The sequence below is a fragment of the Spongiibacter pelagi genome, assembly GCF_014705705.1.
Taxonomy (GTDB): Bacteria; Pseudomonadota; Gammaproteobacteria; order Pseudomonadales; family Spongiibacteraceae; genus Spongiibacter; species Spongiibacter pelagi.
In genome coordinates this window covers 57,672-173,014 of the sequence record NZ_JACXLD010000007.1, presented here as the reverse complement: position 1 = coordinate 173,014, position 115,343 = coordinate 57,672, and the positions used below count along the sequence as shown (strand labels likewise).

Here is a 115,343-nt window from a genome sequence, read left to right as displayed (position 1 = left end):
AGGGGGTTCGCGGTGTTAAAGCGTTCTGACTTGAATTCATCCTGCAGGAAAATACCAGCAGAGTAATCAACAGACTCAAAGAGAACCCCATTGAACTGTAACTCAAGAGTCAGAGATTCTTGCAGGCCATCGTCCAGCAAATCGGCGCGCAGAAATTCCGCAGGGCCGCCTTCGTCAGCCGTGGTTTGCGGATTCATTTTGGTGGCATCGCGGTAGCCGAAGATGGCTTTGAAGCTGTGGTCATCGCTGTATTGGTAATCCAGCGTCAGGCCGAGAAGAAATTCGTCCTGATCTTTTTGCTGACGCTGGCTGTCACCCTGGTTGGTGTGCAAGTCTTTCTGCGATTCGCGGCTATTGGCATTACAGTTGTCAACATAGGCAGAGGGGTTGTTGGGATCGGTATCGCCGGGCCAAAGTAGACCAAGTCCGTTCACAAACAACGCGTCTTCGTTGGCGATTACACAGTGGTACGATGGGAAGTTCTCCCTGATTTTACCAATAAAGGTAAAGGTATCAAGCGTAATATCGTCAGAGGCGATCCAGCGGCTTTGAAAAATACCGGAGAGCCGATCGATAGACTGGTTTTCACTCCCCGTTGCGTCTTTAAAAAATCCATCCCGGCGGCGTGAGTTGAGTGAGAAGCGAGTATAGAAATCATCAGTAACCGGAACATCTACTGCCGCTTGTAAACGCTGTTCATTGAAATTCCCAAGTGCTGCCTCTACGTATCCCGCAGCATCTTCGCCCGGTTTGGACAGCGTAAATACCAATGCGCCGCCGGTATTGTTTTTGCCGAACAGTGTTCCCTGCGGCCCACGAAGAACCTGAATACTGTCTACGTCAATGGTGTCCAAAAGTTGTCCGTCTGGGCGCGGAATAAAAATGCCATCCAAATAAACGCTTACAGAGGGGTCGAAGCGGGCAAACGCGGCGCGCTGACCAATACCGCGAATAAAAATTTGGGGCGTTGTGCTGTTGTTTATCTGTAGGCTAGGCACCGATTTACTCAGTTCTTCCGCACCTAAAATCCCCCGCGCCCGCAGGTTGTCACCACTGAGGGCGGTGACCGCGACAGGGGTTTCCTGGATACTTTCCGCGCGTTTCCGTGCGGTAACAACAACTTCTTCAATTCTGCCCGCTTGTTTCATCTCTTCTGCTAGCAGTGAGCTTGATACTGTGCAGAGAAAAAGGGGCATGGTGGCCAGCGTTAATTGCTGGCGAATCGCATTGAAACGGCTCTTAAGCTGGCGGCGATTTCCGGTAGGTATCATTTTTATATTCTCCTGAGGAGCTTCGGCATTAGCCATTTGAGTAACGGGCGTATAGGGGTTGTTAACTTGCGAACGCGTGAAAAAGTCACCGCAAGTTCATTTTCATATTCTTCAAACGCGCTGCGTTGGTATTGCAACAGTGCTTGGGATTCGTGGGTGTCCAGCCAGTGGGTGTAATAGGAATCCTGTCCGTGAATACCGGGTTTTTGCGGTAGTCCCATTGCTTTGAACGCGGCGTTCAGAAAACGATGATGTGTGATTTGGCAGTGCTTTCCACCGCCGAGCAGCAGTGTTTTTCCTATTGCAGCCGGTGTGCTAACCGCACGCGACATTGCCAAGGCAATATCCCGAGGATGCACATATTCCATTGGTGTATCGGGGTGTACGGCAAGCAGTTGTTTGAACACTTGTCTTTCGGTGCGCAGGGTTCTGGCATCGACAGAGACGCCAATTCGCATGATGATCCACGGCAGCGATGACTCGTGCAGAACACGCTCAATTTCAATTTTGTGTGCCGTGTAATTGTCGGAAGTCATCACCGGATCACTGCTGTGACGAATCGGGTTGTCGCGTTGTGATGGGCCAAATACTGTGAGCGATGACGGATAAATAAACAGTGGCGGCGTCGGCAGTGCCTGAGCCAATTCGATAAGTGTTTTGCTGGCTTCCACATTCACTGAATACGCGAGCGAAGGGTTACGCTCTGTCATGGGTGGCAGCAGAGAAGCGAGGTGAATAACGGCATCAATATCGACAAGTAATTCTGCCAATAGCGCCTTATCTCGAATATCTCCCAGCCGGATATCAAAGCGTCCCTGAGACTTCTCGACAATCTGACGTTGGTTTGGGGTATCGATGTCTGTGCAGCGAACCTGATGTCCGTCGGCGAGCAGTTGCTCAATACAGAGCTGGCCTAAATTGCCAAACGCGCCGGTTACTAATACGTTCATTTTGTGTTCTTATGCTCATCGTTTTGGCGCTCGGGAGGATATGGGGGATCGGTCTTGACCGGCTTTCTTCCCTGGGCCATTTGGTATCGTTATTTATGCGGACGAAAACATATATAATTAAATTATATATGTCAATTATATTTATTTCGGTAAGTGCTTATGTCAACAGGCAAGAAGGGCCCGCCATTGAAGCGGCAAACACAGGCAGAACGCCGTGAAAAAACGCGGGAGAAAGTGCTGATAGCGGCTATGGCGGTATTTGGTGAGAAGGGGTTTGCTGATACGTCCTTGTCTGATATTGCCGCAGAAGCCGGGATTACCGTGACCCCGGTTTATCATTATTTCGGCAATAAACTAAAACTTTTCAATGCCGTGACTGAGCAGTACGAAGCCGATTTGGCGCAACGCATGGAGGCTTTGGTCGAGGCAGAAAATTTCTCTTTGGCCAATGTCTGGGAAACGTTTCTTGAGGTTTTTAAAGAGCCGGGGTTCAGCCGGGTCGTACTCATTGATGCTACGCATGTTCTCGGGCGTGAACGCTGGCCGGAAACCTCGGTGTTCAGGATTGCCCAGAAAATTATAAGTAGTACTGACCATGCTATTGGGGGGCAACTGCGTAATCATTTTGACGATAGCGAAGTTGATCTATTAGTTCGTATGCTGATGGGTAGCCTGGCTGAAGCCGCGCTCGCTCTGGCTGAAGCGCCTGATCTGGATACCAAGGGCTTGTACCTGAAAATTTCGGCAATGCTAGGTTTTGATGTGTCAGCGTTTAGCTGAGCTCTCCTCCCTGTGATACGGCCCGTGCCGGAATTCTGCACGGGCAATTTTCCTGTTTGCTTATAAGACGCCTGGAATCAGCGCTTTGCGTGTTGTGGGATAGTCCTCAAACGTATCGCGGTACCAGCGGTGGTTGCTGAGTGCGCGGGGTAGTAGATTGGCTGTAGTCCACAATACAAATACCGCACCAGCCTCTGACCAACTGGCAACGGCCCAGCCTGTCCAGATCAAAATTTCTCCAAGATAGTTGGGGCATGAAATGTACTCGTAGAGCCATCCTCTGGGGATCTTGTAACCACTTTCCCCAGGCTTGCGCAGCGCCGCCAACATGGCATCAGCATGACGATTCACCAAGAAACCCAAGCCGAAAATAGCTAACCCCAGCCACAAGCGAGGGTCTGATAACCAGTGTGAGTAATCGGCACCTAATTCAGACCAAGAGAGAATAGCGGCGTTGAGAAACGCGATACCCAAATTGGTAATAACGGCCAGCGCTGGAATGAGGAGTGGTGTTGTGTCGCCGGGTTTGAGTTTACGTTTGAACGGGTAGATGAAACTACGGTGGAAATAGTGCACCTGCCAAATCGTAAACAGCAGTAGTGGTGCGGCACTCAGTGCTTGAGCGCCCATGAAAAAAATCACCGCAAAGCCGATGGATGAGGGGGCTTCCATCACCACCCATGACCACCGTGTGGGAATGCTTGGTCCCCACCACCAGGCCAGATTACCGTCGTTATGGCGACCGTAAGCGGCTTTGATAATCCATTGTAGTACGACGAATACCGCAACTGACATCAGCGCAAAGGCCAGCAGCAGGTCATGATAAAACGTTGTTATTGTCATAAGTAACGAGTTCTTGTCATTTGTTCTGAATGGCGCCACAAGTGCTCGCCAGTTTGCTTGTCTGTTGCGCTGGGGAGCAGGTTAAGGAGCGAGGGCGTGCCGCGAAGCTGAAACGGGCCGGATGGTCCAATATATTCGCCACCTTGCAGTGTTTCTGATGTGGCGGCGTAAACACTGGGCAATGCACCGCGTTCCGCGCTTTGTGCCAGTAATGCATTGCCGATACGGACCATGGATTGCCATAGGCGTCGAGCCAGACTGCGTGTTTCGCTATTGGAAAATGCCACATTGGTGGCGGCATAACCGGGGTGGGCCGCAAGGCTAATGACTGAGCTGCCTGCAGCCTGTAGGCGACGTTGTAATTCTATGGCAAAGCATTGATTGGCTAGTTTGGCACGTGCGTAAGCTGCAACTTTGTTATAGGGCGAGCGCTCCCAATTTAGGTCATCAAAGTCCAGTACACCGCTCTTAGCGGCTAGGCTTGATATTGTTACAACACGGGCCTTTGGTGCAGCTTCCAGAGCCGGTAACAAACTGGCGGTAAGGGCAAAGTGCGCGAGGTGATTTACCGCGAGCAACATTTCATGGCCGGCGCAGGTGCGTTGCAACGGTAATCCCATAATGCCGGCATTGTTGATTAATAAATCCAGCGGTTGATTGAGCGCCAGATATTGCTCGGCGGCGTGTTGCACGCTGTCGAGTGAGGCTAGATCCATCGGTAAAACGGTCAGCAAATCCCTAGAACCCAGTGCTTTTTCAAGACGTTGAATTGCCGCTTCAGCGCGTTCAGCATTTCTGCATCCCAGCCATACGCGGGCCCCACGTTGCGCTAACATTAAGGCGGTTTGGTAACCAATGCCACTATTGGCCCCAGTGATCATGGCTCGCTTCCCGGTTAGGTCCGGTATTTCTGACGGTGTCCATCCTTTCATGCCGGTTTCTCACTCATTGTTACCATCTTTTAAAAAACAGACGCGATCTAACAGAAGTCAGGCTGATCTAGCTGTTACAATCAAAAAAATATTTAGCGACAGATTACTGCTGTGTCCCCTCGCTTAATATGCAAGGACTGCCAACGTCCAGAATCCACCTACCTCTGTGAGTTTATTGTTCAACGTGGCAGTGGTTATGGGCTGACTATTCTTCAACATCCGAAGGAGGCGCGTCACGCACTTTCTTCTGCGCCACTATTGGCGCGCTCTATTATTGGTAGCCGCCTAGTGGTTGGAGAATGTTTTGAGCCAGCGACCCTGCTGGGTTCAAAGTGGCAACAGAATAGCGTGCTGCTTTATCCTGGTGAACCCTCAATTAGGGTGAGTCAGATTGTCGATGCCGAAATTAAACAGCTCGTTGTACTCGATGGCACCTGGCGTAAAACCGCCAAGCTGCTTCACCTTAATCCTTGGCTTTTGAACTTGCCGAGGTTGGCGTTGCAGCAGAGCCAACGCAGCCGTTATCGCATTCGGAAATCGCCGCGTGCTGATGGCTTGTCCACCATTGAGGCTACTGTGCAAGCGCTAAATGTTCTGCATAGTTGTCAAGACTACGATGCCATATTAGGTGCTTTTGAGCAGATGATCGATCAGCAAATTGCGGCGATGGGCGATATCTTGGAATTGAGCTAGATGATGCGCTGGAGCTGTCTGAAAGAACGGAAATCTGAGGAATTGGACATGGTTGGTGTCAAACAATCGGCACCAGCTTCTGAAAATTCGCATTGTCCAAAGGGGGGATAGATTTCGGGCGGAGTGTATTCTTCTTGTCCGCTTTAAGAAAACCATGCCAACTATTCAGGCCCCCAAAACGTCTGCTTTGTGACTGCTGCAGTCATTCTCTACGGTGCTAAAAACGTCTGCTTTGTGCCAGCCTTGTCCTTCTGGTCTGATCCGTCAAAAGTGCGTCATAACGGTCACTTTTCGCTCTAGCCAGGCAGTTGGTAAGACACATTGCCATTATTCACCAGAATGTACTCCCTTTGCTCAAGGTCTTTCACTATCGCACCAAGTTGCCGCTCTGACAGTTTCTCCGTAAACAGCGAGTTTATAGTGTTCGAGAGCGTCTTCACCTTACGCGGCCTAGACTGCCCCCTCCCAGCGAGATTTTTTACAATTGCTGACACCATCTCTTCAGTAGACGTAGCGGTAGACATTCTCACCACCGGGATTTCAGCTAGATCACGCTCGCGTTGAATTTTAATGCCACGGGCTTTGAGATGCTTGATTAATGTGTCGAAGCCGGTATCGCGAGAGATAATATGAAAGTAGGCATTAGGATGTTTGGAGACAAGTTCCCCCACATAATAGGCAATGTGGAAGTCGAGGGCGTTTTTACCTGCGCCAGCAATTTTGATGTACTGTCCTGATTTACCAAGTGCTTGCATTGCAGAGGCTAGATCGAATGGTATTTTAGTCTGGTTCGCACCGACGAAAATCATGACCTCAAATGGATGTTGTTTTAAAACCTCCAGATTGCTGGGCTGAACATTTTCAAAATCGATCAAAACATAGTTTGTAACCAAACGAACTCTCCTTGTTTTTCTTGCCCCAATAAGAAATCAATTCTTCGCTGCTAAAACTTGGCGCTCACATGTCAGCTACAGACTAAATCAATTCCAGCTTTTAGAGGCCCCTCTTTTTGTCTGTTTTGTGCCAAATCTTGCCCTACTATGCTGAAAGCCGAGCCTTTGGCAGTCAGCCGCTTGACCACTTAGCTACATTCAAATGCCCACGAAAATTCCGGCACCAAGAGGTCAAATTAGGGAAAGGGCTTTCACAATGTGTCACAGCACATGTCACAATTGTGTCACAGCAAAAAATTTAGGCGAAAAAAAACCCAACACAATGGTTGGGTTTTTTGTTACTTTTCAGCAACTTATATATGGCGCGCCCGGCACGATTCGAACGTGCGACCGCCTGGTTCGTAGCCAGGTACTCTATCCAGCTGAGCTACGGGCGCTTGAGGGTGCGTACTATATTCAAGGGGCTTTTCGCTGTCAACGAAAATTTAAATAAAATGCTTAGATTCTCTGTACTTGCGCGTTTTTTGCACAACGTCAGCGTCATCAGCCCCCGGAATGCCTTAGCTCAACGCACCGGCTTGCTCTAGCTCGGCCAGTTTGACCGCATCTAATTGCAGAATGTCCTGCAATACGGCGGCGGTATCTGAACCGGGGCGAGCCGCTGGGGCTTTCACTTGTGGCTGGGTACGGCTGAATTTAGGCGCAGGACCGGGCTGAATATCGCCACCCACTTCAATAAAGCTGCCGCGAGCAACGTTATGGGGGTGTTTAGGCGCTTCTGTCATGCTGAGGATCGGTGCAACGCAGGCATCGGTGCCTTCAAAAATTTCGCTCCATTCGGCGCGCGTTTTGGTTTTGAATACTTCGGCCAGCGCGTCTTCCATCTTCGGCCAGTTTGCCATGTCCATTTGATTGCCGAATACGGCGGGATCAAGTTCGGCTTTTTCCATCAGCAGAGCGTAGAACTGAGGTTCGATGGAGCCCACAGACATGTATTCGCCGTCGGCGGTTTCGTAGGTTTCGTAGAAGTGCGCGCCAGTATCCAGCATGTTCACGCCGCGCTTGTCTTGCCAGCCGCCGTTATTAAAGAAGCTGTACATCATGTGCATGAGTGCGGCAGAGCCCTCTACCATAGAGGTGTCGACAACTTGGCCTTGGCCACTGCGGCTGGCTTCTAGCAAGGCTGAAACCACGCCAAACGCCAAGAACATACCGCCACCACCAAAGTCACCTACCAAGTTCAGCGGGGGCATGGGTTTTTCGCCGGTGCGGCCAATAGCGCCCAGTGCGCCTGAAAGAGAAATATAGTTAATGTCGTGGCCAGCAGCGTGAGCCAGTGGGCCGGTTTGGCCCCAGCCAGTCATGCGGCCGAATACCAGTTTGGGATTACGTGCCAGACACACATCGGGGCCCAAGCCGAGGCGCTCCATTACGCCGGGGCGGAAGCCTTCGATCAGGGCATCGGATTTTTCCAGCAGTTGCAGAACGGTTTCAATGCCTTCTGGGCTTTTCAGGTTGATGGCGATGGATTTTTTGCCACGCTCGCTAATAGAGTTATCAAAGCGCTTACCTTCTGGGGTGGTTTTACGCGTGATGGAGATAACTTCTGCGCCCATGTCGGCCAGCATCATGCCGGCGAAAGGAGCTGGCCCAAGGCCTTCGAATTCTACAATGCGGATTCCGCTTAATGGTCCCATGATATTTCCTGTCTGCTCTATAAATTGTGTATTTTTTAAGCTGCCATTTTCAGGCAAAAATTTGGCTGCACCAATTATTCATATATTTCAGGCCGCTTCCAGCTCCGCGACCCAGCTTATTGCCCTTGGATGCCACGTTTGTCACAAACATTGGCCGATAATGGGATTGTTACCGCGCCCCTGTAGCTATTAGGATGGGGTGGAAACTCACGGATAGCTCGACTTATGCCTTATTTTACAAATTACGCTAAATCGTTTCGCACCTTGCTGGCTTGTTTTTGCACTGCCCTGCTACTGCAAGCCTGTGCTACGCCCACGGAAAGGGAGCAAGAAAAAGATACCGCCACCGAAAATGTCGGTTTTGTTAGCTGCGAATCCCCTCGCCCTCAAATATGCACGCGGGAATATCGGCCGGTTTGTGGCCATGTCGACACCGGCACTCGCTGCATCACCGCGCCCTGCGATTCCGCTCGTCACCAAACCTATGGCAATGGGTGTAGCGCCTGTGCCGATGACAAAGTGATTGGTTATGAATTTGGCACTTGTGAGAGCTACGGCAAGTAGCCGAAAGCAGCCAGCTTAGTAGTTAGCCCAGACCGGCGGCTTTCTCTAGTTCCGCAAAGGCCTCGCTGGTGAAGGGGCCCAATCGCTGCAGATGGGGGATCACGTCACGGCAGCCAATGTACCCCAGAGCGACTTTGCCGTTGTAGCCGACTAGAGTGAGGTTCAGTCCGTAACCGTCGACAAGGAACGAGGCGGGAACGAACAACTCCAGCTCCGCCCCTCCAAGGTAGAGCGGATCAGGAGAAAGCACGACATTGCTTACTGTGAAATTGAACAGCGGCGGCAGTGTAACGAGTCGGCCCGTCTTCTGACTGGCAAATAAGGGCACCAGACCAAGTAAAGTGAACTGCTGTTGGGCCTCGCTCGACATCGAAAGCATGTCCTGCTTTCCACGCTTGGTGGCAGCGGAGATACGCTTGACTCGCTCCAAAGGATCGGCGATCTCGGTGCCAATCGGCGCAACGAAGCCCGCCGCTGCGTTGAGCGTGGTTTCATCGCGGTCAAAGCCAACCGGAATCGAGACCGTCAAACTGTTATTAGGCAAAGCACCGGCTTCCATAAGATAGCGGCGCAATGCGCCACTCACGCTGGCGAGTAGCACATCATTAACGGTAGTACCGGTAGCCTTGGCGACCGACTTGAGGCGGTCGAGCTCAAGCAATTGGGTACTCACCCGGCGATGTCGGGTCAGCTTGGTGTTGAACAGTGTCCGAGGGGTGCTCAGCGAAGCAGGAACCATAGCGTTCTTGCCCCAACTCATTTTGGCAATGCGACCCAACACCTCCGGCAGCGTTCGAATACCTGAGGCAGCTCGACTTGCCACCGCCTTAACCAGCGCTCGGGTAACACCCGTTTCTTCGGGCGTGTTGTGGACCGAAGTAAACCCCAAGGGCGTACCATTGGGCTCAGTGGAGAACCAAGCCTTGATCAGGTTCATGGCGCCCATGCCATCCACCGCCCCATGATGCGCCTTGAAGTAGAGTGCAAAGCGATTGTCTGAGAGACCCTCGATCAGGTGACACTCCCATAGCGGCTTGCTCATATCCAGAGGGCTTGAGTGCAGTAGCTCCACCAACGCGCCAAGCTCAGCCTCGCCGCCGGGAGAAGGAAGCGCGGAAAGCCTCACATGATAACTCGGGTCTGGTCGAACATCCTGCCACCGCGCAGCCAAACCGGCCAGCCCCGGCGAGATAACAGCGTTGAACGGAAAAGGTCGCTCCTCCATCGTGCCGATGGCGTCTCGTAGATCCCGAACATAGGTAGGCCCCGCATCCTCGGGAAGCTTAAACGTTGCAACGGCACCGATATGCATCGGCGTGTTCGGCGTCTCCAGGCGAACGAACATGTAGTCAACAGAGCTGAGTAGCCGCATGTGTCTTTCCTATCCCTGAAAATATCTGACTAATAAATCTACAGACATTGACACAAAAAACCTCTCCTCCAAATGGATTCTCACCCTCTGTCAATTCCATAAACAGGGATGAAGGAAAAATACTCATCCTCTAATTACTTAAGCAAAGCAGTGGTGACGCGCTTTAGCGCGACCACACCACTATTTTCCTACACTTACACATGATCGCACGCCAACCTGTGAGCCAATGTTCGTGGAAATACAGCTAAGCCCTGCATCCATTGGTGTTCTGGATGCATCGCTGCGAATATCGGTTGTTACGTGCACCTGAAACTGCCCTGTCGTGGCACCAGCAGGAATCGTCACTGCATTTGGCGAGACACTGGTGAAACTGTGCCCCTGAACCACACCAACAAACACGCGAGTTCCACCTGCTGGCGCGGGACCACTCAAGGTCACATTTCCCGTAGTAGAAGATGGCGCCGTTAGTGGCCCGGGAGGAGTAAACGCCAGCTCGCGAATGGTAATAGAAGGCGGCGGAGCGGTTACGCTTACACTCGCGGTTCTGACGGCACTGCCCGGAACGGGTGTTGAGGCCGAAATAGTGCCGCTGAAAGGCCGCGCCCCCTCAGCTATACCTGAGGCGCTGATCGGGAATATGCCGACGGTCTGCCCCGCAGGAATCACAACCGATGCCGGCACTCTTAGCGGTTGAAAGTTCGACCGCAAGGCAACGGAGGTTGCAGATTGACTCGGCCCCTCAAGGGTCACCTGCCCGTTTTGAGGTGGCGCATCCGACAGGATCGTTGCAGGAGCCTCCACGCGCGCAACCAGTGCCTCTGGTGAACGAACAATCACATTTACTATTCGCTGATTACCGCCATTCAGGCGAGCACTTAATACTGCGGTTACCGATGCCGCGCCTGTTGCCAAACCCTTTCCAGTAACGGGGAAAGTAGCCATAACCTGGTTTGCCGGCACTTTCACCGTGGCCGGCACTTCAAGATGGAGGCTAGAACTTAGCAGAATCACTTCCGTAGGCTCTAAGGAAGCAACACTGAGAAAGACCTGCCCCTCTGTTGGATTTTGCCCACTCACCACCGATTGCGCCGGAGGTACGGCGACCCGATCAACCAAGACCTGACGACCGAGAGCCTTTGATGTTGCGCTTTTTACAGAGTCACCCAAAGTAGCGCTGATTTTGAAAGGCACCGAAGGTGAGCCGGCGGGAATATTGCGCACAGTAACCGGAAAGGTGATAACGGTATCGCCCGAGCGCCCAAGAACAGTGGCATTAACGGTGACATTGGCATTATCAGAAGCCAGCGTAATTGGGTCGCTAAAGTTTCGAGTAAGCGGACGATTCAGTGTGATCCGCCCTTGCCCGGCCGTTCCCTCTGAGAAAATTTCAGCCGGCAAGGTGAACGAAGCTATTGCCAAGGGAGCCGGCTCCACACGCAGAAAGCCCGCCTGAACAACGCCTCCCAGTGGCGCCTCGACACCGATCGTGCGCAGCTGCGTTACCACCGGAGCAGTAATATTGAAATTCACAAAGTTTGCACCTGCAGGCACCGAAACTGAACTTGGTAAGCGCAGACTCGATCCATCAGGACTCCGCAACGGTACAGTCACGCCCCCCGTTGCCACCGCCCGCGACAGTGTCACTTTGCCTACCACCGCTTGGCCTGACGAGGCCTGCGCAGGCTCAAAGGTAATGGCAGACACCTGCGGCTCCCGAAGAACTCTCAAGCTCGCCGTTACCGGTTTCACCTTCGGATTGGGCGGCACAGTATCCAACGTGATTGTCACGGTGGTATCCGCGATTTGCCCCTTAACTGTCTTCACTGTAAAGAAAGCGCGGTTTGAGCGTTTCGCAATAGTGACCGTGGATGGCACTTCCGCAATTGAGGGATGCGAGCTCTTTAAAGAAAAAACAATCGGCTCTACGGTTGGTAATGGCAGGCTCACCGTACCCTTAACTTGGCTTCCCGCCTCTAGGCGTGAGTCGGGAGTACTAAAGCTCAATGTTGCTGCACTGGCCAAGTTTGAAAAACTCATTGCCAGTACTGCAAACAGCACTGATAACGCCCTCTGGATATTAGAACGCATAAAATCACCGCACTGTCATTGGAGTGGTAGGTGTGGCGATTATGCGCTCGGCGCGAAAATTTCGTCTACAAAAATTTTTAGCGAATATTAAACGCCAAAAAATCGATTAAATCGCTCCCGCTCGCCTATTGCGTCTTCCATCTTGCTCAAATAAAAACGCAGCCGGCTTCCGGGGCGACACTGCCCCAAGCGCGCCGCATCTAGCGCAGAGATACAACCAATTTTGGGATAGCCACCCATGGTTTGCCGATCTTGTAGCAAAACTATGGGCTGACCTGCCGGAGTAATCTGAATTGCGCCCAGGGAAATTCCTTCAGATACCAACTCACCCTGCGGCGCCTCAACCGCCGGGCCGTTTAGGCGGTAGCCCATGCGGTTACTCTCTGCGCTCACCTGAAATTCATTGTTCAAAAACACGTCAAGCGCAGCGTTTGTAAATTGCCCATATTGATAGCTAGGCAATAAGCCTAAGCTGAGCGGTGCGGTATAGTCCGGTATAAAATCAGGGGGAACTTGTCGTTTTAAGCGCTGTGCGGAAGCCGTAAATTCCAAAGAATCACCCGATTTAATCGCCGCCCCTTGGCCGCTTAAGCCGCCCAATTTTTCTCGCATTGCGGTACTGCAACTGCCAAACACTGGCTGACAATGAAACCCACCTACCACGGCAAGATAGGCGCGCAAACCTTGTTTTGCTGGATACAAAAACAGAGTGTCGCCAGCGGATAGGGTGTGAGTACTCCAGTTCGCAATTGCTTTGCCATTAAGCGTGGCAGCCATATCCGCGCCGGCCAGTGCAATTTGCGTAGCGGCATTGGCAAGCAATTCAAAAGGGCCGAGTGTGATTTCCAAAGTGGCCGTGTTGTAAGGATTGCTCAACAGGTGATTCGCCCACGCAAACGCGCGCTCATCAGCAGGGCCACCCACGCCGATACCGATGTGTTGAAATCCAAAGCGACCCGCATCTTGTAAAAGAGTAAGCGGGCCCGCTTTTTTAATCGTAAAGCTCATTGGTATTTACACCAGCGGGCAGTCATCGCCGCCCTGCTTTAAAAATTCATTGCGAGTGATGGCGGAAAACTGAATGGTGTCACCCACGCGTATGCCATCATTCTGATCCTGACAGCGCGCCAACATATCCACCGCCGTGCGGCCTAATAAATGCCACCCGCCCGGTGTTTCACAGGGGTAAACCGCCGTCTGCTCGGCGGCAATCGCCACACTCCCGGCAGGTACTTTTGTTCTGGGCGTGTCCCGTCTCGGCAGCTGTAATTGCGGATCAAGCGAACCGAGAAAGCAAAAGCCGGGCGCAAAGCCTATGGCGTAAACCCGGTAAACATTAGCGGTATGAAGCGCAATTATTTGCTCTATGCTCAAACCGGCTTGCACCGACACATCATTTAAATCAGGCCCAACATCCGGGTGATAAAACACCGGAATAATATGAGTGCGCGACAGCTGCGAATCCGATTTTGAGTCTTGCTGCGCCAGCAGTTCCGGCAATTTTTCCCGCAGCAGGGCACAAGCTGAAAGAATATTTAAGCGCAATGGATTCAGTGTGAAATGCAAACTGCAATAGGCGGGAATCGTGTCGATTAAGGCCTCACCAAACAAGGTCGACAAGACCTGATCTGCTTTTAAAACCTGATTTGAAATCTCACTGGAAATCGCATTGCCGAAATAAATAATGCCGGTTTGTTCGCTAAGCACTTCAACGCTAACTTTTTCAATACCAAGCACCGAGCTTAACTCCGGATCAATGGCGCAGCCTCGACACAGAGAGGATTATCTCCGTGCAAACAAAGGGTATCGGCCGCCAATGTCAGGCAATCTCCCTGCCGACTGAGTACGGTGCCTTCATTAAGAATTTGCCTAGCCTGCAAGATGATTTTTTCCACCGAGTTATGCACGGCACCCTCAACGGTACGCGGTGTTAAAGAACCATCATTTTCATAGCTGCGATCAGCAAAGGCTTCGAACCAAAGTTGAACCCCAAGCTTATCCGCCTGCTCGCGTCGCCGAGCATTCGCCTCAACACTGCCCGCTTGAATAACCAAGGGCAAATTCGCGTTAAAACAACGCACCGCATTTAACAGGGTTTCAAAGGTCGCCGCATCACGCATCATTTTGTTGTAGAGCGCGCCGTGAGGTTTGATGTAATCCAACTGCGCACCGTGGGCACGACAAATCCCTTCAAGGGCACCAAGCTGATACAACACCGTGCTTTCCAGCTCTTTTCCTTCAATTGGGAAATCTCTTCGACCAAAGCCGAGTAAATCCGGATAGCCGGGATGGGCGCCAATAGAGACCTTGTGCGATACCGCCAAGGCCACACAATCCGCCATCGTAACCGGGTCAGAGGCGTGCAAACCACACGCGATATTGGCCATATCAATATGCGGCATCAGCTGGTCATCGGCGCCCATTTGCCAAGCACCAAAACCTTCCCCCATATCGCAATTTATTTTCATAAGCGGCTCAAGAAGGACATTTCTATAAAGTGGTGATTAAAGTCAGAGTAAAAGTCTCCGAATATCTGCGAGCACGGCACCCATTTCGGTAAAGAACTTACCGGCATCGGCACCGTTAATCGCGCGGTGATCGTAGGAAAGACTGAGCGGCAACATTTGCCGAGGCACAAAATTCGCTCCATCCCACACAGGTTTTACGGCCAGTTTGGAAACGCCAAGAATAGCCACTTCCGGGGTATTGATAATCGGCGTAAATCCGGTGCCGCCGATATTACCCAAGCTGGAAATAGTAAAACAGCCACCCTGCATATCTGCGGGTTTAAGTTTGCGATCCTTGGCTTTTTGAGCCAGCTCTGCACTTTCCGCCGCCAGTTCCCACAGGGATTTTTTATCAACATCCCGAAGCACCGGCACCACCAAGCCCGCCGGTGTATCGACCGCGATACCAATATGGACGTATTTTTTAAACACCATATTCTCGCCGTCTGCCGACATCGAAGCGTTGAATTTGGGATTCGACAGCAAAGCCGAAGCCGCTGCTTTTAGCAGGAATGGCAGCGGGGTCATTTTTACGCCGCGCTTTTCTGCCTCGGCTTTAAGCCCTTTACGGAAGTCTTCCAGTTCAGTGATATCGGCATCATCGTACTGGGTAACGTGCGGCACATTGAGCCAACTGCGGTGCATATTTGCCGCGGTGAGCTTGTGCAGCTTAGTGAGCGGCTGAATATCAATTTCACCAAACTGGCTAAAATCCACTTCAGGCACGGCGGGAATACCACTGCCAGCAGATGCCGATTGCGGCCCCTTTGCAGTGAGTGTTTTCACAAAGGCGTGCAGATCTTCTTTGACAATGCGATTGCGCGGCCCAGTGCCGGCCACCTTCTCTAAAGGAATTCCAAACTCCCGCGCCAGCTTGCGCACAGCCGGGCCGGCATACACACCTGCTTGGCTGACCACCGTAGGCTCTGAAGCCGTTTCTTGAACGGGAGCGGGTGCTGAAACAGGAGTTGAGGTTGGAGTTGAAACTGGCGCTTCTGCAACCGGTGCCGAGCTTGCCTCCACAGTTGTCGAAGGTTCAGTAGGTGAAAGCTCAGCCGCCGTTTTCATTTTAAGTAGCAGGGTGCCCTGCCCCACCTTGTCGCCAAGCTTAACGGCAATGGCGCTTACGGTGCCGGCAAACGGTGCCGGAACTTCCATACTGGCCTTGTCGGATTCCAGCACAACCAGTGAATCGCCTTCTTCAAGCTCATCACCCACGGCAACGCAAAGTTCGATTAATTCAACTTGATCACCGGTGCCAATATCCGGCACCACAACCTCTTGCTCAGCACTTACCACTGCCGTTTTCTCAGGCGCTGGTGCAGCTGCGGGCTCTGGTGTGTTTTGTGGCGCTACCGGCTCGGGGGCAGCTTTCTCAGATACAGGCGCGCTAGCGGAGGCACCTTCTATCTCTGCTTTTACTTCTAGCTCAAGAATGACATCACCCTCGTTAACGGTATCACCCACTTTTAGCGATATGGCTTTCACCACCCCCGCCATTGGTGCAGGCACTTCCATGCTAGCCTTATCAGATTCCAATACCAGCAAGGAATCCTCAGCCGCAACGGTGTCGCCTACCGCAACACAAACTTCAATCACCTCAACCCCATCGCCGCCGCCGAGGTCGGGAATTTTAATGGTTTCAATACCCATAATATTCTCCTTCCTTAGCAATACAGTGGATTGGGTTTGTCTGGATTGATGCTGTACAAGGTCATGGCCTTGGTCACTTCAGACATTGGAATTTTGCCCTCATCAGCCAGTGCTTTAAGCGCTGCCAAAACAATATAGTAGCGATCCACCTCAAAGTGGTAACGCAGTTTGGCCCGGGTGTCTGAGCGGCCAAAACCATCGGTACCCAGCACCGTGTAACGCCCCTTAATAAATGGCCGCAGCTGTTCACCATAGGCTTTGATGTAATCCGTTGCACACACCACTGGCGCGGCATCGCCATTCAACATTTGCGTAACATAGGGCACTCGCGGTGCATCTTCAGGATGCAGTAAATTCCAGCGTTCACAATCCTGACCATCTCGACTCAGTAAATTAATACTGGTGGCGCTCCACACCGAAGCCTCTGCTTTAAAGTCTTTTTTCAGCAGCTCTGCCGCCGCTTCCACTTCACGCAAAATGGTACCGCTGCCCATCAATTGCACTTTCAGTTTTGGTTTTTTGCTGGCGGTCGGCTTCAGCAAATACAGGCCTTTGATAATGCCTTCTTCACAGCCTTCTGGCATATCGGGATGCGTGTAGTTTTCGTTCATCACCGTCACGTAGTAGAACAGGTTTTCCTTGTCCTGATACATGCGGCGAATACCGTCTTGAATAATCACTGCCAATTCATAGGAATAGGTAGGATCGTAAGACACACAGTTGGGAATCATATTGGCCATTAAGTGACTGTGGCCATCTTGGTGCTGCAAACCTTCACCATTCAGGGTTGTGCGGCCCGAGGTCGCGCCGAGCAGGAAGCCCCGCGCTTGGGAATCCCCCGCTGCCCAAGTCAAATCCATCACCCGCTGAAAGCCGAACATGGAGTAGAAGATATAGAACGGAATCATGGGGTAGCGGTGGTTGGCGTAGCTGGTTGCCGCCGCTAACCACGCGGAGAACGCGCCGGACTCGGTGATCCCTTCTTCCAGAATCTGGCCGTCTTTCGATTCTTTGTAATACATAATCTGACCCGCATCTTGCGGGGTGTAGCGCTGACCTTGCGAGGAGTAAATACCAAGCTGGCGGAACATGCCTTCCATACCAAAGGTACGCGCTTCATCGGGCACGATCGGCACAATTTGTTTGCCGATAGATTTGTCTTTTACCAGCGTAGACAGCATCCGCACAAAAGCCATGGTGGTGGAAATTTCACGCTCACCACTGCCCTTAAGTTGCGCCGCGAATTTGTCCAGCGCGGGAATATCCAGTGCGTCAAACTCGGCATTGCGGGCAGGCAGATAACCACCCAGCTCTTGGCGGCGCTTGTGCATATACACCATTTCCGGACTGTCAGCCGGTGGCCGGTAGTAAGGCACATCTTTTAGATCTTCATCTTTGATGGGAATACCAAAGCGATCGCGGAATTTTTTGAGCGAGGCCAGATCCAGTTTTTTCACAGAGTGGGCTTCGTTTTGCGCCTCACCGCTCTCACCCAGACCGTAGCCTTTTACTGTCATTGCCAGCACAACGGTGGGCTGGCCCTTGGTCGCCGCCGCCTGTGCATAGGCCGCATAGACTTTGTAAGGGTCGTGACCGCCGCGATTCAAATACATGATGTCGTCGTCAGACAAGTCTTTAACCAGTTCCAACAACTCAGGATATTTACCAAAGAAATGTTCGCGGGTGTAAGCCCCGCCGTTGGCTTTATAATTTTGCAGCTCGCCGTCGACCACTTCATTCATGCGGCGACGCAGCAAGCCGGTTTTATCGCGTTCTAACAACTGATCCCAGAGGCGACCCCAAACCACTTTAATAACATTCCAGCCGGCACCCCGGAAAACCCCTTCCAGCTCCTGAATAATTTTGCCGTTGCCGCGCACCGGGCCATCGAGGCGCTGCAAATTACAGTTAATGACAAAGGTCAGGTTGTCCAAGCCTTCGCGACCCGCCAAGGCAATGGCGCCCAAGGATTCTGGCTCGTCACATTCGCCGTCACCCATAAAGCACCACACTTTACGGTCGCCGTGATCGGCCAAGCCCCGGCTCTGCTGATACTTCATAACGTGAGCTTGATAGATCGCCTGAATCGGCCCCAAGCCCATACTTACCGTGGGAAATTGCCAATAATCCGGCATCAACCAAGGGTGGGGATAAGACGACAAACCGCCGCCATCGACTTCGCGGCGGAAGCTGTCTAGTTGTTCTTCATTCAAACGCCCTTCCAGAAACGAACGGGCATACATACCGGGGGAGCTATGACCTTGATAGTAAATCAGGTCAGCTTTGTCGCCGCCGCGAAAGAAATAGTTAAAGCCCACATCGTAAAGCGTGGCCGAAGACGAGAAGCTGGCGATATGGCCACCCAGCGCATCGTTATTGTTATTGGCCCGCATTACCATGGCCATGGCATTCCAACGAATCAGTGAGCGAATCCGGCGCTCCATAAACAGGTCGCCGGGCATGCGTTTTTCTTCACTGGGGTCGATCGTATTGCGGAAAGAAGTGGTAATCGCCGAAGGCATATCCACGCCTTGGCGAGTCGCGTGCTTGGTCACACGCTTCATCAGGAAGGAGGCGCGCTCTTTGCCACTATTGGCAAGCACACCATCCATGGCTTCAAGCCATTCTTGGGTTTCCTGGGGGTCGGCATCTAGGCGCGGGTCGTTGTCCAGACGCGGATCGTTGTTATGGTCCATGCTCACAGTCCTTATTCGTAGTGGGCTGCTGGGCCTGGTAACCGCGTGTCCGGCATATCGAAAACGATCAGTTTTCAGATAAAGAATGCCTTGGGGTGACGGGTATCACCGGGCCCATATCAGAAAATCGTGACCTTGTGGGTCCGATTCCCAAAATGCCTTGCGGCGTAATCAGTAATGGGCGTAGCGGTTTTGGATTACCCCTCAACCGCGCAGCCGATTCTTGCAGCTCACGATATATAATTCAAGAAAATCTAAGTATTTTTTTTATGAATGTTAAATTTACTTGCAATAAAAACAGTTGCTTACAGTTATATTACAGCGCGCAAAGGGCACTCAATGAAAGATATAAGCCCCCAGCCCACGCTTAAATTCGCTCAGATTGCCAACCGATTTACCCGCCGGTTTTTTCTCCGGCCAACGCCCGTTGCCATACACATAGACCCCGCGACGAATGTCTGGATTAAGCGCGGTTTGAATATGGCCAATAAAGCTGTCGTAGGTCATCTCTTTGAGCGCCGAAACCAATTGCTCGCGGCTGTCGAAATTCTCGTAACCGTCTAGCAGCTCTTGCCAGTGGCGATCTGCCGCCGCCCATTGATTTTCGGGTTGCTCGCGCAGTCGTTTTATCAGGGTTTGCTTGTGCTCATTAAATTCGCTTTCCAGCACACCCTTTTCCAACCAAGCGACCAGCCACTGCTGAACCTCAGCCTGCAAACCTGCGGAATCCATCACCGGCGACTGCACCAAGAAAATCAGTCCACCCAATTCGCGCACGGGATATACGCCAGCACTAACAATATAGCCCAGTTGTTTTTCAGTACGCAGTTGATGGTAGAAATCAGCACTCATCATCTGTGCCGCCAAACCCATTGTTACCCGCCACTGCTTGCCAATATTGGGAGCCTGTACGTAATACAACAGACTGGCATCATCGTGTTTCATCTTGCGCTTGCGCAGATAATCACCCCGCGCCAATTGCAGCACTTCCTGTTGGGGCCGAGGCGATACTTCCTGTGCCTGCACCGCCGTCACCACCTGTGGAATAGCCGCTTTCACAGTAGCTGCCAGTTGCCGTGCATCCTGCTCATTAAAATTGCCATCAACCAACATGCGGTAACGCAAGCTGGGCAATACTTTGCCAACGTGCTCCTTCACTTCATTGAGGCTGGCATTGTCTGTCGCCATTAAGCGCTGTTCTAAGTCTGGTCGATTACGACGCATTACCGAAGGCAGCTCCGACATCAACTGCTGATAAGGAGGACGCGCGCGCTGATTCTCCAATTGGCGATAGCGCTGTTTTTTCAAACGATCAAAACGCGCTTCATCCCAATTGGGCGAACGCAGCACCTTGAGGATTTCGGCCAGTAAGACTTGCTGTTTCTCGTTATAGCCGCTCACCGTGAGTTCGATGCCTCGCCAACTACTGCTCAGATTGAAATTGAGCCCCGCCAATGACGCGGTATAAGTGAGTTCGTTAAGCTCGTCTTCCACCATCGCCAACCACAATTTACTCAAAGCGCGATCCCGAGGATTATCGGCGACCAAGATAGATTCAAGCAGCAGGTTCAATTGCCCCTTTGGCAAATTAAATTCGCCATCGTTGTGCAACCACAGCTCAAATCCTGCATCCCGCTCCAGCAGCTTAGGCTTAGCGGTGTCGCCGCCCTTAATCGCCATATCCGCGGCAATAAAAGGATTGGCTTTGGGCAGCGCTAAATTTTTCTCTACACCGGCATTTGCCAGAGCCCGCTGCCAACGCGCCTCAAGGGAGGCTGGAATCTTGCGTAAGCCATAATCCACCTTATAGCGATCATTGCGCAGTCCGGTTTCCACCTCCGGCGCGGTCAGCGTGATATAGCTATTTTCAGGGGTGAGAGAGCTTAAAAAATTGTTGATGATGGCGGCATCGTAATCACTCATCCGGTAGGGCGCTTCTAGCACCAACTCGGCGGGATAATCCTGCAAATCACCAGAGAGTTGCATCACCTCATTAATCAGTGACGGCTGCGCGCGAAATAAAAACTGTTGCCGCGCCAAACGTGATTGCTCATCAAAGCGCCACTGCGCCACGCCTTGGGTTTTGGTCAGTGCAATATCGGCATAAAGCAGCGTAATAATGTCATCGACATGATTCAGCCCGGCTTCGGTCAGGTCGATATCAATCCCAAACATGGCCCCGCCCTTGTATTGCAGGCTTTGCCCGGCGCTCAAGCTCTCAACCCAACCCCGCTCTTTTAGGGTTGATAACAGCGATCCAGCCCCTTCGTGGCCCAATAAATTGCCGATATAACTCAGCGGTTTGGTTTGCCAGAATGGCTGCGGGTCGGCTACAGGAAACTGAACTGAAAGGCTGCGCAGCTGTTTTAATGGTTTGATATTTACCCAGCGCGGCAGGGTGGCTTGGCCATTTTGCTCAGGGCTAAACAAGGGCAGCGTCACCGGCTGATCGACAAACTGGCGGTTCTCAACCTGCGCAAAGCGCTCGCGTACCATACGCTCCAATTCACCTAGAGACTGAGAACCCGCCACCGTGAGGCTCATGATATTGGCGGAGTAATGCTGGGCATAAAAATCCAGCAGCGCTTGCCGCAGGGCCGCCTCGTCATCTGCACGCAGGGTTTGCAAATTGCCCACAGAAAACTTGGCGAAGGGATGCTGGGGATTTAGCTGTGACTTGAATACATCGAACTCACGCCGCCGTTCGTCTCGCAGCTTGGCGCGAAATTCAGAATCCACCGCATTCACTTCACGCTGCACGTACTCCGCATTAAAGCGCGGCGCCACAAAAAACTGGGCAAACCGATCTAGGGCTGGCTCTAGTGCATCCGGTGCGATATCAAAGAAATAATTGGTGTGCTCAAAACTGGTATAGGCATTATGGCTGCCGCCATTGGCGGTAATAAAACGCTGGTATTCACCCGCCTCGGGGTATTTTTCAGTCCCCAGAAACAGCATATGTTCCAAGAAATGCGCTAAACCCTGAAAGTCTTTCGGGTCATCGCCACTACCCACATACACGTCGAGTGAGGCCGCAGCTTTGTCCGCTCCCGGCATGGAAACCAGAAGCACTTTAAGGCCGTTATCCAACTGCAAATAGCGAAAATCCCGCTGCTCGGTTAACGGCTTAACTAAATTGAAATCGGCAGTTGTCTCAGTCCATTGGCAGGCGGCTAAACCAAGTAACACCACCAAACCAAAACAAAGCCGAGCCAAAGAAAAATAACGGCGATTAGCGAGAGGGTTTTTAACTGTGAAGCTAGAAGTTCGAGCCACAAAAGATCCTTAGAAAACATCCCGCCGAACGTGAGAGGCGGGGCTTGTTGAAGCTATCAGCTAGCCTCTTCCTGTGATAACTCGGCATGGGGTTTTGGCCAAGCACTGAGCACAGCCTTGATTAGGGTCGCCAATGGAATCGCGAAGAACACCCCCCAAACGCCCCAAAGTCCGCCGAACACCAGCACCGCGACAATAATGGCTACCGGGTGCAAATTCACCGCTTCCGAGAACAGCAGCGGCACCAGCACATTGCCGTCTAAACCTTGAATCACCGAGTAGACAATAAACAGGGTGATAAATTCACTGCCGCCACCCCACTGCAAATAGCCGACTAATAAAACCGGCACCGTAACTACCATGGCACCGATATAGGGTATGACAACGGACAAACCAACCGATAGAGCCAGCAGCGCCGCATAGTCCAGATCAATAATGGCAAAACTGATATAGGAGACCACGCCAACAATGACAATTTCCACCGCCTTGCCACGCACGTAGTTAGCCACTTGGTCGTTCATCTCCAACCAAATGGTGGTAAGCAGCGGGCGACGGTGCGGCAAAAATTCACCAAGCCAACCCAGAATTTGCTGCTTATCTTTTAAGAAGAAGAACACCAGAATGGGGATCAGCACGATATTAATCATCAAGCCCAATACATTGGGCAGTTGCGCCAAAGAGAAGGACACGGCGCGCTGACCCAGACCCGCCAACTCGTTATTGGCCATGCCCATCCAGCTGCGAATTTGGGTCTCAGTAATATATTCAGAGCGCTCAGGCAGCACCAATAGAGCCTGCTGTAATTTGCGCAGCAGCACCGGCAACTCCTGAATCAGGTTCACCAATTGCTGCCAAACCATGGGCAATAGCAGAATCAGAACCCCAAAGAACAGACTCAAGAACAGCAGATACGCGATGCTAATAGACGCCCAATTTGGCATCCCCAACCGAGCTAAGCGGGCGGTAACGCCCTGCATCATAAACGCCAACACCACACTGCTAATGACCGGCACCAACACATGCCCAACAAAAAACAGCAATAAAACTGTGCCGACTACCAGCAGCAGTAAGACTACGGTTTCTTCTTCTGCAAATAACCGGTCAAACCACTTACGAACGGTACCCCACATGACGCCTGCTTCTCCGTCTATTTCTTCTCAATTAAATAACGAAAGCCTTCACCCGCTTCCTCACTACTCAACAACACATTGCCACTCTGCCGGGCAAAAACTGCAAAATCGCGCTGCGATCCCGGATCGGTTGCCAATACCTCCAGCACCTCTCCCGAGCTCATGCGGTTAAGCTGCTGCTTGGCTTTTAGCAGCGGCAGCGGGCAATCCAGCCCATTGGCATCCAAGCTGACATCAATTACGTAATTATGGGACATACCGACCTTACTAAACCGTCAAACCAAGCCAGTATAACAAGGGAGCACAATGCCAATATATTAGCCCTATAAAATAAAGCGTTTGTAATAATCTAAAAGTGTAACCGTTGGCACTTTCCTCGCTGTGCCTTGTCTTAAACTGCAATACTGAACACCGCTGTCAGCCAACCTTCAGCTCTAGTATGATTTCAACAGGAACATGATAATTCTGCCGACCTGAAACGAATGACATTTCAGGCGGCGCGACAAAGGATGCCGAGTGCAACTGAATTTTATTAAACCTTGGGCCTTGAGCTTGGGGCTCACACTGGCAAGCACAAGTGCCAGTTACGCGCAGAGCGCGGCCGAACGACTGCCGGATCTCGGCGATGTCACCGCATCTCGCTTTTCCGCACAACAAGAATTCGATCTGGGCCGCAGCTGGCTGAAAACCTTTCGCGCGCAAGTCAAAACCGTCGACGATCCTTTCCTGCAGGACTATTTTGAAAGCCTGCTTTACAAGCTTGCCGCCGAAAGCGAGTTAAAAGACCGGCGCCTTGAAACCGTGATTGTAAATAATCCCCAGATCAACGCCTTTGCCGTTCCCGGCGGCGTGATCGGCGTTAATAGCGGACTATTTTTATACAGCGATAACGAAGCCGAATTTGCCGGGGTACTGGCCCACGAAATCGCCCACCTTAGCCAGCGTCACTTCACCCGCTCTTTAGATAAGGCCAAAGAAAGCACCTTACCCACCTTGGCCGGATTACTTGCGGGTATCGCCCTAGCTGCCACCACGGGTTCAGATGCAGGCATTGCCGCTATTGCCGCCACCCAGGCAGCGGCTCAGCAAAAGCAGCTGCGCTTTAGTCGAGAACATGAACAGGAAGCTGACCGCGTGGGCATGGAGACGCTTTCCAAGGCTAATATTGACCCGACCGGCATTCCCAATATGTTTGAAAACATGAATGCCCAGCGCCGCTATGCCGGCTATGAACCACTGGAGTTTTTGCTCACCCACCCCCTGACCGACAGCCGGATAAGCGACTCCCGCAACCGTGCGCGCAGCTATCCGCGCAAGGTGTACGTCGACAATCTGAATTTCCAGCTCGCCAAGCGCCGTGCGCAACTGCTGCACAGCCGCAATCCGGAAGATTTATTAGTGAGCTGGCAGGATAAAACTGACTCAGATGTCGCCCGCCTGTACGGCATCGCCATCACCCAAATTGCGCTGAATAAGTGGACGGAAGCCGAAAATACGCTGGCACCACTATTAAAGGCTGATCCTCACCGTGTCGCCTATGTGCTCGCTCAGGCAGAGATTGAAACCGGCCGAGAGGATTACCCCGCAGCACTTCAACGCCTTAAAAACGAATTATTACTGAGCCCACACAACCACCCCCTAACCATGGCACTGGCCAACACACTGGAGAAAGCAGGCTTTGTTGGCGAGGCAGACGCGGTGCTTACCGAACACAGCCAGCGACACAGCACCGACCCCGGCGTGTGGTATGAGTTGGCCGAAATTCGCGGCCTCGCCAAGAATATTCTGGGAGTGCATCTGGCGCGGGCGGAATACTTTATTCAAGTCGCCCAGTTCAAGCGGGCGCGGATGCAGCTGCATTACGCCTATTCACTGAGCGATGGCAAAACCATTGAACAGGCTCGAATTAAGCAGCGCCTGCGTGATATCGACGATATCGAAAATCTCATCAAGAACCTCTAACTCATCCTCTAACGCACCCGCCTCAGCACCCTCGCCGAGGCGGTCACAATTCTGTTATAATTCGCCGCTTCCCAAAACCATTTTCAGCTGTTGCCCGTATTCACTCCGGCGATGATTTTGTGTCATTTTGGACAATAAACGGGTTACGGGTCACTTGAGAGCGAGATCCCCATGGCGGAAGTATCACCCCAACAAATGGTACGTGACCATCTGGCGCATTTGCACCAGCATCCTGTGGTCCCCGCAGAAAAACGCGAGGCTCTACGCCAGCGCATTAAGCAATTGCTGATCGAGCGCGATGCCGTATTAGTTGCCCATTACTACACCGATCCCGAACTGCAAGCACTGGCCGAAGAAACCGGCGGCTGCGTTTCTGACTCATTGGAAATGGCCCGTTTTGGTCGCGACCACCCCGCAAAAACCCTCGTGGTTGCCGGGGTAAAATTCATGGGCGAAACCGCCAAGATACTGTCCCCAGAAAAAACCGTGCTAATGCCCACGCTGGAAGCCACTTGCTCTCTGGATATTGGCTGCCCTGCAGATGAATTCAGCGCGTTTTGCGATGCCCACCCAGACCGCACGGTGGTGGTTTACGCTAACACCTCAGCGGCAGTAAAAGCCCGCGCTGACTGGGTAGTGACTTCAAGCATTGCCCTCAAAGTAGTGGATTATCTCGATAGCCAAGGCGAGAAAATCTTGTGGGCGCCAGATAAGCACCTCGGCTCCTATGTCCAACGGGAAACCGGCGCGGACGTCTTGCTGTGGGACGGCGCCTGTATTGTTCACGAAGAATTTAAAGCCCAAGGTATTCTCGACCTGAAAAAGGTTTACCCGGATGCCGCCGTGCTGGTTCACCCAGAATCCCCCGAGCCAGTTGTGGCACTGGCCGATATGGCCGGCTCCACCTCACAGATTATTCAAGCCGCTAAAGACCTGCCGAATAAGCAGATGATTGTGGCCACTGACCAAGGCATCTTCTACAAGCTGCAGCAACAAGTGCCGGATAAGGAATTTATTATTGCGCCGACGGCCGGTAGCGGTGCCACCTGTCGCAGCTGTGCGAATTGCCCGTGGATGGCAATGAATGCCTTGGACAATTTGGCCGACGCGCTAGAAAACCAAACCGGCGAAATCTTTGTTGATGCCGACCTTGGCAAGCGCGCCATGCAACCGCTGACCAGAATGCTGGATTTTGCGGCTAAAAACTTATAATCGAAAAAGCGATTTTTTGTCGCTCGAAACACTAATTAACGTAACGAGCGCCGTTAATTCGGCGCTCTTCCGTAACGATCCTCAAAGCGCACGATATCATCTTCACCCAAGTAAGCTCCCGACTGAACTTCAATCAGCTCCAGTGGAATTTTGCCCGGATTCTCCAGCGCGTGAACCGCACCAATCGGAATATAGGTGGACTGATTTTCCGCCAGTAATATTTCACGCTCATCAATAGTCACGCGCGCAGTGCCTGATACCACAATCCAGTGCTCCGCACGGTGATGATGCATCTGCACAGAAAGCTTGGCGCCAGGCGCGACGGTGATCCGCTTCACCTGATAGCGCTCACCATTGTCGATAGAGTCGTACACACCCCAAGGACGATAAACGTGGCGATGCTGTTGAAACTCGCTGCGACCTTCCGCCTTGAGCTGATTCACAATCGCTTTTACATCTTGAACTTGATTTTTATCGGCAACCAAAACCGCATCGGCAGTTTCCACTACCACCACATCTTTTAAGCCTACAGTGGCAACCAAGCGGTGTTCCGCACGGATATAAGTATCTGTGGTGCCGTGGTTGATGACATCACCGCTGCACACATTGCCCTCGGCATCACCTTCACCAACTTCCCATAGCGACGACCATGAACCGACATCGCTCCAACCTGCAGCCAGCGGAACAACCACGGCTTTGTCGGTTTTTTCCATCACCGCGTAGTCAATGGAATCGTCTGGACAGGCTTTGAATGCGTCCACATCCAAGCGGATAAAATCAGCATCGCGGGTTTTACCGGAGTAAGCCGCTTCACAGGCGCTGTAAATATCGGGGCGATAGTTTTTCAGCTCATCCAAATACAAGCGTGCAGAGAACAGGAACATACCGCTGTTCCAGTAGTATTCGCCTTCATCTAAATAAGTCTGAGCAGTTTGAGCATCGGGTTTTTCTACAAAACGGGAAACCACAAAACCTTCGCCTTGAGCCGTTCCGCGCTGAATGTAGCCGTAACCGGTGTGGGCTGACTCCGGCACAATGCCAAAAGTGACCAACTTACCCTGCTGCGCCAAGGCTTCCGCTTTGGCTACCGCCTCGTGAAACGCGGGCACATCTTCAATCAAATGATCCGCCGCCATAATTAATAGCGTGGCATTGGGGTCTGTCTCTAGCGCTTCCATCGCCGCCAGCGCAATTGCCGGTGCGGTATTACGACCCACGGGTTCCAGAATAATCGCATCGGGGCCTTGGCCAATCTCATGGCTTTGCTGGGCCACAATAAAGCGGTGTTCTTCATTACAAATCACCGACAGGCCATCAACATTCAAACCTTTAATCCGCTGCAGAGTAGTTTGCAGCATGGTGTTTTCACCACAGAGGGAAAGAAATTGCTTGGGATAAAGACCACGGCTGGATGGCCACAGGCGACTTCCACTGCCACCGGCCATAATTACAACGCGCATAAGGCGACCTTCCTTTGATCGAATCTAACGAGGGGATTTTAATTTCTGCATTCTAAAGAAGGGCCGGAACTGACACCAGCCCTCTCGCGGGCAATCCAACAGGATTCATTAAACTGTCACAACGACCTTGCCAGACACCTGCCGATTCATCAAGGCGCGAATGGCTTTACCGCCTTCTTCAAGCGGATATTGCGCTGCAATATGCGGGCGCAAATGGCCTTGTTGCAACCAACTGAATAACTGTCGCATATCCGCCTTAAAGTTGTCCGGTTCACGGGCGACAAAATCGCCCCAAAACACGCCATTCACCGAACAGCCTTTAAGCAAGGTTAAATTCGCTGGAATTTTTGGAATACCCCCGGCGGCAAAACCCACCACCAAAAAGCGGCCACGCCAGGCGCAGCTACGCAGCGCCGCTTCGGTATAATCGCCACCCACGGGATCATAAATCACATCCACACCTTTACCGCCGGTAATGTCTTTAAGGCGGGCGCGCAGATCTTCTTCAGCATAATTAATTAATTCGTCGGCACCATGCTCGGCACACACCGCCAGCTTGTCTGCACTGGATGCCGCCGCAATCACCTTGGCACCCAATTGTTTGCCAATTTCAATGGCCGCCAAACCGACACCGCCGGCGGCACCAAGCACCAGCAAGGTTTCGCCGCTTTTAAGCTGACCGCGGTCAACCAGAGCGTGATACGAGGTGCCATAGGTCATGGCAAAAGATGCCGCCTCGGGAAAAGACACGCCATCAGGCAGCGGCACGGCCATACGCGCATCGGTCACGACCTGCTCGGCGAAGCTCCCAAAAATGGTGAGCGCCAACACCTTATCGCCTACTTTCAAATGTTCGACACCCTCGCCAACCTCACAAATAACACCGGCACATTCGCCGCCCGGCGCGAACGGCAGCTCGGGTTTAAATTGGTAAAGATTCTGAATAATCAACGTATCGGGGAAATTGACCGAGGCCGCTTTCACCTCAATCACCACCTGACCTTTACCGGCTTTTAGGTTTTCAACGTCTTCCAGAACCAACTCTTCTGGCTGGCCCCATTGCTTGCATAGCAGCGCTTTCATGCTGTTTCCTTAAATTTTTATTATCGAATCACAGAGGGATCGCGGGGAGCGCGCCCTTCCAAAATATCTTCCATGCGCATTGTCACACTGACTCGCGCCGCCTTGTGGGGAAGGATATAAAACTGTCCCGCCTCGATTCCCTCAAAGGTAATACGGGCAATATCCGCCGCACTTAAGCGGCCAGATTCCACCGCCTTGCGCACTTTGTCTTCATAGGCCGCCGCATCCGGATTGGTACTGGCCAGCGAGTCTGGCCGATTGCGTCCGGCATCGGCAATTCCGGTTGGCACAAAAGCCGGGCACAGCACGGAAACACCAATATGTTTCACCGCTTGCTGAGCCAGATCGTGGTGCAAACATTCCGATAGGGTCACTACCGAATGTTTGGAAGCACAGTAAGCACCGGAGCCATTAACCGAGGTTAATCCAGCCAAAGAAGCGGTATTGATAATATGTGCTGGCTCAGATTGCTCTAGCATTCTAGGTACAAAGGACTGAATACCGTGCACCACGCCCATTAAATTCACGCCCAAAATCCACTGCCAATCTTCCGGGGTGCTTGCCCACACCGGGCCGGTAGCCATGACGCCAGCATTATTAAATAGCAGGTGCACCGCACCGTATTCGGCATAGGCAGTTTCCGCCAGCTCTTTAACATCGTCCGGATTAGACACATCACAGCGCAAGCACACTGAATCTACGCCACCCAACATGCCGGCGGTTTCGGCAAGAGCGGGGCCATCCACATCTGCTAGTACCAACTTCATACCACGGGCGGCGGCCTGCTTGGCCAACTCACGACCAAAGCCACTGCTGGCACCGGTAATAACGGCAATTTTATCGAAAAAATCAGAATGCGATGACTGATTCATGGGCGAGCCTATTTGAAATAGTGGGGATAGAGCAGAAATGTAAGCGCCCACTTTATCGAATTACGGCGTTTCATGAAACCAGTGCCGTTGTAGAGGATAGCGGTAGAAAGATGCTTCGCATTGAGCCGGATAGCCACCAACGCCTGCTCATCCACGATTTCGAACTAACCGTGGAATTCTGAGCAAAAGACAGAAAGGGAAATTACTGAATCCAGCTTGGCTTACGTTTTTCGAGAAACGCGGTAAGGCCTTCACGGCCTTCGTCGCTGCCCCGCGTTTGCGCAATGCGCGCACTGCTGTCGGCAATCAACTCAGCGGTAATTTCTCGATCCGCATAATCCAGCACCAATGACTTGGCTGCAGCCACTCCGGCAGGGCTATTGCGCAGCAGATTTTTCACCAGCTCAGCCACCGCCGCATCGAGTTGTCCTTCTTCTACCAACTCAGAAACCAGACCGAGATGCGCGGCTTGCTCGGCTGAAATCACTTCTGCCGTAGTGAAATAGCGGCGCGAGGCCCGCTCACCAATCGCTTTAATCACGTAGGGGCTAATGGTGGCAGGAATCAAACCCAGCTTTACTTCGCTCAGGCAAAACTTGGCATTGGGGGTGGCAACCGCCATATCGCAACAGCTCACTAAACCAACCCCACCGCCAAACGCCGCGCCCTGCACTTTGGCAATGGTCGGCACTCGCAGGGTATTTAAGCGGCGCAGCATTTCTGCCAGCGCACCCGCATCAGTCAGATTTTCGTCGTAGCTGTAGGTCGCCATGCGGCGCATCCAGTTCAGATCCGCACCGGCACAAAAGCTGGCACCGCTTGAGGCCAATACCAAAACGCGAACATTGCTATCCGCATTAGCTGCCGCAAAAGCGGCTGACAATTCTGCGATCAAACTGTCATCAAAGGCGTTATGTAACTCCGGGCGATTCAAGGTCAGCGTGGCAACACCACGCTCATCGACCTGGTACAGCAAACTGGATTGGCTAGTCGTCATGAAAACCTACTGATTTTTAAAAAGCTCAAGAATAGCGGAAAAATCACGGCTTGCATTACCCTTGCCAGAGAACGAGGCATACAAGCTGCGCGCCAGTGCGCCCATCGGCACTGAGCTTTGCGTCGCCAAGCTGTTTTCCATCGCCAAGCCGAGATCCTTCAGCATTAACTGCACCATAAAACCGGGCTGGTAATCGTTGCTGGCTGGCGCAGTTTCCATCACGCCCGGATAGGGATTGTAGTTTTCCAGTGACCAGTTTTTACCCGAGCTTTTCAGCATGATTTCTGAAAGCACTTTGGGATCAAGGCCATTATTTGCACCCAGTTGCAGCGCTTCTGCCGTGCCAATCATATGGACTGCCAACAACATGTTATTGCAGATTTTGGCAATCTGTCCGGCGCCGTGATCACCGGCGTGGAAGATATTTTTACCCATGCCTTCCAGCACTTTTTTGCCGCGCTCAAAACCCGCCTCGGTGCCACCGCACATAAAGGCCAAGGTGCCCGCCTGCGCCGCTTTCACACCACCGGAGACTGGGCTGTCCAGCATTTCCAAGCCTTTCTCAGCAGCAGCCGCACCCACTTTGCGCGCGGTTTCAGCATCAATGGTAGAGCAATCCAGAAACAGGGTTCCCGCATTGGCTTTGGCAATCAAACCCTCTTCGCCGAGATACAAACCCGCAACATGCTTGCCCGCTGGCAACATAGTCACAACCGTATCTGCGGTGGCCAAGGCCTCTAATGCGGTCGCCGCTTTGCTTGCACCTTGCTGCACCACGGCATCCATGGCAGCTTCAACCAAGTCAAACACACAGACGCTATTGCCTGCTTTAACCAGATTGGCGGCCATCGGCCCACCCATATTGCCCAGACCAATAAATGCGATATTTGCCATTTTTTCACCTATGCGTCCGCCGCAGCGGCAGAGAATTTTTGAATTAATTTGCGCGGTATTCCCCGCGATCAACCTTAACCGGCCCAGGAACTTTTGATTAATGTAGCGAGTGCAGCAAGATTGGTTGTCGCCGGAGCACAGAAAGCGGAGTTTATATGCCAATAAATGAGCATTGCGAGCACCGCCGACGACCAAGATTGCAAACGCAGTAATTAATCAGAAGTTCCTTATAATTTCCTTATAAGTTATGTAGAGGATTAACCTCCCAAGGCCCAACAAAATGAGCGGCAATATCGGCGTCGGAAACATCCGCTGCGGAACCATGCTGCCATTTTGGATTTTTGTCTTTATCAATCAGCAGTGCGCGTACACCTTCGGCAAATTCCGGGCGACGAATAATATTGGTGGATAAAACCAGTTCCGCCGCAAACGCCTCACGCAAAGACAAAGACGCACAGCGGCGCAGTTGTTCGATAATCAAACGTGCGCTCAATGGCGAGCCAGCGGCCAAAGTCGCCGAGGCTTTTTGCATCCAGGGATTGTCGGATTGATGGGCGATAATCGCATTGATTAATGCCACATCATCGTCTTGCTTAAACAGGGCATCAATTTCTGCCGAGGCCGCTTCAACATTGCCGGCAGGGCGATCATCTACGCTGCGCTGAACAAAACCGCGCATCAGTTCAAACACCCGCTCGTGATTATCACCCACGCTGGTTGACCATGCTTCGGCCATTAGCGCCTGCATCACTTCATCCAGATACTGGGAAGCAATAAAGCCTTCCGCCAAACCCAAATACAACGCATCACTGGCATTGAAGGATGCGCCGGTTAGCGCCAGAAAAGCGCCGCTATTACCGGGCGTGCGATTCAAGAAATAGCTGCCGCCCACATCGGGATACAAGCCGATGGTAATTTCCGGCATGGCCAGACGGGATTTCTCGGTGACAATGCGATAGCTACCGGCAGAGAAAACGCCGAGGCCACCGCCCATCACAATACCGTGGCCCCACACAATCACCGGCTTGCCGAATTGGCTGAGCAAGTAATCTACCCGGTATTCCGTTTCGAAAAACGTTTCCGCGTACTCACAAGGCCCGCCGGGCTGCTCTACTGAAGAACGATACAGCGCCTGCACATCGCCACCGGCACACAGGGCTTTTTCACCCGCGCCGCGAATAAACACACAGGCGATATCGCTGCGTTCGCGCCAGTCTTGCAGGGTGACCTGCATTTTCTCAACCATATTCAGGGTGAGAGAATTGAGGGTTTTCTCAACATTGAGAACGATCAGCCCCAGTTTTTGACCACTGGCGGTAACGCGCTCTTCAAATAGCACTTCATCCGTCATTACGCGTTTTTCCATTCTGGGCTGCGCTTTTCAAGGAAGGCATTCACACCTTCTTTTTGATCGGCGGTATAGAACAATTGTACGAACAGCTCGCGCTCCTGAATCAGCCCCATAGGGATGCTGTCGTCGCGTACTTGGTCGATTAATTTCTTACAGAAGCTCACAGCAACCGGAGATTGTTGAGCGACCTGTGCCGCCAATTCCAGCGCGCGCTCTTTGGCACAGCCTTCGGCAACCACTTCTTCAACCAGACCAATTTCCAAGGCTTTATCGGCTTTCAAACGTTCACCACACAGCACCATGCGTTTGGCCCAACCGGAACCTACCAATGCAGGCAAACGTTGAGTACCGCCTGCACAGGGCAGCAAACCCACTTTTGCTTCGGGCAGTGCCATTTGTGCCTGTTCTTCCGCAATGCGGATATCACAAGCCAATGCACACTCCAGACCACCCCCCATGGCATATCCGTTTACTGCCGCGATGGTAACGCCACGGAAAGCGGCCAGCGCCTCGAAGGCTTCACCGAATTTCATGCCGATATCTTGGGCATTGGCGCGATCGCCATCAGCAAACATTTTCAGGTCAGCACCGGCTGAGAAAAACTTCGCGCCAGCACCAGTAATGACCATGGCGTAGATGCTTTTGTCCGCATCCAGATTGGCCACAAGGGTTTTCAAGCCGGTCAGGGATTCAGAATCCCAGGTGTTAGCACCGGGGTTATCAATAGTCACCAGCGCAGTATTGCCGATGATTTCAACTTTTAATTTGTCTGTGGGGCTGTAGCTCATTTAATTATCTCCAAAGCACCTTCCATTAAGACGCGGCGACCAATAATCACGCGCATGATTTCGTTGGTTCCCTCAAGAATCTGGTGCACGCGGGTATCGCGCACATGCCGCTCGAGGGGGTATTCCTTAATGTAACCATAGCCGCCATGCAATTGCAGGGCATCGTTACAAATCTCGAAACAGGCATCGGTGGCAAAACGTTTTGCCATGGCGCAATAGGTGGTCGCGTCAGATTCCTTGTTATCCAATTTGAATGCCGCAAGACGCACCATCTGCCGCGCAGCAACCAATTTGGTCAGCATGTCTGCCAGCTTAAATTGGGTATGCTGAAAATCCGCAATTGCCTGTCCAAACTGGCTGCGCTCTTTCACATAGGCGGTTGCCGTTTCCAGTGCCGCCTGAGCAGTACCCAGCGAACAGGTGGCGATATTGATACGCCCGCCATCCAAACCCTGCATCGCAATTTTAAAACCCTGCCCTTCTTGGCCCAGCATATTGCGAGCAGGGACGATCACGTTCTCAAAAGTGACGGTGCCAGTAGGCTGACTATTCCAACCCATTTTTTCTTCCTGCTTGCCGTAACTAATGCCTTCGGCATTGGCGGGAATCACAAACGCCGAAATGCCACGCGGGCCAGCGTCGCCGGTGCGCAACATGGCCACCAGTACATCGGTAGAGCCTGCACCAGAGATAAACATCTTGCTGCCATTAATAATGAAATTATCGCCATCACGCTTGGCGGTGCTGCGCAAATTACCCGCATCTGAACCGGCACCCGGCTCAGTTAAACAGTAAGACGCCAGCTTTTCACCGGTAACGAGATCCGGACAAAATTCCTCGATGGTTTCAGCATTGCCGTAATTACCGATCATGCTGAGCGCCATATTGTGAATGGTGAGAAATGCCGTGGTAGAGGTACAGCCCTTGGCCAGCTCCTCAACAATCACACTGGTATCCAAGCGGCTCATACCAAGGCCGCCAGCTTCCTCAGGAGTGTAAAGCCCCATAAAGCCCAGCTCACCGGCTTGCTTTAGCGCATCCTTTGGAAAGATATGCTCCGCGTCCCACTTGGCAGCATTGGGTTTAAACACCCCTTCCGAGAATTGGCGGGCGGTATCGGCATAGGCGATTTGTTCTTCGCTAAGCGTAAAGTCCATAGGGCTTTCCGTTCTAGTTATGCATTCGTGACTAAATATTTCCCAAGGGAAATGCGATGGATATTACTAAATGGATATTTCTTAAGACACATGATCAATGTAGCGCTGGAAGAAAACTTGGCTGCCAGCAGCCAAGTTTTCAAGCACTGTAATTAATCAGATATTTTTTGCGATCGCGCTGGCAAACAGCTCTTCATCTGCAGGCAGCACTTTAGGGGTCGCCAGGTTTTTAGAAACCCAAGTCACGTTGACCAAGTCTTGCCAAGTGATGTTGTTATTGGTGGCGTTACCGCCCCAAGAACCACAACCCAGCGAGAAGGTTTGACGCATACCGTTCCACAGGTTACCGCTGTTAGACGGTGCTTGTGGCTGGTTAACCATAACCCGTGAGGTTTTGGTCGCCATGGCAAACTTCATGATGTTGTCGTCGTTGTACGAGTAAATACCGCAGCTATGACCCATGCCCTGATACGCTTGAATCGCATTGGTTTTCTCGATGGCGGCATCAATGTCTTTCACCACATAGAAGGCCATAACCACTGACATTTTCTCGCCGGAGAACGGATAGTCTGCACCGGCGCCAGTTTCGGGCACGATAAAGAAGCTCTTGCCTTCAGGCAGTTGAATACCCGCCATTTCCGCCAATACTGGCGCTGGCTGAGCAACAATGCGCGAAGCAATGTGGCCGTCTTCCCAGATAATGGCTTGCAGTTTGGCTTTGTCTTCTTCGGTACAGATATAACCGCCCTGCGCCTGCAGTTTTTCCAGCAGAGCATCAGCAACAGACTCGAAAGCAACAACAGCGTTATCAGACGAACAAGAAGCTGCCAAATCCAGTGTTTTGGAGATGCGGATTTTCTCGGCCGCTTCGTCCAGATCAGCAGTATCGTCAACGGTGATTACCGCATTACCCGCACCTACGCCAAGCGCTGGGGTACCGCTGGAATACGCCGATTTCACCATCGCCGCACCGCCAGTGGCCAGAATACGGTCGCACTGTTTCATCAGTTCGCCGGTTAATTCCAGTGATGGCGTATCAATCGAGATCACCAGATCTTCGGGTGCACCCATGGTTTTCAGCGCGCCGCGCATCAGATCACAGATTTTTTTGTTGGTCAGTTTTGAGCGTGGGTGCGGCGCAATAATGATCGCGTTGCGACCTTTCACTGCTGAAATCGCTTTGATAACCGGCGTTGCCTCAGGGTTAGTACAAGGCGCCAACGCACCAATAACCCCTACCGGCTTCACGATTTTTACAATATTGCGCTCTTTATCTTCTTCGATAATACCCACGGATTTGTCGTTGATAATATCAACCAGAGTCGCACGGGTTTTACGGAAGATTTTCAGGAACTTGCCGTCGTAGTTACCGAGCTGGGTTTCATCTACGGTGAATTGGGCAATCTCTTCAGCCACACCGGGTTTGCACACCGCCCACACCATACCCGTGATCAACTCATCGATCTGTTCCTGGGTGTAATTTTCGATTACCGCCTGCGCTTTGCGCGAGCGCTCAATCAACTCTGCAATTTGTGCGGCTTCTGGGGTCAGTTCTGCGGCGGTGCTTGGCGTTGCCATGGTGGGTTCTCCCGTTTGGTTATTGTGCAAACTGTGCTGCGTCAATTTTAGTGGTCAGTATCTAACCATAGGCCATCGCGGCTTCGAATTGATTATCTTGCCGTATTGATGGACTATATTGCGGATTCTATTTCAAAACCGTTATCAACATACCACACCCCACTAATGAACACACCTGTTGAATCAACCAACACCTCCAATTGGCCGCTTAATCGCGAGGGTGTTCGCTTTATTACGCCGGCCTTTATGGTCGGCCAGCTCGCCCAGCACCCCATGACTGAGGGGCTTTACCCCACCGCTATGGGCTACTACCCGCAAGCCAGCGGTCACCGCATGCAACGCCAACAACACCGGGACTACCTGCTTATTTATTGCATTGAGGGCATGGGCACACTGATGTGTGACGATAAGAATTATCGAGTCACTCAGGGCGATATTGTTATTTTGGATCGCGATCGCCCCCATGCCTACAAAGCCGACGCCAAATCCCCTTGGACGATCTACTGGTTACATTTTAATGGGCGCCTCGCTGGCGATTTTTACCGGCATATCCAAGCGAGTAGCCCCATTCTACATATTGGCGTGCAACCACGGGTGGTGCGGGTATTTGATGGTCTCTCAGAGCTGAGGCGCAGCGCTTACCGCATGGAAGAATTTATTCAAGGCTGCCACCAATTGCAGGCCATGTTGAGTTATCTCGCTCTTCTAGCTCGGCAACAGCGTCCGCAATCCGGCAAGGGACTGGATTGGGAGCGCCTGCGCGCCACCATGCAGGAGCGGGTACACGGCCAGCTCAATTTGGAAGAATTGGCGGCGTCGGTGAATCTCTCCAAATATCATTTCATTAAGAAATTCAAAAGCTGGAGCGGCCAATCACCAATCCAGTACTTTATTAATACGAAAATCCAGCGCGCCTGCTACCTGCTAGACAGCAGCTCTAAATCGGTCAAACAAGTCGCCGCCGCCGTCGGCTACGACGACCCCTATTATTTTTCCCGCCTGTTCAAAAAAATCATGGGCATGTCGCCCAGCGAATACCGCGACAACCGTCGCGGCTAATTTTCATCTCACCGCTTTCATATTCGAAAAAACATATATATGATATTTCGCATATGTTTAGCGCGAGCCGAATAGTACACAATGTCACCCATTCAGTTTTACAAATGCCTGGCAGATGACACCCGCCTAAAAACCCTGCTGCTGATCACGCTGAAGCAGGAATTGTGCGTCTGTGAGCTGCAGGAAGCCTTGGCCGTGAGTCAGCCAAAAATTTCCCGCCATTTGGCAGAGTTACGCAAATGCGAATTGCTGATTGATGAGCGCCGTGGCAAATGGGTGTATTACCAGCTCAACCCTGAGTTACCCGCGTGGGCTGTCACCGTGCTGCAAGAAACCGCCGCCAACAATAGCGAATATTTGCACCCTCATCTGCAGCAGCTCAGCCAAGGCTGCGCAAACTGTTAGCCCCACTTTGGAACATCCAATGAAAATTCTCTATATCTGCACCCACAACCGCTGTCGGAGCATTTTGTCTGAAGCGATTACCAATCAGTTTGCCGCCGGTGTATTAACCGCTCGCAGCGCCGGCAGCCAACCCGCTGGCGAGGTGCACCCGCTGTCACTGAAATACCTGCAAGAAGCCGGCATTGCTACCGAGGGTTTAATTAGCCAATCCTGGGATGAACTGGAAGATTTTGCGCCAGACTTGGTGGTAACCGTATGCGATTCCGCCGCTGGGGAAAGTTGCCCGCTGTGGTTTGGCAAAAGCCTGAAAGTCCACTGGGGCTTGTCTGATCCGTCCAAGTTAGAGGGCAGCGAGACCGAACTTGCCGAAGCCTTTCGAGCTACCATTAGCGAAATCAAACAGCGTGTCGAAGACCTTAAAACCGTGGCGGCATTACCCTCTTCCGAATGGCGGGCAGCGCTGGCCAAGCTGGGAGCCCAATAATGCTACCCAATGATTTAAGCCTTCCCAATATTGACCAATCCCAGTGGCGCTCGGCGGATGTAGAAACTTGTGCGGCAGCATTTACCAAGCAAGGCGCTACCCACAAGCCCAAAATATTGCTGCTTTACGGCTCTTTGCGGCAACGCTCATTTAGCCGCTTGGTGGTTGAAGAGTGCGCGCGACTGCTGATTGCTATGGGTGCGGAAGTCAAAATCTTCAATCCCAGCGGACTGCCCCTACCCGACGATGCCGAAGCCAGCCACCCCAAAGTACAGGAGCTTCGCGATCTGGTGACTTGGTCTGAAGGACAGGTCTGGTGCTCACCCGAACGCCACGGCAGCATGACCGGCATAATGAAAGCGCAGATTGACTGGATTCCCCTTTCGCTTGGCGCGGTTCGCCCCACCCAAGGAAAAACATTGGCGGTAATGCAGGTCTGCGGCGGCTCGCAATCTTTTAACGCGGTAAATCAGCTGCGCGTTTTAGGCCGCTGGATGCGGATGCTCACCATCCCCAATCAATCCTCTGTCGCCAAAGCCTTTCTCGAATTTGATGATAACGATCGCATTAAGCCCTCGGGTTACTACAACCGTATTGTCGATGTTATGGAAGAGCTGATGAAGTTCACTTTGCTGACAAGAGATAACGCCGACTTTTTAGTAGACCGCTATTCAGAGCGCGTAGAAAGCGCGGAAGAATTAATGAAACGCGTGAATCAAAACGCGCTCTAGGAGACAACCAATGGGCTTTTTTGAACGATATCTTTCCATTTGGGTGGCGCTGTGTATTGCCGCCGGGGTGCTACTCGGCAATTCATTACCCGGCGCCTTTGCCCAGATCGCCAGCTTGGAATACGCCCACGTCAACTTGGTGGTGGCGGTACTCATCTGGCTAATGATTTACCCCATGATGATTCAAGTCGATTTTGCCGCCATCAAAGATGTCAGCAAGAAACCGAAAGGTCTTGCCCTCACCTTGGTCATTAACTGGCTGATCAAACCGTTCAGCATGGCCCTGCTAGGCTGGCTGTTTTTTAAAGTGCTATTTGCCAACTGGGTTGATCCACAATCTGCCAGCGAATATATCGCCGGTATGATTTTGCTCGGCGTAGCGCCCTGCACCGCCATGGTATTTGTTTGGAGCCAGCTAACCAAAGGCGACCCCAATTACACGCTGGTTCAGGTTTCCATCAACGACATTATTATGATTTTTGCCTTTGCACCCATCACCGCGTTTTTATTAGGCATTAGCGATATTCAAGTACCTTGGGAAACCCTGTTATTGTCGGTAGTACTTTATGTGGTGCTGCCACTTATTGTAGGCGCACTTACCCGGCACAAACTCGACCGCGCCAACGACCACAGCCGCCTGAATAATTTTATCGCCACCCTTAAGCCTTGGTCGATTATTGGTTTGCTGGCCACCATCGTATTGCTGTTTGGCTTTCAAGCGCAGACCATTTTGGAAAAGCCGCTGGTCATCGGCCTGATTGCGATTCCGCTGCTGCTGCAAACTTATGGCATCTTTGCCATTGCCTACTTTGCCGCACTCAAAATGAAACTGCCCCACAATATCGCCGCGCCGGCCTGCATGATCGGCACCTCAAACTTCTTTGAATTAGCCGTTGCAGTGGCAATTTCGCTGTTTGGTCTGCACTCCGGCGCCGCGCTAGCTACCGTGGTTGGCGTGCTGGTCGAAGTGCCGGTCATGCTGTCGTTGGTCGCGTTTGCCAATCGCACCCAGGGCTGGTTTAAATCCTAAAGAACTTCTTAAAAGCCCATTTGACCGCAGCTAATAACAGGTGCTATAAACAGGTCTCTAAGCGGAGACCTGTTTATGGTTAAATTCTCTGAAGACGTCGTCCCCCTATCGGACCTAAAGGTCAACCCAGGGCGCGTGGTAAAGCAAGCCAAAGAAAATCATCGGCCTATTTTACTAACAAGCCGTGGCCGTGGAATTGCCGTCGTTCAAGACCTAGAAGAATTCGAAAAAGGCCAAGAAGAACTCGCCTTTGTTAAAGCAATTGCTGAGGGCTTAATGGACATTAAAGAAGATCGAAAAATGTCCTTGGCACAAGCGAAAAAGCGCTTAGGCATCAAGGCGTGAAACTTTCGATAAGTGATTCGGCCTTCCAAGATCTGGAAAATATTTCTAAATATTACGCCGAAGAGGGCGTTCCAGAACTTGGAAATAGAATTACCGAAGAAATAGTAACAAAACTCGAACGACTGATTGACCACCCAGATCTCGGAAGAGTCGTTCCCGAGTTCAATCTAAACCACATACGCGAACTTATTCATCCCCCCTTTCGCCTTGTGTACCTGAGAGAAGCCAAAGCAATCACAATCATTCGAGTCTGGCGTAGCGAGCGAATACTTCTCTTACCGAAAAGTGATTAAACCGGCGACGCCCCACCCTGCTCAGGCGTGAGTGGCGGTGGCAGCTTGCGCTTTTCTCCCGGCGGGGGTGCTCCCGGATCACCCGGAATCGGATTACCTGCCATAAAGCCAACAATTTCCTCGGGGCGGATTTCTTCTTCGTAAGCCGCTGCACGGCGCACTTCCAGTTCGTCCGCTGGGACTTTTTCCGGGTTCAATTTATCTGTAGCGATAATGGCGCCTTCATAGGCAGAGTATTGCGCTAGGCCTTTGGCACTACCACCACGCACAGGCCCCTCTGGAATGCGATTGCGCTGGCGACGCGAAAGGCGCAGCAAGATATTCCACGCGCGTTTATTTTCGCTGATGGATTCCACTTCTACCTGTCCACTGGCTTCGAATTCACGCCAAATTTTTTCCCCTTTTTCGGTACGAATCACGATCACCGTAGCGCGATCGGTACCGATACCCCCGCAGGAAATATCGGCCAGCTCCGCAGAAAAATCACCGCAGTGTTTACACTCAGGGCGCTGATATTCCGCCATGGCTTCTTGCAGTGGAATGGTGGCAACTTCACCATCTTTTTTATAGATCAGCACTTCGCCTTTAACATTGAACTGACGCACTTCCGTCAGCGGAATATTCATCTGCTTTTCAATGCGCTCGGTCATTAGCTCCGGGGTAAACACCTCGGTGCAAAATAAGCCGATATTCAGACCAATGCGGTCACTGTAGCCACGCAGATGTTCGCGCTGCTTGCTGATAATTTTGGCTTTCTTTTTATCGGTGATCAGGAAACTGGGATCGATATGCGCCATCTTGCGATTAGGCGTTATCTGGCACGGCACACCAACGAAAGCGACATTTTTCAAATCGCGCTCTTTAACTTCTTCCAGCGCCAAATTGTTTTCACAATAGGTGTACCAGCTACCGGCACTGGCTTTAATTTCATCGTAGGTAGTTACTACTTTCGGTGACGGAAAACAGGGCTTGTCCTGCTCACCCACTGCCGAAACCACCGCCGCATCAATATGCCCCTGCTCGCGCGCCCAAGCCAATAAAGCGGTGACGATGCCGCCGTCTTGGCCGACTTCAGCAATATCAGATTTTTTAGTTCGCGCTACAAAAATGTTGCGGAACACACCAAAAATATCTTCATAGGGGCGCTGATCTTGAAATACAGCATCGCGCAGGTGATTTTCGCGAGGCCACAAACGCGGACATACCGAAGCACAAACATCGCAACCCACACCTTCACTGACACCGCAATAATCAAAGGCGGCATCAGCTTTAGCGGTTTGTTTGGGCTTATTGTCGATATATTCGATGACATTGTGCGGACACACTTGCACACAGGCACCACACTCACAGCAACTGCCAAAATCGACCACATCATTCATCATGTCTTTGAAGCTGGGATGATGCAGAGTAACGGGATTTTGCGACATGTTTTTATTTCCACCCATAGTTTTATGCCTTGTTAAACAAGGCTTTTTATAGCAATTCCACTGCGGGAATTTTTGCTTTTGTTGTTTTGCTCAGCACAATATCCGCTAGCTCGGCAACACCATAAGAAGCCGCTTGCTGGTGTTCAGACACCTCGCCGTACAGCGTGGTGCGTTGCCGAGGAATACGCTTGCACTCTGTAATCAGCTCATCAAAACGTGCCGGACTGAATTCTTGGCCATATTCAGCTCCCGCGGCTCGGGTAATGGATTCGTTCATCAGACTGCCGCCAAGATCATTAGCCCCTGCCGCCAAACACGCCTTAATACCCTCGGGCCCCATCTTTACCCAAGACGCCTGCATATTTGGAATTAGCGGATGTAAAACGAGGCGCGCTACCGCATGCATCAATAGCGCTTCCCGGAATGTGGGGCCGCGCCGCGCCTTACCTTTGCGATAAATTGGCGCTTCTTCCGCCACAAAAGGCAGGGGAACAAACTCGGTAAAGCCGCCGGTTTCTTCCTGTAAATCGCGCACCCGCAGCAGATGCCGCGCCCAATGTTGGTAGCCGTCTACATGACCAAACATGATCGTCGCAGTGGACTTTAAGCCCACTCGATGGGCGCTGCGCATCACCGCCAACCACTGTTCAGTATTAATTTTATCGGGGCAAAGTACGGCGCGAACTTCATCGTCGAGCACTTCAGCGGCAGTTCCCGGCAAGGTCGCCAAACCGGCATCTTTTAACTGCCGCAGGAAATCATCCAGTGTCAGTCCCAAGGTTTTAGCACCCTGCCAAACTTCCAAGGGCGAGAACGCGTGAATATGCAGCTCGGGCTCTTCGGCTTTAATAAGCCGTACCAGATCCAAATATTTCTGGCCGCTGTAATCCGGGTGAATACCGCCCTGCAAACAAACCTCGGTGGCACCGCGCTGGCGGGCTTCGCTTACTCGGCGCAGAATTTCTTCATCATCAAGGTCGTAAGCTGGGCCGCGCAAATCACTATGGCCCTGCCCTTTTGAGAAGGCACAGAAACCGCATTTGAAATAACAGATATTGCTGTAGTTAATATTGCGATTAACCACATAGCTAACCCGGTCGCCAACCACCTGCTTACGAAGCTGATCGGCCTGCTGGCAAATAAACGCAAAGTCATCACCCTGCGCGGCAAACAGTCGCGCAATCTGACTTTCATTTAAACGTAGGCCTTGTTTCGCCTGTGCAACAATTTCTGCAATAGCCATTTGCGGCTTGGCATGGGTTTTCGATAAATACTCGCGCGCAGAAAACGGCACCGCATCTCCGCAACCAGCCGACCAAAGATTGCCCCGCGCCAAACCCTGTGCATCTTGCTGTTTTAACACCGCCGGGCGCATGGCTGAATCTAGCCACTGCTCGGCCCGTAGCGCATAGTCAGGATAAATGGTTAAGCGCTCAATTAAGGTTTTGCCTGACAGCGCTGTCTGCTCAGCAAGTTGCTGCAAATGAGGCCAAGGCGCTTCCGGATTGACATAGTCCGGCGTTAAGGGACTCACACCGCCCCAGTCATTGATACCCGCATTGACCAACTGGGGCAGAACACCGGGGCTTAAATTTGGCGGTACTTGAATGCTCATCGCCGGCCCAAAAATCAGCCGCGTTATCGCAATAGTCCACAACAGATCATCGAGTTCGGGTTCATCCGCCCCCGCCATTTTGGTATCTGGCTTGGCGCGAAAATTCTGCACAATCACTTCTTGCAGATGGCCGTATTGCTGATGTAAATCACGCAGCGCCAGCAGGCTTTCAATACGTTCGCGGCGAGTTTCACCAATGCCGATCAGAATGCCGCTGGTGAACGGGACTTTAGCTTCACCGGCTAAACGCAAGGTCTGCAAACGTTGCTCGGGGTGCTTATCTGGCGAGCCAAAATGCGGCATACCTTTTTCACATAAACGCGCCGACGCCGACTCCAGCATAATGCCCATGGAAGCGGATACCGGGCGCAACATGGCGATTTCTGCGGCCGTCATATTGCCGGCATTGATATGAGGTAACAGCCCAGTTTCTTTATAAATACGCTCTGCCACATGAGCAACGTATTCCAGCGTAGTGGCAAAACCCATTTCCGCGAGTGCGTCTCGCGCTGCTCGATAACGCAGTTCCGGCTTTTCACCCAAGGTTAGCAGGGCTTCTCGACAACCCATTTCTGCACCGCGCCGGGCAATCTCCACTGCCTCATCAGCCGTCATATACGCAGCGTCAAAATGCCGTGGGGTTTTGGCAAAAGTGCAGTAATGGCAAACGTCTCGACACAGCTGAGTTAGCGGAATAAAAACTTTGCGGGAATAGCTCAGAACATTGGCAAAGCCCTGATCGCGCAACTCGCAGGCCGTTTCCAGCAAGGCAGTGTCCAGCGGGCGCTGCGCCCATTGCAGCGCTTCTGAATCACTGGGTAATTGATAATCTTGCATACTTAACCCAACACCCACTGTTCTGCGCTATAGGAATCCGCAACCGATAAAATCGGTTCCGATAACATCGGATTCAGAAGGCCAATTTGACCAAGTAAAGCGCGGGTATGAGTTCCAAATGTCGCCGGGTTATCCTGGCTCGCCTCAAATAAGTCTTGCGCTCGATCGATGTCCCAGCTCGCCCCCTGCAATTGCACTACATCAACATCCGCCTGCTGCAATCTCGCTTGTTGCTGATGCTTAGCAAGACTGTTAATGCCAAAGCAAAGCGGCACTTCTGGATTCCAGTGCCCCGCTAGAATATTGGTGCCGGTGCCGTGCCGGTCGGATACCAGCACGATTTGCTCGCCCCGAGCCTGAGTTGCGATATGCTGAACTTCGTTCTGATGCAGCAAGGGCAAATCACTGTGCGCAATAAAACAGGCCTCACCACGCTTGCGTTGTTTTAATAACAGTGCATTCAAAGCAGGATTTAAGCCGTGAGCATTTAGTTCAGATTCCATCACCAGCTGCGCACCGTGTTGTTCGGCCAGCGCTCTCAAACCAATGTCATTGGCGAGTAAAAAACACTGACTAAATTGCGCACTGGCCTGCAGCACCGTCAGAACATCCTGACACATGGCCTGACACAGGGCCGCACGCTGAGCGTGATCAAGGCAATCAGCCAAGCGCTGCTTACCGAGATGAAAGGCTTTAACCGGCACTACCGCGTACATTATGAATTCCAGCTTCCCGTATTCTTCTAAAAATCTGAAACTGCTTTTATTTTGTTCAATTGAGGGCGATCTCCCAATGGATAATGCCACTGGATAAATCCGCTCAGCAGGCTCGAGAGTGTATCAGCCTCACCGCGATTATACGCAGCCCACCACCGCCGGAATTGACCAAACCACATCATTTCACTGGCAAAAACGTCAATTTGTGAGAAAGCGAAACAAAATGGCCTGTAAATCCGCCGAACGGCTCCACCGGACTTAATATAAAAGGCGATTTTCGCTACTATCCCACCTCAATTTCACAGCCTTATCGTCGGGCTAAAGCGACGTTAGCCACGCAGCAGGAGAGATTTGATGGCCCGCAATTACTTTAATTTAGAGAATAAAATCGCCTTGGTCACCGGTGCATCCAGCGGTTTAGGTGTTCATTTTGCCAATATTCTCGCCGCTGAAGGCGCCACCGTGATTCTTGCCGCACGCCGTATGGAAAAGCTGCAAGACGCGGTGAATGACATCAATGAGAAAGGCGGCAAAGCGGTCGCCATTTCGCTAGACGTTGCCGACAAGGAAAGCGTGGCTCAAGCCTTTGCCAAGATTAAACAGGATTTCGGCACGCTGGATATTCTGATCAATAACGCCGGGGTAGCCAACGACCCAACTAGCTGTTTGAAAATGTCTGAGGACGACTGGAACTGGGTTATCGACACCAACCTAACTGGCGCCTTCCGAGTTGCGCAGGCAGCCGCCAAGCTGATGGTAGATGCCGGCAACGGTGGCAGCATTGTTAATACCGCCTCGGTTTACGGCCTGCGCACCGGCGCAATGAAGGTGAACTACAACGCCGCCAAAGCGGGCGTGGTGATGCTGAGTAAGTCGCTGGCAGCAGAACTGAGCCGCCATAATATCCGGGTAAACTCCTTGTGCCCCGGCTGGTTCCTGACCGAAATTAATGAAGATTACTTCAACTCAGAAAGTGGCAAACGCTATATCCAAAATATTCCCGCCAAGCGTTTGGGCACGATGGATGAACTGACTGTGCCACTGTTATTACTGGCCAGCGCCAGCGCCGGCAGCTATATGAACGGCACCTGCATTATCGTAGACGGCGGCTTCAGCGAAGCGCCGATGTAAGGTTTTGCTCCTGAGTAAATACCTGCCTATTTAACCGTTGCCGGGCTAAGTCCTCGGCAACGCGTTCACAAGATATTCCCTCGGCTTCCGCCCCTTCAAAAATCACCTTTAGTGAATCGGCAATTCCGGCCAAATGTTGGTCACGCTGCGCTAAGGTATTGCCTTGCTGCTGGTGATAAATATCAATAATGCCCCCAGCGTTAATAACAAAATCCGGCGCATACAAAATACCCCGTTCGCGCAAACGCTCGCCGTGTTCAGGGCGAAGTAGCTGATTATTAGCCGAACCGGCAATAATGTTAGCTTGAATAGTGTCGACAGTTTTATCATTGATCACACCGCCCATCGCGCAGGGCACCAATACATCCACCTCAGCCTGCAATATCTGTTTCGGATCAACAATGCGGGCGCCTTTAGCCGCCGCCAATTCCAAACGCGCCAAGTTCAAATCGGCAATCTCCACCTCGGCGCCGGCCTCAATCAACAAGTCCAAAAGATGTAAGCCGACAGCGCCCGCCCCTTGAATAGCGACTTTACGCCCGGATACGCTGGCGCTGCCATAGTGGTATCGCAAGGCCGCCTGAATCCCATAAAACACTCCCAAGGCCGTTGCTGGCGAAGGATCGCCACCATGACAGCGCCCCTCATCCAAACCCACCACATAAGGCGTTGTTTCAGACATTATTTTTAAATCTGGCACTCCCATACCACTATCTTCAGCAGTGATATAACGACCACCAAGACTGTCCACAAACCTGCCCATTGCGCGCAATAATGCTGGCGTTTTATCACGCCGGGGGTCGGCAATAATCACCGCCTTGCCGCCGCCATAGGGTAAACCCGCCACGGCAGATTTATAGGTCATTCCCCGCGATAAACGCAGCACATCCTCTAAGGCATCGGCGCTACTTGCATAAGGATACATTCGGCAACCGCCCATTGCCGGGCCCAGTTGAGTATTGTGCAGAGCAATAATCGCCCGCAAACCAGTTTGGCTATCTTCATGAAAAATGACTTGCTCATGATGATCAAAAGACGTCGATTCAAATACACTCATCGCTTTCAACTCATTTAGTTACTCAAGCCACATGCTTGATTTCAATAAACTGCGCCGGTGGTTTCAAAAATTCGGAAAACAATTGCGCACGCTGCTGTTCGTACTCGGCAAAAGCCGCCAATTTAATATGACCAAAACCCCTGAGCTGTTCAGGAAGCTCAAACAAGGCGATTGCTGTGGCGAGGTTCGAAGGAGCTAGATGCTCTATAACCACATCAATATCGTTTTCAAATTGCGCAATCAGCGCCCGTTCCATTTTTCGTTCACGGCTGTAACCAAACACATCCCAAACACTGCCACGCCATTTTTTAAAACGCGCCAATGTCTTAAACACGGGCATAAGCCAGCTTCCGAAAGTGCGTTTTTTTAATTCGCCTGAATCCGGGTCTCGGCGACTGAGTATGGGAGGCGCAAGATGAAACTGCAGTTTGAAATCCCCTTCAAAAACCTGATTCAACTGTTTTAAAAAATTGCCATTGGAATACAGGCGTGCCACTTCATACTCATCTTTATAAGCCATCAGTTTGGCCAGAGATTTAGCGGCAACCCGACTCAGCGGCAGGGATTTATCGGCGCTTATTAATTGCTGTTCACACTGACGCAGACGCTCAATTACCGCGAGATAGCGCGCTGCATAATTTGCATCCTGATATTCAGTCAGCAGCTCAACACGGTGAATTAAGATCTCTTCGAGGGTTTGCGGAATAGTGGCTTCAGGTTTATCCAATCCCGCAATTTGTCGCACGGCATTGGCATCCACTACCATGCGCCGCCCCCACAAAAAGGCCTGTTTATTAAATTCCACCGCGACATTATTCATTTCAATTGCAGCGGCAATCGCCTCTGCACTTACGGGAATCATGCCGAGCTGGTAGGCGTAGCCCAGCATAAAAAAATTACTGGCCACGGCATCGCCCAGCAGATTTTTTGCGGTATCCGTTGCAGACACAAAATGGACTTTTTCCGCACCAATTTCATCGGTGAGAATGTCGCGCATAGCATCCGCAGGAAAGTCTGCATCGGGCTTGTAAACAAACTCCGCCGTCGCCGTCTGAGTGGTATTGATGACCGCGGCACTGCGCTCAGCATTGAGTTTGGCCAAGGCCTCGTCACTCACGCTCACCACTAAATCGCCACCGAGTAATAAATCGGCATCGCCGGCGGCAATTCTTACAGCCTTAATATCTGACTGCTTTTTCGCAATCCGTAAATGACTGACCACCGGGCCAAACTTTTGTGCCAAGCCGGTCTGGTTCATGGTTGCGCAGCCCTTGCCCTCAATATGCGCCGCCATGGCCAGCACTGCGGTAATGGTCAACACACCTGTACCACCCACACCGGTAACCACAATATTCCACGGCTGATCCAGCTCGGGGTGGGCTGGTTTGGGCAGCGGCGCAAATTCCGTTACCGCTTCCGCTCTGCGGTTTTTACGCAAGCGCCCCCCGTTCACTGATACAAAGCTGGGGCAAAAACCATTCACGCAGGAATAGTCTTTATTACAGGCGTTTTGATCTATTTGGCGCTTTCTCCCCAAGGCGGTTTCAAGCGGCAGCACTGAAAGACAATTCGATTTCTTGCCGCAGTCACCGCAGCCTTCACACACGGCTTCATTAATAAAAATACGGCGCTGAGGATCTTCCAATAAACCGCGCTTGCGGCGGCGACGCTTCTCTGCCGCACAGGTCTGTTCATAAAGCAGCACCGTGGTACCTTCTGTTTCTCGCAGGCTTTTTTGAATCGCCATCAAATTATCGCGATGATCTATGGTGAGACCAGCAGTATGTGAAAAGTGAAATTTCTCGGGATGATCCGACACCAGTGCAATGCGCTGTACACCCTCGCCTCGCAATTGCTGAATCATTTGCTCAACGCTGAGGCTGCCATCAATAGGCTGGCCGCCCGTCATAGCCACTGCATCGTTGTACAGAATTTTGTAGGTGATGTTCACTCCGGCTGCGATAGCTTGCCGAATGGCCAGCAAGCCGGAATGAAAATAAGTGCCGTCGCCCAAATTCTGGAAGACATGTTTATTTTCCGTAAACGGCGCCTGCCCTACCCAAGTCACCCCTTCGCCGCCCATTTGCGTAAAGGTTTTGGCTGGGCGACTTGCCATAAAAGTGCTCATGTAATGGCAGCCAATTCCGCCGAGCGCAAAACTGCCTTCAGGAACTTGAGTTGAAGTATTGTGGGGACAGCCTGAACAGTAATGGGGAATGCGGGCAATTTTATTGCGATGACTCACTAAGGAGAGTTCTTTTTTATCGTAAAACCGCAGACGCTTTTCAATTTCTTCACTTTGATAAAAGCGGCGAATTCTCGCAGCAATCGCGCGCGCCACCATCGCCGGGGTTAATTCGCTGAGATTGGGTAATAGATCGCGGCCGTGCTCATCAAACTCGCCAATCACTCTGGGGCGCTTTTCTACTGGCCAGTTATAGAGTTGCCCGGTTAGCTGATCTTCAATCACCGAGCGTTTCTCTTCCACCACCAGAATTTCTTCAAGCCCTTCCGCAAAGGCGTGGGTCGCCACCGGCTCTAACGGCCAAGGCATACCGATTTTATAAACCCGAAGGCCAATCTCACCAGCAAGCTGCTCATCAATACCCAAGTCTTCCAGCGCCTGCAGTACATCCAAATACGCCTTGCCGCTGGTGGCTATACCAAGCCGGGGTTTGGCGCTGTCGATCGCGATATAGTTGAGTCGATTAGCCAGAGCAAAAGCACGGGCAGCATAAATTTTGTATTTATTAAGCCGCTTTTCTTGCTCCAGTGGAGAATCGGGTAAACGCACATGAACCCCGTCGGCAGGCATAACAAAGGAGTCCGGAATAACGATATTAATGCGGTGAGGATCAATTTCAGCGGAAATAGCCGAATCCATATTCTCTGTAATGGCTTTCAAGCCCACCCAGCAACCGCTGTAACGGGATAACTCCCATCCAAAGACTCCTAGATCCAACACTTCTTGCACATTGGCTGGAGCCAATACCGGAATAGATGCACCGATAAACATATGCTCGGATTGGTGTGGCAGAGAAGAGGATTTGGCCGCGTGATCATCGCCGGCAACGGCCAGTACACCACCGTATTTTGCGGTGCCAACCGCATTGGCATGCTTGATTACATCCATGCTGCGATCCACGCCCGGCCCTTTGCCATACCACATGCCAAAAACGCCATCGTATTTTGCGCCGGGGAATAAACCCAACTCCTGGGTACCCCGCACCGCCGTGGCCGCTAAATCTTCGTTAATTCCAGGCTGAAAACGGATATTGTGCTTATCCAGATATTTGCCCGCCTCCCACAATGCCTGATCAAGCCCACCGAGAGGGGAGCCGCGATAACCAGACACAAAGCCAGCTGTATTCAAACCCCGCTCTAGATCCCGTTGATGCTGCAGAATTGGCAGACGTACCAAGGCCTCAATGCCAGTCAAATACGCCCGCGTGGTATCCAGGGCATATTTATCATCGAGGGAAACCCGGTGTAGAAACGCTTGCTGATTTGAGGGATGACTCGCCATTACTTCACGCTCCCAAAGAGAACCTGAAAATCATGCTAGCGAGTTTTTCGGGCGTTTATTATTTTATATATTCATTAAAAGGCGTATATTTTAAAAAATATAGACTATTTAAAATTATAAAATGAATAAAATAGACCTAACAAAACAAGACCTGCAAATCCTCGACCTTCTGCAGCGCGATGCCGGCAAGACCAGCGGCGAGATAGCCGACACCCTAAATATGTCGCAATCCCCCTGCTGGCGACGGATCAATAAAATTGAACAGGCCGGTATTATCCGCAAGAAAGTGGCCCTGCTCGACCGGGAAAAACTGGGCATGGAGCTGGTGGTATTCACTACCGTTAACCTCACCCAAGTCGGGCGTAAAAACCTCGAAGCCTTTGAAGCAGCAATGCGAACCCTGCCAGAAGTGGTAGAGTGCTATACCATGGCCGGGGTGTGGGATTACATGCTCAAAATCGTGGCGAAGGATATTCGCCACTACGAAGTGTTTGTAAGGGAAAAGCTACTCGCACTAGAAATGATCGGCGAAAGTCATTCCCATATTTCAGTAACCGAAATTAAAAACACCACCGAATTACCGCTGGATACACAACTCTAATAAATATGAACAACGCATCTTTTTCCGGTTTCGATACCATTATTATCGGCGCAGGCAGTGCTGGCTGTGTCTTGGCGAATCGACTCTCAGCCGACCCCAGCCGCAAGGTATTGTTATTGGAAGCAGGCGGTAACGATAACTGGCACTGGTTTCACATTCCCATTGGCTATCTGTTTGCCATGGGCAATCCCAAAGCGGACTGGTGCTATGAATTAGAGCCGCAAGCGGGCTTAAATGGCCGCACGCTACCCTACCCTCGCGGCAAAGTGCTCGGTGGTTGCAGCGCGATTAATGGCATGATTTATATGCGCGGACAGGCCGCCGATTACGACAATTGGCAACAGCCCGGCTGGAGCTGGAACGAGGTGCTACCGCGCTTTAAAAAGTCTGAAAATTATTTTGACGGCGCCTCTGAGTTTCACGGTGCAGATGGCGAATTACGAGTGGAACAACAGCGCCTGAGCTGGCCGATACTCGATGCCTGGAAAGCCGCCTGTGTGGAGTACGGCATTCCTGAAACGACTGACTTTAATACCGGCAATAATCATGGCGTGGGCTTATTCCATGTTAACCAGATCAAGGGCCGCCGCTGCTCGGCCAAACGCGCCTTTCTTAATCCTATTATGCAACGGGACAACCTGACGATTGCCACCGGCGTGCTGGTAGACAAATTAGTTTGGGATGGCGAACAAGCCCGTGGCATAGACATCATTTATCGCGGGCAAAAACAGCGGATTGAAACAGACGGCCAAATTATTCTTGCCGCTGGCGCGGTAGCCACACCGGCAATTTTGCAACGCAGTGGCATCGGCCCGGAAACACCCCTGCGCGATGCTGGCGTCCTGTGTCGTAAAAAACTCGACGGCGTGGGCGCTAATCTGCAGGATCACCTGCAAGTGCGGGTGCAATTTCGGGTAGAAAACGCCACCACCCTAAACTGCATGAATGGCAGTCTTTTGGGCAAGGCCAAAATGGGTTGGCAGTATCTCACCCAACAATCCGGCCCGCTCTCGATGGCACCCAGCCAACTTGGCGCATTTTTCAAATCTTCCGATGATATCGACATGCCCGATCTGGAATACCATGTGCAACCGATGAGCGCCGACAAACTCGGCACCACCTTGCACCCCTTTCCCGGTATTACTGCCAGTATCTGCCACTTGCGTCCTAGCTCTCGCGGCCGGGTCGATATTCGCAGTGCCAAGCCGACAGATGCCCCCATTATTGATCCGCGCTATTTAAGCACCGAGGAAGATCGACGCATCGCCGCCAGAGCCATTGAGATCACCCGAGAGATTGCTGCGCAAACGGCGGCAAAAAAATTCAATCCAGTAGAAATCAAACCCGGCCCGGAATTCGCGACACAAAGCGCCTTAGAAAAAGCGGCGGGTGATATTGCCACCACCATTTTTCACCCGAGCTGCACCTGCAAAATGGGCGACGATAGCGATGAAATGGCGGTGGTCGATGCTAATTTGAAAGTGCGAGAGTTCGACAATTTGTATATCGCCGATGCCTCAGTCATGCCCAATATCACCAGCGGCAATACCCATGCGCCGGCAGTGATGATTGCGGAGACCTTAGCGGAGAAATTGTGCTCTTAAGCTAGGACTGCCGTTAAATGCTAAAACCTTAGCTGAAATACGGCGTAGGGTCAGCCACACCAGCGGCCGCAAAACCTTCTTTGCGCAGATAACAACTATCGCAATGTCCACAGGCGCGGCCCTGCTCATCGGCCTGATAACAGGAAACCGTGAGGCCGTAATCAACGCCGAGCTTGGTTCCAGTCTGAATAATTTCGGCCTTGCTGAGTTTGATCAGGGGGCTGTGAATATGCAGCTTGTGGCCCTCGACACCTGCTTTCGTAGCAAGGTTGGCGAGCTGCTCAAAGGCTTCAATAAATGCGGGGCGACAATCGGGATAGCCAGAATAATCCACCGCATTTACACCGATAAAAATATCATCGGCGTTCAACACTTCCGCCCAACCCAAGGCAATCGATAAAAACACGGTATTGCGGGCGGGAACGTAGGTTACCGGAATCCCTTCGCCGCCGTGCTCTGGCACATCTATCGCCGCATCGGTCAGCGCCGAGCCGCCAATACTGCGCAAATTCAGTTCGATAATTTTAAATTCGCGGGCACCGCCGGCTTCAGCAACACGCTTCGCCGCCACCAACTCCGCCCGATGGCGCTGCCCGTAATCAAAAGCCAAGGCATAACATTCATAACCTTGGCTCACGGCCTGTGCTAATACGGTGGCACTATCCAAACCACCCGATACCAGAACTACGGCTTTCTTACTCACGCGCTACCCTTTCTTGCTATCAATTAAAACATTAGTGCCCGGCGGCATCATTCCACAACAGCTTGTGCAACTGCAGCTGGAAGCGTACCGGCAGATTATCTTCAATAATCCAGTTGGCTAATTCAGTGGCATTTTGTTGCTCAAAACTCGGCGAAAACAGCACTTCACCTACTCGATCTGCAAGTTGATGCTGATCCACTTGAAACCGCGCCCAGTCATAATCCTGGCGACTGCAAATCACAAATTTGAGCTGATCTTTCTGCTGCAGCAGCGGCAGATTTTCCATACGGTTGCGATGCTGTTCTGCCGAATCTGGCGTTTTTAAATCCATCACGATGGAAACCCGCTCATCAACTCCGTCTACCGGCATAGCGCCACTGGTTTCAAGCGACACCGCATAACCCTGATCGCAGAGCGCGGTTAATAAAGGCAAACAATCTGGTTGCGCCAGCGGTTCACCACCGGTGACACAAATCTGGCGAGGCCGATATTGAGCAACCTCTGCAAGAATAGCATCAAGCTCCATTTTTTGGCCGCCGTGGAAGGCATATTCCGTGTCGCAGTACTGACAGCGCAACGGGCAGCCGGTTAACCGAACAAATACCGTAGGCTGACCAATACTGCGGCTCTCGCCCTGCAGCGAGTAAAAGATTTCAGTAATGCGCAGACTTGGATTCATAGATGGGAACTGGCTAAAAAATAACGGCGGCAAGCGCTATTCGCACCCACCGCCGCAAAGTTTATCAAGGTCATCAGGACGACGTAAAAACGCCCTGATTAAAAGTTTTTACGCAAAAACTCTCGGGATTTTTTCACCGCCGAACTACCGGAATTACCGTAGCGATCAATCACGTGAGTCAGCATATCCTGCGCACGCTGCTTATCGCCCTGAGTAAAGTATACCGTAGCCAGTTTATACATGGCGGCGGGAACTTTGTGATTATCAGGGTATTCAGTCAGCAAACGCTGGAAAGCCTGAACCGCTGAGTCCAGCTCCTGCGGCTGCACGGCAACATACAGCTCGCCCAACCAATACCAGGCATTTGGCGTGTAATCACCCGTTGGATAATCCTTCACATACTGCTTGAAGGCTTCAATTGCCTTGGGGTAATCACGAGCGCCCACCAGCGCATACGCGCGGGCGTAATCACTGGAGGCATTACCGGTGCCGGGATTAGCGGTATTGCGGTTAACCGCCAGATCTTCACCTGTTGTTCCAGCCGTATTCGCTGAGGCTATGGCCTCACCAGAGAGGCCGGCATCGGGCTCAGATGTTGCAGCCGTACCTAGGCTACCGATACGCCGATCTAACTCGATATAGCGATCCATAGACTGCTGCTTGAGCTTGTAGATTTCATTGCCCTGCTGCTCGATGATGCCCCGCAGGTCCATCACTTCACGGCGTAGCTGCTGAATTTGCTCAAACATGGTGCTGTCGGCACCGGCGGAAACCTGAAAGCTGCGACTGTCGGTCTGGGCAAGGCTGACATTGCTGGCCAAAAGGCCAGCAAGCAACGCTGCAGACGAAACAGCGGTTTTAATAGACATACAATAACCTGTAATTATTTAAGCTCAACACGACGGTTTTTAGCGTGAGATGACTCGGAAGAACCGTAGTCTGCACGACGCTCTTCACCGTAGCTTACCGTTTCAATACGGTAGCGGGGAATGCCGTTCATAACCATGTAGTCTGCCACAACCTGCGCACGACGCTCGCCCAGTGCCATATTGTACTCACGGGTGCCGCGCTCGTCGGTGTTGCCTTCCAAACGAATCACGCCTTTGGTGTTGCGCAGCGCTTGAATTTGCGCGTTCAGATCCTGACGAGCCTGAACTGACAGAGTGGCTTCGTCAAAATCAAAGTAGAAGACGGTTTTCAGAACCACGGTGGGCTCGTCAATTTCCATTTCATCGCCACCTTGAGCATTGCTGCCACCCATGGTGTCGCTGTAGGTGTAGCTAGAATCCGCGCCGTTTTGCGCTTCATCTTCAGTCTCGGTAGACGCACAACCTACCAGCATCAAACTGGCCATAGTCAGAGTTAAAAGAAACTTCTTGCTGTTTTCCATAGTAAATCCCCCTTGGAGGTTTTTGGGTTTGAGTCAGTAAGTGGCCGGCCGTTTCAAACCCCAGAACGTCCGAACCAAAAATCTTTAATCCAGAAATGGCGACCACGCCGGCTCTCTAACATCGCCATACTGAGAGGGCAGCCGGTAGGTTACGCCCCCATCTACAGAAACGGCCGCCAGTATACCCTTGCCCCGATAACTAGTCGCGTACAATAGCATAGTCGCATTGGGCGCAACGCTAGGAGATTCGTCAAGTGAGGTGGTAGTTAGTACTTCCATTTTACGGCGCTTAGTATCGTAAATAGCAATGTGATAATCACCCTGATTACGGTGCACCAAAATCAGTCCTAAATCGTCTGGTAGCACTCGGGCTCGGGCATTGTAATCACCCTCAAAGGTCAGGCGTTGCAACTGCTGGCCATCCAGTGCTACCGAGTAAATTTGTGGTTTGCCGCCGCGATCCGAGGTAAAGACAATCGACTTGCCATCGCCCAACCACGCCGGTTCAGTATCAATCGCAAAATGGTCAGTTAAACGATCGAGCTGGCGACTAGCCAAATCCATCACATAGATATCGGGACTGCCGTCTTTAGAAAGCACCATTGCCAATTTACGACCATCTGGAGAGAACGTTGGCGAGCCATTTAGACCGGGGTAATTGGTCAGTTGTTCACGTTGGCCGGTTTCCAGATTGTGCAAGTAAATTGCCGGACGGGTGGTCTCAAAGGAAACATAGGCGATACGCTTGCCTTCAGGCGACCAGGTTGGCGACATAATGGGCTGGTTTTGATCCAGTAACACCACCTCATTGGCACCGTCGATATCACTTTTAATCAAGCGGAAGCGCGGCTTATCGGTATCGCGAGTAGACGACACATAGAGCAGCTCGGTGCGGAAAGCGCCGCGAATATTGGTTAGCTTTTCATAAATGCGATCGCTGATGGTGTGCGCGAGATAGCGCGCTTTACTAAAGCTGGCGATATCAGTGGCGGTGAAAATCACCCGCTGGGTGTTTACGTCCATCAATTCATAACTGGCCGAAAGACCATTACTGCCATTCAGGCCCAGCTTGCCCACCAAAATATAATCAACGCCAAGGCTCTTCCAATCTCCGTAATACACTTCGCGGGAAGAATCGGGACGGCTAATCATATCTTCGCGCGGAATCGGCGCAAACTGGCCACTGCGGTGCAGATCGCGCTCAACAATGCGTGCAATATCCTCGGGCACAGTGAAACCGGCCTGCCAACTAAACGGCACAATAGCGATGGGTAGCGGATCATCATTGCCACGATTTATTTCAATGGTCAGGTCGGCCGCCGCGCTGAGTTGACTGATCAACATCACTAGCGCAAACATCATTCCCTGTAGTAAACGTGTCGTTAAACGCATGTTTATTTGTCTTACCTTCTCAAATCTTGTGGATTAAATTTGAACTGAAAGCGGCGAAACTTTCGCTCATAAAGGCTGGTATTGGTTTCCGCCAGCTCGGCCAGTTCCTCAATGCGACCCAAGCGCGATACCGCTCGCAATACCGAGAGATCAAACGCGGTATCGCCACTGCTCTCAACAATATATTGGTTAATCACTTCACCACTGGGTACGGTTTCAATCGCCACCACCGCCACCATGCCATTGCGCGCCTTCGGCGGCCGCGACCAGTTATTGGTTACCAGTGCAGCGATTAACTCACCAAAGGTGATTTCCTGTTGCGCATCCGCTTCCGCATTTTTCTCTTCGGTATTCAGCGCTTCCGCCAATTCCTGCTGCTGTTCCTGGCGCAGTTTTTCTTCTAACTGCCGCAGTTTTTCCGCTTCCTGTTTCGCTTTTTCTTCCTTACTCGGTTCCTTCGGTTTCGGCTCAGCTTGCTTGGCTTTGACCTCAGGTTTCGGAACAGGTTTCGGTGTCGGCTTGGGCTGCGGCTTTGGCACCGGTTTTGGCTTGGGCTTAATCACCGGTTGCGGGCGCGGCTTTTCATCAAATACCAGCTTGGCGTTAATAATGGTGCGCTCAGGCTGTAGATCAAAGCGGCGCTCATCACCGGGCAGGCCGACCAGCAATAACACCAGTAGCATCCCGTGAAGAGCAAGCGTTGCCAACGCAGGCAGAAAAAATTGCACGATTATTTTCCGCCAGCCGGTTCTTCTGTAATCAAACCAATCGACTGCGCGCCCGCTTGCTGTAAAACCGCCATAGCCTGCACAACCCGGCCATAATCCACGGCGGTATCGCCTCTAACCATAATCGGTGTTTTGGGCTTGCGGCGCAGAATCTTACTGAGCTTGTCGCCAATTTCTTCCAAGGCAATAGGCTCGCCCTGTTTTTGGGGATCACCCAAACTCAGGTAATAGCGGCCCTGCTTGTCCACCGACACCACAATGGGATCATCATCTTTTTGTGGCACGGGCTCGGTGCGGGCCTCAGGCAAATCAACTTGTACGCCCTGCACCAGCAGCGGCGCGGTCACCATAAAAACAATCAGCAGTACCAGCATGACATCGATATAGGGAACGACATTGATATCTGACATCGGCTTACGACGGTTGCGGCGACTCATCGGGTTACACTCCCGAAATTTATAATGCGCATCTTCAGCCTCAGTTCACATGCACCTGACGGTGCAGAATGCTGTAGAACTCTTCGGCAAAAGTTTCATATTTGCCGGCAAAGCTATCGAGTTTAGAGGAGAAGCGGTTATAGCTAACTACGGCTGGAATAGCGGCAATCAAGCCCATTGCGGTGGCCACCAAGGCCTCAGAAATACCCGGCGCAACGGTCGCCAATGTCGCCTGTTGCACTTGGCCCAAACCGTGGAAGGAGCCCATGATGCCCCAAACTGTACCCAGCAGACCGACATAAGGGCTGGTAGAGCCCACGGTAGCCAAAAATGGCAGGCTGTGTTCCATCTGCTCTTCTTCACGGGAGAGAGCCACGCGCATGGCGCGCTGACAACCTTCCATTACTGCATCGGCATCCATATTGCGATTCGCTAGGCGAGCAAACTCTTTGTAGCCAGCGCGAAAGATACTTTCCAAGCCCATGGCTTTACGCTTGCCGCCGCCACTTTCATAGAGGTTTTTCAGGTCGGAACCCGACCAAAATTTATCTTCAAATTTTTGCAGCTCAGACTTGGCGGTACTGAAATACATCATCCGCTGGATAATCATGAACCAAGACACGATAGAGGCCAGCACCAATACCGCCATAATGCCCTGCACAAATATGCTGGCCTGCAGCACTAGCTCTATTACAGACAGATCTCCGCCCACACTTCACCCCTGAAAATTTAAAACACAAAAACATAAAAACGGCTTATTTTAGCCGCGATAAAACTTTGTATAACTCGGCCGGAACGCGTGTGGCGCGCAAGGTTTTGGCATTTGCACACGCCACCTTTACCTCACCCTCACACAACAATTGCTCATCTCGCCAAATTTTTTGTTCAAAAACCAAACTGGCTTTACGCAACTCAATCAACTTTGCGCTTACTGTTAGCTGGTCATCCAAGCGCGCCGGGCTGCGATATTTTGCCTGAACATCACTCACAACAAATATCGCGCCGCTGTCTTCTGCCGTTTTTTCAGCACGCTCTTGGGCTCCGCCTAAAGCTGCCTTCCCAAAACCCAACTGGCGCATAAATTCCGTACGCGCCCGCTCCATGAATTTTAGATAGTTAACATAATAGACAATGCCACCCGCATCGGTATCTTCGATATAGACGCGGATGGCTAACTTAAATTCCGCGCCCATTGGCTCAATCATTAATATTACCTAAAAAGTCAGCCTGCTCTGGGGCACTGCTGCTCAAATCTCGAGGCATTACCCGGTCGAAATGCCGATACGCACTGGCAGTGACCATGCGCCCGCGCGGCGTGCGAATAATAAAGCCCTGCTGAATCAGATAAGGCTCGAGCACATCTTCAATAGTGCCGCGTTCTTCGCTGATCGCGGCGGCCAAGCTGTCGATACCCACTGGCCCACCGTCAAATTTCTCGATCATGGCCAACAGCAAACGGCGATCCAGATGATCAAAACCCGAACTGTCGACATTAAGCATGGTCAGCGCTTGGTCGGCCACTTCAGCCGTCACCCGGCCATCGGCCTTCACCTCGGCGTAATCTCGCACCCGCCGCAATAGGCGGTTGGCAATACGGGGGGTTCCCCGTGAACGCAGGGCAATTTCACGGGCACCGGCCTCATCCATCTCCATGCCGAGAATATTCGCCGCCCGACTCACGATGGTGGCCAGATCTGGTACGCCATAAAACTCCAAACGCTGCACAATGCCAAAGCGATCACGCAGCGGCGAGGTCAAAAGACCGGCGCGAGTGGTGGCACCCACGAGGGTAAAGGGGGGTAAATCCAGTTTGATGGAGCGCGCGGCGGGACCTTCACCAATCATAATATCCAGCTGGAAATCTTCCATCGCCGGATACAGCACTTCTTCTATATGTGGACTGAGACGGTGAATCTCGTCGATAAAAAGCACATCGCCGGGTTCAAGATTGGTCATCAAAGCGGCGAGGTCGCCGGCTTTTTCCAGTACCGGGCCAGAGGTGGTGCGCAGGGTTACGCCCATTTCATTGGCGAGAATATTGGCAAGCGTGGTTTTGCCCAAACCTGGCGGGCCAAAAATCAGGGTGTGATCGAGAGGTTCGTCGCGACCGCGAGCGGCGCGAACAAAAATATCCATCTGCTCCCGTACCGCCTGCTGCCCAATATAGTCAGCGAGCGATTTGGGGCGGATCGCCCGATCAAACCGTTCCTCGCTGCCACCACTGGGCGATTCCGGCGCCACTAGGCGGTCTACCTCAATCATTCTGCTACCCTGATGCCTCCTGAGTTACGCGGCCTATTTGACCATGAGTCACAACACAAATCATTAGCGGGCGGAAGATTTTGTCTATGGGGCACGCTTTTCGGCCGCGCTTACTCAGCGAATCATGCTTTTTAAGGCAGCGCGGATCAGTGCTTCGCTACTGAGGCTGTCTTTTTCAGGGATGGCAGCAATGGCTTTAGCCGCTTCCTGCGGTTTATAGCCCAGTGCCACCAAGGCAGATTCGGCCTCACCGGCGGCATCGACCGGCATTGAAGCCGATGCTCCGGTACTCGCAGACGCCGGCAATGCCCAATCTTTGAGGCGGTCACGCATTTCAATAATCAAACGCTCGGCGGTTTTCTTGCCCACCCCCGGCAATTTAACGAGGGCGGCGGTATCGTCTTCCAGCACGCAGCGCACAAACTCATCGCTTTCGATACCCGACATAATGGTCAGCGCCAATTTCGGGCCCACACCATTTACTTTAATTAAATCGCGAAAAAGCTGGCGAGACTGGGGATCGGCAAAGCCGAATAACTGCTGGGCATCCTCGCGAACAATAAACTGGGTGTATAAGCTGACCTCTTCACCCAGCGCTGGCAGGTTATAAAACGCCGTCATCGGCACAAAAACCTCGTAGCCGACGCCGCCAACATCCAACAGGATTTCCGGCGCCTGTTTCTCAAGAATTTTGCCACGCAGACGACCGATCATGCTGTTATTTCCTTTTCGCTTTTATGTTTGACTATTTTTTGAGGTGGAGAGAAACCGGAAAGACTTAGCGCAACCGCCCTCGCCGCAGCCGGCCCACATCCAACTGTTCGCCCGCCACCATATTATCTAACCCCTGCCGGGCATTGGCATGACAGATTGCCGCAGCAAGCGCATCGGCCGCATCTTCCTGTGGCGCGGCAGGCAATTTCAACAAAATTTTGACCATATGCTGAATTTGTTCTTTATTGGCCGCCCCGGTGCCAACCACCGCTTTTTTAATTTGCCTGGCGGTGTACTCGGCCACCGGAATATCACGACCGACGCAGGCGACTACAGCCGCTCCGCGTGCTTGACCGAGCTTCAGCGCCGAACCGGCACTTTTGGCCATAAACACTTCTTCGACCGCCGCCAATGTGGGCTGGTATTCGTCGATAATAAGATTGAGACTGCGATAAATTTCCGCAAGGCGCTCAGGCAGCGGCCCTTTAGGTAGGCGAATCACTCCGCTACTTATATAGCGATGGCGATGACCGGCAACCTCGATAAGGCCAAAACCGGTTTTCTGTGAACCTGGGTCAATTCCAAGGATAATCATGCCGCGCCCTTTGTTACTCCACGCTTATTATGCACAAAGCGAGCGCAGCCTGCTTACTTCAAAAAGGGAAGAAATTATTCCGCCAACTCAGCCAGAACGGCCTCGGGAATATCGGCATTGGTGTAGACATTCTGAACATCGTCCAGATCTTCCAGCATATCCACCAAGCCCAATAGGGTTTCAGCCCCGGATTTATCCAGCTCAACAGTGGTTGCCGGCTGCATAATCACCTCGGCCGAGTCCGGCACAAAGCCCGCCTCTTGCAGCGCATCGCGCACTGCCATGAAATCTTCAAAAGGGGTGAGCACATCAATGCTACCGTCATCATGACTGACAACATCTTCCGCGCCCGCCTCAAGTGCCGCTTCTATTACGGCGTCCTCATCAAGACCGGGAGCGAAACAAATTTGTCCCTTGCGGGAAAACAGATAGGCGACTGAACCGTCGGTGCCGAGATTGCCACCGCGCTTGGAAAAGGCATGGCGCACATCACCCACTGTGCGGTTGCGATTATCGGTCATACATTCAACCAAAACCGCAATACCGCCCGCGCCGTAACCTTCGTAGGTGATTTCGTCGTAGTTTTCACCTTCGGCATTGCCGGCACCACGGGCGATGGCTTTGTCGATAGTGTCGCGTTTCATATTCGCGCCTAGAGCTTTATCGACCGCCGCCCGCAAGCGCGGATTATCTTCTGGCAATGGCCCACCGGCTTTGGCGGCCACCACCAGTTCGCGGATCAGCTTGGTGAATACCTTACCCCGCTTGGCATCCTGTGCCGCCTTGCGGTGTTTGATATTCGCCCATTTGCTGTGCCCCGCCACAATTTATTCCCCGGCGTTTTGCGCGGCTTTTTTCTCCAGCTCTTTTTGAGCTTCCGTCTTGCGCAGACGAATATTCAGCTCGTTTAGCTGGCGAGTTTCCACCACGCCCGGCGCGTCCGTCATCAAACATGCTGCCGTTTGGGTTTTCGGGAAGGCGATAACATCACGAATTGAGCTGGCGCCGGTCATCAACATAATCAGGCGATCCAGACCAAAAGCCAGCCCCGCATGTGGAGGCGCACCGTACTTCAGTGCATCCAGCAGGAAGCCGAATTTTTCGCGGGCTTCATCATCGCCAATACCCAGCACTTCAAATACCGCTTGCTGCATATCCGGCTGGTGAATACGCACCGAGCCACCACCCAATTCAGTGCCGTTTAGCACCATATCGTAGGCGATAGACAGGGCCTCACCCGGATTGGCTGCCAACTCTGCTGGCGTACAAGCCGGACGAGTGAAAGGATGGTGTAGCGAAGTCCAGTTACCTTCGCTATCTTCTTCAAACATGGGGAAGTCGACAACCCACAGTGGCGCCCACTCGCAGGTGTACAGATCAAGATCCTCACCCAGCTTGCAGCGCAGCGCACCCAGCGCCTCGTTAACCACTTTAGTGGAATCGGCACCGAAGAAAATCAAATCGCCATTTTCGGCCGCCACACGTTCCAGAATGGCTGCGCGAACTGACTCAGGCAGGAATTTAACAATGGGCGATTGCAGGCCGTTTTCCAGATCAGACTTATCGTTGACCTTGATGTAGGCCAGACCTTTCGCACCGTAAATGCCGACAAATTTCGTGTAATCGTCGATTTGCTTGCGGCTGAGTTTGTCGTTGCCGCCGGGCACTTTCAATGCAGCCACACGACCTTTGGGGTCTTTAGCTGGGCCGGAGAACACCTTAAATTCCACTTCGGCCATCAAATCGCCAACATCGCACAGCTCCAACGGAATACGCAGGTCTGGCTTGTCGGAACCATAACGGCTCATGGCTTCCGAGAACGGCATGTGCGGGAAGTCGCCCAAATCAACATCGCGCACTTCTTTGAGCAGATTGCGAATCATATTTTCCGCAACCTGCATCACCGCCTTGTCATCCATAAAGGAGGTTTCAATATCGATCTGAGTAAATTCGGGCTGGCGATCAGCGCGCAAGTCTTCGTCGCGGAAACACTTGGCGATTTGGTAATAGCGATCGAAGCCAGACACCATCAATAGCTGCTTAAACAATTGGGGCGACTGAGGCAACGCAAAAAACTTGCCGTCGTGAGTACGGCTGGGCACCAAATAGTCGCGGGCACCCTCTGGGGTAGCACGAGTCAGAATTGGCGTTTCAATATCCAGAAAGCCCTGCTCGTCTAAATAACGACGCAGTACCGAGGTCACTTTGGCGCGCAGACGCAGCTTGTCGGCAATTTGTGGGCGGCGCAGATCCAGATAACGGTAATGCAGGCGCACGTCTTCGCCCACTTCAACATGAGAGTCCAATTGGAATGGCGGAGTTTCTGCGGCGTTCAGGATTTCAATTTCCTTACCCAGCACCTCAATTTGACCGGTTTTCATATTGGGGTTTACGGTTGCCGCATCTCGCGCACGCACCCGGCCACGGATTTTCAGCACATATTCACCGCGCACCCGATCCGCCGCTTTGAAGTGATCGCCGGTATCCGGATCGAACACCACTTGCACAATACCTTCGCGGTCCCGCATGTCGAGGAAGATAACCCCGCCGTGGTCACGGCGACGATCTACCCAACCGCATACGGTGACGTCCTGATCGATATGTTCGCTGCCCAATAGGCCGCAGTAATGGCTTCGCATGGTTTTTTCCCAATAAATCGCTGTAATGTTAATTAGTCGGCAGAAGAGCTGCTGGAACCTGAACCGCTATCGCCGGCCAGATTTTTCTTGGTACCGCTGGATTTAAAATCTGTCTCGTACCAACCGCCACCTTTAAGGCGAAAACCCGCCGCCGAAATCTGTTTTTCCAGACTTGGCTTATTGCAGGCCGGGCAATCCACCAGTACGGGATCGCTCATTTTTTGCAGTTTTTCCAGGGTGTGACCGCAGTCTTTACACGCATATTCGTAGATTGGCATCGGTAATTCTCAATACAAATCAGACAATGTCTTGCCGAACCCGAGGCAGTATTGCCAAACCGGGACTAAAAAGGAGCGGGATTATAACGCAAACCGGCGCCAGCATTAAATCGGTTTGAGGGGGAAGCAGAAACGAAAACGGGCGCCGAAGCGCCCGTCAGTCGGTCAGAAGACCAGATTACGATGCGAAGTCTTTCAGCTTTTTCAGCGGACGAACTTTAACCGCTACGCTGGCAGGCTTGGCTTTGAACATGGTTTCTTCGCCAGTGAAGGGGTTGATACCCTTGCGAGCTTTAACAGCAGGCTTCTTCACAGTGGTGATTTTCATCAGGCCGGGAACGGTGAACTCACCCACAGCGCGTTTCTTGATGCTGCGTTCGATCAGGGCTTCCAGCTCAACAAAGACATCGCCCACTTGCTTGCGAGTCAGCTGGGTGTTTTCAGCGATCTCGGTCAGCATTTGAGTCTTGGTCATTTTTTCAGTGATGGCTGTAGTTTTGCGTGCAGGTGCTTTAGCAGCTGCAGCTTTAGGTGCTGCTTTTGCCTTAGGAGCCGCTTTAGCTTTTGGAGCCGCCTTTGCCTTGGGTGCCGCTTTGGCTTTTGGAGCAGCTTTTTTCTTTGGTGCAGCTTTTTTGATTGCCATAGGGTTAATTTCACCTCATGAGTTAATAGCTATATTTTTGTAAGTAGTTTCGCTGGCACCTAACGCTAATTACCACCTATGCTTCAATGCCTGCGCATACATATAGTCGATTAAACACTGCTATACAAGAGCAAAACACGCGACATTGGAAAAAAATCGCCCAAAAAGCGGGAAATTACGACGATTTGAAACAATTCCCCCGATCGCGCGTTTTTTGGCCGAAAAAAATCTCCCATTTAGCGATCTTAAGCGATCACAAAAGAACCCTCTGACTCTTCCGTAAAAGCCTCTTTTAACACTGCCAAACGCTCATCTCGCAAGCTCGGCTCATAAGCCACTCGCGGCCGCGCTCCCCAAACCGGGCCGGGCCATGCCGGGTCATCTTGGAAGCGCGCAATATGGTGAAAGTGTAACTGCGGCACCATATTGCCCAGCGCCGCCAGATTGAGCTTTTCAGCCCGAAAAAGCTGCTCTAAAAGGCTCGCAGCAAGATTCGACTCCCGCAAAAACTGCTGCTGTGAGGCCCAGCTCAACTGGTGTAGCTCGCGTAAATTTTCTTCGCGGGGCACCAGAATCAGCCAGGGATATTGGCTGTCATTCATCAATAAAACTCGGCACAGAGGCAGATCACCAACAACAAAGGTATCTTCGGCCAAGCGGGGGTGAAGGGAAAACATATTAGCTCCTTATTCATCCCTCATCTGTACGCTGCCAGACAAGGGTCGTAAAATGCGGCTCTTACATCGCCGTCTGCCAACTCTCAACGACAGGCAGGCTTGCGAACACAACGCTGTTTAAGGATCTATTGTTACATGCGCGCCAGTCAATTTCTTATCGCTACTATTAAAGAAACCCCCGCCGATGCGGAGGTGATCAGCCACCAACTGATGCTACGGGCGGGCATGATCCGCAAACTGGCAACCGGCCTGTACTCGTGGCTGCCGCTGGGCTTGCGGGTACTGCGCAAGGTAGAAACCATTGTGCGCGAGGAAATGGATCGCAGCGGCGCACAGGAAGTGATGATGCCGGTGGTACAACCCGCTGAACTGTGGGAAGAGTCCGGCCGCTGGGAACAATACGGCCCAGAACTGCTTCGCATTAGCGACCGCCATTCGCGCAGCTTCTGCCTTGGCCCAACCCATGAAGAGGTCATCACCGACCTGATCCGCAATGAGATCAAAAGCTATAAACAACTGCCGGCGAACTTTTATCAGGTACAAACCAAGTTCCGGGATGAAATTCGTCCACGCTTTGGGGTAATGCGCTCCCGCGAGTTTGTGATGAAAGACGCCTACTCCTTCCATAAAAATCAGGAATCCTTGCAGGAGACCTACGATGTTATGCACGCCACATACACCAATATCTTCACTCGCTTAGGCTTGGATTTCCGCCCCGTTATTGCCGACACCGGCTCTATTGGCGGCAGCGGTTCACATGAATTCCACGTACTCGCCAATTCCGGTGAAGATGATATTGCCTTCTCCGACACCTCAAACTACGCCGCCAACGTGGAAATGGCCGAAGCTCTGGCTCCTGCGGGCGAGCGCCCCAGCGCTACCGAAGCGATGGAAAAAGTGGCCACTCCCGATGTACACAGCATTGAGGAAGTCAGCCAGTTTTTCAGTTGCGCAGCAGATCGCAGCTTAAAAACCCTGATTGTTTATGGCGTTCAAGAAGAAGGCCAAAGCAAGGCGCCACTGGTGGCACTTGTTGTTCGCGGCGACCACGAGCTCAACGATATCAAAGCGGAAAAACTGGGCGGCATTGCCAAACCGATGACCTTTGCCAGCGAAGAAGACATTAAAGCGGCTATTGGTTGCGGCACTGGCTCCATTGGCCCGGTCGGTTTATCTATCCGCACGATTGTTGATCGCAGCGCAACTCATGCCGCTGACTTTATTTGTGGCGCTAATGAAGACGGTTACCACCTGAAAGGGGTGAACTGGGAGCGCGATCTGGCGCTTGGCGAAATTGCCGATATTCGCAATGTGGTTGAAGGCGACCCCAGCCCAGATGGCGAGGGCAAGATTCTGATTCGTCGCGGTATCGAAGTTGGCCATATCTTCCAACTCGGCACCAAATATTCAGAAGCCATGAACGCTACGGTGCTTAATGAAAATGGCAAAGAGCAAGTCATGATTATGGGTTGCTACGGCATTGGCGTAACCCGCGTAGTGGCCTCTGCCATAGAGCAAAACAACGACGACAAAGGCATTATCTGGCCCGATAGCATTGCGCCTTTCCAAGTGGCAATTGTCGGCATGAATATGCAAAAGTCTGATCGCGTGCGCGAAAAAGCCGAACAGCTCTACACTGAACTGAAGGCGCTTGGGTTGGACGTTTTACTGGATGACCGCAATGAGCGTCCCGGTGTTAAGTTTGCCGATATGGAATTAATGGGCATTCCACACCGCATTGTAGTGGGTGATCGCGGACTGGATCAGGGCATGCTGGAATACAAGCACCGCCGTGCGACTGACAGCGAAGACATTCCTGTAGAGCAAATCGTTGCTGAAGTTAGCAAGCGGGTTTCTCGCTAAAACTAACGAGTATAAACTGTCGCGGTGAACGCATCCTACCAACGTCAAACTAACCATCCCACAATCAAGCTTCTTGTAGCACTGATTGCGGGATGGTTATTGATTGGCGCTCCCTTGCCAACACAGGCAAGTGCCTCGTCAAAAATCACTAGCTCGCCCCTTTCAGAAGAGCAACTTGCTCTGCGGCAATTTTTGAAAGACGGGATTGAACAAGCCAGCAGTTTTGAAGATCGCTTCGACGCCGAGGTTTGGCTGCTGGACATGTCTCAACGAATCAGCCCGTTTATAAAAGATCCCGAACAACGCCTCCCTTTTCTACAAAATGTTCACCGCGAAGCCTCTGCGGCCAAGCTACCTCCAGAATTGGTACTGGCCTTGATTCAAATAGAGAGTGGCTTTGATCGCTTCGCTGTTTCTAGCGCGGGAGCACAAGGGCTAATGCAGGTCATGCCTTTTTGGAAAAATGAAATTGGTCGACCTGACGACAACCTCAGTCTGGTCAGCACCAACCTGCGCTACGGCTGCCAGATATTGCAGTTTTATCTGCAGCGCGAACGCGGCAATTACCATCGTGCACTCGCCCGCTACAACGGTAGCTTAGGGAAAAGCTGGTACCCGGAGCGGGTGTTCAAAGCGTGGCGCAAACGCTGGTATAACGGCGAATTAAGTTATACCCCGGTTAATTCAACCCCCTGATCCGTTTTTTTATCTTGGCGGCATGGTTTCAGGCGAGATGCTAACCGGTGGACGCTCGCCTTTATGCTCCATCGGTCTTGGCGGCGGACGACGATCCATCTCTCTATGCAAAAAAGCCTTCATCACCTCTTGGCGCTGTTCCAGCGGCACTCGGGGCAAAACCTCACTCATTGCTCGATGCCCCACCGCTTTTAATTCCTGCTCTGCAACACGAATTCTCTCAAAACCACCCGCGAGAGTTCCGGCATCGACACTAGGGGCCTGAATCAATTCAAACATGGCTCGACGAGCTGCGCGCACTTCTTTAAACGCCCGACGAAATTCAGAGCGCCGCTCATGCATGGCCTCATGTAACTGCGGCAGTGGCTCACCCGCTGTGCGAAACATCTGCCGATCGAATCTCGCCATGGCCTGACGCTCGTGCCCACCAAAACGGTAACCGAGTAACACACCGATTAAGATGCCATTAATCACCAGCGAGAGGGCCAGCCCAGAAGCCAACCAAGTTTGCCGTGTCATCCTATTCTCCTACCCTGCCCGGCTCATTCTTGAAACCAAAGCGTTTGTTCATCGCTATCAAAAAGCGTCTGTTCACTAAAATAAAAAATGCTATTGCCTGCCTCATCAGCCAGTGTTTGATCTGCCAATAAAGACCCAAACACACTGGTATAGCCCAGCAATACACCCAAAGCTAAAGAAGCCAGGGCACCGCCAAAACCATAACTCAATATACGCCGATCCAGCGCCTCGACTTCTGTTGGCACAACAGCGCCATGCTGAGCCTGATCGGAAATATTCTGCAAGCGCCGCATAAATTGGTCGCTCAACTCAATGTCATCGACATGGGAATGAAAAAACGATGACAGGCTCGCATCCTGAGCCTGCGCATCCAACCAAACCTGCCGGTTTGCCGGAAACAGTAGCAACAAGCTCAAGCAAACGCGCCAAGCAAGGGGCCAGTCGGAAGCTCGCCCACCGAAGCGCATCAATAATTGCTGAAACAAGGGACTCGGTTTCATCGATTGGGCTCCTTTTTATCGGCTACCGGCGGCTTATCGGCTACCGACGGCTTACTGGCAGCCGGCGGCTTATTGGCAACCGGCGGCTCAACACTGGCGGTTTTGGCCAATTGCTGCTTCAAAAGATTGCGACCTCTTGCCAGTAGGGACTCAACCGCTTTTAGGCTTACGCCCAAAATTTCAGCGATATCGCGACTGGCCAAATCTTGGTAATAACGAAAATACAGTGCCATCCGCTGATTCTCAGGCAGCATACCGAGTTCAAACTGTAACGCCGTATAGGCTGGTTCTTCGGCAGACATTGAAACTTGCTCGGTTTCGCAGAATGTATCTTGGCCGGGATTCTCAAAGACATCCTCGTCCACCCCCAATTGCTGACGAGCCTGTACCCGCTGACGATGATTCAAGGCGGCATTGCTGGCAACACGGTATAGCCAAGTTTGTAATTTGGCGTTGGCTTGCCATGAGGACGCTTGTTGCCAAAGAGACTCAAACACTTCCTGGCAAAGATCCTCCGCCTCAGCGCGGTCTTGCACAATGCGGTAGCAAATATTCAACACGCTGCGGCTATGACGAGAGAGCAGTTCAGAAAAGGCGCGGGAATCCCCCCGCGCCACAGCTTTCATTAAATGTTCATCACTGCTCTGCACGCACTAGCAATCCTTTAGTGATTACTCTTCCGCAAAATCAGGCCGGCCGTGGCCGTCGCAGTCACCGGGTTTGCCGTGCTTAAACCCACCGGGGAAGCCGCCTTTATGATGCTCGCCTTTGCGAAACTCTCCTCTGTGAAATTCACCGCGGTCCAATTGCCCATCACCGTTGGCATCACGCTCTGTCAGTTTCAACATTGCAAGCTGCTGGGCCTCTTCAGAGGAAACCATACCGTTATTGTCGGTATCGGCGCGACTAAAACGATCCTCACGCGAACCGGTACGCTGCTCGCGCTGCTGGGCTTTGAATTCTTCAATCTCGGCACGAGTCACACTGCCGTCAGCATTGAGATCCATTTTCATAAAGCGCTGTGCATGGTGCTGAGCCATCTGCTCAATGCTGGGCCGCCCCTCTGGGCCAAATTCTGGGCGAGGGCCATTCATTTCAGCAAAGGTATACGTGCTCACTGCAAGTAGCAGAGTAGCGGCGGCAAATTTTAGGGTTGTGCTTGCGTTCATGTTTTACTCCGAAAAAAGACCATTAGCTTGGTCGTTATCGGTTAAACACCGCAGTAGGGAAAAACCCTCGCACTTTTTGAATTTATTTTTAAAGCGCTTTAGCTTTTGAAAAACTCATAGCGCCACACACCATCTTCCAAGTAGCAGCGGTTGCGCGATCCCACCTTGCTTGGGTCTTTGCTGGCATACCCGGCATCGCCTTTATAGAGCATACAAAGTACACCGAGGTGTTTGTTGATTTGCGGCTCAATGAAAGGCACTTCCCGCGCCGCATAAAAAGCCCGCGCCTCGGCCACACTATCGCATGACGCCAATTCGGTGAGGGTCACCACGGTTGGCGGCATCATCGCCATTTCGCCCATGCGGTGATAGCGCAGCAATGTTTTAGGCAGGGTCCACATATGGTCATCCATTTCCTGACCATCAACCACGACCTCTACCTCGCCAACCTCACTGAGAAAAAACCAAGTCGCGAAACGTTTGCCCATTCCCGGCGGGGTTGTCCAATGGGAAATAAGCTGGAACTCCGACTGGTCCAAACTCAGGCTGGCTTCCTCCTGAGTCTCTCGACTTGCCGCGACACGGGCAATCAACGCCTCAGACTCCATGCCAATTTCATCTTCTGGATCAATGGTGCCACCGGGGAATACCCAGTGCCCGCCACCGACTTTCAGTTGTGGGTGACGCCGTAAAACCAAAACCTCTAGGCCCTGATCTGAGTCTCGTACCACCACCGCCGTGGCCGCTTTTCTTATGTCTTGAGTCATGCAGTGTTCCCGAGCGGGCTTATCTGTTATGTTCGGCTTGCCAGCGTCCTGAAGTGAATTGACCGAAAAAATTAAAACAAGGTCAGAACGAGCAATAGCCGGGGTGCTAATTAGGGCATAGACTTTTACGGTATTCAATAAACGGTACCGCAATAACGATTTCACGATTATTAAAGGGAAGTGTGAATATGTCGAAACTGTCCATAATGGATTTGGCTTTTTTTCTAACAGAATCTGATGCAAGCCCCAAGCATATCGGCGGTTTGATGATGTTTCGCAAACCTGCCAAAGCACCGGCAAATTTCGTACAGCAAGCCGTAGAGCAATATGTTGGTACCGCTGACGATGTTGGCGCTCCGTTCAATCAAGTGATCAATTTCACCAATTTGACCGGCCCCTGCTGGGAAACAGCGATTAACTTTGATGTTAAAGAGCATATTCACTACCACACCCTAGAAGGCGACGATTTCCGCGACAGCCTTTATGAATTGGTTGGCGACCTCCACGGCCCGATTCTGTCCCGCGACAAACCCATGTGGGAAATGCACGTTATCGAGGGCATTGACGACCAGCGCTTCGCGCTTTACACCAAACTTCACCACGCCTACGCCGACGGCGTAACCATGTCTTCGATTCTGGCTCAAAGCCTGAGCAAATCAGCTACCGAAAAAACTACATCAACCATGTGGGCAGCGCTACCTAAAAAGCGCCAGGAAAACGCGGCGGACAGCGTGTCCATTATGAAGGCGCTGACCAAGCGCGGCGGTCGCTACACCGACTACATCCGCACCCTTGCCGGGCTGAGCAAACTCACCGCACAATTAGCACTGGAAAGCGTTCACCTGACCAAAAACGCCGTGGCGGTTCCCTTCAAAGGCCGCCCGAAAACACCGTTAACCGGCCGGGTGATTGAGGGCCGTCAGTTTGCCAGCGCCTCAGTGCCAATGGATAAGGTAAACCACCTTCGTCAACTCACCCGCTCTACCCTGAACCATATTGCACTGACCTGCATTGATGGCGCGCTGCATCGCTACCTGCAGGATTGCGATGCCGATATCGATCAACCCATCGCCGTACAAATGCCTGTTAACTTGCGCCGCAAAGGCGATAACAGCATGGGCAATAAAATTGGTATCGTGCTGGTGGAGCTGGCCAAACGTACCGAAGACCCCTATGAGCGCTTGCGCGAAATCGGCTTTACTCTACGCAATGTTCGCTACCAGATTGACGGCGTGCCCGCCACATCCGTCATGGCCTACACCGTATTACTCGGCAGCTTTGCCCAATTAGCGGAAATGCTGCGTTTGGAAAATCGCGTACCGCCACTGGGCAACACGCTGATTTCCAACGTACCCGGCCCCAATGACCAACTTTATCTAAAAGGTGCCGCGCTGGAAGAAATGTATCCCATCAGTGCGCTAACTCCGGGTAACCATTTGAATATAACCATCTATAGTTATAACGGACGCCTGCAATTTGGCTTGGTTGCCACCTCGGCACTGCCTCGTATGGAGCGTTTGGGCGATTATATTCACGAAGCTTTTGAGGATCTCGAAAAAGCGGTAACCACACCGCGCCCATAAATTCGCAGCACAACAATATGTAGAAAATAAAGGCGGCCATAAAGAGCCGCCTCAAAAATTTCCATCATTCTCACAACAGGATAATTTCAATAAAGGGAGAAAGTTATGGCTTATTTTATTACCGGCGGCACCGGCTTTATCGGCCGTTTTCTTATCGAGCGTTTAGCAAAACGCCGCGGCCCCATTTATGTATTGGTGCGTCGCAGCTCTAAACAGAAATACAAACAATTGCTTGAAGCCACTGGATTGACTGCCGAGCAGCTCATTCCCGTCTATGGCGATCTATCCAAGCCTCGGCTCGGCATATCTCCTAAAGAGATGGCCAAGCTCCATGGTAATGTTCGCCACTTCTATCACCTAGCTGCTATTTACGATCTCAAGGCGGACGCTGAAAGCCAGGAGGTCGCCAATATTGACGGCACCCGCAATGCCATTGCGGCGGCCGAAGCCATGGGCGCAAAATGTTTTAACCTCGCCAGCTCAATCGCCGCCGCAGGGCAATATCCCGGTGTGTTCCGCGAAGATATGTTTGACGAAGCGACCGGGCTGGAACACCCCTACTTCCGTACCAAACATATCTCCGAAGGCTTGGTGCGCCGCGAGTGTAGCATTCCCTACCGCATTTACCGCCCGGCGATGGTAGTGGGCGACTCCAAAACCGGCGAAATGGATAAGGTCGACGGCCCTTATTATTTCTTCAAATTGATTCAAAAACTGCGCAGCCGAGTGCCTCAGTGGATGCCACTGATTGGTATTGAAGGCGGGCAAATGAATATTGTGCCGGTGGACTATGTTGCCGACTGTATTGATTACCTGTCTCACCAACCCAAACTGGACGGACAGTGTTTTCACCTGACCCAGTCCCAGGCCAAAAAAGTGGGCGAAGTGCTGCAGATTTTCGCCGATGCTGCCCACGCACCGCGCATGGCCATGCGTATTGATACCCGTATGTTTGCCTTTATCCCGGCCAGCATCCTCGGCATGATCAAAAACCTGCCACCCGTGCGCCGTATTATCAATGCGGTATTGGCGGATTACGGCATCCCTCGCGACGGCCTGCAATTTATGAATATGCCGACCAAGTTTGATACCCGCGATACCGAGCGCGCCCTCAAAGGCAGCGGCATTAAATTGCCAGAACTGGAGAGCTACGCTGAAAAAATCTGGGATTACTGGGAGCGTAATCTCGATCCAGACCTGCATAAAGATCGCAGCTTAAAAGGCAATGTCAGTGGTAAAGTGGTGGTTATTACCGGCGCCTCATCAGGCATTGGTAAAGCCGCTGCACTGAAACTGGCCGAGGCTGGCGCTCAAGTGGTACTGGTTGCGCGCACGCTGGAAAAATTGGAAGAAACACAGGCCGAAATCAAACGCAAAGGCGGCACCAGCTTTGCCTATCCCTGCGATGTTTCCGATCTCAATTCCTGTGACGAGCTGGTCAAAACCGTGCTGAAAAATCACGGCCATGTGGATGTGCTGGTCAATAACGCCGGCCGTTCAATTCGCCGCTCACTGGAGCTGACCTTCGATCGTTTCCACGATTTTGAGCGCACCATGCAGCTGAATTATTTTGGCGCGATTCGTTTGGTAATGGGGCTAGCACCATCGATGCTGGAACGTCGCGCGGGCCATGTCATCAATATTTCTTCCATTGCCGTTATCGTTGGCACCTCGCCTCGCTTCTCGGCCTATGCCGCTTCAAAAGCCGCGCTGGATGCCTTCTCACGCAGTGCGGCAGCTGAATTTTCAGACCGCAATATCGCCTTCACTACCATCAATATGCCACTGGTACGCACCCCCATGATTGGGCCAACCTCAATCTACAATGCGGTGCCTACGCTGACGCCAGAAGAAGCGGCGGATATGATTTGTGATGCGATTGTGCGCCGTCCAAAACGGATTGCGACCGGCTTGGGCATTACCATGCAGGTGCTGAATGCGATTATGCCGAAGGCGACGGAAATTATTATGAACACGGTATTCCGCACCTTCCCTGACTCGGCTGCCGCCAAGGGTGAAAGTGAAGGGGAGCAGAAGCCCGAGGTTTCTTCAGAACAAGTTGCGCTGGCGGCGGTACTGAAAGGAATTCACGTTTAAATCACTCTTTATGAGTTCAAACGGGCCGCTCTCCGCAAGGAAGCGGCCCTTTTTAAGCCAAAGACCCTTCCACTAAATCCTGCAACTCCCGCTGCACCACGGTAAAGACTGACAAGTCATTTGCCACTGAAGTTTTCACGGCGTTGATGGTGGTGAGATAACGATTAATTCGCGCTTCGCTTTTTTGCTGCCACTGATCAAAAGCCATAGTGGCATCAGCGACTTGCGACTCAGCGCTGTCCATGTCTCTACCTTCACCCGCGTCATTCCCGCTCCCACGGTTAGCGCCAAGCAAGCCAATTGCCAGTTTTCGTACCAGCACTTCGATATTATCTACGTAAGATTCCCGCGCTAAATCCTGCCAGCGACCATCGGGTTGCCAAGCAATTAATTGCTGGAGCGCCCAATCCAAACAGAGGCGATCAATCAAGCGAAATACCAAGCTGACAAAAACCTGTGCCTCAACGTGAATCTCAAGTGCCGCATCAATACAACCGGGCAACAGAAAGAAGGCATCAAAACTGGCTACCCGTTCGGCAATCGCTTGCGGCACGCCAGCATCCTGCCACGCCTGCACCTGGGCCTGCCAAACCTGCATCCAGTTATCCGATTGCAAATTGCTCAACACCGGTAACATTTGATTAAATCCGGCCTGCATTTGCTGAATGGCTTGCTCGGGAGAAAGGTCGTGTTTATTGCGTAAAAACCAGCGTGTACTGCGGCGACCCAAGCGCATAATCTGATGGAGCAATTCGTATTGCACCGAGCTAGCCACCTGATGATCCAACTTCTCAATCTCGGCCCACAATGCATCCAACTCAAATAGCGCCATCACCACAACAAAGGCTTTTGCGGTTTTGGCTGGGCTGGCACCAATAGATTGCTCCTGCCTCATACAGTAGGTGAAGCCCATCAAGTTGACCATTTCATTAGCCAATTGCGTGGCCACAATCTCCCGACTTAGCCGGTGCTCAATAATTTGTGGCCCGTATTGTTCCCACAATCGGCGGGGAAAAGCCCGGTAAACCCGACGCGCCAGCCAAGGGTCTTCTAGCAAATCGCCGTGCAATAGCTGCTCTTTTAAATCCACTTTGGCGTAAGACACCAGCACCGACAATTCGGGCCTCGTCCAGCAGGTGCCCGCCTGCCGATATTCTGCCAAGCTGTCATTGTCGGGAATAAACTCCAGCGCCCGCACCAAGCGCCCCCGCCCCTCCAGATATTCAAGAAAACGCAGATAATCGTGGTGGTGTTTTTCGCGCCGAAACTGCGCCAGACTTATCGCCTGTGTCTGACGATAATTATTGCGCAACACCAACTCACTAACCTCACCCGTCATATCTACCAATAATTGGTTTCGCTGTTTAAAGGTCAGGTCATCCGATTCAAGCTGGGCATTGAGCAGAATTTTGATATTTACCTCATGGTCGGAGCAATCCACTCCCGCCGAGTTATCAATAAAGTCGGTATTACAAATACCGCCAGCGCGACAAAATTCCATACGACCCAACTGGGTCATACCCAAATTGCCACCTTCACCAAATACTTTGCAGCGCAACTGACGGCCATTCACGCGCAGACTATCATTGCTGCGATCACCCACATCGGCATTGGTTTCAGTAGCAGATTTAACATAGGTGCCAATGCCTCCGTTCCAGATCAAATCCACTTCCGCTTGCAATAGCGTCTTGATTAAATCGTTAGGTGAAAGTTGCTTTTCCTCGGTGCCCAGCAAGTTCTGCATTTCTGAACTGAGTTCAATATGCTTGGCACTGCGAGAAAACACCCCGCCCCCGACAGAAATTAGCTCCCGATCATAATCGGTCCAGCTCGAATTTGGCTTTTCGAATAGACGTTTACGCTCGCGCCAAGAAGACAGCGCATCCGGGTTGGGGTCGATAAAAATATGCAAATGATTGAAGGCAGCAACCAAGCGCGTCTGCTGAGACAGCAACATGCCATTGCCAAAGACATCACCACCCATATCGCCAATACCAATGGCCGTAAAAGGCTGCTCCTGAATATTGATGCCCAACTCGCGAAAATGCCGTTGCACAGCGACCCAAGCCCCGCGAGCGGTAATGCCCATCGCCTTGTGGTCGTAGCCGTGACTACCGCCAGACGCAAAAGCATCACCCAGCCAAAAGCCGTAGTCCAAGGCAATATCATTGGCGATATCAGAAAAGCTGGCGGTGCCCTTGTCAGCCGCAACCACAAGATAGGGGTCATCGTCATCGCGACAAACCACACCCTCAGGGTGGATCACATCCGCGCCACGGCGGTTATCGGTAATATCCAATAAGCTACGAATAAATTGTTGATAGCAAGCTACGCCCTCGGCAAAAATTTCCTCCCGCTCGCTAAGCCCTGCGGCTTTACGAGCCACAAAGCCGCCCTTGGCCCCTGTGGGCACAATAACCGCATTTTTAACCTGCTGAGCTTTAACCAAGCCGAGCACTTCTGTGCGGAAATCCTCCACCCTATCAGACCAGCGAATACCGCCACGGGCGACTTTGCCGCCGCGCAAATGCACACCTTCCACGCGGGGGGAATACACATAAATCTCAAATTCCGGGCGCGGCTCCGGTGCAAAACTCAGTTCACGCGTATGGATTTTCAGCGCGATACAACTGCGCTGCCGGCCTTCATTATCCTGCTGGAAAAAATTGGTACGCAGTGTCGCTTCAATAGTGTGCAAGTAATGGCGCAGAACCTGATCCTCATTGAGGTTTTGCACCTCGTCCAGCGCATCGTGAATGCGCTGATGAAGTTTGCCTATTTTATCTTCGGCACTGCGCACCTCACTGCGCCGGGGGTCAAACAGGCAGCGAAACAGCGCCATGAGGTCGCGGCAAATATCCACATTATCGACCAGCACCTGGGCGATATAGTGCATGCTGAATGGACTACCCAACTGCTTAAAATAGCGGGCATAGGCGCGCAATAAAGCGACCGAGCGCCAATCCAACCTGGCGGCAAACACCAGTCGGTTAAAACTATCGTTCTCCGCTTCGCCCCGCCAAATCGCACGCAGGGCATCCTCATAGGTGTCTCGCACCGCATCGATATTTAGCGACTGTCCGGTAGAAACCGCATGTTCCAGCGAAAAATCATGCATCCAGATCAGGCTATTATTATCGGGACAAATTTCGTAAGGGTGCTCAACCAAGACCCGTGAGCCCAAGTTTTCTAGCAGCGGCAAAATATCCGATAACTGCAGTGAGACCTCGCGATGAAACAGTTTTAGGCGCAGTAAATTTTCCTGCGCGCCCACCTCATGAAACAAACTAATACTGATATCACTGGGGCCGTTTAAGCGTTCGCACAATTCAATATCATTAACCGCCAGCCACGGCGAAAACCTCTCTTGATAAGAAGCGCTAAACGCATTGCCATAGTGGATCGCCAGCTGCCGACCATGCTCTTCACCCAATCGCTCGACACACAGCTCCGTAAAGCGATCATTCCAATCCCGGCACAATTCACTGATCTCTCGCTCTAGTGCGGTCACATTCAGATCGGGAAGCCCAGCTTCACCGACACGAAACACCAGACGAATACGCGCCAGAACCGACTCCGCCAAAAACTGCGTAGTCAGCTCGCAATCGTTACTCCCAATAGCGTGGGAAAGCAGCTTTTCAATTTGTCGCTCCTGCTTTACCGCTTCTCGCGGCAAATGCACAATGCAACTGACAAACTTATCAAAACGGTCATAGCGCACCAGCAATCGTACCGTGCGCCGCTCATACACTTTCCATGTGCTGAGCAAGGTTTCCAATAACTCTTCCTGACTGGCTTGAATCAAATCATCTCGCGGGTGGCGCTCAAGAATCGAAGCAAAGGTTTTACCATTGTGACTGGCATTATCGAGCTGGGAATGTTGAGTTAACCAACGCGCTTTACTACGCAATAGCGGAATTTCCGACACGCTTTGAAAGTACATACTCGCGGTATACAAACCCAATATGCGGGTTTCGCCCACCACTTTTCCGTCGTTAGCAAAGCGCTTGATAACCACATAGTCGGCGTAAACATGACGATGCACGGTGGATTTATGAGAGGCCTTGGTAAACGCCAATACCGAACTTTGGGCATAGAAGTCGGCAAAACCCTTGCCAAGTGCAGCCAAGTCGCTTTCCGGCAACAGCTCACGCTTGCGCAACACACCTAATTGTTGCCCCGCTTGTTCCACAATTTTTTGCTCGCCTTCCACCCGACTCAGCAAAAAATCACTCATGCCCAAAAAGGTAAAATTGCCCTCGCGTAGCCAGTGTAAAAAAGCCAACTCCTCATCTTGGCTACTATTCGCTTCCGCCTCAGCGATACAGTTATCCACTCGGCCCAGCATGGCTTCAAAGTCGCTCACAACCAGAGAAACATCGGTAAAAGCCGATTTCAGAACCGCTTTAATTTCACTCAACCGCGCTATATCTGAAGTCGCATCAATCAAAATAAAGCCCAGGCTTTCCGATTGAGCTGTGGCACCGTCAGGAGCTTGGGCGTCTACCAATAGGCCACCAGCATCGCGATGCACCCGCATCACCACGCTTTCAAAAAGGTGAATACCCAATTTTTCCTTGTTCAGTGCAATGCGCAGGGAGTCCACCAGAAAGGACATATCACTCTGGCAGTAATAAATCACGGTGTGCTTGCTCACCCAGCCATCGGCCTCAAGGTCTGGGTTAAACACCGTTAATAGCGATTCGTCAGAACCGCGTTTGCAGGCAAAACGGAACAGTCCGTAGAGCACGCCAAAATTGGCTTCTGGCTCCCAGTCCAATTGGGACTCGTCCGGGTGAACATGAATAAGCTGATCGACAAATTGGCTGAACAGACTGGCGTTATCAGCATCCAAGCGAGTCTGAGCGATCCCTCTGACCCGTTTAACTAATTGCTGTCGCGTACTCAAACTGCCCATACACCACACCTCCGGTATTTATTTTTACTCTGACCCCATTTTGTTACAAACTGTGCGGCAGTTAAAATAAGGACAAATTCGATGCTAAGCATGATTGGCCTGATCGGCGGCCTCATTCTGCTCACCACCCTTGCTCTTCGAGGCTGGAACCTGTTTATTGCCGCACCCCTCTGCGCGCTGATCGTCGGCCTCAGCGGAGGCCTGCCCGTGTTTCCTGAATCCGACGCCCCCGCTTTTGTCACCACTTATATGAAGGGCTTTGCTGGTTTTGTCGGCGCCTGGTTTCTCATGTTCCTGCTCGGCAGCCTGTTTGGCAAATTTATGGAAGACACCGGTTCCGCCGATGCTCTGGCGCGTTGGATTGTCGATAAAATCGGCATGCGCCACGCGGTTGCGGCCGTCGTTATGGCCTGCGCCATTTTGACCTATGGTGGTGTCAGCGTGTTTATCGTGGCCTTCTCGGTATACCCGATGGCCCTGAGCCTGTTTAAAGACGCCGACCTGCCCCGGCGTTTTATCCCGGCCGCGCTGGCCTTTGGCTCGGTCACCTTTACCATGACCAGCGCCGGCTCTCCGGAAATTCAGAATTGGATTCCCATTAAGCATCTCGGCACCAGTCCCTATGCCGAATGGCAAGTTAGCCTGATTGTTGCGGTACTGATGGCTGCCTTTGGCTTCTGGTGGCTAAAGCGCATGATCGGCCAAGCCGTAGCGAATGGCGAATATTTTGAGCACCGCGACACCGATCCCGATATTTCCGTGCGCGACTACCCGCATCCGCTTACCGGCTTTCTCCCGCTGATCGTGGTGTTGCTCATCTCATTTTTCTTCCATGAAAAATACGCCCAATATGCCTTAATTCTCGCTTTGGGCGGCGGCTGTTTAAGCATTATGGCCTTGAACTTCCGCCACTTTCACAATATGCCCAAAGCCATCAATGAAGCGACCAATGGCGCGCTGATTGCCATCGGCAATACCGCCGCCGTGGTCGGCTTTGGCACGATAGCGAAAGCCTCGCCAGCCTTTGCCGTGGCGGTAGATACGGTCACCGGCATTCCCGGCAATGAACTTATCGGCGCGGCCATCGGCGTAACGATGATCGCCGGCTTAACCGGCTCTGCCTCTGGCGGCTTGTCTATCGCCCTGCCCGTGCTCGGCCCCCACTATATGGATTTAGGCGTTAACCCCGAGCAATTACACCGCATTTCATCCATCGCTTCAGGCGCATTGGATTCACTGCCGCACAACGGTTATATCGTTACCACGGTGCGGGCCATCTGCGGCGAAACCCATAAAACCGCTTACGGCCCCATTGCCGCACTCACGGTTGTGGTGCCCAGTATTGGGCTCATTATCGCCATCGCTTTAATGCAGTGGTTTTAATCAGAAACACACTAGATATAGAAGCCTTTGTTTTTAAAGAAACTCTTTTTGACTAAGAAAATGACCACACAATCTTTATATTTTTGGCGCAAGCCCATACTGCATTTTTTGCTAATTGGTAGCGCGCTATTTGCTCTAGATCAATGGCTGCAGTGGCGAGATTCCTACACGCTACCCGCGCCTAGTGAGGAAGTGATAACGGCCCGCTTGCAAGAGTGGATTAACAGCACACGCAGCTCACCCAGCCCTGAAGAAGTGCTCGTCATTCGCCAATCATTGATTGATGACAACCTGCTTTTACAAGAAGCCCTGCGGCACAAACTGCATCAACACGATCCCATTGTGTTGCAGCGTCTTGTCAAAGACGCCGAATTTCTGGGTATAGACGGAAGCGAAGAAGACAAAATCAGCGCTGCATTAGAATTGGGTCTGCACAAAGATGACGAATTAATTCGCCGCCGGCTGATCCAAAAAATGGAAGAGTTTGGTCGCAACAGCGCGCCAATCACTCCAGCCACTGAGCAAGATTTAAACGCCTTATACAATACCCGCCCGGAGCAATGGCAACAGGATGCCCGGATTCAGCTTAGCCATATTTTCTTCAGTGCGGACAAAGAGGCGTCGAAGCTTCGCGCCCAAAAAGCACAACAAAAGCTGGCCACCGAAAAGCAAAGCCCGAGCATTGAGCAGGCGATAGCGATGGGCGACAGCTTTCTGCTTGGCCACCAGCTCCCTATGCAAAGCCTCAGTAAGTTACGCCAGCAATTTGGTGCTCAATTTTCAGAGTCTCTACTAGCCGCATTATCCACGCCTTCCAGTAAAAACACTGGGGAGTGGATTGGCCCCCTAAGCTCGGTCTACGGGCAACATATCGTGTTAATCCAAGATTACCAGCCGGCTCGTCAACGCAGCTTAGAAGAAGTGCGGCCGCAACTAGAAGAGGCGTATTTGCGCCAACGCAGCAATCAAAACCTGCGTGATTTTATTCAGTCTCTGCGCAATAAATACCGGATTATAGAAGCCTGATGAAACTTAAAAATTTTCGACTATTGCGTTTTTCGGCCATTAAAATCGCTTTGTTATTTCTGGGCATACTGCTGTGCAGTAACCTCAGTTACGCCCATAAGCTGGCTCCTTCATTATTAGAAATTACCGAGACGCAGCACCATAAATACCAAGTGTTATGGCGCACTCCGGCAAATGCCGCCGTACAACCCAAACCGGTTTTTCCTTTGGATTGCCAGCTTAATGAACCGGATTTAACTGCCGTGGGCACCGCCATGGAGTGGCGTTGGCTGCTTAGCTGTGACAAGGGGCTAGCGGGGGAAACACTGCGTATTGAGGATCTTATTGCCAGCCGAACTGCGGCACTCGTTCGCTATACCAGCCTGAACTTTCCTGAAAAACAAAGCCTGCTCACCGCCGACAATACGACATACCAATTTCCAGTTACCGCCGAGAGCGAAAGACTGGTCATGCAATATGCCGAGTTGGGTGTTGAGCATATTTTGATAGGGATCGACCATTTATTTTTTGTCGCGGGCTTATTACTCCTAGCAGGCAATGTAAAAACCCTGCTTAAAACGGTCACCGCATTTACCGTGGGCCACAGTATTACCCTCGCACTGGTCAGCCTAAATATTCTGCCCCAGTGGTCGGCGTTGATTGAGTTTGGTATCGCCGTCACCATCCTCATCTTGGCCGTGGAGCTTAGCGTTCACAAAGCGCAACAAGCCTCTTTCTTACAACGTTATCAATGGCCAGTCGCTGCCTGTTTCGGTCTCATTCACGGCTTGGGATTTGCTGGGGTATTAAGTGAATTAGGCTTACCTAAAAATGATATTTTGCCGGCCCTATTATCCTTTAATATCGGCATTGAGATTGGCCAGTTATTATTTGTCGCCAGCCTAGCGCTGATACTGTTTGTACTGAATCGGCTTTCCACCGGCTTTTATAAATACGCCCGTTTGCTCATTATTTATGCCATGGGCTCAGTCTCAGTATACTGGTGTCTCGATCGCGGCATCAGCCTCGCGGCTGAATTGATGTAATTTTTCGGTAGGTAAAAAAATGAATAGTGGTATCGCCGTTCTCACCATCAGCCATGCAATTCAGCAAGCCGTTGCCCCGGTTTTTTTATTGGCCGGTATTGGTGCCATGCTTAACGTTCTCACCAATCGCTTAGCGCGGATTATCGACCGCTCTCGGCTACTTCATGCCCGCTTGGAAAGTGTGAGCGAAGAAAAAGCCAAGGTGATTCATCAGGAGCTGGCGGTGCTGACCAAACGCGGCCGAGTCGTTCATCGGGCGATTGGCTTTGCCACTACCAGCGCCCTGCTCGTCTGTGTGGTGATTGCAGTATTGTTTATCAGCGCCATTGCTCAGTGGTCGAGCGGCGTGGTGGTGGTCGGCCTGTTTGTGCTGGCGATGGGGTGTTTGATTATTGCCTTGAGCGGTTTTCTTAGAGAAATTCAGTTGGCCACCCGCGTTATGCTTAATGGCCCCTGACATAAGAAAACCCCTGAGAAAAATGATTTAGCGGTATTCCATTTTTGCTGCCAGCCGATTGTAAACGCCGGGAAAGAAGCGCTTGATCGTCGGCCCCATGCCGCTAATACCCTTGCCGATGACCACTTCATCGCGCTCTTTCTCAATCGCCTTAATCATTTGCTCAACACACTCGCTGACAGACATTCCGTTGATGATGGAATCGTCATTTTTTTGCTGGGCTTCACCCTGAGCATTAAGCGCATTAATAGCGATATTGGTTTGAATAGAACCCGGACAAATTGTCAGGCATTTCACCCCAGAAGCGGCAAGCTCGGCGCGCAGGCAATCCATAAAACCCACCACCGCATACTTCGCTCCCGAATACCCGGTACGCAGTTTTGAGCCCATTTTTCCCGCCACACTGCTGATACTCACCACCATCCCGCGCTGCGTCAATAAGCTGGGTAAAAGCGCTTTGGTCATCGCCACCGTACCAAAGTAATTCACATCCATAAGCTGCTTGTAGACCGCAAGATCGGTATCCACAAACAAAGAGCGCTGAGAGATTCCGCCGTTATTAATCAAGATATCTACTGGTCCAATCTCGGGCAGTACAGCTTGCACCTTCTCCGCCAAATGCTCGTAATCCGCCAGATCCAGTGGCACTACCGAATGACGCTCCAAACCACCGGGCAGTGATTTAGCAATCTCTTCAAGAGCATCTTTACGACGAGCCGATAAAACAATGCGCGAACCTTTGGCCGCCAATTGCTGACTTAACTCCAAGCCGATCCCGGAGCTGGCACCGGTGATCCAAATGGTTTTATTCTCAATTTTCACTCTTGTTCTCCATTATTTTTAGAGCCAAAGATAACCATAACCGCCACAGACCAGAATCAAAACCAGTATCGGCAGCCGTGCCCAACGCAGAGCAATAAAGCCCAACACTGCAATACATATTGAGAGCCAGTCGCCGGGCATGGCCGGAACAATCATGCCCAGCCACGCGGCGAGCAAAAAGCCCACTGCCACCGCATTGACCATCGCAATAACTTGTCGCAAACGAACGTGTTCAGAAAGTGCCACCCACAATCCACTTAAGCCCAGCACCAACAAAAATCCGGGCAAAAAGATTCCCAATGTCGCCAATATCGCGCCGGTGATGGGTGACACAGAATCCAAGGTCGCGCCGAGGTAAGTGGCCAGCGTGAACATTGGTCCCGGTACAGCCTGCGCCGCCGCATAACCCAATAACACTTCATCGGTCGCTAATACAGAGGAAAACTGGGTTTGCAGCAAGGGCAGCACCACATGGCCACCACCAAACACCATACTGCCGCTTTGATAAAACTGAGCAAAAAGATTCGCCTGCCCATTAACTGACAGCAGCACACTGAGCACTAGCAATACCAAGAACAGCAGCAAATAAGTGCGGGCATGTTTACCCAACTTTAAAGGCACCGAGCTAGTGGGAATTGTCGATGCTTCCACCTTGTTTTTTGCGGTAGAAAACCAAGCCCAAGCGGCTGCGGTAATTAGCACCGCAATTTGCATCCAGGCAGCGGGATAAAGCAGTAAGGCCAGCGTGGCCAGAATCATGGCCAGCCGATTCGCCGACTTCACGCAAAACTGCTTACTCATCGCCCAGATCGCATCCGCGACCACCACTGCAGCCAGCAATTTCAAACCCGCAAGCAAACCGGACGCCTGCTGCCAGAGTTCGCCAGAAGTAGCGAGGAAATACATCAACACCGCCGAGGGCAGTGTAAAACCAATAAAACCTAAAATTGCCCCAGCCAAACCACCGCGTTGCAGCGCAATCAAAAATCCTAACTGACTGGAGGCGGGACCGGGAAGGAATTGGCAGAGCGCGAGATGACGGGCAAAATCTTCGTGACTCAACCAGTGTTTTTGCTCAACGAAGAAACGCCTGAAGTAAGCGATGTGTGCGGCAGGGCCACCAAAACACAGGCAACCCAGAAGCAGATAGTGAAGAAATAAATTCAGCAACATAAAACGCAGAATATAAAAAAGGCAGAGTACCCTTAGTTTACTCTGCCTTTTTTAAAACCAAACAAAATCTAGAAACCACTTTACTCTCAGCGGGCGCTTTTGAGCGCAATGGCAAGGCGTCACTTGAATACCAAGGCTGGTTGCCCTTGGTGAGAGTGGCAACGCAGTCCAGTGCGCTCAAGGGGCCCGCCGCCCTCACTAAGGTTTGGTTTTACCTCGATGAGGCTTGGTCGGTGCCTTTTTACCCGTACCGCCATTCGCTTTTTTCGGCTTGCTGCGCTTTTTCACCGGCTCAGCACCATCGGCTTTATTCGCCGCGCGTTTGCGCGGGGGGCGGGCGGGCCTTCCAGCGGGAATTTCCATATTGTCGTCTGCACGGGTCATACGCAGGCGCTGACCAGCCACACGCGGGTTTTGCAAGGCTTCTAGCACTTCTGGCGGCATACCCTCGGGCAGATCAACGAGGCTGAAATCATCAAACAGTTGAATGCGGCCAATAAACTCGCTGTCGATATTACCTTCATTGGCAATGGCGCCCACGATATTGCCCACACCCACTTTGTGATTGCGGCCAACTTCGATTCGATAACGCTCCATACCGACATCCGAACCGCGAACAGGACTGCCGCCTGATTCAGATTTTTCACGGCGCATTTTCGGTGCGGGCACATCCACTTCTTTCAATAGCAGCGGCACATCGCCCTGTACCATCGCCGCCAAGGCCGCAGCCAAATCCAATGGATCAAGTTCATTTTGCTCGGCGTATTCCGCCAGCAATTCGCGGAACATGACATTGCGATTATTGTTCAAGCCGCCTTCCAAACGCTCAAGAAAACGCTGTTTGCGAATCTGATTGATACGATCAACCGAGGGCAAGGCCATTTCTTCAATTGGCTGGCGAGTGGCGCGCTCAATGCTCTGCAACATACGGCGCTCACGAGGGGCGACAAACAGAATCGCATCGCCCTCACGGCCGGCACGACCCGTACGACCAATACGGTGCACATAGGCTTCAGTGTCGTGGGGAATATCGTAGTTAATAACGTGGCTGATGCGCTCCACGTCCAAACCACGAGCAACCACATCGGTCGCCACCAGAATATCCAGTTTGCCGGCTTTAAGACGATCAACGGTGCGCTCGCGCTCAGCCTGAGCAATATCGCCATTCAAGGCTGCCACACGGAATTGGCGACGTTGTAAAAACTCGGCCAGCTCTTGGGTGGATTGCTTGGTGCGCACAAACACAATCACACCATCGCAGCTTTCCGCCTCCAGAATACGGCTCAGCGCTTCCTGTTTTGGCATCCCCTTGGCAAACCAAAAACGCTGACGAATGGTCACCGCCGTGGTGGTTTTAGCCTCGATAGTCACCTGCTCAGGACGCTTCAAATAGGTGTTGGCGATGCGACGAATTGCCGGCGGCATAGTCGCGGAAAACAGCGAAACCTGACGCTGTTCGGGAATGTGCGAAAGAATCCATTCCACATCGTCAATAAAACCCATGCGCAGCATTTCATCGGCTTCGTCGAGTACCAAATGGGTTAAACCGTCCAGCTTCAGGGTGCCGCGACGCATATGGTCCATGATGCGGCCGGGGGTTCCGACAATCACCTGCACTCCGTTTTTCAGGCCTTGAATCTGCTCGCGATAGCCCTGACCACCATAGACCGACAAAACCTTGAGGCCCTTCATTTGCTTGCCATAGCTGTGCATGGCCTCGGCGACCTGAATTGCCAGCTCGCGAGTTGGCGCCAGTACCAGTGCCTGAGGATGACGCTGATTCAGATCGATACGCGCCAGCAGCGGCAAGGCAAACGCGGCGGTTTTACCGGTACCGGTCTGGGCTTGGCCCAAGACATCACGCCCTTCCAGGATCAGTGGAATGGTGGCTTGCTGAATCGGCGAAGGGGTTTCGTAACCCAGTGCTTCCACCGCGTTGACCAAAACGTCGGGGAGGCCCAAATCCGCAAAGCGATCCGGGGAGGGAATATCAGTACTCATAGGGGGGATACCGTGGGAAAAAGAGTTGCGCCAGCAACGAAATGCTCAGTAAAACGCGATAGCAGGCGGGAATGGGCACAATTATAACGGATTGTGGCGCGCTTCACAGCTACCCGCTAAGGCATTAATTACGAGCCGCAGCGGCGCAGCAATCAAAGGCCGGTGAATAACCAGAAACGAACCATACCCAACCACAGCAAATAACTGACTAAGGTGGCGGGTAAAGTTTTAAAACCTATCTCCCGCTTCAGCAGGGTTTGTCGCGCGGAGTAATACATGGCCATCGACACCAGCGCCTGCACCAGCATCAAAATCTGGGCGCTGTGCCAAGCGTAGCTGGCGCCAAACAAAGAGACAGGGAAGATCAGGCAATACAGAATAAAGCCCAGATTGGCGAGCGCCCAAGCTTGGATTAAACGATAAAAAAACGGCGGCATAAGTGAGTCCATAAAACAGACCCGCAGTTTAGCAGTTCAGTCGATTACAAACCCAAAAAACTGCTTCAGGAGCCTCTAATTAATGTAACGAGCGCAGCAAGATTGGTCGTCGCCGGAGCGGAGAACGCGGAATTCGCCTAAAGCGCCTACTGTTGGTATATGCGAATAAATGAGCATTTCGAGCACCGCCGATGGCCAAGATTGCAAGCGCAGTAATTAATTAGAGGCTCCTTAGGGAAAGTAGCGGCTAATCGTATCTACCACACACGCCGGACGCTCACTGCCCTCGATCTCAACCGTCACCCGCACCACTGACTGCACACCGCCCTTCATCTCCTCGGCGGAGATTAATTCACCCCGACCGCGAATTTTGGAGCCCACCGGTACTGGCGCGGGAAAGCGAATTTTCTCGCAGCCAACATTCACGCCCATGCTGATCCCCTGCACATCAATAATCTGCGGCAGAAACAAATTGACCAAGGACAGGGTCAGATAACCGTGGGCAATGCAGGCACCAAACGGCCCGTCTTTGGCCCGTTCTGGATCAACGTGAATCCACTGATGATCGCCGGTGGCATCGGCAAAGGTATTAATGCGCTGCTGGTCAATTTCCAGCCAGTCGCTGTGCCCAAGGGTTTCACCCACCGCCTCCAGCAAGGCGAAAGGGGTTTCAAAAACTCGTGTCATCGCGTATTCATCCCATTGCGGATTTATTTATACTCAAGATAAAGCCTCATTAAACTCGGTAATCCAACCGCGAGAAATCGTCCGACAAGATGACTGAAATTTACAGCGCCCTTATTGAGTTTGCCGCCAGCCACAAAGCTTGGCTTGCGACTGCGCTCGCCGCAATCATTGCGGCGCTGGGGATTCTGTCGGCTCTGGAAGCCATTATGAAAGCGCGCACCGCTCAAGGGGCGGTAGCGTGGGCGATTGTACTCATTGGTTTCCCCCCGGTATTTGTGCCCCTGTATTGGGTCTTCGGACGCCGTAAATTTCGCGGCTACGCCATTGCCAAACGCGGCGACCCCAGCGAAATTTTGCAGATTGCCGATCAACTCAACACTAAATATCTCGATTTTCCTGCGGAGAACAGCAATAACGAAGATCGTTTAGTGGCGCTTTCCAGATTGGCCAATCTCCCTTTTTGTTGCGGAAACAACGCCGAGTTACTGATCAATGGCGAGATGGCTTTCGCCAGAATGTTTGCGCAAATCAGCAGCGCAAAGCAGTACGTTCTGCTCGAATTTTATATTCTACGCAACGATCACATTGGTCAGCGTTTGGCCGAATTACTCAAAGCCAAAGTTGCCGAAGGCGTGGCTATCTACTTTCTGTATGACGAAATCGGCAGTATCAAGTTGGACGGCCAATATATTGCCGATTTGCAACAAGCGGGCATTCATATTCATGCCTTTAACAGCACCAAAGGCACCGGCAACCGCTTTCAGCTCAACTTTCGCAATCACCGCAAAATCCTAGTCGTAGACGGCGAGGTCTGCACTATTGGCGGCATGAATATCGGCGATGAATACTGCCATAAACATCCGGTGCTCAGCCCTTGGCGAGATACCGGCTTGGAAATGCGCGGCCCGGTCGTACAAGCCGTGCAATTGGCTTTTTTAGAAGATTGGTATTGGGCGCGAGAAAACTTACCTGCGCTGAATTGGCGGCCACACGCCACGAAAGAAACCAGCCAGAACTGTTTGATTTTATCCAGCGGCCCAGCCGACAGCCTTGAAGCCTGCGCCCTGTTTTTTCTGAATATGATCAGTCAGGCTCGGGAACGCCTGTGGATTGTCAGCCCTTATTTTGTACCCGATGCGTCTATTGTTCACGCCTTGCAACTGGCCGCCATGCGCGGCGTGGATGTGCGCATTATGCTGCCGGAAAAGCCGGATAAGCTCATCATCAAGCTCTCCTCCTTTTCCGCTATCCGCGAGACCTTGCCCCAAGGTGTGCAGTTTTATTATTACCAGCAAGGGTTTCTGCACCAGAAAGTGCTATTGGTCGACGACGATATCAGCAGTATTGGCACCGCCAATTTAGACAATCGTTCACTCCGGCTCAATTTTGAAATTACCGCTGTGATTCACGACCGCGACACCGCCCAGCGTGTAGAGAGCATGTTATTGGAAGACTTCAAACACTGCCGGCAATTGTTGCAAAAGGAGGTCGACCGCTGGTCTTTCCCACGGCGACTATTAAGTCGCTGCGCCTATTTATTCGCCCCCCTGCAATAGTTTTGCGGCTGACATAAAATAAGCGCCAATATGAGCCATTCACCCTCAGACATCACTCCGCCCGCCGCATCACACTGGGTGGCCTGCCAAGATTGCGACCAATTGTTGCAGACAGCCGTATTGTCTGAGCACCAGCGCGCCCGCTGCCCGCGCTGTGGCGCTCGCCTTGAAGGGGTGGCCGTTAAATCATTACACCGCTATCCCGGCCTCGCTGCCGCGATTGCCGGGCTGATTTTATTTTTCCCCGCCATCAGCTTGCCGATTATGGAATTTGAATTGATTGGACAGCACGGCACCAACACGCTTTGGGAGGGCGTTTGGACGCTCTGGCAAGTCGGCTTTCCGCTGTTGGCCATGCTGGTATTACTCTGTTCGCTGTTGGCGCCACTTTGCCATCTATTATTGAGCATTCGCACCTCATGGCAATTAGGGAGCGAAAAAACGCTCCCCCCATCGTTTCCACAACAGCTCAAAGCGCTCCACTTTTTTCAGCACTGGAGCATGGTCGAGGTCTACGCCATTAGTATTTTGGTGGCCTATATCAAATTGCTCAGCGATGGCGAGGTGATGTTACTCAGTGGCAGTTATTGCATCGCGGCTTTGCTAATCTGCCTTATTGTGACCAGCCAACAAAGCCACGCCGAAACCGCTTGGCAAGCGTGGGAAGCCCAACAAAAACGGCGGCCAATATGACAATTTCCACCGCCCAACAGCACCAACTCGCCCGCTGTGAGCAGTGTCATAAACTCTCTCTGCTTGCGGAGCACAACTGCCCGCGCTGCGGTAGCCCGCTCAGTTTTCGCCGTCCACACAGTCTGCAGCGCTGCTGGGCGCTGTGTTTGGCCGCAACATTTCTGCTATTCCCTGCCAATTTGCTGCCGATCATGACCGTGGTTAATCTCGGCAGTGGCGACCCCGACACCATTATGTCGGGCATTGTTAAACTCTGGATTAACGACCTTCAGGGTATTGCCATTATTGTGTTTGTCGCCAGTATTCTGGTGCCGATCATTAAATTGCTAGCCTTGTTACTATTGATGCTGGTAGTGCAATTACATCTGCCGCTCCACAAGGGCCAATGCACTTTGCTCTACCGCTTTATTCATTTTGTCGGTCGCTGGTCAATGCTGGATTTATTTATCATTTCCATCCTTGTTACCGTGGTGCAGATGGGCAATATCGCCCGAGTCGATGCGGGGCCGGCAGCAACAGCTTTTGCCGCTGTGGTCATTCTCACCATGCTCGCCGCCAGTTATTTTGATCCGAGATTGATTTGGGATCTGGAACAGGACGAAGATGTCCAAGCTGTGCCAGAACAGCCCGAGCAAACTTTATAATTTCTAGGTAATTTCATGCCGCAAGCAAATCACGCCAATATCGACACCAAACCCAGATTATCGGGCATCTGGCTACTGCCGCTTCTCGCCGCACTGATTGCCGGCTGGATGTTATATAAAAACATTGGCGAGTCCGGCCTAAAAATTACCGTAGCTTTCAGCTCCGGCAGCGGTATTACTGCCGGACAAACCCCGGTTATTTACCAAGGCATAACCGTGGGCAAGGTGACTGGCCTACATTTAAATGAAGACTTTACCGGCGTGAGTGCCGATATCGAAATCGACCAACAACTGGCCCCGCTGATCCGTAAAGACACTCAGTTTTGGCTGGTTTCTCCGCAGGTGTCTCTGTCCCGCATCTCCGGTTTAGATACTTTAGTCAGCGGCAATTACATCAGCTTTCGTCCGGGAGAAAGTACAGCACTTGCCGAGCCAAACACGGTTTTCACCGCACTTGCTGAAGCGCCAATTTTCGATCCCAGCGGCAAGGGCCTTGCGCTAACCCTAACCGCCAAAGAACTGGGCTCAATCAGTGTCGGCGCGCCCATTTTGTATCAGCAAATTACGGTTGGTGAAATTGAGGGCTACCGGCTGAGCGATGAGGGCGTGGAGATTCAAGCGCGGATTGAAGCCAAATTTAGCCACCTGTTAAAAGCCGAATCGCGGTTTTGGAATATCAGTGGCGTGCAATTTAAGGCCGGTTTGGATGGCGTTGAGGTGAATACCGGCTCACTGCAATCCATTATCGCCGGCGGTGTTGCCTTTGATAGCCCAGCAACGGGCAGCGCTCCCGGTACAGCGCCACGATACACCTTGCACGCAAACCGCGATGCGCTCAAAGGCACGGTGACCACGCAGCTAATATTGGAAGCGGCCGATGGCTTGCACACCGGCACAGCGGTGCGTATGCAAGGCCTAAAAATTGGCGAAATCAGCACGCTGGAACACAGTGGCGACCCGCTAAATCCAAAGATTTTTGCCACCTTGGCGATCAATGCCGACTCGGCAGACCTGCTAAATCAGTCCAGCGAATTTTGGCTGGTAAAACCGGAAATTAGCGGCGCCAGTATTCGCGGTATCGACACCCTGATTTCCGGCCCGTATATCGCCGCCCGCTCAGCATCTGGAGACGCTGGCCTAGCTAGTAGTTATCGCATTTTGCCCGAAACACCGAATAGCGTGATCAACGCTCCCGGCCTGCGCTTAAGCTTAAGTACCGATGAGCTGCACTCGGTTGATGTTGGCAGCAAGGTGTACTTTCGCAAGATTGCCGTGGGTCAGGTGGAAAGCGTCAGCCTAAACAGCAACGGTGTTAGCCTCGGCATTTTTATTCACGAAGCCTATCGCAATCTGGTACGCCGGGAATCCCGCTTTTTCAATGCCAGTGGTATTCATATCAGTGGCGGTTTGTCGGGCATGGAGGTTCAAGCCGAATCAATGGCCGCCATTCTGGCCGGCGGCATTGCCTTTTATAACCCGGAGGTTAAGCAATCTCAGCTTGCTTGGGAGGGGCTGCGCTACCCACTCTACAGCGACTACAAAACCAGCCAGGCCGGCAGCGGCATGGAGATTGTGCTGCACTTTTCCAGCGCCACTAATCTGGCCAAGGGCACCGAGATCAAATATCAGGGCATTAAAGTCGGCGAGGTCACCGCCGTCAGTCTGGATGAACAACTTAAAGGCGTCGCGGTCTCGGCCCTGCTCAATCCCAGCGCCCGTGAATTGGCGAAAGAAGGCAGTAAATTTTGGTTGGTCACTCCACAACTCGGCTTGGTCGGCAGCCGCAATTTGGAAACCTTGGTCACCGGCAGTTACATTGGCGTCGAACCCGGTTATGGCAGTGCGCAAAAGCATTTTCAGGGGCTGGATCGTGCGCCCACTATTCACGAACCTAACCGAGGTTTGAATCTGGTGCTGCTTGCACCACGTAGAGGATCAGTAAAGGAAGGCGTGAAAGTGTTCTTTCGGGATATTCCCGTCGGTGAAGTTTACGGCTACCGCTTGTCTGAGGATGCTCGCCAAACTGAAATTCTTATTAATATCGAAACCCGATATGCCGCGCTGGTAAAGCAAAACAGCCAGTTCTGGAATTCCTCAGGTATCGATATTGATTTTAGTCTGTTCAAAGGCGCCAATATTCGCAGCAAATCGGTGGAATCGTTACTCGGCGGCGGGATTGCTTTTGCCACTCCTGAAACCGATACCGGGCCAGCCTCTAGCGGCAGCCGCTTTGTACTTCACGATGCGGTAGAAGATGAGTGGTTGAGTTGGAGCCCCAGCATTTCACTGGAAAACTAACGGCAAACTGACCCGCGCATTAACAAGTCTTCACACAGGCGGGCGACAGCCCGCGTTACAATAGCGGCACTACAATTTTCACGTGCAACGCGAGCTGTTGCATGAGCATAGGGACGAATCACCGTGGCAAAAATTCCCAAGCAGGCCATGTCGGCCGGTCTTATCGTGCTCGGCGCTATTATTGTTGCCGCCATTATGATCGCACTTCGCCAACCGCCGGAAATGCAGGAGCTACCCAAGCAGCAATTGCTGGTCGATGTGGCCTATGTGGAGAAAGAAACCCTCAGCATTCCGGTCTATTCCCAAGGCAATGTGACACCCATTACCGAAACCACCTTGGTTTCAGAGGTGAACGGTAAGGTAATTGAAGTTGCACCACTATTTGAAGCTGGCGGTCTGGTTGAAAAAGGCGATTTGCTACTCAGCATCGATGACCGCATTTATCAGGCGGAGGTTAAACGCGCCCAGGCCGCCGTGGCCACTGCCCGCAACGCGCTCAGTCAGGAAGTTGCCCGCGCCCGTGTCGCCCGTGACGACCTGAAAAAATACCCCCGCAAATACAGCAGTCAGGCCGATTTGGATCGCGCCCTGCGCAAGCCACAAGTTGAAGATGCCCGAGCAAGACTGGACTCGGCGCGGGCTGATCTGGAACAGGCAAAAGTTAATTTAGATCGCACCCATATTCGCGCGCCCTATCGCGGCTTGGTTAAAGCGCGCATGGTCGATCTCGGTCAATATGTCGGCACCGGCAGCCAATTAGGTCAGATGTTCTCGGTGGATAGAGCCGAAGTGCGCTTACCGATTCCCGCCGACCGCATTCCCTATCTGGATCTCCCCGATAGTCGCCACCCTGAATATCAACCCGAAGTGGTGTTAGAAAACGAACTCGGCCAGTTGTGGAAGGGCAAGATTGTGCGCACTGAAGGTGTGTTAGATGCCCGCAGCCGAGTGCTGTTTATTGTTGCCCAAATCAATGACCCTTACCGACTAAATAGCCAAGGCGAACCGTTGTTGGCAGGCAGTTTTGTAAAAGCCAAAATCAGCGGTCGCGAAATGACCGACCTGATCGCCCTGCCGCGTAATTTACTGCGCGCAGGTGGCCAAGTATGGGTATTGGATGAAGAACTGAAACTGCGTAACCGGCAAGTAAAAACCCTGAAAACCGAAGGCGATTTCATGCTGGTTAGCGAAGGGCTGCAAGAAGGCGAGCGCGTGTGCTTATCGCCCATTCCCAACGCCGTGGTTGGCACCCAAGTAGAGATTAATACCAGCCAAGTCAGCAGTGATTTGCACCGCCAGTCGATCCAATCTCAAGGCGGCGAACAAACCCAAGACAAGCTCACCCAAGGCGCCTTAACCGTTGGCCGCAACGGAGCTGTGCAATGACCATCCCCGACAAGATCGACACCCATAAGGGCGTACTGGCATGGTTCGCTCGCAACCCCGTTGCTGCCAATCTGCTGATGTTGGTGATTGTATTTGTCGGTATGGGATCAGCACTGAATATTCAGCGCGCCCTGCAGCCCGATTTTGAAATCGACGTTATTTCCATCACCGTGCCCTACCCCGGCGCCACCCCAATCGAAGTCGAAAACGGCATTGTGCTCAAGGTGGAAGAAGCGCTGAAGGATGTCGATGAAATTGAAAAGCTGGAATCTACCGCCAGCGATTCGGTAGCCCGCATCGTTGCCGATATTCACGATGACTACGACCCGCTGGTGGTGATGGACAAAATCAAAAGCGCGGTCGACGCCATTGCCACTCTGCCGGAAGAAGCTGAGCGCCCCATCGTTAAACATTTGGAATTCAAGCGCCATGTCATGAATGTGTCGCTCAGTGGCAACCTCGATGAATACGGCATGAAGGGTTTAGCTGAGCAAGTTAAGCAGGAAATGCTGCAAGACAAAGATATTTCATCGGTGGAGATTCACGGCGCGCGTGACTACGAAATCAGCATTGAAATTCCTGAACATCAATTACTCAAATACCAGCTCAGCGTTAGCGATGTCGCCAATGCGGTAAAACAATCCTCACTCGATGTGCCCGGCGGCAGTATTAAAACCGAAAACGGCGACATCTTGCTGCGCACCCGTGGTCAGGCTCGCCAGCAGTACGAGTTTGAAAATATTGTGCTGATCAGCTATCCCGACGGCACTCGGCTGACACTGGGCGATATCGCCACCATTAAGGATGGCTTTACCGAATCCGATGGCTTTGCCTATTTCGACAAGCGCAACAGCCTGACCTTGGAAATTTTCGGCGTTGGCTCGCAAGACTTAATTACCGTCTCGGATGCCGTAAACCGCTACGTCGACAAAAAGAAAGCCAGCCTTCCTGATGGTATTCATATCGATTCATGGGCAGACGCGACCTTTTATCTTCATGGTCGACTCGACATGATGATGAGTAACCTCGGTATGGGTGCGCTGCTGGTATTTATCACCCTCGCGCTATTCCTGAATATGAAGCTGGCCTTCTGGGTTATGGTTGGCCTGCCTGTGTGCTTCCTCGGCACCTTTGCGGTGCTGTCCGGTGTCGGTGCCAGCTTGAATATGCTGAGTATGTTCGGCTTTATTCTGGTGCTGGGTATTGTCGTTGACGACGCTATTATCATTGGCGAAAGCGCCTTTTCCGAGGCCGAGCTTACCGGCTATAACGAAGACAGCGTGATACGCGGCGCGCTGCGTGTCGCCACACCCGCGACCTTTGGTGTTCTCACAACCATTGTCGCCTTTGCCCCCACCATGTTTACCCAAGGTGTGTTTGCGCCCTTTCCAGAAGCGGTGGGCTGGGTTGTTATCGCTTGTTTGTTTTTCTCGCTGGTTGAGTCTAAATGGATTCTTCCCGCCCACCTCGCGCACAGCAAACCCGGCACCGGCCCGCTGTGGGACAAACTGAACCGCCTACCCGCGCGCACCAATGAAATTCTGAGCAATTTTATTACCAATACTTACCGCCCGTTTTTGCTCAAAGCCATTGCCCAGCGCTATAAAACCGCTGCGATTTTCACCGCCATGCTGATTGTCACTGGCGGCTTGGTTGCCAGCGGCGTTGTGCGCTTTGTGATGATGCCGGAAGTGCCCGGCGACTTCCTGAAAGCCGAACTGGAAATGATGGAAGGCACACCGGATTATCAAACTCGACGCGCCTACGACCAGCTCAGCCAAGCCTTAACCGATATTGACGAGGAATATCACCAGCAACATAAAGCCACCGATGGCCGCCTGATTAAGCACCAAATGGCTTTTTCCGATGGCAATCGCCATGTGGTGATGATGCTGGAGCTGACCAAGACTGAGCGTCGCGATATTGACGGAGCTGAAATTGCTCGCCGCTGGCGGGAGCGCCTCGGAGCGGTTCCCGGCGTTAAAAACCTTGCAATCAGCATTGCCGATGACGGCATGGGCCCAGCACTGGCGGTAAAACTCAGCTCCAATAATCAAGACGAACTGATTGGCGCGGCCAAAACCCTACAGGTGGCCATGCGCCGTTATCAGGGTGTGTACGATGTTCGCAATGGTGCCAGCTCGCAACAGGATCAGATCGTACTTGAGGTCAAACCCAGCGCCGAATTGCTAGGACTTTCTTCAGCGCAGCTTGGCCGCCAGGTGCGCGATGCCTTCTATGGTGCTGAAGCTCAGCGTTTCCAGCGCGGCAACGAAGAAGTCAAAGTGATGGTGCGCTTCCCCCGCTCCGAGCGAGAAGACAATGCCGATCTGGAAAATATGTATATCATCTCGCCAACAGGAGATTTCATTCCGCTTAGCAATGTTGCCGATGTGCAGGTTGAGCCGGGTTATACCGAGCTGAGCCGTGTGAATGGTGAGCGAGCCTTGGTGGTAACGGCGCAAGTCGACAAGCATGTGGCCGAACCCAGCAAAGTATTGAAAGACGTGCTCGCTTCCACCGCATCCACCTTCGCCAGCCAGTTTCCCTCGGTAAAAGTGCAGCTCAGCGGTGAAAGTGAAGAAAGCGAAACCATGATGTCGAGCTTGATGATTGGTTTTGCGCTGGCGCTGTTCGGTATTTTCGGCCTGCTGGCAATTCCGCTGAAATCCTACACCCAACCGATGATTATCATGGGCGTTATCCCCTTCGGTATTATCGGCGCGGTTTTCGGCCATATCGTGCTGGGCATGTCCTTCAGCATGTTGTCTTTCTTTGGCGTTATCGCTCTGTCCGGGGTGGTTGTAAACGACAGTTTGATCATGGTGGACTTTGTAAACTCCGCCCGAGCCCGCGGCGAATCTCTGTTAAACGCGGTAGTGGATTCCGGCTGTCTGCGCTTCCGTGCGATTCTGCTGACTTCGCTGACCACCTTCCTCGGCCTGCTACCCATGCTGCTGGAAACCAGTATTCAGGCGCAGTTCGTTATTCCAATGGCAGTCTCGCTCGGTTTCGGCATTATCTTCGCCACGGTGATCACGCTGATTCTGATCCCCTGTGCCTACATCATTCTGGATGACCTTGCTAAACTGCGCTTCGGCAAAAACACCACCGGCGCAGCGGAGCCACTAGAGCAGAGTTAAAATGGATAGTTTTAAACGTATTTCTATTGAACAGGCCAAGGCCCTAATGGATCAGGATAACTGCCAACTGGCAGATATCCGCGATGAAATGTCGTATCAGCAGGGCCATATTGCCGGGGCAAGCCACCTTGGCAACCATAATTTGCAGGGATTTATTGAGCAGGCCGACCCAGACGCACCGCTGATTATCTACTGCTACCACGGTAATAGCAGCCAGAGCGCCGCTCAATATTTCATCGAAAAGGATTTTACCGAGGTTTACAGCATGGACGGCGGCTTTGAAATGTGGCGCTTAAACGAGCCATTTACTACCGGCCAGTAACACCCTCAACCGTGGGAGTGAAGCTGCACCCAAGCCGGACGCCCTTCTTGTTGATAAACTTCAAAGCGACTCATTGAGGCATAGGGCACCGAGAGTCGCGTCATTGCCCCCATCGGCATTCCCAGCCAGTGACACATCATTACCCGAATCACCGCACCGTGAACCACTAATAGCAGATTTTCGTTTTGATGATCGGCAACCACCTGATCCAGCGCCGTTGTCACCCGCTCACAAAAGGCTGGCATACTCTCACCATTTGGCGGTGAGGCCTCAGCCGGAGACTGCCAAAACTGCTTCCACTCTTGGGGATAACGCTGTTGCGCCTCAGCGTGGGGCAAGCCCTCCCAATCGCCGAAGTGCATTTCCCGAAAGTTCTCGCACACCGCTATCGGCAGTGATTTTTGCTCAGACAATTCCTCGGCAAAACGCACGCAGCGGATCAGTGGCGAGCTAATTATTTGCGTCCACTCCCGCTTGCCATCTCGACTTTGCTCGCGGGCTTTATCACGCATTTGCTGCCAGCCCAATTCGCTTAGAGCGACATCAGTACTGCCGCGAAAAATTTCACCGCCTTCGCACGCGCCATGGCGCAGTAAATCAACCCGCGTTACCGTGGTTTTAGCCATCAGTCATTACCACGGCTAACACCGGCCTCATCAAAGCTCGCCATCTGATTATGCAAATGACAAGCTGCCTGCAAAATTGGCAGAGCCAGTGCAGCACCACTGCCCTCGCCCAAACGCATATCCAATTGCAACAGGGGTTCCGCTTCCAATTTAGTCAGCAAACGACCGTGACCGGGTTCCGCTGAACAGTGCGAGAAGAACAACCAAGGCCGAATACTGGGATTAATTTTTACCGCCGACATTGCCGCTGCCGTGCAAATATAGCCATCGACCAACACGACAATGCCTTTTTGCGCTGCGCGAATATAGGCACCCGCAAGCGCAGCAATTTCAAAACCGCCAATGCGGCGCAAGACTTCCAGCCCGTTTTTCATTTGCGCCAAATGCTTAGACAGGGCGCGTGTGACCACCGCAGATTTTTTGGCCAGTACCTGATCGCTGATACCGGTTCCCCGACCGACCATTGCCGTCGCCGAAAGGCGGGTATGCGCGACCGCTAGAGCGGCGGCAGACGTGGTATTGCCAATACCCATTTCACCGCCAATAAAAACATTAATATCACCGGCTTCATCGATAATATCGCGGCCCACTGCCAACGCCGCCTCACACTGCTCAACATCCATCGCTTCGGTGACACACATATTCTGGGTACCCGAACCCACTCGGCGATCCTGCACATTGGGCAGGTCTTCCAGCGCGTAAACCGTACCGACATTGACCACCGTAAACTCAGCGCCCAGCCCCTTGGCCAGCACGCTAATCGCCGCGCCACCACGAGAAAAATTGCGAATCATTTCAGCGGTGACGCTTTGTGGGTAGGCGGAAACGCCTTCCGTGGTAACCCCGTGATCCCCAGCAAAAATCGCGATCAGCGGCTTATCTACTACCGGCGTATTGCTGTGCTGATTGGCCGCCAGCTGTACCGCCACTTTTTCTAATTGTCCCAGCGAGCCCTTCGGCTTGGTCAGGCTATCCTGCCGTTGTAGCGCTGCTGCGCGAATATCTTCGTCTGGCACAATGGCCGCATCTTCATACCAATGACTCACAAGCCCAATCCTTTCTTTTGCCGATTTAGCCGGCTTTTAAAACTTGTTCTATGCCCGCCGTAACAAACACTACCCGGTCGGCAATAGCGGCAATACGCTGATGCAAACGGCCGGACTCATCCACAAATCGGCGGTTAATCTCTCCCAAGGGCACAATTCCCTGCCCCACTTCGTTGCTGACCAGAATAATATGCCCGGACAACTCAGGTAACAAGGTTAGCAAGTCTTCACTTTCCCGTTGCCAAACCTCGTTTTCCGCGAATAAGGCATTGCTCAACCACAGGGTCAGGCAATCCACTAACAGGCATCGCCCGCTTGAAGCATAGTGTTTCAGCGTTTCGGCTAACGCCAGCGGGGACTCCACTGTAAGCCAAGTCTGTCCTTCTCGCTGCAGTTGATGGTGCGCAATGCGCGCCGTCATTTCTGCATCACCCGCTGCTGCCGTAGCGATATAGATTTTCTCTAATCCGGATTGCAGCGCCCGCTGCTCGGCCAAGCGACTTTTACCCGAGCGCGCACCACCCAAATACAGTTCTAGCAAAACATGTCTCCACAATTACCTTGAGCCAGCTTAAGCCACCTCTTGAGGTGCCTAGTGAAGTGATGTCACGTATAGTAGGCCCTCAGTTTTTAGGGCCGCTAGTTTAACAGCGCAGCAAGAGGCAAAACACATGGGGCACAGACTCTCTAAAATTTATACCCGCACCGGCGATGACGGCACTACCGGCCTGGGGGATGGCAGCCGCATTGCCAAAGACGATCTGCGCATGGAAGCGATTGGCACTGTCGATGAGTTAAATTCGCATATCGGTCTGCTACTTGCCGAACTGGACAACGCCGATGTGCTTACCCCGCTTCTTTCCCGTATTCAGCACGACTTGTTTGATCTCGGCGGCGAACTGGCGGTACCCGGCTACACCCTTTTGGAAGCGGGACGGATTGAAGAAATCGAGCAAAACCTCGACAAATTAAATGAAGACCTGCCGCCGCTGAAAAATTTTATTTTACCCGGTGGCAATCGCCCCGCCGCGCAGTGTCACACCGCAAGAGCAGTTTGCCGCCGTGCCGAGCGCTGCCTTGTGGGCTTGAGCAAATCGGCAGAACTGACCGAAGCCAGCCCCAAATATCTGAATCGTTTATCGGATTTTTTGTTTGTGGCCGCACGACTGCTCGCGCGTCGCAATGGTGATCAGGAAGTGCTCTGGCTACCCGCCGACAAACGCTGATTTATTGCTGCAATCAGAAGGTAGCTAGATTAAAGCTAGCTAGATTAGTTGGTAGACGGCGATTACGGCAATCCAACACACTAAACTGCGGGTCAGCAGATTTTGGATCGCATCGAGTTCTTTAAGCGCATCGCTCATAAACTGCTCGCCGTCGACCTGACTATTCTGGCGAACATCTGGCACAGCACAATCGGCAAGTTCATCCAGCAAATCAATCGATGAAATTGGTGCAAGAAACTGGCGGCTCAAGCTGCCAAAACAGCACTCAAAATGACCAACCAAACCAAAGGCAAAGCCTAGCAATCGCGCGGGCGTCCACTCAAAATAGTACAGAATCTGCGCCACTGTGTTGCGCTCGTTTTGCTCGATCTCTTTATCGCTGCTAATCAAAAACAGCAAACGGTAGACCAATGCCGCTACTGGCCCCAGTGCAACAAACCAAAACACCACCGCAAACCAGCGTTCAAAGCCCTGATACAGAATCGCCCGGCGCACGCTGTGGTGCAACTCCAGTGCATTTTCTGCACCCGCCTCATTCAATTCAACACTAAAACCCTGACCGTGATGAAAGGCACCGGCAAGGTCTCCATGAATCCAACTATTGCGGTACATTCGCAACTGAATTTGAAAATCACCGCGACCAAGGCTGTATAACAACAGAATAACGGACAAAATCAGCTCAAAAAGGCCGAATAAAACCCCGTCAAATAAGGCAAGCAGCAGGCCCGCCAATATCGCGGGAGGAATAACGACTAGAAACAGGCGCAACCAAGAAAGCTTAATTGCGGAGAGTATTTCACGCCAACGGCCAAACCAGCCGTCTTGCTGAACCACACCGCCACTTCCCCAAAATTGGACGGCGCCCCAAGCAATCAGAACCGCGAGAAATTCCATAGTTAGTCGAGAGCCTTTTTATAATATTCCCAATCAAACACCGGACCGGGATCGGTTTTACGGCCGGGCGCAATATCGCAGTGACCCACAATACGCTCCTTGGTAATGCCCGGATAGTAGCATTGCAGTGTTTGCGTCACCAGTTGCAGCTCGCGGTATTGCTGCTCGGTGTAGGGCGTAGTGTCATCCCCCTCCAACTCGACACCTATACTAAAATCATTGCAGTTTTCACGCCCGCAAAACTGCGACACACCCGCATGCCACGCACGCTCGGTAAATGGCACAAACTGAGTAATGCTACCGTCACGAGCAATCAGCAAATGCGCTGACACTTCCAAGCCTTTCAAATCTGCAAAACTCGGATCGCACTCACAATCCAAGGTATTGCAGAATAATTGTCGAATATAGGGAAGACCAAACTTGCCGGCCGGCAAGCTGATATTGTGAATCACCAATAGCGAGATATCGCGACTATTCGGGCGCGCATTAAAATTGGGGGAAGGACAGTGGTCGGCATTTAATAACCAACCCGCTTCATTTATGGCGTACATATGCAAACCACTCACAGTGACGTGAGTGGAGAGTCTAGTATTTAAGGGAAAATTTCAAGAACAGCAGGTGCCAGATTATTACTGCTAGGTTATTCCAGCGGACGATCCTTCATTTCGCGCATATTGCTGATCACCGACTCCAGCGCGTGATCAAACATCATATGGTCTTCGATAATTACCAAGCTGTCGTCCATCAGTGCCGCCATCAAACCTTCGCGGTTAAATTCAGCCACTTTGATGCCAGCACGGTTAACGAAAATGTATTTGCCAATACCATTAATCACTGCAGCAAGACGGCAGCGTAGGGTCTTGTCCGCTTCTTGACGAAGATCAACCCAGCAGCCCACACGCAAAGCATTAATGCGCTCGGCGGCATCGCCCGTGGTTCTTTCAGGAATCGGGGCAGCCATCTCGTCACCCAGCGGTACTGAGTGGCGTTTGGGTGTTTCTTGCTTCTGATCCAACTGAGACAAGCTTGCATCCAGCTCGGCAAGCTCACCGGCAGAATTAGCCGAACTCGCATTGGCACTTGGATTTTGCGCAGCGCGACTCAGCTTGGCCAGATGCAAACGCTCCAACTGATCCAACCACTGTTTCACCTCATAACCATTCAGTGAAACCTGATTAAAACCGTGGCGCAGGGTTTCAATCAGCCCCGGCAGGGCAGCAATCAATTGGCTGCGATGACCCAGCTCAGTAGAGGGAGACACACTCCAAAGCAGGCGGTCGATAAATTCAACATTTTTGTTAAAGCGCTCAGAATTTACGCCTTGTTGCACATAGCTCAGGAACAAGACTTTGCTCCAGCCCTCGCGCAAAATTTTAGACACCACACTGGGAATGCTGCCATCGGCCAGCTTTTGATCCAGCAGCGCAGACACATAACCACGGGCAGTTTCAGCGACCGCCTTACCACCCTCGGCATCTACGGTACGTTGCGCCATTATTTCAGCGCGGCGCATGGCCTTTTGCTGAAAGTTCAGGAATTCCTGATAAACATCGATGAAGATTTGGGTATCAACACTGAAATCGCCTAGTATCCGCATCACGATTTCATCGACTTTGCGGTACAAGGGATCTTTATTTGCCGCGCCAGTAGGCGACCAACCAATACCCGCACTCACTAATGCAGAAAGCAGTTTACGCGCGGGATGCTCTTCGTGATTAAAGAAGCTGCGATCCAGCATTGCGGTTTTCAAAATCGGAATTTGCAGGCGAGCGACCAGATTCTTAATCGGCGCAGACAGCTCATCGCCTTCCAGCATAAACTGGAACAGCGTGCCAACAAAGCTAATGGTGCTGGCATCGCGCTCTAGATCTAGCGCCTGAGAGTCAGAACCGCTAACACGGCTAATTTGCTGCAAACGGGCCAATAATTTTTGGCTCATTTGCTCAAGACTGTAATCACCTTCATTGGCCGCATCGGCATTCTTAAAAACACCGAACTGAGATTGCTGCATATCCTGCAGGGCAATCATAAAAGATGGCTTGGAAATTTGGCTCTTTTGCTCCGAACTTCCGCCAACCGGCTTATAAATCAAATTTTCAAACGCATCGGTAAGACGCGCGGCCAATTCAACAGACGCTTGGTTATTTCCGCTACTGCCAGAGGCTGCAGAAGTAGGTGTTTCAGGCTGGGGCTCCGCAGCTTGCTCTTGACGAGACTGCTGCTTCAGCGCATCCAAGCGCATACCTTGCGCTTCAAGCACTGGCACCAACGTTTCAAACAGGGCACCGTACTTATCCAATACTTGCTGCTCAAACAGCTTGAACAACACCAAGCGGGATTTGATATCAATTTCCAGAGACTGGCAGGCATCACCCAAGGCCTTGGCAATCTTCTGCGGCCCCATCGGCAAATCTGCTGCGGCTAATACCGGGCCAGATTGCAACTGCTGCCAAGCAGTACAAAGCAGCCAGACTTCCTGGATAAATTGGCGCTCGCCCTTCTTACCCATTCCCTCCAGAGCAACCAGCTCTTCAAGGGCTTCAGACTCAAGCAATTGCAATTTAGCTTTGCCTGACTCCTGCAAACTTGGACGGGAAAAAGTGGAAGATTGCTTGAAATTTGTGCTTATCGCCTGCAAAAAGCGCTCTTCAACCTGTGTCCGGTTGAGGCGAATTTCTCGCATCGCATCAAAATACTGTTGTTGGTTTTTGGCGTTACTGGCGGCTTCTGCGAGGTCGAAGAGGTTGTCATCTACATTATCAAGCAACTGCTTGAATTGTGCGCTAAGAAAAGCTTCGGTTTTGTCTTTAAGGGCTGCAATCGACGGCGGTAGCGCGACGGGATGAGTCGCCTCTCTCCGCGAATTCAAGTCTACGACCTTGTATGAATCATCTTGCATTATATTACCCAGCACCAGTTGCTCATTTGGCTTTTTGTGTCCGCTTCCATGTCGCTTATCAAGCGTGTAAGCAAGCCTACTTACAACTCTGCCGAAACTAAATCCCTTGTTCCCCTCACTTCCCTATGTAGATGTGCGCTTGTGTCTTTCACCTATTGGCGACTATGACACAATATGTGTTACGGATTCACTAGCAAACCCATAAACAACAAAATAAGTGATATTGCCGCAAAACGCTATCACTAACTTACTGCAACATTCTGATATATCGGGAAATTACCCGCACTTTATACCCCGGCCTCCATTCAGCCAGCCAGTTGGGTAATTACTTATTTTCACATTTCTGTGATGCCATGCACATTTTCTCCGTTACCCATCGAAGCACTATGCACCGCTATGCCTGCCATAGCTAGCCCTGATAGAATGCTGCCCTCGCTAAAAGGGATGAATATTATGCTTTCTTTCAATGACTTACTCGCTCAAGACCGCACACTGGCAGTTAGTCAGGCGCTGAGCGAAGATATTCGCGATGGCGACATCACCGCCCAACTTATCCCTGAGACGCAAATGGGCAATGGCCGTGTGATCAGCCGCGAAAAAGCCGTGATCTGCGGCGTCGACTGGGTCAATGCAGTTTTTCAGCAAATCGATGAAAGCGTATCCCTTAACTGGAAAGTCAAAGATGGCGACCTCGTTGAACCTGACACAGTCCTATTTGAAATCAAAGGGCCAGCCCGAAGCCTGCTGACCGGCGAGCGCGCCGCCCTTAATTTCCTGCAACTGCTTTCTGGCACCGCCACTATTTGCAAAGAATACGCCGACCTAGTCGCCCATACGCAAGTCAAATTATTGGATACCCGCAAAACTATTCCCGGCCTGCGTACCGCCCAAAAATACGCCGTGACCTGTGGCGGCTGCCACAACCACCGCATTGGGCTTTATGACGCCTTCCTGATAAAAGAAAACCATATCGCCGCCTGTGGCGGAATCGCCCAAGCCGTAGAAAATGCTCACCAGATCGCCCCCGGCAAACCGGTAGAAGTGGAAACCGAAAATCTGGACGAACTGCGCCAAGCCCTAAGCGCAGGTGCGGATATCATCATGCTCGACAACTTCAGCATTGCCGACATGAAAGAAGCGGTAAGAATTACCGATGGAAAAGCGAAGCTAGAAGCCTCCGGCAACGTGGATAAAACCACCCTGCCGAGTTATGCCGAAACCGGCGTGGATTATATTTCGATTGGCGGGCTAACCAAGCACGCTCGAGCGATCGACCTGTCGATGCGGCTTGGGTAAGCCAAGGCGTTATTTTTGCTCATTATTTATGTAGGGCCGAATCCGGCCCTGCATCCAAAATCGCGGAGCGAAATTTCTACTACCTGTAGTCCGGTAGGACTCCATCCTCCATTCGTTTAGTCGCAATATCTCCGGAAAAACCCCATAACCAATTCCTCCTAAAGACAGGAGCAATACAACAGACGCAATATGAGAGGGAAATTTCCCAAGGGAAGTGCGCTCAATACCAACATTCAGCGAATGTTCTTGAATATATATTCCTACAGCCCAACCGATGAGCAGTACCATTGCCATCTGACTTAATGGCATTACCCAGACACCGCTAAATAGTGAATGTACACAGCCAGTTAATATCCCATTAGTGATAGCCACTTTTAGAAAAAGAACTTGCTTATCTCGTGTATGTTTTAAAGCACTGGCCCATCTCAAAAAAGCAAAACCGGCGATAGACAGTACTGCGACGCTAAATGGCAACCCCCATTCAACAAGAAGTTGGAGAACAATATTGTGAGGATGAGAAACACCCATGCCGCCTGGGAAATTGAGCTGGAAGTGCATCCCCCCAATTCCTTGCCAAGGGTGCTGTAAAAATTGATGCCAAGCCTGAAGCCAAATTTCAACACGCCCAGAAGATGATGTGTCGCCTAGAATCCTCCCTAAACCATCCACTCCTGATGATTCGGTTGCAAAAAAAATGCTTGCCCTAACAAATTGATATAATAAAAACCCACCTACCAAGGCCTTAAAATGCAGCGCCCACCAAAATCTCGCAGCTGATTTTTCTACAAGTACTCCACTCAAAACAGCGCCAACAATTAGAGCTAAAACAACCCCTCTCCCACCGGAGATGAAAATGCTTACCCAAAAAAATGAAGCTAGTAATAAATGAATAAAACTCCATCTTTTTTTAGAAATGGAAAGAATTAATGGCGCCACTAAGAAAATTGGCAGAATAATCCCCTGCCACTGATTCATAAATCTAGGATTTCCAAACAAATATCGTAAATAATCGAAATTAGGCGGAGAAATCGACAGCAGTATCAAAATCCAATTTTGCAAAAAGGATAGAAAATGTAATGTCACAGAAATCACGAAAAACCATATAATGGCGTTCGTAAAAAACTTCGGTGCTGCTAGATAGCAAACTGTGATATAGAGCGCCGCGACCAATAACATTGAAAACAAAAACAACTCAAGGAGGGCATAGCGTCCATAAGGTGAATTTAAAGCTAAAAACAACCCAAGAGTGAAAACGAGAACAAAAGCCAACCGATAGGAAAAGGGGGCAGCCATAAGAATAATAGAAATTCTTTCTCTTAATGCTCTTACCAACAGAAGAGTCAAACCTATAACAAACAGAGAAAAAACTTGCCAAAGCCGTTTCTCATCATAGCTAGGCAGGGTTGTTATTACTCGAGCAGAAGGAAGAAAGGAAAGGACAGAGAGAAATAAAAAAAACGGAATAAAAATAAACTTACTTTTCTCAATTATTCTGATTTTCATTGGCTTTTATTAAAGTAACAAACAAAATTGAGCAGTTTCACAAGCCCGCTCCAGCCCTGCATTGCTCAGAGGTAGCACTGCTACCTACTGACTTAGCCGCAGAATAACTAAGCAAACCATTATTACTAATTAAAGCACTTACAACACACTTGCCATTGTCCCATGCTAATGTTGCACCAACCCCATCACCAAGAGGGCCGCCGGTGATACTCAGCTCAGGTGTACTTGCAATATCTGCAGCCACCCCATCGCATCCGATACCCGATTGCACACAAGTAACAGACTTACTTGAATAAGTAGCCATCCCTTTCATTGCCGCTCCACCCTGGGATTGAACAATATAATCACGGTAAGAAGGTAATGCTACCGCCGCAAGGATGCCGATGATTGAAACAACAATCATTAGCTCTATCAAAGTAAAACCACTATTTACTTTATACAAAACGCTTCCCCTAATACCAAAAAGGCTGGCCAAATTACTTTGGCCAGCCTTTTCATTTGATGAAGCTAAGCTCCGAAATTACGAGCCAACGCCAGCACCAGCCTGACACTGAGCAGCTGTCGCAGTTGTTCCTGTCGCAGCCGCAGAGTAAGTCAACGCACCATCATTAGTAATAGCTGCTGTTACAGAACAAACACCATCATTCCAAGTCAAATTTGCACCTGTGCCTTCAGCAAGAGCAGCACTAGTGGACAGCTCAGAGATGTTACCAATCTCAGTCGCCAATCCAGTGCATCCAACACCAGATTGCACACAAGTAACAGCTTTCGTTGTGAAGCCGGCCAAACCCTTCATAGCCGCTCCGCCATGTGACTGCGCCACATAATCACGGTAAGCAGGAAGTGCTACTGCAGCTAGAATACCGATGATCGCAACAACGATCATTAATTCAATCAAAGTAAAACCTTGTTGGTTCTTTTTCATTTTACGTTCTCCTGAGCGATGCTCACAAAATCACTTCTTTAATGAAGCCTTGTTTTGTTAGCGATAAGAAACTATCACTGAGCTAACTAAAGCAGAACTTGGGCCAACTCATAAATTCAACCAATCCTTAGCGCCAACTTTTGAACAGAATCTCAGAAAGCACCCTTTTTGCCTAAAAAAACACCGATCAAACCTCACTACAGTTATAGACAGCTAAAACAAAAACGACCGCGACCGTCAGCTTGTGACAAAAATTGTCAACACCATTAGATATTACCTCCATCAACACTCTCCTATACGCTTTTACAGCCTCTACCAAAATGGACTACTATGAATCAAACACTTACAACCCTGATTTAAAGTATGAACAATCCAAATCCACCACTAAATGGTCTTGCTCGCCGCTTGGTTTACGATGGCGTACTTGACGAGTCCCTCGTTCGCAAAGCCCAAGAAGCCGCCAATAAAGAAAAGAAAAGCCTGGTTTCTCATTTGGTTAGCAAGAACCTAGCGGATGGCTTAAAGATAGCCGCTACCGCATCTGACGAATTTGGCATCCCCTTCTTAGATTTACAGAGTTTTGAAGCCAGCCTTGCCCCACAGAAGGTGGTGGACAATAAGCTCATTAAAAACTTCCACGCTCTACCGTTATGGCAGCGGGGTAAGCGCCTGTTTTTGGGTATGTCAGATCCGACCAACCTCCACGCCCTCGATCAGATTAAATTCCATACCGGTCTAACTACTGAAGCCATTATTGTTGAAGAAAGCGCTCTGCAGGCCGCCATTGAAAAATATATGGCGTCACAGGAGGAGTCCCTCACCGACAGCCTCGGCGATATGGATGATTTGTCGCTGGAAGGATTGGAGGTTGGCGGTGTCGATGAAGACCCAAATAAGGACGCTGACCTAAAGGGTGCCGATGAAGCGCCGGTAGTTAAGTTTGTAAATAAAGTATTACTCGATGCGATTCGCGGCGGCGCCTCAGATATTCACTTTGAGCCTTATGAAAAAGTCTATCGCATCCGTTTTCGTACTGATGGCATCTTGCACGAAGTGGCACAGCCTCCGGTGGCGCTTGGCTTCCGCTTAGCGGCGCGCTTAAAAGTTATGTCGCAGATGGATATTTCAGAACGGCGCATCCCACAGGATGGCCGGATCAAAATGAAGCTATCCAAAACCCGCGCTATCGACTTCCGGGTAAATACTTTGCCCACGCTCTGGGGTGAAAAAGTCGTACTGCGTATTTTGGACCCCAGCTCTGCCCAAATGGGTATCGATGCTCTGGGCTATGAAGCAGAACAAAAGAAAATGTATCTAGAAGCCCTTAACCAGCCTCAAGGTATGATTCTAGTTACTGGCCCCACCGGCTCTGGTAAAACGGTTTCGCTGTATACCGGCTTAAATATACTCAACACCGTGGAGCGCAATATTTCCACCGCTGAAGACCCGGTGGAAATTAACCTTGAAGGGATTAACCAAGTACACGTTAATGCCAAGGTAGGCTTGGGCTTTCCCGAAGCACTGCGCTCCTTCCTCCGTCAAGACCCTGACATTATCATGGTCGGTGAGATCCGGGACTTAGAAACCGCGGAAATCGGCATAAAAGCCGCGCAAACCGGTCACTTGGTGCTATCCACCCTACACACCAATAGCGCACCAGAAACCCTGACTCGTTTATTGAATATGGGCGTGCCCGCCTTTAACGTGGCCACCTCGGTCAGCTTAATCATTGCCCAGCGCCTTGCTCGTCGCTTGTGTAAGGAATGTGCAGTACCCGCAGATATCCCCAGAGAAACCTTATTAGAAGAAGGATTCACGCCAGAATTATTGGAAGGCGCCAGCATTTTGCACCCAGTTGGCTGTGAGCGCTGCAACAACGGTTACAAAGGTCGTGTCGGAATATACGAAGTAGTTCGTATCACACCGGAAATCTCTCGTATTATTATGGAGAACGGTAACTCGCTGGTCATTGCTGAGCAGGCGCAGAAAGAAGGCTTTGCTAATTTGCGCCAGTCTGCACTAAAGAAATGCGCCCAAGGCATAACCAGCTTGGAAGAAGTTAACCGAGTCACCAAAGACTAACAACCTAAAACACTGCGCGTTTAAAAAGCGGAAACGATAATGGCAACAGCACAGAAAACCGAAATTTTTGTCTGGCAAGGCACCGACAAGCAGGGGCGCAAAACCCGCGGCGAAGCCTCCGGAGCTTCTAGCGCAATAGTAAAAGCGCAGCTTCGCAAACAAGGCATTATCACTAAAAGCATTAAGAAAAAGCCCAAGCCTTTGTTCAGCTCTGGGAAAAAGCCAATTAAACCTGCGGATATCGCAATTTTTACCCGGCAAATGGCCACTATGATGAAAGCCGGGGTACCACTGGTTCAGAGCTTTGATATTGTGGCCGAGGGCGCAGGTAACCCCAGCATCCAAGAACTGGTATTAAGTATAAAAAATGATGTTTCTGCAGGCGGCAGCTTTGCCAGTGCCTGTGCCAAACACCCTAAATATTTTGATAATTTATTTTGCAGTTTAATTGAGGCAGGCGAACAGTCCGGTACTCTTGAGGTTATGCTAGATCGAGTAGCGACTTATAAGGAAAAAACCGAAGCACTGAAAGCCAAAATTAAAAAAGCACTAACCTATCCAATTGCTGTCATTTGCATCGCAATAATTGTAACCACAATATTATTAATCAAAGTGGTGCCTGTTTTTGCCGAAACGTTCCAGAGTTTTGGTTCGGATCTCCCGGCTTTTACACAGTTTGTTGTTGGCCTATCTGAATGGATGCAGGCCAACTGGTTTTTTGCGGTTATAATAATTGCTGCGGCTGGATTTGCCTTCCAACAAGCTCGTTATCGATCGAAAGCCTTTTCTGACAAGGTTGATGCAGTTACTCTTAAAATTCCAGTTGTTGGTGAAATCGTTTTCAACTCTGTTATTGCCCGTTTTTCACGAACTTTATCGACTACTTTTGGTGCAGGCGTGCCTTTAGTAGAAGCCCTAAATTCCGTTGCCGGCGCAGCAGGTAATGCAGTCTACAATAAAGCCATTCTACAAATTCGTGATGATGTCACTAGCGGCCAAACTCTATACTCCTCGATTCGCTTTACCAATTTATTTCCGACAATGCTCTTGCAAATGGTTGCCATTGGTGAAGAGTCAGGTTCACTGGATGAAATGCTAGACAAAGTAGCAACCCATTATGAAGAAGCCGTCGATAACGCAGTGGATACTCTAACCTCGCTACTCGAACCAATGATTATGTCCGTACTCGGTATATTAGTGGGTGGGCTAATGATAGCCATGTACATGCCTATCTTTATGCTGGGCTCTGCTGTTGGTGGTTAATCTTAAGTATTAATTTAATTTTTTATTCAATCTTTCAGCCGGGGTAGCCCCGGCTTTGTTTTAAGAGTCCCACTATGACTTTTCTCGAGGCGCTAAACCAAAGCTCCACCCTGCTCTATATTCTTACCGCTATTTTCTCCCTATTATTCGGCAGTTTTTTTAATGTGGTGATTTACCGCCTGCCAAAAATGATGGAAGCCAACTGGCGCAGTGAATGTGAATTCCTCATAAACGGAGAGGAATCAGAGCCCCAACCTGCGGATAAAAAATTCGGCCTCGCTTTCCCCCATTCGCACTGCCCCAATTGCCAAGCGCCGGTCAAACCCTGGCAAAATATTCCGGTGATCAGTTACCTGCTACTCAAAGGAAAATGCGCGAGCTGCAAAACATCAATTGGCATCCGCTACCCGGCCATTGAAATCATCACTGCTGCCATTGCGGTATTTACCGTTAGTCAATTTGGCTTAAGTTCCGAAGCCTTGGCCTTTACCCTATTCGGCTGGCTGCTATTAATCCTTACCATGATCGATATCGATCACCAGTTATTGCCAGATTCATTAACGCTACCCCTGCTCTGGCTGGGCCTTGCATGGCATGCCAGTTTTGGTCAAATTCCATTACAGGATGCGGTTTGGGGTGCGATTGCAGGTTATCTCACGCTTTGGTCCGTGTACTGGCTGTTTAAAATAGTCACCGGCAAGGAAGGCATGGGCTTTGGCGATTTTAAATTGCTGGCTGCACTGGGCGCGTGGTTGGGTTGGCAGAGTCTGCCACTGATTATTATTTTGTCTTCTCTGGTGGGTGCGGTTCTTGGCAGCCTGACACTGGCGCTAAGTAAAAAATCCCAAAGCAACCCCATTCCATTCGGGCCTTATTTGGCCATTGCTGGCTGGATCAGTCTGTTCTGGGGAGCTCAGATCACCGAAAATTACCTGCGCTTTGCCGGCTTTTAGTCATCCTTTTGGTAAATAACAGGTCTATTACTAACAATGTCGAAGATGATTATTGGCCTTACCGGTGGCATAGGTAGCGGTAAAACTGCCGTTTCCGATCGCTTTGCCGCTCACGGTATTAGTATTGTCGATGCGGATGTGATTTCGCGCGTGGTTGTCGAACCCGGCCGCCCTGCACTAGAAAAAATTCGTGACCATTTCGGCACAGATATTTTGCTAGAAGACGGCAACTTGGATCGCGCCCAATTGCGCCAGAAGATTTTCAGCTCGCCAACAGACAAGCAGTGGCTAGAGTCTTTACTTCACCCTCTGATTGCCGAAGAGACGTTAAGGCAGCTATCTGAAGCGCAAAGCCCCTACGCAATTTATGTTTCTCCGCTACTGGTAGAAAGCAATCAGAAAGGTTTTTGTCAGCGTTTGCTTGTGGTGGATGTCAGCGAAGAAACACAGCTGCAACGTACTATCGCCCGCGACAGCAACGATGCAGAACAGGTTAAGCGGATTATTGCCAGCCAAGCCAGCCGAGAACAGCGCCTAGCCCTTGCGGATGATATTATTGTTAACGATAGCGACCTAAAGAGCCTGCACGAGAAGGTCGATGCCATGCACCAATCGTATCTCGCTCTAGTCTAAAAACGCATTTAAAGAATAACCGCAATATGGAAAACCAAGCCAACAAACTCACCATCAAATGCCCCGGCTGCGGCATCAGTTTGCTGTGGGATAAAAATAATGAATTCCGCCCATTTTGCTCATCACAGTGTAAAA

105 protein-coding genes and 1 tRNA gene (2 of these 106 cut by a window edge) are annotated in these 115,343 nt (G+C 51.6%); 38 read left to right on the top strand and 68 right to left on the bottom strand.

Annotated features, from left to right (window positions below):
* Positions 1-1,271, bottom strand: the beginning of a protein-coding gene (locus IB286_RS12650) for a TonB-dependent receptor (RefSeq protein WP_223826364.1). The gene continues 1,363 nt to the left of window position 1, outside the view; 1,271 of the gene's 2,634 nt are visible here — the first part of the coding sequence; it begins with the start codon at positions 1,269-1,271; its stop codon lies beyond the left edge, outside the window.
* Positions 1,272-1,273: 2 nt separating this feature from the next.
* A complete protein-coding gene (locus tag IB286_RS12645; protein WP_190766103.1) occupies positions 1,274-2,221 on the bottom strand; it encodes an NAD-dependent epimerase/dehydratase family protein in 948 nt (315 codons plus the stop codon).
* A gap of 159 nt (positions 2,222-2,380) precedes the next feature.
* Between IB286_RS12645 and IB286_RS12640 the strand changes: the two genes are divergently transcribed.
* Positions 2,381-3,001 (top strand): TetR/AcrR family transcriptional regulator, encoded by a 621-nt coding sequence (locus IB286_RS12640; protein WP_190766101.1) that lies wholly within the window; start codon positions 2,381-2,383, stop codon positions 2,999-3,001.
* Between the two features lie 60 nt (positions 3,002-3,061).
* Here the strand turns inward: IB286_RS12640 and IB286_RS12635 are convergent, their stop codons facing one another.
* Positions 3,062-3,844 (bottom strand): DUF1295 domain-containing protein, encoded by a 783-nt coding sequence (locus IB286_RS12635; RefSeq protein ID WP_190766099.1) that lies wholly within the window; start codon positions 3,842-3,844, stop codon positions 3,062-3,064.
* A complete protein-coding gene (locus tag IB286_RS12630) occupies positions 3,841-4,776 on the bottom strand; it encodes an oxidoreductase (protein ID WP_190766097.1) in 936 nt (311 codons plus the stop codon). Before IB286_RS12630 ends, IB286_RS12635 begins: the two co-directional genes overlap by 4 nt.
* A 111-nt stretch (positions 4,777-4,887) precedes the next feature.
* Here IB286_RS12630 and IB286_RS12625 point away from each other — a divergent pair, with 111 nt between their 5' ends.
* The gene (locus IB286_RS12625) at positions 4,888-5,469 is read left to right on the top strand and encodes a tRNA-uridine aminocarboxypropyltransferase (protein WP_190766095.1); all 582 of its coding nucleotides are present in this window, start codon (positions 4,888-4,890) and stop codon (positions 5,467-5,469) included.
* Positions 5,470-5,765: 296 nt separating this feature from the next.
* On the opposite strand, the gene IB286_RS12620 is transcribed toward IB286_RS12625, so the two are convergent.
* The 3 genes from IB286_RS12620 to IB286_RS12610 form a co-directional block, all read right to left on the bottom strand.
* Positions 5,766-6,362, bottom strand: a complete 597-nt coding sequence (locus IB286_RS12620) for a PIN domain-containing protein (RefSeq protein ID WP_190766093.1) — start codon at positions 6,360-6,362, stop codon at positions 5,766-5,768.
* Between the two features lie 360 nt (positions 6,363-6,722).
* A tRNA-Arg gene (locus IB286_RS12615) sits at positions 6,723-6,799 on the bottom strand.
* A 123-nt stretch (positions 6,800-6,922) separates the two neighbouring features.
* Complete coding sequence (locus tag IB286_RS12610) at positions 6,923-8,059, bottom strand: CaiB/BaiF CoA transferase family protein (protein WP_223826363.1); 1,137 nt, start codon at positions 8,057-8,059, stop codon at positions 6,923-6,925.
* A gap of 225 nt (positions 8,060-8,284) precedes the next feature.
* Between IB286_RS12610 and IB286_RS12605 the strand changes: the two genes are divergently transcribed.
* On the top strand, positions 8,285-8,623 hold the full coding sequence (locus IB286_RS12605) for a hypothetical protein (protein ID WP_190766091.1): 339 nt from the start codon (positions 8,285-8,287) through the stop codon (positions 8,621-8,623).
* Between the two features lie 22 nt (positions 8,624-8,645).
* Here the strand turns inward: IB286_RS12605 and IB286_RS12600 are convergent, their stop codons facing one another.
* Both IB286_RS12600 and IB286_RS12595 read right to left on the bottom strand, forming a co-directional pair.
* Positions 8,646-9,995, bottom strand: a complete 1,350-nt coding sequence (locus tag IB286_RS12600; protein WP_190766089.1) for a WS/DGAT/MGAT family O-acyltransferase — start codon at positions 9,993-9,995, stop codon at positions 8,646-8,648.
* A gap of 180 nt (positions 9,996-10,175) precedes the next feature.
* Positions 10,176-11,699, bottom strand: a complete 1,524-nt coding sequence (locus IB286_RS12595; RefSeq protein WP_190766087.1) for a hypothetical protein — start codon at positions 11,697-11,699, stop codon at positions 10,176-10,178.
* Here IB286_RS12595 and IB286_RS12590 point away from each other — a divergent pair.
* Positions 11,689-12,174, top strand: a complete 486-nt coding sequence (locus IB286_RS12590) for a hypothetical protein (RefSeq protein ID WP_190766085.1) — start codon at positions 11,689-11,691, stop codon at positions 12,172-12,174. The two genes, IB286_RS12595 and IB286_RS12590, sit on opposite strands and share 11 nt — an antisense overlap.
* On the opposite strand, the gene IB286_RS12585 is transcribed toward IB286_RS12590, so the two are convergent.
* The 8 genes from IB286_RS12585 to IB286_RS12550 form a co-directional block, all read right to left on the bottom strand.
* Positions 12,171-13,091: a 5-oxoprolinase subunit C family protein gene (locus IB286_RS12585; RefSeq protein WP_190766083.1), complete on the bottom strand. Its 921-nt coding sequence runs from the start codon at positions 13,089-13,091 to the stop codon at positions 12,171-12,173. The two genes, IB286_RS12590 and IB286_RS12585, sit on opposite strands and share 4 nt — an antisense overlap.
* A 6-nt stretch (positions 13,092-13,097) precedes the next feature.
* On the bottom strand, positions 13,098-13,820 hold the full coding sequence (gene pxpB / locus IB286_RS12580; RefSeq protein ID WP_190766081.1) for a 5-oxoprolinase subunit PxpB: 723 nt from the start codon (positions 13,818-13,820) through the stop codon (positions 13,098-13,100).
* Positions 13,821-13,825: 5 nt separating this feature from the next.
* Positions 13,826-14,551 carry a 5-oxoprolinase subunit PxpA gene (locus tag IB286_RS12575; protein ID WP_190766079.1) on the bottom strand — a complete coding sequence of 242 codons (726 nt, stop codon included), beginning with the start codon at positions 14,549-14,551 and terminating at the stop codon, positions 13,826-13,828.
* A gap of 42 nt (positions 14,552-14,593) precedes the next feature.
* Complete coding sequence (aceF, locus tag IB286_RS12570; protein ID WP_190766077.1) at positions 14,594-16,243, bottom strand: dihydrolipoyllysine-residue acetyltransferase; 1,650 nt, start codon at positions 16,241-16,243, stop codon at positions 14,594-14,596.
* 14 nt (positions 16,244-16,257) lie between these two features.
* On the bottom strand, positions 16,258-18,939 hold the full coding sequence (aceE, locus tag IB286_RS12565) for a pyruvate dehydrogenase (acetyl-transferring), homodimeric type (protein WP_190766075.1): 2,682 nt from the start codon (positions 18,937-18,939) through the stop codon (positions 16,258-16,260).
* A gap of 336 nt (positions 18,940-19,275) precedes the next feature.
* On the bottom strand, positions 19,276-22,215 hold the full coding sequence (locus IB286_RS12560) for an insulinase family protein (RefSeq protein WP_190766073.1): 2,940 nt from the start codon (positions 22,213-22,215) through the stop codon (positions 19,276-19,278).
* A 56-nt stretch (positions 22,216-22,271) separates the two neighbouring features.
* The gene (locus IB286_RS12555; protein WP_190766071.1) at positions 22,272-23,345 is read right to left on the bottom strand and encodes an AI-2E family transporter; all 1,074 of its coding nucleotides are present in this window, start codon (positions 23,343-23,345) and stop codon (positions 22,272-22,274) included.
* Between the two features lie 17 nt (positions 23,346-23,362).
* The gene (locus IB286_RS12550) at positions 23,363-23,602 is read right to left on the bottom strand and encodes a sulfurtransferase TusA family protein (RefSeq protein WP_190766069.1); all 240 of its coding nucleotides are present in this window, start codon (positions 23,600-23,602) and stop codon (positions 23,363-23,365) included.
* A 259-nt stretch (positions 23,603-23,861) separates the two neighbouring features.
* On the opposite strand from IB286_RS12550, the gene IB286_RS12545 reads away from it, so the two are divergent.
* Positions 23,862-25,307, top strand: a complete 1,446-nt coding sequence (locus IB286_RS12545; RefSeq protein ID WP_317889757.1) for a M48 family metalloprotease — start codon at positions 23,862-23,864, stop codon at positions 25,305-25,307.
* A gap of 171 nt (positions 25,308-25,478) precedes the next feature.
* On the top strand, positions 25,479-26,519 hold the full coding sequence (gene nadA, locus IB286_RS12540; protein ID WP_223826362.1) for a quinolinate synthase NadA: 1,041 nt from the start codon (positions 25,479-25,481) through the stop codon (positions 26,517-26,519).
* A 53-nt stretch (positions 26,520-26,572) separates the two neighbouring features.
* Here the strand turns inward: nadA and IB286_RS12535 are convergent, their stop codons facing one another.
* The 9 genes from IB286_RS12535 to IB286_RS12495 all read right to left on the bottom strand — a co-directional run bounded on the left by IB286_RS12535 (position 26,573) and on the right by IB286_RS12495 (position 36,699).
* The gene (locus IB286_RS12535; RefSeq protein WP_190766067.1) at positions 26,573-27,979 is read right to left on the bottom strand and encodes a mannose-1-phosphate guanylyltransferase/mannose-6-phosphate isomerase; all 1,407 of its coding nucleotides are present in this window, start codon (positions 27,977-27,979) and stop codon (positions 26,573-26,575) included.
* Between the two features lie 108 nt (positions 27,980-28,087).
* Positions 28,088-29,062, bottom strand: a complete 975-nt coding sequence (locus tag IB286_RS12530; RefSeq protein WP_190766065.1) for an NADPH:quinone oxidoreductase family protein — start codon at positions 29,060-29,062, stop codon at positions 28,088-28,090.
* A 20-nt stretch (positions 29,063-29,082) separates the two neighbouring features.
* Positions 29,083-29,934, bottom strand: coding sequence for an SDR family NAD(P)-dependent oxidoreductase (locus IB286_RS12525; protein ID WP_190766063.1), 852 nt, complete (start codon positions 29,932-29,934; stop codon positions 29,083-29,085).
* A gap of 202 nt (positions 29,935-30,136) precedes the next feature.
* Complete coding sequence (locus IB286_RS12520) at positions 30,137-30,931, bottom strand: enoyl-CoA hydratase/isomerase family protein (protein WP_190766061.1); 795 nt, start codon at positions 30,929-30,931, stop codon at positions 30,137-30,139.
* Between the two features lie 6 nt (positions 30,932-30,937).
* The gene (mmsB, locus tag IB286_RS12515; protein WP_190766059.1) at positions 30,938-31,825 is read right to left on the bottom strand and encodes a 3-hydroxyisobutyrate dehydrogenase; all 888 of its coding nucleotides are present in this window, start codon (positions 31,823-31,825) and stop codon (positions 30,938-30,940) included.
* Between the two features lie 238 nt (positions 31,826-32,063).
* Positions 32,064-33,191 (bottom strand): enoyl-CoA hydratase/isomerase family protein, encoded by a 1,128-nt coding sequence (locus IB286_RS12510; RefSeq protein WP_190766057.1) that lies wholly within the window; start codon positions 33,189-33,191, stop codon positions 32,064-32,066.
* A complete protein-coding gene (locus IB286_RS12505; protein ID WP_190766055.1) occupies positions 33,176-33,964 on the bottom strand; it encodes an enoyl-CoA hydratase in 789 nt (262 codons plus the stop codon). Before IB286_RS12505 ends, IB286_RS12510 begins: the two co-directional genes overlap by 16 nt.
* Positions 33,961-35,121 carry an acyl-CoA dehydrogenase family protein gene (locus tag IB286_RS12500; RefSeq protein ID WP_190766053.1) on the bottom strand — a complete coding sequence of 387 codons (1,161 nt, stop codon included), beginning with the start codon at positions 35,119-35,121 and terminating at the stop codon, positions 33,961-33,963. The genes IB286_RS12505 and IB286_RS12500 overlap by 4 nt, the downstream gene beginning before the upstream one ends.
* Positions 35,122-35,277: 156 nt before the next feature.
* Positions 35,278-36,699, bottom strand: a complete 1,422-nt coding sequence (locus IB286_RS12495) for an aldehyde dehydrogenase family protein (protein WP_190766051.1) — start codon at positions 36,697-36,699, stop codon at positions 35,278-35,280.
* A 165-nt stretch (positions 36,700-36,864) separates the two neighbouring features.
* Between IB286_RS12495 and IB286_RS12490 the strand changes: the two genes are divergently transcribed.
* The 7 genes from IB286_RS12490 to IB286_RS12460 all read left to right on the top strand — a co-directional run bounded on the left by IB286_RS12490 (position 36,865) and on the right by IB286_RS12460 (position 41,046).
* On the top strand, positions 36,865-37,758 hold the full coding sequence (locus IB286_RS12490) for a helix-turn-helix domain-containing protein (RefSeq protein WP_190766049.1): 894 nt from the start codon (positions 36,865-36,867) through the stop codon (positions 37,756-37,758).
* Between the two features lie 81 nt (positions 37,759-37,839).
* The gene (locus tag IB286_RS12485) at positions 37,840-38,163 is read left to right on the top strand and encodes a metalloregulator ArsR/SmtB family transcription factor (RefSeq protein ID WP_190766047.1); all 324 of its coding nucleotides are present in this window, start codon (positions 37,840-37,842) and stop codon (positions 38,161-38,163) included.
* 19 nt (positions 38,164-38,182) lie between these two features.
* Positions 38,183-38,647, top strand: coding sequence for an arsenate reductase ArsC (locus IB286_RS12480; RefSeq protein WP_190766045.1), 465 nt, complete (start codon positions 38,183-38,185; stop codon positions 38,645-38,647).
* A complete protein-coding gene (gene arsH, locus IB286_RS12475; protein ID WP_190766043.1) occupies positions 38,647-39,378 on the top strand; it encodes an arsenical resistance protein ArsH in 732 nt (243 codons plus the stop codon). The genes IB286_RS12480 and arsH overlap by 1 nt, the downstream gene beginning before the upstream one ends.
* Before the next feature lie 10 nt (positions 39,379-39,388).
* Positions 39,389-40,408: an ACR3 family arsenite efflux transporter gene (arsB, locus tag IB286_RS12470; RefSeq protein WP_190766040.1), complete on the top strand. Its 1,020-nt coding sequence runs from the start codon at positions 39,389-39,391 to the stop codon at positions 40,406-40,408.
* Positions 40,409-40,483: 75 nt separating this feature from the next.
* Positions 40,484-40,753 carry a type II toxin-antitoxin system Phd/YefM family antitoxin gene (locus IB286_RS12465; protein ID WP_190766038.1) on the top strand — a complete coding sequence of 90 codons (270 nt, stop codon included), beginning with the start codon at positions 40,484-40,486 and terminating at the stop codon, positions 40,751-40,753.
* A complete protein-coding gene (locus IB286_RS12460; RefSeq protein WP_190766036.1) occupies positions 40,750-41,046 on the top strand; it encodes a type II toxin-antitoxin system RelE/ParE family toxin in 297 nt (98 codons plus the stop codon). The genes IB286_RS12465 and IB286_RS12460 overlap by 4 nt, the downstream gene beginning before the upstream one ends.
* On the opposite strand, the gene IB286_RS12455 is transcribed toward IB286_RS12460, so the two are convergent.
* From IB286_RS12455 to cofC, 3 genes are read right to left on the bottom strand one after another with little or no spacing between them, the layout of a single operon-like run.
* Entirely contained in the window at positions 41,043-42,473 is a 1,431-nt protein-coding gene (locus IB286_RS12455) for a Coenzyme F420 hydrogenase/dehydrogenase, beta subunit C-terminal domain (RefSeq protein WP_190766034.1), read from the bottom strand. The two genes, IB286_RS12460 and IB286_RS12455, sit on opposite strands and share 4 nt — an antisense overlap.
* Before the next feature lie 46 nt (positions 42,474-42,519).
* Positions 42,520-44,925 carry a 5-amino-6-(D-ribitylamino)uracil--L-tyrosine 4-hydroxyphenyl transferase CofH gene (cofH, locus tag IB286_RS12450; protein ID WP_190766032.1) on the bottom strand — a complete coding sequence of 802 codons (2,406 nt, stop codon included), beginning with the start codon at positions 44,923-44,925 and terminating at the stop codon, positions 42,520-42,522.
* A gap of 2 nt (positions 44,926-44,927) precedes the next feature.
* Positions 44,928-45,641 (bottom strand): 2-phospho-L-lactate guanylyltransferase, encoded by a 714-nt coding sequence (gene cofC, locus IB286_RS12445; RefSeq protein ID WP_190766030.1) that lies wholly within the window; start codon positions 45,639-45,641, stop codon positions 44,928-44,930.
* 354 nt (positions 45,642-45,995) lie between these two features.
* Between cofC and IB286_RS12440 the strand changes: the two genes are divergently transcribed.
* Positions 45,996-46,772 carry an SDR family NAD(P)-dependent oxidoreductase gene (locus IB286_RS12440; protein WP_190766028.1) on the top strand — a complete coding sequence of 259 codons (777 nt, stop codon included), beginning with the start codon at positions 45,996-45,998 and terminating at the stop codon, positions 46,770-46,772.
* Here the strand turns inward: IB286_RS12440 and IB286_RS12435 are convergent.
* Positions 46,753-47,829: a Glu/Leu/Phe/Val family dehydrogenase gene (locus IB286_RS12435; protein WP_190766026.1), complete on the bottom strand. Its 1,077-nt coding sequence runs from the start codon at positions 47,827-47,829 to the stop codon at positions 46,753-46,755. The two genes, IB286_RS12440 and IB286_RS12435, sit on opposite strands and share 20 nt — an antisense overlap.
* Positions 47,830-47,851: 22 nt before the next feature.
* Positions 47,852-51,355, bottom strand: a complete 3,504-nt coding sequence (locus tag IB286_RS12430; protein ID WP_190766024.1) for an indolepyruvate ferredoxin oxidoreductase family protein — start codon at positions 51,353-51,355, stop codon at positions 47,852-47,854.
* Between the two features lie 121 nt (positions 51,356-51,476).
* On the opposite strand from IB286_RS12430, the gene IB286_RS12425 reads away from it, so the two are divergent.
* Entirely contained in the window at positions 51,477-51,956 is a 480-nt protein-coding gene (locus IB286_RS12425) for an Lrp/AsnC family transcriptional regulator (protein WP_190766022.1), read from the top strand.
* 5 nt (positions 51,957-51,961) lie between these two features.
* The gene (locus IB286_RS12420) at positions 51,962-53,560 is read left to right on the top strand and encodes a GMC family oxidoreductase (protein WP_190766020.1); all 1,599 of its coding nucleotides are present in this window, start codon (positions 51,962-51,964) and stop codon (positions 53,558-53,560) included.
* Positions 53,561-53,588: 28 nt separating this feature from the next.
* Here IB286_RS12420 and queC read toward each other — a convergent pair whose 3' ends face one another.
* From queC to IB286_RS12335, 17 genes are all read right to left on the bottom strand, one after another.
* The gene (queC, locus tag IB286_RS12415; protein WP_190766018.1) at positions 53,589-54,263 is read right to left on the bottom strand and encodes a 7-cyano-7-deazaguanine synthase QueC; all 675 of its coding nucleotides are present in this window, start codon (positions 54,261-54,263) and stop codon (positions 53,589-53,591) included.
* 31 nt (positions 54,264-54,294) lie between these two features.
* Positions 54,295-54,942 carry a 7-carboxy-7-deazaguanine synthase QueE gene (queE, locus tag IB286_RS12410; protein WP_190766016.1) on the bottom strand — a complete coding sequence of 216 codons (648 nt, stop codon included), beginning with the start codon at positions 54,940-54,942 and terminating at the stop codon, positions 54,295-54,297.
* A gap of 98 nt (positions 54,943-55,040) precedes the next feature.
* The gene (gene ybgF, locus IB286_RS12405; protein WP_190766014.1) at positions 55,041-55,811 is read right to left on the bottom strand and encodes a tol-pal system protein YbgF; all 771 of its coding nucleotides are present in this window, start codon (positions 55,809-55,811) and stop codon (positions 55,041-55,043) included.
* A gap of 14 nt (positions 55,812-55,825) precedes the next feature.
* Complete coding sequence (locus IB286_RS12400) at positions 55,826-56,332, bottom strand: OmpA family protein (protein WP_190766012.1); 507 nt, start codon at positions 56,330-56,332, stop codon at positions 55,826-55,828.
* 84 nt (positions 56,333-56,416) lie between these two features.
* A complete protein-coding gene (gene tolB, locus IB286_RS12395; RefSeq protein ID WP_223826361.1) occupies positions 56,417-57,724 on the bottom strand; it encodes a Tol-Pal system beta propeller repeat protein TolB in 1,308 nt (435 codons plus the stop codon).
* Positions 57,725-57,735: 11 nt separating this feature from the next.
* On the bottom strand, positions 57,736-58,452 hold the full coding sequence (locus IB286_RS12390) for a cell envelope integrity protein TolA (RefSeq protein WP_190766010.1): 717 nt from the start codon (positions 58,450-58,452) through the stop codon (positions 57,736-57,738).
* Between the two features lie 2 nt (positions 58,453-58,454).
* Complete coding sequence (tolR, locus tag IB286_RS12385) at positions 58,455-58,889, bottom strand: protein TolR (RefSeq protein WP_190766008.1); 435 nt, start codon at positions 58,887-58,889, stop codon at positions 58,455-58,457.
* A gap of 40 nt (positions 58,890-58,929) precedes the next feature.
* The gene (gene tolQ / locus IB286_RS12380; RefSeq protein ID WP_190766006.1) at positions 58,930-59,601 is read right to left on the bottom strand and encodes a protein TolQ; all 672 of its coding nucleotides are present in this window, start codon (positions 59,599-59,601) and stop codon (positions 58,930-58,932) included.
* Between the two features lie 43 nt (positions 59,602-59,644).
* Positions 59,645-60,094 carry a tol-pal system-associated acyl-CoA thioesterase gene (gene ybgC / locus IB286_RS12375; protein ID WP_190766004.1) on the bottom strand — a complete coding sequence of 150 codons (450 nt, stop codon included), beginning with the start codon at positions 60,092-60,094 and terminating at the stop codon, positions 59,645-59,647.
* Positions 60,087-61,151: a Holliday junction branch migration DNA helicase RuvB gene (ruvB, locus tag IB286_RS12370; RefSeq protein WP_190766002.1), complete on the bottom strand. Its 1,065-nt coding sequence runs from the start codon at positions 61,149-61,151 to the stop codon at positions 60,087-60,089. The genes ybgC and ruvB overlap by 8 nt, the downstream gene beginning before the upstream one ends.
* 114 nt (positions 61,152-61,265) lie before the next feature.
* Entirely contained in the window at positions 61,266-61,865 is a 600-nt protein-coding gene (ruvA, locus tag IB286_RS12365; RefSeq protein WP_190766001.1) for a Holliday junction branch migration protein RuvA, read from the bottom strand.
* Between the two features lie 64 nt (positions 61,866-61,929).
* Positions 61,930-62,460 carry a crossover junction endodeoxyribonuclease RuvC gene (gene ruvC / locus IB286_RS12360; RefSeq protein WP_190765999.1) on the bottom strand — a complete coding sequence of 177 codons (531 nt, stop codon included), beginning with the start codon at positions 62,458-62,460 and terminating at the stop codon, positions 61,930-61,932.
* Between the two features lie 74 nt (positions 62,461-62,534).
* Positions 62,535-63,284 (bottom strand): YebC/PmpR family DNA-binding transcriptional regulator, encoded by a 750-nt coding sequence (locus tag IB286_RS12355; RefSeq protein ID WP_190765997.1) that lies wholly within the window; start codon positions 63,282-63,284, stop codon positions 62,535-62,537.
* 3 nt (positions 63,285-63,287) lie between these two features.
* Complete coding sequence (aspS, locus tag IB286_RS12350) at positions 63,288-65,099, bottom strand: aspartate--tRNA ligase (protein ID WP_190765996.1); 1,812 nt, start codon at positions 65,097-65,099, stop codon at positions 63,288-63,290.
* Positions 65,100-65,131: 32 nt separating this feature from the next.
* The gene (locus IB286_RS12345) at positions 65,132-65,377 is read right to left on the bottom strand and encodes an FmdB family zinc ribbon protein (protein WP_190765994.1); all 246 of its coding nucleotides are present in this window, start codon (positions 65,375-65,377) and stop codon (positions 65,132-65,134) included.
* Between the two features lie 178 nt (positions 65,378-65,555).
* Positions 65,556-66,020 carry an HU family DNA-binding protein gene (locus IB286_RS12340; protein ID WP_190765992.1) on the bottom strand — a complete coding sequence of 155 codons (465 nt, stop codon included), beginning with the start codon at positions 66,018-66,020 and terminating at the stop codon, positions 65,556-65,558.
* A 245-nt stretch (positions 66,021-66,265) separates the two neighbouring features.
* Positions 66,266-66,697, bottom strand: a complete 432-nt coding sequence (locus IB286_RS12335) for an HIT family protein (protein ID WP_190765990.1) — start codon at positions 66,695-66,697, stop codon at positions 66,266-66,268.
* Positions 66,698-66,832: 135 nt separating this feature from the next.
* On the opposite strand from IB286_RS12335, the gene IB286_RS12330 reads away from it, so the two are divergent.
* Both IB286_RS12330 and IB286_RS12325 read left to right on the top strand, forming a co-directional pair.
* The gene (locus IB286_RS12330; RefSeq protein ID WP_190765988.1) at positions 66,833-68,560 is read left to right on the top strand and encodes a proline--tRNA ligase; all 1,728 of its coding nucleotides are present in this window, start codon (positions 66,833-66,835) and stop codon (positions 68,558-68,560) included.
* Positions 68,561-68,584: 24 nt separating this feature from the next.
* A complete protein-coding gene (locus IB286_RS12325; RefSeq protein ID WP_398285141.1) occupies positions 68,585-69,256 on the top strand; it encodes a lytic transglycosylase domain-containing protein in 672 nt (223 codons plus the stop codon).
* A 9-nt stretch (positions 69,257-69,265) separates the two neighbouring features.
* Here the strand turns inward: IB286_RS12325 and IB286_RS12320 are convergent, their stop codons facing one another.
* From IB286_RS12320 to IB286_RS12300, 5 genes are all read right to left on the bottom strand, one after another.
* Positions 69,266-69,775: a periplasmic heavy metal sensor gene (locus IB286_RS12320; RefSeq protein ID WP_190765986.1), complete on the bottom strand. Its 510-nt coding sequence runs from the start codon at positions 69,773-69,775 to the stop codon at positions 69,266-69,268.
* A gap of 23 nt (positions 69,776-69,798) precedes the next feature.
* Positions 69,799-70,275: a hypothetical protein gene (locus IB286_RS12315; protein WP_190765984.1), complete on the bottom strand. Its 477-nt coding sequence runs from the start codon at positions 70,273-70,275 to the stop codon at positions 69,799-69,801.
* Positions 70,272-70,925: an RNA polymerase sigma factor gene (locus tag IB286_RS12310; RefSeq protein WP_190765982.1), complete on the bottom strand. Its 654-nt coding sequence runs from the start codon at positions 70,923-70,925 to the stop codon at positions 70,272-70,274. The genes IB286_RS12315 and IB286_RS12310 overlap by 4 nt, the downstream gene beginning before the upstream one ends.
* A 21-nt stretch (positions 70,926-70,946) precedes the next feature.
* Positions 70,947-71,444, bottom strand: a complete 498-nt coding sequence (locus IB286_RS12305) for an EF-hand domain-containing protein (protein ID WP_190765980.1) — start codon at positions 71,442-71,444, stop codon at positions 70,947-70,949.
* A 98-nt stretch (positions 71,445-71,542) separates the two neighbouring features.
* Positions 71,543-72,211, bottom strand: coding sequence for an NUDIX hydrolase (locus IB286_RS12300; RefSeq protein ID WP_190765978.1), 669 nt, complete (start codon positions 72,209-72,211; stop codon positions 71,543-71,545).
* A 188-nt stretch (positions 72,212-72,399) separates the two neighbouring features.
* Between IB286_RS12300 and IB286_RS12295 the strand changes: the two genes are divergently transcribed.
* Together IB286_RS12295 and IB286_RS12290 are read left to right on the top strand one after the other, a co-directional pair.
* The gene (locus IB286_RS12295; protein WP_190765976.1) at positions 72,400-73,794 is read left to right on the top strand and encodes a wax ester/triacylglycerol synthase family O-acyltransferase; all 1,395 of its coding nucleotides are present in this window, start codon (positions 72,400-72,402) and stop codon (positions 73,792-73,794) included.
* Positions 73,795-73,899: 105 nt separating this feature from the next.
* Positions 73,900-75,891, top strand: a complete 1,992-nt coding sequence (locus IB286_RS12290) for an SDR family oxidoreductase (protein WP_190765974.1) — start codon at positions 73,900-73,902, stop codon at positions 75,889-75,891.
* Between the two features lie 52 nt (positions 75,892-75,943).
* On the opposite strand, the gene IB286_RS12285 is transcribed toward IB286_RS12290, so the two are convergent.
* On the bottom strand, positions 75,944-80,809 hold the full coding sequence (locus tag IB286_RS12285) for an NAD-glutamate dehydrogenase (protein ID WP_190765972.1): 4,866 nt from the start codon (positions 80,807-80,809) through the stop codon (positions 75,944-75,946).
* Positions 80,810-80,890: 81 nt separating this feature from the next.
* On the opposite strand from IB286_RS12285, the gene IB286_RS12280 reads away from it, so the two are divergent.
* Genes IB286_RS12280 through IB286_RS12265 form a run of 4 tightly spaced genes read left to right on the top strand, consistent with a single transcriptional unit; the run spans position 80,891 to position 84,700 of the window.
* A complete protein-coding gene (locus IB286_RS12280; protein ID WP_190765970.1) occupies positions 80,891-82,192 on the top strand; it encodes a GntP family permease in 1,302 nt (433 codons plus the stop codon).
* Between the two features lie 60 nt (positions 82,193-82,252).
* The gene (locus IB286_RS12275; protein ID WP_190765968.1) at positions 82,253-83,218 is read left to right on the top strand and encodes a peptidyl-prolyl cis-trans isomerase; all 966 of its coding nucleotides are present in this window, start codon (positions 82,253-82,255) and stop codon (positions 83,216-83,218) included.
* Entirely contained in the window at positions 83,218-84,243 is a 1,026-nt protein-coding gene (locus IB286_RS12270; protein WP_190765966.1) for a HupE/UreJ family protein, read from the top strand. The genes IB286_RS12275 and IB286_RS12270 overlap by 1 nt, the downstream gene beginning before the upstream one ends.
* Positions 84,244-84,262: 19 nt before the next feature.
* Positions 84,263-84,700 (top strand): DUF2721 domain-containing protein, encoded by a 438-nt coding sequence (locus IB286_RS12265; protein WP_190765964.1) that lies wholly within the window; start codon positions 84,263-84,265, stop codon positions 84,698-84,700.
* Positions 84,701-84,727: 27 nt separating this feature from the next.
* Here IB286_RS12265 and IB286_RS12260 read toward each other — a convergent pair whose 3' ends face one another.
* From IB286_RS12260 to IB286_RS12240, 5 genes are all read right to left on the bottom strand, one after another.
* Positions 84,728-85,522, bottom strand: a complete 795-nt coding sequence (locus tag IB286_RS12260) for an SDR family oxidoreductase (protein WP_190765962.1) — start codon at positions 85,520-85,522, stop codon at positions 84,728-84,730.
* 18 nt (positions 85,523-85,540) lie between these two features.
* Positions 85,541-86,695 (bottom strand): chromate efflux transporter, encoded by a 1,155-nt coding sequence (gene chrA / locus IB286_RS12255; RefSeq protein WP_190765957.1) that lies wholly within the window; start codon positions 86,693-86,695, stop codon positions 85,541-85,543.
* A gap of 198 nt (positions 86,696-86,893) precedes the next feature.
* Complete coding sequence (locus IB286_RS12250) at positions 86,894-88,696, bottom strand: DEAD/DEAH box helicase (RefSeq protein WP_190765955.1); 1,803 nt, start codon at positions 88,694-88,696, stop codon at positions 86,894-86,896.
* 152 nt (positions 88,697-88,848) lie between these two features.
* Positions 88,849-89,133, bottom strand: coding sequence for a hypothetical protein (locus tag IB286_RS12245; protein WP_190765953.1), 285 nt, complete (start codon positions 89,131-89,133; stop codon positions 88,849-88,851).
* 231 nt (positions 89,134-89,364) lie between these two features.
* Positions 89,365-89,820: a MaoC family dehydratase gene (locus tag IB286_RS12240; protein WP_190765950.1), complete on the bottom strand. Its 456-nt coding sequence runs from the start codon at positions 89,818-89,820 to the stop codon at positions 89,365-89,367.
* Positions 89,821-89,909: 89 nt separating this feature from the next.
* Here IB286_RS12240 and cls point away from each other — a divergent pair, with 89 nt between their 5' ends.
* From cls to glpE, 7 genes are all read left to right on the top strand, one after another.
* Positions 89,910-91,376: a cardiolipin synthase gene (gene cls / locus IB286_RS12235; RefSeq protein ID WP_190765948.1), complete on the top strand. Its 1,467-nt coding sequence runs from the start codon at positions 89,910-89,912 to the stop codon at positions 91,374-91,376.
* A 30-nt stretch (positions 91,377-91,406) separates the two neighbouring features.
* The gene (locus IB286_RS12230) at positions 91,407-92,069 is read left to right on the top strand and encodes a paraquat-inducible protein A (protein ID WP_190765946.1); all 663 of its coding nucleotides are present in this window, start codon (positions 91,407-91,409) and stop codon (positions 92,067-92,069) included.
* Positions 92,066-92,713: a paraquat-inducible protein A gene (locus tag IB286_RS12225; protein ID WP_190765944.1), complete on the top strand. Its 648-nt coding sequence runs from the start codon at positions 92,066-92,068 to the stop codon at positions 92,711-92,713. The genes IB286_RS12230 and IB286_RS12225 overlap by 4 nt, the downstream gene beginning before the upstream one ends.
* Positions 92,714-92,728: 15 nt before the next feature.
* A complete protein-coding gene (locus tag IB286_RS12220; protein ID WP_190765942.1) occupies positions 92,729-95,011 on the top strand; it encodes a PqiB family protein in 2,283 nt (760 codons plus the stop codon).
* Positions 95,012-95,134: 123 nt separating this feature from the next.
* On the top strand, positions 95,135-96,397 hold the full coding sequence (locus tag IB286_RS12215; protein WP_190765940.1) for an efflux RND transporter periplasmic adaptor subunit: 1,263 nt from the start codon (positions 95,135-95,137) through the stop codon (positions 96,395-96,397).
* Positions 96,394-99,540, top strand: coding sequence for an efflux RND transporter permease subunit (locus IB286_RS12210; protein ID WP_190765938.1), 3,147 nt, complete (start codon positions 96,394-96,396; stop codon positions 99,538-99,540). Before IB286_RS12215 ends, IB286_RS12210 begins: the two co-directional genes overlap by 4 nt.
* A gap of 1 nt (position 99,541) precedes the next feature.
* A complete protein-coding gene (gene glpE, locus IB286_RS12205) occupies positions 99,542-99,862 on the top strand; it encodes a thiosulfate sulfurtransferase GlpE (RefSeq protein ID WP_190765936.1) in 321 nt (106 codons plus the stop codon).
* A gap of 5 nt (positions 99,863-99,867) precedes the next feature.
* Here the strand turns inward: glpE and cobC are convergent, their stop codons facing one another.
* The 3 genes from cobC to cobU are packed head-to-tail and all read right to left on the bottom strand — an operon-like array spanning position 99,868 to position 102,075.
* Entirely contained in the window at positions 99,868-100,488 is a 621-nt protein-coding gene (gene cobC, locus IB286_RS12200; RefSeq protein ID WP_190765934.1) for an alpha-ribazole phosphatase, read from the bottom strand.
* A complete protein-coding gene (gene cobT / locus IB286_RS12195; protein ID WP_190765932.1) occupies positions 100,488-101,534 on the bottom strand; it encodes a nicotinate-nucleotide--dimethylbenzimidazole phosphoribosyltransferase in 1,047 nt (348 codons plus the stop codon). Before cobT ends, cobC begins: the two co-directional genes overlap by 1 nt.
* 25 nt (positions 101,535-101,559) lie before the next feature.
* A complete protein-coding gene (gene cobU / locus IB286_RS12190; RefSeq protein WP_190765930.1) occupies positions 101,560-102,075 on the bottom strand; it encodes a bifunctional adenosylcobinamide kinase/adenosylcobinamide-phosphate guanylyltransferase in 516 nt (171 codons plus the stop codon).
* A 130-nt stretch (positions 102,076-102,205) separates the two neighbouring features.
* Between cobU and IB286_RS12185 the strand changes: the two genes are divergently transcribed.
* Positions 102,206-102,760, top strand: a complete 555-nt coding sequence (locus IB286_RS12185; protein WP_190765928.1) for a cob(I)yrinic acid a,c-diamide adenosyltransferase — start codon at positions 102,206-102,208, stop codon at positions 102,758-102,760.
* 39 nt (positions 102,761-102,799) lie between these two features.
* Here the strand turns inward: IB286_RS12185 and ampE are convergent, their stop codons facing one another.
* The 3 genes from ampE to IB286_RS12170 form a co-directional block, all read right to left on the bottom strand.
* Positions 102,800-103,654: a regulatory signaling modulator protein AmpE gene (gene ampE / locus IB286_RS12180; protein WP_190765926.1), complete on the bottom strand. Its 855-nt coding sequence runs from the start codon at positions 103,652-103,654 to the stop codon at positions 102,800-102,802.
* A gap of 2 nt (positions 103,655-103,656) precedes the next feature.
* On the bottom strand, positions 103,657-104,205 hold the full coding sequence (ampD, locus tag IB286_RS12175; protein ID WP_190765924.1) for a 1,6-anhydro-N-acetylmuramyl-L-alanine amidase AmpD: 549 nt from the start codon (positions 104,203-104,205) through the stop codon (positions 103,657-103,659).
* Between the two features lie 89 nt (positions 104,206-104,294).
* Positions 104,295-106,553 (bottom strand): DUF1631 domain-containing protein, encoded by a 2,259-nt coding sequence (locus IB286_RS12170; RefSeq protein WP_190765923.1) that lies wholly within the window; start codon positions 106,551-106,553, stop codon positions 104,295-104,297.
* 453 nt (positions 106,554-107,006) lie between these two features.
* On the opposite strand from IB286_RS12170, the gene nadC reads away from it, so the two are divergent.
* The gene (gene nadC / locus IB286_RS12165) at positions 107,007-107,849 is read left to right on the top strand and encodes a carboxylating nicotinate-nucleotide diphosphorylase (protein ID WP_190765921.1); all 843 of its coding nucleotides are present in this window, start codon (positions 107,007-107,009) and stop codon (positions 107,847-107,849) included.
* Between the two features lie 9 nt (positions 107,850-107,858).
* Here nadC and IB286_RS12160 read toward each other — a convergent pair whose 3' ends face one another.
* From IB286_RS12160 to IB286_RS15740, 3 genes are all read right to left on the bottom strand, one after another.
* Positions 107,859-109,352, bottom strand: a complete 1,494-nt coding sequence (locus IB286_RS12160) for an O-antigen ligase family protein (protein WP_190765918.1) — start codon at positions 109,350-109,352, stop codon at positions 107,859-107,861.
* Between the two features lie 37 nt (positions 109,353-109,389).
* Complete coding sequence (locus tag IB286_RS15745) at positions 109,390-109,755, bottom strand: pilin (RefSeq protein WP_190766139.1); 366 nt, start codon at positions 109,753-109,755, stop codon at positions 109,390-109,392.
* Between the two features lie 117 nt (positions 109,756-109,872).
* A complete protein-coding gene (locus IB286_RS15740) occupies positions 109,873-110,277 on the bottom strand; it encodes a pilin (RefSeq protein ID WP_190765916.1) in 405 nt (134 codons plus the stop codon).
* Between the two features lie 363 nt (positions 110,278-110,640).
* Between IB286_RS15740 and pilB the strand changes: the two genes are divergently transcribed.
* The 5 genes from pilB to IB286_RS12125 all read left to right on the top strand — a co-directional run.
* Entirely contained in the window at positions 110,641-112,359 is a 1,719-nt protein-coding gene (gene pilB, locus IB286_RS12145) for a type IV-A pilus assembly ATPase PilB (protein WP_190765914.1), read from the top strand.
* A 39-nt stretch (positions 112,360-112,398) separates the two neighbouring features.
* A complete protein-coding gene (locus tag IB286_RS12140; protein WP_223826360.1) occupies positions 112,399-113,622 on the top strand; it encodes a type II secretion system F family protein in 1,224 nt (407 codons plus the stop codon).
* Positions 113,623-113,696: 74 nt separating this feature from the next.
* Entirely contained in the window at positions 113,697-114,575 is an 879-nt protein-coding gene (locus IB286_RS12135) for a prepilin peptidase (protein ID WP_190765912.1), read from the top strand.
* 36 nt (positions 114,576-114,611) lie between these two features.
* Positions 114,612-115,208, top strand: a complete 597-nt coding sequence (coaE, locus tag IB286_RS12130) for a dephospho-CoA kinase (RefSeq protein ID WP_190765910.1) — start codon at positions 114,612-114,614, stop codon at positions 115,206-115,208.
* Between the two features lie 26 nt (positions 115,209-115,234).
* Positions 115,235-115,343, top strand: the 5' end (the start) of a protein-coding gene (locus tag IB286_RS12125) for a DNA gyrase inhibitor YacG (RefSeq protein ID WP_190765908.1). Its footprint extends 116 nt past the window's final position; the window shows 109 of its 225 coding nt (coding positions 1-109); the start codon lies at positions 115,235-115,237; its stop codon lies beyond the right edge, outside the window.

Excerpts from the sequence above, each read along its gene's own strand:
- IB286_RS12645 (WP_190766103.1), bottom strand. The coding sequence starts at position 2,221 with ATGAACGTATTAGTAACCGGCGCGTTTGGCAATTTAGGCCAGCTCTGT.
- IB286_RS12640 (WP_190766101.1), top strand. The coding sequence starts at position 2,381 with ATGTCAACAGGCAAGAAGGGCCCGCCATTGAAGCGGCAAACACAGGCA.
- IB286_RS12635 (WP_190766099.1), bottom strand. The coding sequence starts at position 3,844 with ATGACAATAACAACGTTTTATCATGACCTGCTGCTGGCCTTTGCGCTG.
- IB286_RS12630 (WP_190766097.1), bottom strand. The coding sequence starts at position 4,776 with ATGAAAGGATGGACACCGTCAGAAATACCGGACCTAACCGGGAAGCGA.
- IB286_RS12610 (WP_223826363.1), bottom strand. The coding sequence starts at position 8,059 with ATGGGACCATTAAGCGGAATCCGCATTGTAGAATTCGAAGGCCTTGGG.
- IB286_RS12605 (WP_190766091.1), top strand. The coding sequence starts at position 8,285 with ATGCCTTATTTTACAAATTACGCTAAATCGTTTCGCACCTTGCTGGCT.
- IB286_RS12600 (WP_190766089.1), bottom strand. The coding sequence starts at position 9,995 with ATGCGGCTACTCAGCTCTGTTGACTACATGTTCGTTCGCCTGGAGACG.
- IB286_RS12590 (WP_190766085.1), top strand. The coding sequence starts at position 11,689 with ATGGCAGACACCTGCGGCTCCCGAAGAACTCTCAAGCTCGCCGTTACC.
- IB286_RS12585 (WP_190766083.1), bottom strand. The coding sequence starts at position 13,091 with ATGAGCTTTACGATTAAAAAAGCGGGCCCGCTTACTCTTTTACAAGAT.
- IB286_RS12575 (WP_190766079.1), bottom strand. The coding sequence starts at position 14,551 with ATGAAAATAAATTGCGATATGGGGGAAGGTTTTGGTGCTTGGCAAATG.
- aceF (WP_190766077.1), bottom strand. The coding sequence starts at position 16,243 with ATGGGTATTGAAACCATTAAAATTCCCGACCTCGGCGGCGGCGATGGG.
- aceE (WP_190766075.1), bottom strand. The coding sequence starts at position 18,939 with ATGGACCATAACAACGATCCGCGTCTGGACAACGACCCGCGCCTAGAT.
- IB286_RS12555 (WP_190766071.1), bottom strand. The coding sequence starts at position 23,345 with ATGTGGGGTACCGTTCGTAAGTGGTTTGACCGGTTATTTGCAGAAGAA.
- IB286_RS12550 (WP_190766069.1), bottom strand. The coding sequence starts at position 23,602 with ATGTCCCATAATTACGTAATTGATGTCAGCTTGGATGCCAATGGGCTG.
- nadA (WP_223826362.1), top strand. The coding sequence starts at position 25,479 with ATGGCGGAAGTATCACCCCAACAAATGGTACGTGACCATCTGGCGCAT.
- IB286_RS12535 (WP_190766067.1), bottom strand. The coding sequence starts at position 27,979 with ATGCGCGTTGTAATTATGGCCGGTGGCAGTGGAAGTCGCCTGTGGCCA.
- IB286_RS12530 (WP_190766065.1), bottom strand. The coding sequence starts at position 29,062 with ATGAAAGCGCTGCTATGCAAGCAATGGGGCCAGCCAGAAGAGTTGGTT.
- IB286_RS12525 (WP_190766063.1), bottom strand. The coding sequence starts at position 29,934 with ATGAATCAGTCATCGCATTCTGATTTTTTCGATAAAATTGCCGTTATT.
- IB286_RS12520 (WP_190766061.1), bottom strand. The coding sequence starts at position 30,931 with ATGACGACTAGCCAATCCAGTTTGCTGTACCAGGTCGATGAGCGTGGT.
- mmsB (WP_190766059.1), bottom strand. The coding sequence starts at position 31,825 with ATGGCAAATATCGCATTTATTGGTCTGGGCAATATGGGTGGGCCGATG.
- IB286_RS12510 (WP_190766057.1), bottom strand. The coding sequence starts at position 33,191 with ATGGAAAAACGCGTAATGACGGATGAAGTGCTATTTGAAGAGCGCGTT.
- IB286_RS12505 (WP_190766055.1), bottom strand. The coding sequence starts at position 33,964 with ATGAGCTACAGCCCCACAGACAAATTAAAAGTTGAAATCATCGGCAAT.
- IB286_RS12500 (WP_190766053.1), bottom strand. The coding sequence starts at position 35,121 with ATGGACTTTACGCTTAGCGAAGAACAAATCGCCTATGCCGATACCGCC.
- IB286_RS12495 (WP_190766051.1), bottom strand. The coding sequence starts at position 36,699 with ATGGCAACGCCAAGCACCGCCGCAGAACTGACCCCAGAAGCCGCACAA.
- IB286_RS12490 (WP_190766049.1), top strand. The coding sequence starts at position 36,865 with ATGAACACACCTGTTGAATCAACCAACACCTCCAATTGGCCGCTTAAT.
- IB286_RS12485 (WP_190766047.1), top strand. The coding sequence starts at position 37,840 with ATGTCACCCATTCAGTTTTACAAATGCCTGGCAGATGACACCCGCCTA.
- IB286_RS12480 (WP_190766045.1), top strand. The coding sequence starts at position 38,183 with ATGAAAATTCTCTATATCTGCACCCACAACCGCTGTCGGAGCATTTTG.
- arsH (WP_190766043.1), top strand. The coding sequence starts at position 38,647 with ATGCTACCCAATGATTTAAGCCTTCCCAATATTGACCAATCCCAGTGG.
- arsB (WP_190766040.1), top strand. The coding sequence starts at position 39,389 with ATGGGCTTTTTTGAACGATATCTTTCCATTTGGGTGGCGCTGTGTATT.
- IB286_RS12465 (WP_190766038.1), top strand. The coding sequence starts at position 40,484 with ATGGTTAAATTCTCTGAAGACGTCGTCCCCCTATCGGACCTAAAGGTC.
- IB286_RS12455 (WP_190766034.1), bottom strand. The coding sequence starts at position 42,473 with ATGTCGCAAAATCCCGTTACTCTGCATCATCCCAGCTTCAAAGACATG.
- cofH (WP_190766032.1), bottom strand. The coding sequence starts at position 44,925 with ATGCAAGATTATCAATTACCCAGTGATTCAGAAGCGCTGCAATGGGCG.
- cofC (WP_190766030.1), bottom strand. The coding sequence starts at position 45,641 with ATGTACGCGGTAGTGCCGGTTAAAGCCTTTCATCTCGGTAAGCAGCGC.
- IB286_RS12440 (WP_190766028.1), top strand. The coding sequence starts at position 45,996 with ATGGCCCGCAATTACTTTAATTTAGAGAATAAAATCGCCTTGGTCACC.
- IB286_RS12435 (WP_190766026.1), bottom strand. The coding sequence starts at position 47,829 with ATGAGTGTATTTGAATCGACGTCTTTTGATCATCATGAGCAAGTCATT.
- IB286_RS12430 (WP_190766024.1), bottom strand. The coding sequence starts at position 51,355 with ATGGCGAGTCATCCCTCAAATCAGCAAGCGTTTCTACACCGGGTTTCC.
- IB286_RS12425 (WP_190766022.1), top strand. The coding sequence starts at position 51,477 with ATGAATAAAATAGACCTAACAAAACAAGACCTGCAAATCCTCGACCTT.
- IB286_RS12420 (WP_190766020.1), top strand. The coding sequence starts at position 51,962 with ATGAACAACGCATCTTTTTCCGGTTTCGATACCATTATTATCGGCGCA.
- queE (WP_190766016.1), bottom strand. The coding sequence starts at position 54,942 with ATGAATCCAAGTCTGCGCATTACTGAAATCTTTTACTCGCTGCAGGGC.
- ybgF (WP_190766014.1), bottom strand. The coding sequence starts at position 55,811 with ATGTCTATTAAAACCGCTGTTTCGTCTGCAGCGTTGCTTGCTGGCCTT.
- IB286_RS12400 (WP_190766012.1), bottom strand. The coding sequence starts at position 56,332 with ATGGAAAACAGCAAGAAGTTTCTTTTAACTCTGACTATGGCCAGTTTG.
- tolB (WP_223826361.1), bottom strand. The coding sequence starts at position 57,724 with ATGCGTTTAACGACACGTTTACTACAGGGAATGATGTTTGCGCTAGTG.
- tolR (WP_190766008.1), bottom strand. The coding sequence starts at position 58,889 with ATGAGTCGCCGCAACCGTCGTAAGCCGATGTCAGATATCAATGTCGTT.
- ybgC (WP_190766004.1), bottom strand. The coding sequence starts at position 60,094 with ATGATTGAGCCAATGGGCGCGGAATTTAAGTTAGCCATCCGCGTCTAT.
- ruvB (WP_190766002.1), bottom strand. The coding sequence starts at position 61,151 with ATGATTGAGGTAGACCGCCTAGTGGCGCCGGAATCGCCCAGTGGTGGC.
- ruvA (WP_190766001.1), bottom strand. The coding sequence starts at position 61,865 with ATGATCGGTCGTCTGCGTGGCAAAATTCTTGAGAAACAGGCGCCGGAA.
- ruvC (WP_190765999.1), bottom strand. The coding sequence starts at position 62,460 with ATGATTATCCTTGGAATTGACCCAGGTTCACAGAAAACCGGTTTTGGC.
- aspS (WP_190765996.1), bottom strand. The coding sequence starts at position 65,099 with ATGCGAAGCCATTACTGCGGCCTATTGGGCAGCGAACATATCGATCAG.
- IB286_RS12345 (WP_190765994.1), bottom strand. The coding sequence starts at position 65,377 with ATGCCAATCTACGAATATGCGTGTAAAGACTGCGGTCACACCCTGGAA.
- IB286_RS12340 (WP_190765992.1), bottom strand. The coding sequence starts at position 66,020 with ATGGCAATCAAAAAAGCTGCACCAAAGAAAAAAGCTGCTCCAAAAGCC.
- IB286_RS12335 (WP_190765990.1), bottom strand. The coding sequence starts at position 66,697 with ATGTTTTCCCTTCACCCCCGCTTGGCCGAAGATACCTTTGTTGTTGGT.
- IB286_RS12330 (WP_190765988.1), top strand. The coding sequence starts at position 66,833 with ATGCGCGCCAGTCAATTTCTTATCGCTACTATTAAAGAAACCCCCGCC.
- IB286_RS12320 (WP_190765986.1), bottom strand. The coding sequence starts at position 69,775 with ATGACACGGCAAACTTGGTTGGCTTCTGGGCTGGCCCTCTCGCTGGTG.
- IB286_RS12315 (WP_190765984.1), bottom strand. The coding sequence starts at position 70,275 with ATGAAACCGAGTCCCTTGTTTCAGCAATTATTGATGCGCTTCGGTGGG.
- IB286_RS12305 (WP_190765980.1), bottom strand. The coding sequence starts at position 71,444 with ATGAACGCAAGCACAACCCTAAAATTTGCCGCCGCTACTCTGCTACTT.
- IB286_RS12300 (WP_190765978.1), bottom strand. The coding sequence starts at position 72,211 with ATGACTCAAGACATAAGAAAAGCGGCCACGGCGGTGGTGGTACGAGAC.
- IB286_RS12295 (WP_190765976.1), top strand. The coding sequence starts at position 72,400 with ATGTCGAAACTGTCCATAATGGATTTGGCTTTTTTTCTAACAGAATCT.
- IB286_RS12290 (WP_190765974.1), top strand. The coding sequence starts at position 73,900 with ATGGCTTATTTTATTACCGGCGGCACCGGCTTTATCGGCCGTTTTCTT.
- IB286_RS12285 (WP_190765972.1), bottom strand. The coding sequence starts at position 80,809 with ATGGGCAGTTTGAGTACGCGACAGCAATTAGTTAAACGGGTCAGAGGG.
- IB286_RS12280 (WP_190765970.1), top strand. The coding sequence starts at position 80,891 with ATGCTAAGCATGATTGGCCTGATCGGCGGCCTCATTCTGCTCACCACC.
- IB286_RS12275 (WP_190765968.1), top strand. The coding sequence starts at position 82,253 with ATGACCACACAATCTTTATATTTTTGGCGCAAGCCCATACTGCATTTT.
- IB286_RS12270 (WP_190765966.1), top strand. The coding sequence starts at position 83,218 with ATGAAACTTAAAAATTTTCGACTATTGCGTTTTTCGGCCATTAAAATC.
- IB286_RS12265 (WP_190765964.1), top strand. The coding sequence starts at position 84,263 with ATGAATAGTGGTATCGCCGTTCTCACCATCAGCCATGCAATTCAGCAA.
- chrA (WP_190765957.1), bottom strand. The coding sequence starts at position 86,695 with ATGTTGCTGAATTTATTTCTTCACTATCTGCTTCTGGGTTGCCTGTGT.
- IB286_RS12250 (WP_190765955.1), bottom strand. The coding sequence starts at position 88,696 with ATGAGTACTGATATTCCCTCCCCGGATCGCTTTGCGGATTTGGGCCTC.
- IB286_RS12245 (WP_190765953.1), bottom strand. The coding sequence starts at position 89,133 with ATGCCGCCGTTTTTTTATCGTTTAATCCAAGCTTGGGCGCTCGCCAAT.
- IB286_RS12240 (WP_190765950.1), bottom strand. The coding sequence starts at position 89,820 with ATGACACGAGTTTTTGAAACCCCTTTCGCCTTGCTGGAGGCGGTGGGT.
- cls (WP_190765948.1), top strand. The coding sequence starts at position 89,910 with ATGACTGAAATTTACAGCGCCCTTATTGAGTTTGCCGCCAGCCACAAA.
- IB286_RS12230 (WP_190765946.1), top strand. The coding sequence starts at position 91,407 with ATGAGCCATTCACCCTCAGACATCACTCCGCCCGCCGCATCACACTGG.
- IB286_RS12225 (WP_190765944.1), top strand. The coding sequence starts at position 92,066 with ATGACAATTTCCACCGCCCAACAGCACCAACTCGCCCGCTGTGAGCAG.
- IB286_RS12220 (WP_190765942.1), top strand. The coding sequence starts at position 92,729 with ATGCCGCAAGCAAATCACGCCAATATCGACACCAAACCCAGATTATCG.
- IB286_RS12210 (WP_190765938.1), top strand. The coding sequence starts at position 96,394 with ATGACCATCCCCGACAAGATCGACACCCATAAGGGCGTACTGGCATGG.
- glpE (WP_190765936.1), top strand. The coding sequence starts at position 99,542 with ATGGATAGTTTTAAACGTATTTCTATTGAACAGGCCAAGGCCCTAATG.
- cobC (WP_190765934.1), bottom strand. The coding sequence starts at position 100,488 with ATGGCTAAAACCACGGTAACGCGGGTTGATTTACTGCGCCATGGCGCG.
- IB286_RS12185 (WP_190765928.1), top strand. The coding sequence starts at position 102,206 with ATGGGGCACAGACTCTCTAAAATTTATACCCGCACCGGCGATGACGGC.
- ampE (WP_190765926.1), bottom strand. The coding sequence starts at position 103,654 with ATGGAATTTCTCGCGGTTCTGATTGCTTGGGGCGCCGTCCAATTTTGG.
- ampD (WP_190765924.1), bottom strand. The coding sequence starts at position 104,205 with ATGTACGCCATAAATGAAGCGGGTTGGTTATTAAATGCCGACCACTGT.
- IB286_RS12170 (WP_190765923.1), bottom strand. The coding sequence starts at position 106,553 with ATGCAAGATGATTCATACAAGGTCGTAGACTTGAATTCGCGGAGAGAG.
- nadC (WP_190765921.1), top strand. The coding sequence starts at position 107,007 with ATGCTTTCTTTCAATGACTTACTCGCTCAAGACCGCACACTGGCAGTT.
- IB286_RS12160 (WP_190765918.1), bottom strand. The coding sequence starts at position 109,352 with ATGAAAATCAGAATAATTGAGAAAAGTAAGTTTATTTTTATTCCGTTT.
- IB286_RS15745 (WP_190766139.1), bottom strand. The coding sequence starts at position 109,755 with ATGATTGTTGTTTCAATCATCGGCATCCTTGCGGCGGTAGCATTACCT.
- IB286_RS15740 (WP_190765916.1), bottom strand. The coding sequence starts at position 110,277 with ATGAAAAAGAACCAACAAGGTTTTACTTTGATTGAATTAATGATCGTT.
- pilB (WP_190765914.1), top strand. The coding sequence starts at position 110,641 with ATGAACAATCCAAATCCACCACTAAATGGTCTTGCTCGCCGCTTGGTT.
- IB286_RS12140 (WP_223826360.1), top strand. The coding sequence starts at position 112,399 with ATGGCAACAGCACAGAAAACCGAAATTTTTGTCTGGCAAGGCACCGAC.
- IB286_RS12135 (WP_190765912.1), top strand. The coding sequence starts at position 113,697 with ATGACTTTTCTCGAGGCGCTAAACCAAAGCTCCACCCTGCTCTATATT.
- coaE (WP_190765910.1), top strand. The coding sequence starts at position 114,612 with ATGTCGAAGATGATTATTGGCCTTACCGGTGGCATAGGTAGCGGTAAA.